82 protein-coding genes, 1 pseudogene and 1 other annotated feature (1 of these 84 running past the window's edge) are annotated in these 94,685 nt (G+C 43.7%); of the genes and pseudogenes, 3 read left to right on the top strand and 80 right to left on the bottom strand.

What is annotated here, in order from left to right; all coding sequences use genetic code 11:
• The 17 genes from FZC78_RS13330 to FZC78_RS13415 all read right to left on the bottom strand — a co-directional run.
• Positions 1-134 carry the 5' portion of a KH domain-containing protein gene (locus FZC78_RS13330; RefSeq protein ID WP_148940207.1) on the bottom strand. The gene continues 100 nt to the left of window position 1, outside the view, so only the first 134 of its 234 coding nucleotides appear in the window; it begins with the start codon at positions 132-134; the stop codon falls past the left edge of the window.
• An 11-nt stretch (positions 135-145) separates the two neighbouring features.
• The gene (gene rpsP / locus FZC78_RS13335) at positions 146-418 is read right to left on the bottom strand and encodes a 30S ribosomal protein S16 (RefSeq protein ID WP_148940209.1); all 273 of its coding nucleotides are present in this window, start codon (positions 416-418) and stop codon (positions 146-148) included.
• 117 nt (positions 419-535) lie between these two features.
• Positions 536-1,879 (bottom strand): signal recognition particle protein, encoded by a 1,344-nt coding sequence (gene ffh, locus FZC78_RS13340; RefSeq protein WP_148940210.1) that lies wholly within the window; start codon positions 1,877-1,879, stop codon positions 536-538.
• Positions 1,880-1,890: 11 nt separating this feature from the next.
• Positions 1,891-2,223, bottom strand: coding sequence for a putative DNA-binding protein (locus FZC78_RS13345; RefSeq protein WP_113929868.1), 333 nt, complete (start codon positions 2,221-2,223; stop codon positions 1,891-1,893).
• A gap of 763 nt (positions 2,224-2,986) precedes the next feature.
• Positions 2,987-3,982, bottom strand: a complete 996-nt coding sequence (gene ftsY, locus FZC78_RS13350; RefSeq protein WP_148940212.1) for a signal recognition particle-docking protein FtsY — start codon at positions 3,980-3,982, stop codon at positions 2,987-2,989.
• A gap of 14 nt (positions 3,983-3,996) precedes the next feature.
• Complete coding sequence (gene smc, locus FZC78_RS13355) at positions 3,997-7,566, bottom strand: chromosome segregation protein SMC (protein WP_148940214.1); 3,570 nt, start codon at positions 7,564-7,566, stop codon at positions 3,997-3,999.
• Between the two features lie 11 nt (positions 7,567-7,577).
• Positions 7,578-8,327, bottom strand: a complete 750-nt coding sequence (rnc, locus tag FZC78_RS13360; protein ID WP_148940216.1) for a ribonuclease III — start codon at positions 8,325-8,327, stop codon at positions 7,578-7,580.
• Positions 8,328-9,082: 755 nt separating this feature from the next.
• Complete coding sequence (gene acpP, locus FZC78_RS13365; RefSeq protein WP_006838176.1) at positions 9,083-9,316, bottom strand: acyl carrier protein; 234 nt, start codon at positions 9,314-9,316, stop codon at positions 9,083-9,085.
• A 101-nt stretch (positions 9,317-9,417) separates the two neighbouring features.
• Positions 9,418-10,161: a 3-oxoacyl-[acyl-carrier-protein] reductase gene (gene fabG, locus FZC78_RS13370; RefSeq protein ID WP_148940218.1), complete on the bottom strand. Its 744-nt coding sequence runs from the start codon at positions 10,159-10,161 to the stop codon at positions 9,418-9,420.
• Entirely contained in the window at positions 10,158-11,105 is a 948-nt protein-coding gene (gene fabD, locus FZC78_RS13375) for an ACP S-malonyltransferase (protein ID WP_148940219.1), read from the bottom strand. The genes fabG and fabD overlap by 4 nt, the downstream gene beginning before the upstream one ends.
• Positions 11,106-11,120: 15 nt before the next feature.
• Positions 11,121-12,122 carry a phosphate acyltransferase PlsX gene (gene plsX / locus FZC78_RS13380; RefSeq protein WP_148940220.1) on the bottom strand — a complete coding sequence of 334 codons (1,002 nt, stop codon included), beginning with the start codon at positions 12,120-12,122 and terminating at the stop codon, positions 11,121-11,123.
• Positions 12,106-12,696, bottom strand: coding sequence for a transcription factor FapR (fapR, locus tag FZC78_RS13385; protein WP_148940222.1), 591 nt, complete (start codon positions 12,694-12,696; stop codon positions 12,106-12,108). The genes plsX and fapR overlap by 17 nt, the downstream gene beginning before the upstream one ends.
• A gap of 85 nt (positions 12,697-12,781) precedes the next feature.
• Positions 12,782-14,830 carry an ATP-dependent DNA helicase RecG gene (recG, locus tag FZC78_RS13390; protein ID WP_148940224.1) on the bottom strand — a complete coding sequence of 683 codons (2,049 nt, stop codon included), beginning with the start codon at positions 14,828-14,830 and terminating at the stop codon, positions 12,782-12,784.
• Complete coding sequence (gene sdaAA, locus FZC78_RS13395) at positions 14,823-15,710, bottom strand: L-serine ammonia-lyase, iron-sulfur-dependent, subunit alpha (RefSeq protein WP_148940226.1); 888 nt, start codon at positions 15,708-15,710, stop codon at positions 14,823-14,825. The genes recG and sdaAA overlap by 8 nt, the downstream gene beginning before the upstream one ends.
• Before the next feature lie 50 nt (positions 15,711-15,760).
• Positions 15,761-16,426 carry an L-serine ammonia-lyase, iron-sulfur-dependent subunit beta gene (gene sdaAB / locus FZC78_RS13400; RefSeq protein ID WP_148940228.1) on the bottom strand — a complete coding sequence of 222 codons (666 nt, stop codon included), beginning with the start codon at positions 16,424-16,426 and terminating at the stop codon, positions 15,761-15,763.
• A 987-nt stretch (positions 16,427-17,413) separates the two neighbouring features.
• Positions 17,414-19,090 carry a DAK2 domain-containing protein gene (locus tag FZC78_RS13410; protein ID WP_148940229.1) on the bottom strand — a complete coding sequence of 559 codons (1,677 nt, stop codon included), beginning with the start codon at positions 19,088-19,090 and terminating at the stop codon, positions 17,414-17,416.
• Between the two features lie 15 nt (positions 19,091-19,105).
• Positions 19,106-19,468 carry an Asp23/Gls24 family envelope stress response protein gene (locus tag FZC78_RS13415; RefSeq protein ID WP_113929856.1) on the bottom strand — a complete coding sequence of 121 codons (363 nt, stop codon included), beginning with the start codon at positions 19,466-19,468 and terminating at the stop codon, positions 19,106-19,108.
• Between the two features lie 932 nt (positions 19,469-20,400).
• On the opposite strand from FZC78_RS13415, the gene rpmB reads away from it, so the two are divergent.
• Positions 20,401-20,589, top strand: a complete 189-nt coding sequence (gene rpmB, locus FZC78_RS13420) for a 50S ribosomal protein L28 (RefSeq protein WP_113929855.1) — start codon at positions 20,401-20,403, stop codon at positions 20,587-20,589.
• A gap of 753 nt (positions 20,590-21,342) precedes the next feature.
• Here the strand turns inward: rpmB and spoVM are convergent.
• From spoVM to FZC78_RS13500, 16 genes are all read right to left on the bottom strand, one after another.
• The gene (gene spoVM / locus FZC78_RS13425) at positions 21,343-21,423 is read right to left on the bottom strand and encodes a stage V sporulation protein SpoVM (RefSeq protein WP_006837352.1); all 81 of its coding nucleotides are present in this window, start codon (positions 21,421-21,423) and stop codon (positions 21,343-21,345) included.
• 111 nt (positions 21,424-21,534) lie between these two features.
• Entirely contained in the window at positions 21,535-22,185 is a 651-nt protein-coding gene (locus FZC78_RS13430) for a thiamine diphosphokinase (RefSeq protein ID WP_148940231.1), read from the bottom strand.
• A 917-nt stretch (positions 22,186-23,102) separates the two neighbouring features.
• On the bottom strand, positions 23,103-23,759 hold the full coding sequence (rpe, locus tag FZC78_RS13435) for a ribulose-phosphate 3-epimerase (RefSeq protein ID WP_148940233.1): 657 nt from the start codon (positions 23,757-23,759) through the stop codon (positions 23,103-23,105).
• Position 23,760: 1 nt separating this feature from the next.
• Positions 23,761-24,642 (bottom strand): ribosome small subunit-dependent GTPase A, encoded by an 882-nt coding sequence (rsgA, locus tag FZC78_RS13440; RefSeq protein WP_148940235.1) that lies wholly within the window; start codon positions 24,640-24,642, stop codon positions 23,761-23,763.
• Positions 24,643-24,660: 18 nt separating this feature from the next.
• On the bottom strand, positions 24,661-26,646 hold the full coding sequence (gene pknB / locus FZC78_RS13445) for a Stk1 family PASTA domain-containing Ser/Thr kinase (RefSeq protein WP_148940236.1): 1,986 nt from the start codon (positions 26,644-26,646) through the stop codon (positions 24,661-24,663).
• Between the two features lie 5 nt (positions 26,647-26,651).
• Positions 26,652-27,401, bottom strand: coding sequence for a Stp1/IreP family PP2C-type Ser/Thr phosphatase (locus FZC78_RS13450; protein ID WP_148940238.1), 750 nt, complete (start codon positions 27,399-27,401; stop codon positions 26,652-26,654).
• 173 nt (positions 27,402-27,574) lie between these two features.
• Positions 27,575-28,912: a 16S rRNA (cytosine(967)-C(5))-methyltransferase RsmB gene (gene rsmB / locus FZC78_RS13455; protein ID WP_148940240.1), complete on the bottom strand. Its 1,338-nt coding sequence runs from the start codon at positions 28,910-28,912 to the stop codon at positions 27,575-27,577.
• Positions 28,905-29,855, bottom strand: a complete 951-nt coding sequence (gene fmt, locus FZC78_RS13460; protein ID WP_148940242.1) for a methionyl-tRNA formyltransferase — start codon at positions 29,853-29,855, stop codon at positions 28,905-28,907. Before fmt ends, rsmB begins: the two co-directional genes overlap by 8 nt.
• Positions 29,852-30,337 (bottom strand): peptide deformylase, encoded by a 486-nt coding sequence (def, locus tag FZC78_RS13465; protein WP_148940244.1) that lies wholly within the window; start codon positions 30,335-30,337, stop codon positions 29,852-29,854. Before def ends, fmt begins: the two co-directional genes overlap by 4 nt.
• A 17-nt stretch (positions 30,338-30,354) precedes the next feature.
• Positions 30,355-32,772, bottom strand: a complete 2,418-nt coding sequence (gene priA / locus FZC78_RS13470; RefSeq protein WP_148940246.1) for a primosomal protein N' — start codon at positions 32,770-32,772, stop codon at positions 30,355-30,357.
• A 5-nt stretch (positions 32,773-32,777) separates the two neighbouring features.
• The gene (coaBC, locus tag FZC78_RS13475) at positions 32,778-33,977 is read right to left on the bottom strand and encodes a bifunctional phosphopantothenoylcysteine decarboxylase/phosphopantothenate--cysteine ligase CoaBC (protein WP_148940248.1); all 1,200 of its coding nucleotides are present in this window, start codon (positions 33,975-33,977) and stop codon (positions 32,778-32,780) included.
• Between the two features lie 408 nt (positions 33,978-34,385).
• Positions 34,386-34,607 (bottom strand): DNA-directed RNA polymerase subunit omega, encoded by a 222-nt coding sequence (gene rpoZ / locus FZC78_RS13480; protein WP_148940250.1) that lies wholly within the window; start codon positions 34,605-34,607, stop codon positions 34,386-34,388.
• Complete coding sequence (gmk, locus tag FZC78_RS13485; RefSeq protein ID WP_148940251.1) at positions 34,608-35,222, bottom strand: guanylate kinase; 615 nt, start codon at positions 35,220-35,222, stop codon at positions 34,608-34,610. It abuts the gene before it with no gap.
• Positions 35,222-35,494, bottom strand: coding sequence for an extracellular matrix/biofilm regulator RemA (gene remA / locus FZC78_RS13490; protein WP_113929843.1), 273 nt, complete (start codon positions 35,492-35,494; stop codon positions 35,222-35,224). The genes gmk and remA overlap by 1 nt, the downstream gene beginning before the upstream one ends.
• Positions 35,495-35,549: 55 nt before the next feature.
• Positions 35,550-36,425: a YicC/YloC family endoribonuclease gene (locus FZC78_RS13495; RefSeq protein WP_148940253.1), complete on the bottom strand. Its 876-nt coding sequence runs from the start codon at positions 36,423-36,425 to the stop codon at positions 35,550-35,552.
• Positions 36,426-36,779: 354 nt separating this feature from the next.
• Positions 36,780-39,458, bottom strand: a complete 2,679-nt coding sequence (locus FZC78_RS13500; protein WP_148940255.1) for a calcium-translocating P-type ATPase, SERCA-type — start codon at positions 39,456-39,458, stop codon at positions 36,780-36,782.
• 888 nt (positions 39,459-40,346) lie between these two features.
• Between FZC78_RS13500 and FZC78_RS13505 the strand changes: the two genes are divergently transcribed.
• Positions 40,347-42,053 carry an Rqc2 family fibronectin-binding protein gene (locus tag FZC78_RS13505; RefSeq protein ID WP_148940257.1) on the top strand — a complete coding sequence of 569 codons (1,707 nt, stop codon included), beginning with the start codon at positions 40,347-40,349 and terminating at the stop codon, positions 42,051-42,053.
• A 284-nt stretch (positions 42,054-42,337) separates the two neighbouring features.
• Here FZC78_RS13505 and pyrE read toward each other — a convergent pair whose 3' ends face one another.
• From pyrE to FZC78_RS13735, 46 genes are all read right to left on the bottom strand, one after another.
• Positions 42,338-42,967 carry an orotate phosphoribosyltransferase gene (gene pyrE, locus FZC78_RS13510; protein ID WP_148940258.1) on the bottom strand — a complete coding sequence of 210 codons (630 nt, stop codon included), beginning with the start codon at positions 42,965-42,967 and terminating at the stop codon, positions 42,338-42,340.
• Positions 42,964-43,674, bottom strand: a complete 711-nt coding sequence (gene pyrF / locus FZC78_RS13515; RefSeq protein ID WP_148940260.1) for an orotidine-5'-phosphate decarboxylase — start codon at positions 43,672-43,674, stop codon at positions 42,964-42,966. The genes pyrE and pyrF overlap by 4 nt, the downstream gene beginning before the upstream one ends.
• On the bottom strand, positions 43,646-44,587 hold the full coding sequence (locus tag FZC78_RS13520; RefSeq protein WP_148940262.1) for a dihydroorotate dehydrogenase: 942 nt from the start codon (positions 44,585-44,587) through the stop codon (positions 43,646-43,648). Before FZC78_RS13520 ends, pyrF begins: the two co-directional genes overlap by 29 nt.
• Positions 44,584-45,363 (bottom strand): dihydroorotate dehydrogenase electron transfer subunit, encoded by a 780-nt coding sequence (locus FZC78_RS13525; RefSeq protein WP_148940264.1) that lies wholly within the window; start codon positions 45,361-45,363, stop codon positions 44,584-44,586. Before FZC78_RS13525 ends, FZC78_RS13520 begins: the two co-directional genes overlap by 4 nt.
• Positions 45,360-48,572, bottom strand: a complete 3,213-nt coding sequence (gene carB / locus FZC78_RS13530; protein ID WP_148940266.1) for a carbamoyl-phosphate synthase large subunit — start codon at positions 48,570-48,572, stop codon at positions 45,360-45,362. Before carB ends, FZC78_RS13525 begins: the two co-directional genes overlap by 4 nt.
• Positions 48,565-49,662 (bottom strand): carbamoyl phosphate synthase small subunit, encoded by a 1,098-nt coding sequence (locus FZC78_RS13535; RefSeq protein ID WP_435874115.1) that lies wholly within the window; start codon positions 49,660-49,662, stop codon positions 48,565-48,567. Before FZC78_RS13535 ends, carB begins: the two co-directional genes overlap by 8 nt.
• The gene (locus FZC78_RS13540) at positions 49,659-50,939 is read right to left on the bottom strand and encodes a dihydroorotase (protein ID WP_148940267.1); all 1,281 of its coding nucleotides are present in this window, start codon (positions 50,937-50,939) and stop codon (positions 49,659-49,661) included. The genes FZC78_RS13535 and FZC78_RS13540 overlap by 4 nt, the downstream gene beginning before the upstream one ends.
• 3 nt (positions 50,940-50,942) lie before the next feature.
• The gene (locus FZC78_RS13545; RefSeq protein WP_148940269.1) at positions 50,943-51,839 is read right to left on the bottom strand and encodes an aspartate carbamoyltransferase catalytic subunit; all 897 of its coding nucleotides are present in this window, start codon (positions 51,837-51,839) and stop codon (positions 50,943-50,945) included.
• A gap of 361 nt (positions 51,840-52,200) precedes the next feature.
• A complete protein-coding gene (locus FZC78_RS13550) occupies positions 52,201-53,517 on the bottom strand; it encodes a solute carrier family 23 protein (protein WP_148940271.1) in 1,317 nt (438 codons plus the stop codon).
• Positions 53,518-53,664: 147 nt separating this feature from the next.
• Positions 53,665-54,213, bottom strand: a complete 549-nt coding sequence (gene pyrR / locus FZC78_RS13555) for a bifunctional pyr operon transcriptional regulator/uracil phosphoribosyltransferase PyrR (protein ID WP_148940356.1) — start codon at positions 54,211-54,213, stop codon at positions 53,665-53,667.
• 216 nt (positions 54,214-54,429) lie between these two features.
• Entirely contained in the window at positions 54,430-55,332 is a 903-nt protein-coding gene (locus FZC78_RS13560; protein WP_435874119.1) for an RluA family pseudouridine synthase, read from the bottom strand.
• Positions 55,313-55,807 carry a signal peptidase II gene (gene lspA, locus FZC78_RS13565; RefSeq protein WP_148940275.1) on the bottom strand — a complete coding sequence of 165 codons (495 nt, stop codon included), beginning with the start codon at positions 55,805-55,807 and terminating at the stop codon, positions 55,313-55,315. The genes FZC78_RS13560 and lspA overlap by 20 nt, the downstream gene beginning before the upstream one ends.
• 296 nt (positions 55,808-56,103) lie before the next feature.
• On the bottom strand, positions 56,104-56,364 hold the full coding sequence (locus FZC78_RS13570; RefSeq protein ID WP_148940277.1) for a hypothetical protein: 261 nt from the start codon (positions 56,362-56,364) through the stop codon (positions 56,104-56,106).
• 665 nt (positions 56,365-57,029) lie between these two features.
• On the bottom strand, positions 57,030-59,792 hold the full coding sequence (ileS, locus tag FZC78_RS13575; protein ID WP_148940279.1) for an isoleucine--tRNA ligase: 2,763 nt from the start codon (positions 59,790-59,792) through the stop codon (positions 57,030-57,032).
• Positions 59,793-59,951: 159 nt separating this feature from the next.
• Positions 59,952-60,184 (bottom strand) — a binding site (T-box leader).
• A gap of 35 nt (positions 60,185-60,219) precedes the next feature.
• Positions 60,220-60,738 carry a DivIVA domain-containing protein gene (locus FZC78_RS13580; protein ID WP_113929827.1) on the bottom strand — a complete coding sequence of 173 codons (519 nt, stop codon included), beginning with the start codon at positions 60,736-60,738 and terminating at the stop codon, positions 60,220-60,222.
• A gap of 91 nt (positions 60,739-60,829) precedes the next feature.
• On the bottom strand, positions 60,830-61,606 hold the full coding sequence (locus FZC78_RS13585; protein WP_148940280.1) for an RNA-binding protein: 777 nt from the start codon (positions 61,604-61,606) through the stop codon (positions 60,830-60,832).
• Positions 61,607-61,950: 344 nt separating this feature from the next.
• On the bottom strand, positions 61,951-62,211 hold the full coding sequence (locus FZC78_RS13590) for a YggT family protein (RefSeq protein ID WP_148940282.1): 261 nt from the start codon (positions 62,209-62,211) through the stop codon (positions 61,951-61,953).
• A gap of 4 nt (positions 62,212-62,215) precedes the next feature.
• Positions 62,216-62,662, bottom strand: coding sequence for a cell division protein SepF (locus tag FZC78_RS13595; protein ID WP_148940284.1), 447 nt, complete (start codon positions 62,660-62,662; stop codon positions 62,216-62,218).
• Between the two features lie 14 nt (positions 62,663-62,676).
• Positions 62,677-63,351, bottom strand: a complete 675-nt coding sequence (locus FZC78_RS13600) for a YggS family pyridoxal phosphate-dependent enzyme (protein ID WP_148940286.1) — start codon at positions 63,349-63,351, stop codon at positions 62,677-62,679.
• Positions 63,352-63,356: 5 nt separating this feature from the next.
• A complete protein-coding gene (pgeF, locus tag FZC78_RS13605) occupies positions 63,357-64,175 on the bottom strand; it encodes a peptidoglycan editing factor PgeF (protein WP_148940288.1) in 819 nt (272 codons plus the stop codon).
• A gap of 71 nt (positions 64,176-64,246) precedes the next feature.
• Positions 64,247-64,525, bottom strand: a complete 279-nt coding sequence (locus FZC78_RS13610) for a YlmC/YmxH family sporulation protein (RefSeq protein WP_113929821.1) — start codon at positions 64,523-64,525, stop codon at positions 64,247-64,249.
• A gap of 88 nt (positions 64,526-64,613) precedes the next feature.
• The gene (gene sigG / locus FZC78_RS13615) at positions 64,614-65,390 is read right to left on the bottom strand and encodes an RNA polymerase sporulation sigma factor SigG (RefSeq protein WP_148940290.1); all 777 of its coding nucleotides are present in this window, start codon (positions 65,388-65,390) and stop codon (positions 64,614-64,616) included.
• Positions 65,391-65,687: 297 nt separating this feature from the next.
• A complete protein-coding gene (sigE, locus tag FZC78_RS13620; protein ID WP_148940292.1) occupies positions 65,688-66,407 on the bottom strand; it encodes an RNA polymerase sporulation sigma factor SigE in 720 nt (239 codons plus the stop codon).
• A gap of 55 nt (positions 66,408-66,462) precedes the next feature.
• Positions 66,463-67,389, bottom strand: coding sequence for a sigma-E processing peptidase SpoIIGA (gene spoIIGA / locus FZC78_RS13625; RefSeq protein ID WP_187444935.1), 927 nt, complete (start codon positions 67,387-67,389; stop codon positions 66,463-66,465).
• 250 nt (positions 67,390-67,639) lie between these two features.
• A complete protein-coding gene (ftsZ, locus tag FZC78_RS13630) occupies positions 67,640-68,791 on the bottom strand; it encodes a cell division protein FtsZ (protein ID WP_148940293.1) in 1,152 nt (383 codons plus the stop codon).
• A 41-nt stretch (positions 68,792-68,832) separates the two neighbouring features.
• On the bottom strand, positions 68,833-70,134 hold the full coding sequence (gene ftsA, locus FZC78_RS13635; RefSeq protein WP_148940295.1) for a cell division protein FtsA: 1,302 nt from the start codon (positions 70,132-70,134) through the stop codon (positions 68,833-68,835).
• A gap of 116 nt (positions 70,135-70,250) precedes the next feature.
• Positions 70,251-70,613: a small basic family protein gene (locus FZC78_RS13640; RefSeq protein WP_148940297.1), complete on the bottom strand. Its 363-nt coding sequence runs from the start codon at positions 70,611-70,613 to the stop codon at positions 70,251-70,253.
• A 4-nt stretch (positions 70,614-70,617) separates the two neighbouring features.
• Entirely contained in the window at positions 70,618-71,334 is a 717-nt protein-coding gene (locus FZC78_RS13645; protein WP_252183616.1) for a DUF881 domain-containing protein, read from the bottom strand.
• Between the two features lie 47 nt (positions 71,335-71,381).
• Positions 71,382-72,089 carry a DUF881 domain-containing protein gene (locus FZC78_RS13650; protein ID WP_148940299.1) on the bottom strand — a complete coding sequence of 236 codons (708 nt, stop codon included), beginning with the start codon at positions 72,087-72,089 and terminating at the stop codon, positions 71,382-71,384.
• Positions 72,067-72,855 (bottom strand): cell division protein FtsQ/DivIB, encoded by a 789-nt coding sequence (locus tag FZC78_RS13655; protein ID WP_148940301.1) that lies wholly within the window; start codon positions 72,853-72,855, stop codon positions 72,067-72,069. Before FZC78_RS13655 ends, FZC78_RS13650 begins: the two co-directional genes overlap by 23 nt.
• 951 nt (positions 72,856-73,806) lie before the next feature.
• A complete protein-coding gene (gene spoVE / locus FZC78_RS13660) occupies positions 73,807-74,907 on the bottom strand; it encodes a stage V sporulation protein E (protein WP_148940302.1) in 1,101 nt (366 codons plus the stop codon).
• 108 nt (positions 74,908-75,015) lie between these two features.
• Entirely contained in the window at positions 75,016-76,368 is a 1,353-nt protein-coding gene (gene murD / locus FZC78_RS13665) for a UDP-N-acetylmuramoyl-L-alanine--D-glutamate ligase (RefSeq protein ID WP_148940304.1), read from the bottom strand.
• The gene (gene mraY / locus FZC78_RS13670) at positions 76,369-77,340 is read right to left on the bottom strand and encodes a phospho-N-acetylmuramoyl-pentapeptide-transferase (RefSeq protein WP_148940306.1); all 972 of its coding nucleotides are present in this window, start codon (positions 77,338-77,340) and stop codon (positions 76,369-76,371) included.
• Positions 77,340-77,783: a hypothetical protein gene (locus FZC78_RS13675; RefSeq protein WP_148940308.1), complete on the bottom strand. Its 444-nt coding sequence runs from the start codon at positions 77,781-77,783 to the stop codon at positions 77,340-77,342. The genes mraY and FZC78_RS13675 overlap by 1 nt, the downstream gene beginning before the upstream one ends.
• The gene (locus tag FZC78_RS13680) at positions 77,783-79,252 is read right to left on the bottom strand and encodes a UDP-N-acetylmuramoyl-L-alanyl-D-glutamate--2,6-diaminopimelate ligase (RefSeq protein WP_148940309.1); all 1,470 of its coding nucleotides are present in this window, start codon (positions 79,250-79,252) and stop codon (positions 77,783-77,785) included. The genes FZC78_RS13675 and FZC78_RS13680 overlap by 1 nt, the downstream gene beginning before the upstream one ends.
• A 266-nt stretch (positions 79,253-79,518) precedes the next feature.
• Positions 79,519-81,435, bottom strand: coding sequence for a stage V sporulation protein D (locus tag FZC78_RS13685; protein ID WP_286365347.1), 1,917 nt, complete (start codon positions 81,433-81,435; stop codon positions 79,519-79,521).
• Between the two features lie 250 nt (positions 81,436-81,685).
• Positions 81,686-83,899, bottom strand: coding sequence for a penicillin-binding protein (locus tag FZC78_RS13690; protein WP_148940311.1), 2,214 nt, complete (start codon positions 83,897-83,899; stop codon positions 81,686-81,688).
• Positions 83,896-84,258, bottom strand: a complete 363-nt coding sequence (gene ftsL / locus FZC78_RS13695) for a cell division protein FtsL (protein WP_148940313.1) — start codon at positions 84,256-84,258, stop codon at positions 83,896-83,898. The genes FZC78_RS13690 and ftsL overlap by 4 nt, the downstream gene beginning before the upstream one ends.
• Positions 84,259-84,285: 27 nt before the next feature.
• The gene (gene rsmH / locus FZC78_RS13700; RefSeq protein ID WP_148940314.1) at positions 84,286-85,218 is read right to left on the bottom strand and encodes a 16S rRNA (cytosine(1402)-N(4))-methyltransferase RsmH; all 933 of its coding nucleotides are present in this window, start codon (positions 85,216-85,218) and stop codon (positions 84,286-84,288) included.
• Positions 85,219-85,297: 79 nt separating this feature from the next.
• Positions 85,298-85,729 carry a division/cell wall cluster transcriptional repressor MraZ gene (gene mraZ / locus FZC78_RS13705; RefSeq protein ID WP_148940316.1) on the bottom strand — a complete coding sequence of 144 codons (432 nt, stop codon included), beginning with the start codon at positions 85,727-85,729 and terminating at the stop codon, positions 85,298-85,300.
• A 619-nt stretch (positions 85,730-86,348) separates the two neighbouring features.
• Positions 86,349-87,968, bottom strand: a complete 1,620-nt coding sequence (bshC, locus tag FZC78_RS13710; RefSeq protein WP_148940317.1) for a bacillithiol biosynthesis cysteine-adding enzyme BshC — start codon at positions 87,966-87,968, stop codon at positions 86,349-86,351.
• A 224-nt stretch (positions 87,969-88,192) separates the two neighbouring features.
• On the bottom strand, positions 88,193-88,579 hold the full coding sequence (locus tag FZC78_RS13715) for a DUF3397 domain-containing protein (RefSeq protein WP_148940319.1): 387 nt from the start codon (positions 88,577-88,579) through the stop codon (positions 88,193-88,195).
• Positions 88,580-89,473: a 2-dehydropantoate 2-reductase gene (locus tag FZC78_RS13720; protein WP_148940320.1), complete on the bottom strand. Its 894-nt coding sequence runs from the start codon at positions 89,471-89,473 to the stop codon at positions 88,580-88,582. It abuts the gene before it with no gap.
• 631 nt (positions 89,474-90,104) lie between these two features.
• Complete coding sequence (locus tag FZC78_RS13725; RefSeq protein WP_148940322.1) at positions 90,105-91,643, bottom strand: acyl-CoA carboxylase subunit beta; 1,539 nt, start codon at positions 91,641-91,643, stop codon at positions 90,105-90,107.
• 438 nt (positions 91,644-92,081) lie between these two features.
• Complete coding sequence (locus tag FZC78_RS13730) at positions 92,082-92,294, bottom strand: biotin/lipoyl-binding carrier protein (RefSeq protein WP_148940324.1); 213 nt, start codon at positions 92,292-92,294, stop codon at positions 92,082-92,084.
• Positions 92,295-92,321: 27 nt separating this feature from the next.
• The gene (locus FZC78_RS13735) at positions 92,322-93,668 is read right to left on the bottom strand and encodes an acetyl-CoA carboxylase biotin carboxylase subunit (protein WP_148940325.1); all 1,347 of its coding nucleotides are present in this window, start codon (positions 93,666-93,668) and stop codon (positions 92,322-92,324) included.
• Between the two features lie 254 nt (positions 93,669-93,922).
• Here FZC78_RS13735 and FZC78_RS13740 point away from each other — a divergent pair, with 254 nt between their 5' ends.
• A complete protein-coding gene (locus FZC78_RS13740; protein WP_148940327.1) occupies positions 93,923-94,399 on the top strand; it encodes an N-acetyltransferase in 477 nt (158 codons plus the stop codon).
• A gap of 85 nt (positions 94,400-94,484) precedes the next feature.
• Here the strand turns inward: FZC78_RS13740 and FZC78_RS24015 are convergent.
• A pseudogene (locus tag FZC78_RS24015) lies at positions 94,485-94,685 on the bottom strand (group II intron reverse transcriptase/maturase); the annotation flags it as partial.

A 94,685-nucleotide genomic window follows, 5' to 3' on the forward strand; every position in this document is an offset into this window, starting at 1 on the left:
ATCACTTTGCCCATGTCTTCGGGATGAAGCATAAGCTTATAAGTGACAGAATCATCATTCTCCTCAGCATCTACTTCTAAATGCTCAGGCCGGTCTACAAGAGGAGCCACAATCGTTAAGATCAAATCTTTCATTCGTTCCACAATTACTTGCTGTATTTAGCGTTGTGGAATTTTTCCATGATACCTTGTTTAGAGAAAAGGTTGCGGACTGTGTCAGATGGTTTCGCACCATTTTGCATCCATTTAAGAGCAAGCTCTTCGTTGATATCTACTACAGCTGGCTCTGCAACCGGGTTGTAAGTTCCAACTGTTTCAATTTGACGTCCATCACGCGGTGAACGAGAATCTGCTACTACAATACGATAGAAAGGGGACTTTTTAGCTCCCATACGTTTTAAACGAATTTTTACTGCCATGTTTAAAGCACCTCCGAATAGTTTTACACAAGTAGATATATTATCAGTGTGTATTTTGTTTGTAAAGTGTTTTTTCTTAACAGTTGAATTTTCTTTTTAACAGTTAAGATCAAAAGCCTACATGAACGGGAATTTCATACCTTTTTTCTTAGCTTTTCCTTGCATTCCGCTCATTTGTTTCATCATTTTTTTCATATCTTCAAACTGCTTAAGCAAGCGGTTGACTTCCTGGATGTTTCTTCCGCTTCCCCTTGCAATTCGTTTTTTCCTGCCGGAATTGATGGTTTCTGGATGCTGCTTCTCTTCTTTTGTCATGGATTGAATGATCGCTTCGACGTGGCTCAGCTGTTTTTCATCCACTTGCAGTTTATCCAGGCCCTTCATCTTGTTAGCGCCAGGCATCATCTTGATTAATTCATCAAGAGGACCCATTTGTTTGACTTGTCCAAGCTGTTCAAGGAAGTCTTCAAAAGTAAAGGACATAGTCCTCATCTTCTTTTCAAGCTCTTTAGCTTTCTCTTCATCGACATTAGCCTGGGCTTTCTCGATCAGCGACAATACATCACCCATACCAAGTATACGGGAAGCCATTCGCTCAGGATGGAAAGCTTCAAGCGCATCCAGCTTTTCGCCCATCCCGACAAATTTAATCGGTTTTTCCGTAACAGATCGGATGGATAGAGCAGCACCGCCTCGAGTATCTCCGTCCAGTTTTGTCAGGACAACTCCTGAAATCCCTAATGAATCATTAAAGCTTTGGGCAACATTCACCGCATCCTGTCCGGTCATTGCATCGACAACAAGAAAGATTTCGTCTGGATTTGTGAGCTCCTTGATATCCTCCAATTCACCCATCAGCTTTTCATCAATATGAAGGCGTCCGGCTGTATCTATCAGAACATAATCATGGTGCTCTTCCTTCGCTTTCTCGATTGCCTGCTTCGCAATTTCCACAGGACTTACCTGGTCCCCCAATGAGAATACAGGCATGCTCAATTGTTTGCCGAGTGTTTCCAGTTGTTTGATCGCTGCAGGACGGTAAATATCTGCCGCCACCAGCAAAGGTTTGCGGTTATATTTCTTTCTCAGAAGATTGGCGAGCTTACCAGTGGTCGTTGTTTTACCTGCACCCTGAAGGCCGACCATCATTATGACGGTAGGCGCACGCTTGGCGACAGCAATCTGGCTTTGCTCTCCTCCCATTAATTCGGTAAGTTCTTCTTTAACCACTTTGATGACCTGCTGGCCCGGCGTCAAACTTTGCATGACTTCCTGGCCCACAGCACGTTCACTTACCTTTTTAACGAAAGTTTTTACTACTTTGAAGTTTACGTCTGCTTCAAGCAATGCAAGACGGACTTCACGCATCATTTCTTTTACATCCGCTTCATTGACTTTTCCTTTTCCGCGGATCTTCTGAATTGTGCCTTGCAGTCGGTCGGCTAATCCTTCAAATGCCATAATGCCGCCTCCTAATCCAATTTCTCGAGCTTTTCGAACAGCTCTTCTAATTCCGACGTTTTATTGTCTTGTTTATTAAGTAACTGTTTGATTTCCCGCAAAAGCTTGCTGCGCTCTTGAAACTTCTGAAATAATAAAAGCTTCTCTTCATATTCTTCAAGCATTGCTTCTGTACGCTTGATATTGTCATAAACTGCTTGACGGCTGATCTCATATTCCTCGGCAATTTCGCCAAGCGAGAAGTCATCCAAGTAGTAGAGGGACATGTAGCTGCTTTGCTTGGGAGTTAATAGCGACTGATAGAAATCATACAAATAATTCATTCTCGTCGTTTTCTCAAGCATTTCCTCACTCCCTCTTGTGTTAAGTGAAACACCTTTACATAAGAAGGATACATAGTTTTAGAGAAAATGTCAAGGTCTATACGGAGTATGGGATACATAATGTTTTTGAGCTATAAATTTTTTTAGAACGCTCTTAAAAGGGGGATGAAGGTTAAATCACATTTCAAAGCTAAATTTATTTTGAAAAAACCTACAAACAGTAACGGGGGTCTGTTTTGAAATACACACTTCTAATTTGCAACTAAGATGTGGAATAGATTTCAATTAAGGGTATATTAAGCAAGCGAAATTTTAGCGCTTTTTTCTAAAAGACCTTTTACGAATTTTTTTAAAAAATTACACCTAGAAGGGAGTGCCAATTCGTACCGATGTTGACACTCCTTTAATCTTAATATAAAGGTATTCCAGTGAGTCTATTTACTTGGTAATATAAAAAGTACCTTAAATAGCGAATGACAGAACATTTTGTTCTTCGAAATTAGCAGTACAACTCTCTATATATTTTTTCATGATATTAACATAAATAAGAGCAGCTAACTGTTAAAACAGCTAGCAAAAGTTTGATTCCATTTTCTTATTGCTGTTTTCTGCAACTGATCTAATCATTTCACCGGAAGAATTCCGCTCATTTTAGTTATAACTGGTGACTCAATGAAGGATTGTTCAGGTCCTTATTATGACCTGAGGTTCTTTATACCAGGGTATAAGCTCTAAGGAAATCAAAAAACCGCGGCAAGCCAAAGGCTTATCGCGGTTCTGCATCTTACTCTTCCATTTCCTCTTCATCGACCACATTGGAGAATAAGCCGTACACATACTTCTCAGGATCGAACGGCTGAAGATCATCGACTTTCTCACCAAGTCCGACGAATTTAACCGGGATTTGCAGTTCATTTTTAATTCCAATGACGATTCCGCCTTTTGCTGTTCCATCAAGCTTCGTCAGTACAATTCCGGATACATCCGTTGCTTCTTTGAATGTTTTAGCTTGAAGCAGGGCATTCTGGCCGGTCGTTGCATCCAGAACCAGTAGAACTTCATGGGGAGCTCCCGGTATTTCACGCTCGATGACCCTCTTCACCTTTTGAAGTTCATTCATCAGGTTCACTTTGTTTTGCAGCCGTCCTGCAGTGTCACATAGAAGGATATCCGCATTTTTTGCTTTCGCGGATTGAACTGCATCATAGATGACCGCAGCAGGGTCGGATCCTTCTGAATGCTTGATGACTGGTACTTCTGCTCTTTGTCCCCAAACTTCTAATTGATCGATGGCACCAGCACGGAATGTATCTCCAGCCGCAAGCAGAACACTCTTTCCCTGCTCTTTGAACATATGAGCCATCTTCCCGATTGTAGTCGTTTTCCCTACACCGTTGACACCGACAAACAGGATGACTGTCAGTGTATCTTCCTGGATATTGAGTTCGTTGGAAGCTCCAGCATCACCTTCATAAATTTCAACAAGCTTCTCCGAGATGACGCTTTGAAGCTCACTGGTTTCCTGAATATTACGGCGTTTAGCTTCGTACCTTAATTTGTCGACCAGCTCCATGACGGTATCAAACCCGACATCCGCCCCAATAAGGATCTCTTCCAGTTCTTCAAAGAACTCTTCGTCCACTTTACGATATCTCGCTACAAGGTCATTCACTTTTGAAGAGAAATTATTTCGCGTTTTTGAAAGACCATCCTTAAATTTATTGGTTACTGAATCTGATGATGTTGTAAATTTTTCTTTTAATTTCTTAAAAAAGCTCACTTTATGCACCTGCCTTATTTAACTTGAACAAATTCTTTTGTTTCCTCCAGCCTTACTGACACAAGCATGGACACCCCTGATTCCTGCATAGTCACTCCATAGAGGACATGAGCTTCCTCCATAGTTCCTTTTCTATGCGTGATCACGATGAATTGCGTTTCCTGGCTGAATTTTTTCAGATATTTACTGAATCTTTGAACGTTGGCTTCATCAAGAGCCGCTTCGACTTCATCAAGAATACAGAAAGGAACCGGACGGACTTTCAGTATGGAAAATAATAATGCGATAGCGGTTAATGCCCGTTCTCCGCCTGATAAAAGGCCTAGATTTTGCAGTTTTTTGCCAGGGGGCTGCGCAACAATATCCACTCCTGTATTCAACAGGTCATCCGGCGTGGTAAGCTTCAATTCAGCTCTGCCACCGCCAAAGAGGGCAGAAAACACACCTTCGAATTCGGCTTTGATGGCATGGAAGGTGAAATCAAAACGCTTCACCATCTCGGCGTCCATTTCTTTGATGACCTCGTGCAGGGTATCCTTCGCCTCCTGCAGGTCAGCCTGCTGTTCAAGGAGGAATTGATAACGCTCGGAAACCCGTTCATACTCATCAATTGCACCAAGATTGACTGTTCCCAATTCTTCTAGAGCAAGTTTGATGAGTTTCACTTTCTTCCTTGCATCGGCTATATCCATTAAGAGCGGGTAATCTTCTTTGGCTGCTTCAAAGCTGAGCATATATTCTTCCCTCAAGTGAGCAAGGCGGTTTTCCAGCTCGACATCGAGCCGGTTGATCTTCACTTCCTCATCTTTGAGCGCACCAAGCAATCCCTTATGCTGCCTCTTCAGCTCTTTGAGATGAAGTTCTTCATCTTCCACTTCTGTTTGGAGTTTCATCCTTTCTTCACGACGGCTGCTGATCAAGCTTGCTGTTTCCTGCTTCTCGCGGGCTCTTGCCTCGGCATCCTCTTGAAGTTTAGCTTCTCCAGAGAAATCGTTATCCATCTCATTTGCCAGCCACTGTAGGTCTTCTTCATAATCTTTCTTCTTCTTTTCAGCCTGCTGGAGCTCTTCATTGATGCGCACTAAAACACTCTTGCTTGCATTGAGCTGTTCATAGCGGGCCGCAAGCTTCGCCTTCATATCACTTATTTCATTGGAAATTTCTTCTTTAGACGTCCTGTCGGTATTTTTTTGATGGGTCAACTCATCAATTTCTTTTTCCATTGTCTGGAGTTCACCGGCAATTATACCAAGTTCTTCTTTCAGCTCATCAATCCTTTTAATGTTCCTGGTTTTCTGGTCTGAAAATTCCCCTTTTTCTAGGTCATACAACGAGAGTCTTTCATCCATATTTTTTTGAGATAATTCCAATTCTCTCTGTCTGGACTTCTGTTCTTGTTCTTCATATCTCAGCTGCTCGCCTTTAAGCCGCATATCTTCCAGCTTCTTTTCACTAAAAGAGATGTCCGATTTGTACTGTTTGATTTGTGCTTCAAGACCGCCAGTTTTATCTTCCATTTCCTTAAGCTTGTTAATTAACTCTTCCAATTCACTTTTTCTGCTGAGCAGGGAAGATTTTTTTTGTTTAGAAGCTCCTCCGGACATAGATCCTCCAGGATTGACGATATCTCCCTCAAGCGTGACAAAACGGTACCGGTAACCAGTTATTTTAGCAAGAGCATTTGCTCCCTTTAAATCTTCTGTAATAATGACATTCCCCAACAGATTCGAAATAATGGATTGGTACCTTTGATCATAGTCCAAAAGATCGGAAGCCACTCCTACGAATGAAGCTTGACTTTTCAATGAAGACAGCTGTGCAGCAGGAATCGACTTGCCTTTGATAACGTTCATAGGCAGGAATGTCGCTCTTCCATATTGATTTCTCTTCAGGAATGAAATCGCTTCGCGTCCATGCGACTCGCTTTCGACGACCACATGCTGCATTGCTGCTCCAAGGGCGGTTTCAATTGCTTTATCATACTGCTTCGGTACAGAAACCAGTTCGGCCACTGCACCTTCGATCCCCTTCAGAGTACTGTTCCTTGCTTTAAGGACCTCCTTCACACCTTGAAAGAAACCTGAATAGTCTTCTTCCATCTCCTCGAGCATTTCTTTCCTGGATTTCGCCTGCTGAAGGAACTGGTATGCTTGATAAAGCGTCGTCTCCAGTTTTTGATACTTGCTTTTCAATGTATCCAGATCAATTTTTTCTTTCCTGTAAGAAGTAACTTGATCATCTATCGCTTGTTTCAGTACGCTGAGCTGCTGTTCGATTTCAATCTGAGCTGATTTGATTTCCTCACGCTGAGCCAGAAATTTTTCATTATCTTCATCCAGCCGCTTGCTCCGGCCTGTTTGTTGGTCGAGCTGGGTCTGCAGGTACTGAATTTCATTTTTGGCCGCAGCCTGGCGATTCAGCTTTTCAATATAGTCGCCTTTCAGGGTATCGATCATCGTTTCAATGTCGTCATTGAAATACTGGAAACGTTTTTGTTTTTCTGAGAGCTTCCCCTTAAGGTTTTCTGTTTCAGTTTTAACCTCTTTGAATTCTTTGTCTGTCTGCTGTTTCTCAACCGTCAGCTTTTCAATTCTAATTTTAGCTTCGTCAATATTTCTTTCCAATTGTTCTCTATTATTGGAAGCATTTTTCTTTCTTTCGTGAAGGACCTGTTTTCTCCCTTGCAGCTTTTCAAGCTCCTCAGAGGCCGAAAGAAGCACCTCCTGCAGCTGTGAGATGGACTCGTCAAGAGCTGCTGTATTGTCTCTGAGTTTTTCGAGCTGCGCTTCCCGCTTTTGAATTTCGGAGGATAACTTCAATTCATTTTTCCCATGAGACTCAAAGGAACCGCTCAGTTCTTGCCATTGATTGTGAATGTCTTCAATTTCAAAGACTGTCACACCGACTTCAACCTTTTCCAGTTCCTCTTTTTTCTCCAGATAATCTTTTGCCATGGAAGCCTGAATCTTTAAAGGCTCTACCTGGCCTTCCAATTCTGAAATGATATCATTTACACGATTGAGGTTTTCCTGGGTTTCGAACAGCTTTGCTTCAGCCTTCTTTTTTCTGTTTTTATATTTAAGGACACCCGCTGCATCTTCAAAGATTGTCCGCCTTTCTTCAGGCTTGCTGTTCAGGATTTCTTCGACTTTCCCTTGACTGATGATTGAAAAGGCTTCCTTGCCCAGACCGGAGTCCATGAACAATTCAATGATGTCCTTCAGCCGGCAAGGCTGTTTATTCAGCAGGTACTCGCTGTCTCCGGACCTGAACACCCTCCGAGTCACACTGACTTCACTATATTCAATTGGAAGTGCCCCATCGCTGTTATCCAGAGTAAGAGTCACTTCAGCAAAGTTTAATGGTTTTCTGGAATCACTTCCCCCGAATATGACATCCTCCATCTTTGCTCCCCGCAGGGATTTGGCTGATTGTTCTCCGAGCACCCATCGTATGGCATCGATTATATTGCTCTTTCCGCTTCCATTTGGGCCGACTACTGCTGTTACACCTGGAACAAAATCAACAGAAATTCTTTCTGCGAATGATTTGAATCCTATGACATCTAGTTGTTTGAGGAACATAGTCTTCCCCCTTAGTTTTCTTCAAGCTTATGCTTCAATTTTTCTAACGCCATTTGAGCCGCATGCTGTTCGGCTTCTTTTTTAGATCTTCCGGTACCTATGCCCAGTTCTTCCCCGTTCAGGCATACCCTCGAGACGAATTCACGGTTATGGGCAGGCCCTTTCTCATGAAGAATTCCATATTCAATCGTACCCGCACTGTCTCTCTGGACAAGCTCCTGCAGCTGACTTTTAAAATCCATCACATGAGAAAAAGCACCGGAATTGATTTTCGGAAAAACATTCTTCTCCAATATCACCAGGACTGTTTGGAGTCCCTGGTCCAAGTAGAGAGCGCCGATAAAGGCTTCGAACACATCCGCTAAGAGAGCAGGCCTTTCTCTTCCGCCTGTCAGTTCCTCTCCTTTTCCTAAAAGGACCAGTTCCCCGAATTTCAATTCATTCGCAAAGGTGACCAATGATGGTTCACAGACTATGGCTGCACGCAGCTTGGTCAATTCTCCTTCACTCATTGTTGGGTATTTTTTATAAAGAAATTGTGAAACTGTCAATTCTAGTACAGCATCACCAAGAAATTCGAGACGTTCATTATCTTCATATGGTTTTTTCCGATGCTCATTCACATAGGATGAATGAGTGAAAGCTTGTCTGAGCAATTTTTCATTAGTAAATTGGATTTCATGTTTCTTTTGGAACTCTTTAAATTTCTCATCAACTAACAGCATTGATTGTTTGTCCCTGTTTCTTACTTGTTTCCGCATTGGGCCTCCACCTTGCTATATATAATTACAATAATTTCTACACTACTCAAGTTTATGATAAAAACGCTAAAATCGCAAAAATTCTTTAGTTACGGCAGGCTTCCCCATTTATTCGATAATCTGTTTTCGCAAAGATTGCAGCTATTTTAAAAATAATGGATTTCCGCTCCAGGCGCGCGACTCCGCGGGGCGGGCGTTGAGCCTCCTCGGCTTCGCCTGCGGGGTCTCACCTGTCCCGCTAGTCCCGCAGGAGGTCGCACGCCTTACGCTCCAATCCTTCTACGCAAAAATGAGGAGGAGATAAAATAGCTTTCAAAAGCAACAATTAATTAGAAAAGAGCCTTTTAAAATTATTTATTGGAAATTGAACAAAGTTACAAAAAGAGCCTTGGTAAAAAAGACCGTTTCGCACATATTGTTAATTTCGGAAAAATCCTAAGAGCCGGATTTCCCCCCGGATACTAAGACTTTTCTCTCTAATCGGGGAAGATCAGCTCTTTTCTTTTTTTATTACCAGACTACCCCTTCGTACTGTGGTTATTTCTTCGGAATTAGTATCAAATAGCTGCAAAGTTTACGAAAAGAGCCTTGATAAAAAGAAGAGGATGTTCTTGAAGAGGCAGACACAGTATGAAGGAATTGACTGACATTCGTTTACCGAAAGTCCGCCTTCATTGTGCCAAAACTCTTCAAAAACAGCCTCTTTAAAGGAAGAAGGGCTCCGCTGACCAGCGGAGCTCCAGGAAATACATCGATTAGCCTTTGTTATTTATGTAGTTAACAGCGTCACCGACTGTAGCGATCTTTTCTGCATCATCGTCAGAAATCTCCATATCGAACTCATCTTCAAGTTCCATAACCAATTCTACTACATCTAGTGAATCCGCTCCTAGGTCTTCTTTGAAAGAAGCTTCAAGAGTTACTTGGGATTCGTCAACTCCAAGACGGTCAACGATAATTTTTGTTACGCGATCTAATACTTCTGCCATTCTTGTCACCTCCCCTCAAGTAATTATAGTAGATTCCTATGAATAATCAAGAACCGTTTGTTTTTTTCTTTAATAGGGCGTTCAATCTGGAGAAAATCCGATTACATAACCATTCCGCCGTCCACATGCAGTGTCTGGCCAGTCATGTAGGAAGAATCCTCGGATGCGAGGAATCCCGCTACTTTGGCAATATCCTTCGCAATCCCAAACCGGCTTAATGGAATGCCTTTTAACATTTCAGATTTCACTTCTTCGCTGAGTTCATCTGTCATGTCAGTCGAAATGAAGCCAGGTGCTACCGCATTCACTGTGATGCCTCTTGGCGCCAGTTCCCTGGCAGCTGTCTTCGTCAATCCGATTACACCAGACTTCGCTGCGACATAGTTAGCCTGTCCTGGATTCCCGCTGACACCTACGATGGAAGAAATATTGATGATCCTTCCGCTTCTTTGCTTCATCATTTGGCGGCTTACCGCTTTGGTGCAAAGGAATACACCTTTCAGGTTCGTATCAATAACTTCATCCCATTCACTTTCTTTCATTCTCATTAACAAATTGTCTCTTGTAATCCCAGCATTATTGACCAGGATATCAAGAGAACCAAAACGGGAGATAGTTTCTTTGACCATTGCCTGAACTGATTCTCCATTTGCTACATTGCATTGAATAGAAAAGGCATCCCTGCCCATGGCTTTGATTTCCTCGGTTACTTCGTTGGCTTTCGCTTCGCTTCCTGCATAGTTGACTGCCACGTTAGCTCCCTGGCGTGCAAGCTCAAGGGCGATTTCCCTGCCGATTCCTCGGGAAGCACCTGTTACTAATGCTGTTTTTCCTTCAAGATTCATTGTGCAGCCTCCTTTAGCTTCTCAACAGTCTCTCTGAAACTTTCTTCATCACTGATCGAGAAGGTATTGACCCTGCGATTGACCTTCTTGATCAATCCGGAAAGGACTTTCCCCGGGCCGATTTCAATAAATGTGTCGACACCTTGCTCCAAAAGGGACGAAACAGTATCTTCCCAAAGTACAGGTGAATATAATTGCTGAATTAATTTCTCTTTGATTTCGTGAGCCTGCCTCATCGGCATGGCATCGACATTGGCGATGACCGGAACAGCTGCATCTGCAATCGTAATCTCATCCAGAACTCCTGAAAATTTTTCAGCAGCGGGTTTCATCAGTTGGGAGTGAAACGGTCCGCTCACCTGCAGAGGCAGTACACGTTTTGCCCCTTCTTCTTTAGCCAGGTCTGAAGCCAATTCCACTCCTCTGGATGATCCAGAAATGACAATTTGTCCAGGACAATTTAAGTTAGCCAAGCCTACATGATTTCCTTCTTGAGATATCCTATCTGTGATACTGACAAGTTTGCTGCGTTCCATGCCGAGTACAGCCGCCATTGTCCCTTCTCCTGCCGGAACAGCTTCTTCCATATATTCTCCACGCTTTCGGACAGCATACACTCCATCTTCAAAGGCAATAGCACCCGCAGCCACCAGCGCTGAATACTCCCCTAAGCTGTGACCTGCAGTGAAATCCGGTTCAATTCCTTCTGATTTCAGCAGCTGCAGGAACGCTATGCTTGTGGTCAGCAAGGCCGGCTGTGCGTTTTCCGTCAGCGTCAGTTTGTCTTGGGGTCCTTCAAAAATAAGAGTTGAAAGGTCCATTCCCAATCTTCGATCCGCACTCTTGAAGTATTCTTCCACTTCAGGAAACTGTACAGCCAGCTCTTTTCCCATCCCGGCTTTTTGTGATCCCTGTCCTGGAAATACAAATGCAATTTTACCCATGTTATCCCCGCTCCCCTATTTTAGTTCTTCTTTCTCTTCTTTGGCTACAGCCTGTTTGATGGTATCCGGGACAGAGTGGCTGACCATCTGCCTGGCCTGGCGCACCGCATTGAATAGTGCATTGGAATTGGACGATCCGTGTGCTTTGATCACCGGGGCATTCAATCCGAACAATCCCGCTCCTCCATACTCCGTATAATCCAGCATACTCTTCAATTCTTTTAAATCATTTTTCACGAGCCCTGCTGCTAGTTTATTTTTGAAAGAAGCAGTTAAAGTCGTTTTCAGCATTGAAAAGATGGATAATGCTGTTCCTTCAATTGTCTTTAATACCATATTACCTGTAAAACCGTCCGTCACTACGACATCAGCGGCACCGCTCAGCAGGTCCCTGGATTCGACGTTTCCAATAAAGTTAATATCAGCATCCCTTAGGAGAGAAAAAGCAGCTTTCGTGAGTTCATTCCCCTTCTTCTCTTCTGTGCCGATATTTAATAGGCCTACTCTCGGCTTTTCTATCCCTCTAACATTTGCAGCGTATATGCTCCCCATGATTGCATATTGCAAAAGATGTTCTGGCTTTGCATCTACATTGGCACCAAGGTCCAGCATTAAAAAGCCTTTTCCGTCAAGGGTCGGCAGTGTAGGTGCAAGGGCCGGCCGCTCTATTCCTTTAATCCTGCCTACAATGAAAAGCCCGGCCGTCATAAGTGCCCCTGTATTGCCTGCAGATATACAGGCATCCGCTTTCCCATCGGCAACCGCCTGGGCCATTAAAACCATCGAAGCATTTTTCTTTCGCCTGACTACTCTTACAGGCTCGTCTGTTCCCAGAATGACTTCTGTTGTGTGTACGATTTCAATTCTTTCATGTTCAGCAATCTCTGCTTTGATTTTGTCTTCATCACCGTAAAGAATGATTTCAACGTCTCCAAACTCTTTTACAGCCCTTTCAGCTCCACGTATAATCTCTTTCGGAGCATTGTCCCCGCCCATTGCATCAATGGCTATCTTCATGTTCATCATCCTTTTCAGTATCAGTGGAACGATACATTTCGAATTCCCCGGTAAATACTTTTTCGCCGCCGACGTAACTATGTACTTCCACTATGGTACGCTCTTTATGTATATCAATAACCTTCGCTTTGGCGATGATTCTTTCTCCCTCTTTGACAGGACGAGTAAAACGGATTTGGGATTTTGCCGTCAATGCCAATTCATCATTGATCACAGCAACTGCCAAGGAATTAGCCTGCGCGAACAAATGATGTCCACGGGCAATCCGGTTCCGCTTGAAAACATGTTCCGTCTTAACATCAAAAATGGAGATCGCATTCTGATCAAGTTCAATATCGATGATTTCCCCGATCACTTCCTCTATTGGCAGGGATTTCACCTCGTCACCGAATGTCTTTACAGCAACATGCTTGATCCTTTCCCTCAGCTCAGGAATGGAAAGTTCCATTCGGTCGAGACGAATCGTCTGGACACTCACGCTAAATCTTTCAGCGAGTTCTTCATCTGTTATGAAAGGATTTTCTTTTATCGTATCCGACAATTCTAATTGCCGTTGTTTTTTTGTTGGTCTCATTTTAACACCGTCCGCTACTAGTACTAGGTACTAATAGTAGTATATAATTTAAAAAAACAGATTGCAAGCATCTGCAATCTGTTTTTCAGTCCAATTTTTCCCCTTGCAGCACTCCTGTACCTTCAAGGTAATTCCTTAACCCTTCGTACTCAGCCGCATTCCAAAAATCTTTGCTCTGTATCAGCTTCTGCGCATCATTTCTGGCAACTTCAAGCGCCCTGTAATCATGGATCATATCCGCTACCTTAAATTCCGGAAGGCCGCTCTGTTTCTTTCCAAAGAAGTCACCGGGTCCTCTTAATTCCAGATCTTTTTCGCTGAGTTCGAATCCATCATTCGTTTCAGCCATAATCTTCATCCGTTCTTTTCCCACATCAGTTTTCGGATCCGCCAGCAGGATACAATAGGATTGATCACTTCCCCTTCCCACACGCCCCCTTAACTGATGAAGCTGAGAAAGGCCAAATCTTTCGGCATCATAAATAACCATCATTGTTGCATTGGGAACATTAACCCCTACTTCAACTACGGTTGTTGACACAAGAACCTGGATTTCATTTTTGCTGAATGCCTTCATCACTTCGTCCTTTTCATTTGAGTGCAGCCTGCCATGCATCAGCCCCACATCATACCGCTCCCCAAAGTAAAACTGCAGCTGGGCATGGACATCAATCGCATTTTGGACATCCAGTTTGTCAGACTCCTCGATCAATGGACAAATTACATAAGCCTGCCTGCCTTGCTTAAGTTCCTTCTCAATGAAATCAAGAACTCGTTCAAGTTTATCCTGTTTTGCCCAATAGGTTTCGATTATCTTTCTGCCAGCTGGCATTTCATCGATTATCGAAACATCCATTTCACCGAAAACAGTGATAGCAAGAGTTCGCGGGATAGGAGTAGCTGTCATGAAGAGCACATCAGGACTTTCCCCTTTTTCACGCAGGATACGCCTTTGCTGGACACCGAACCGATGCTGTTCGTCCGTGATGACCAAGCCAAGATTATTGAAATTGACTTCTTCCTGTATAAGGGCGTGGGTGCCAATCAACACATCAATCTCTCCGTCCTCCAATTTCTGGAGCAGAAGTTTTCTTCGTTTCCCTTTAACCGAACTCGTCAGCAGAGCAGTATTTAACCCGGCTGGACCAAGCAGGCCGCTGAGTGATTCCGCATGCTGTTCTGCGAGGATTTCCGTGGGCACCATCAGTGCTCCCTGGTAGCCGGCAGTGATACTGGAAAATAAAGCGATTGCCGCAACCACTGTTTTACCTGACCCAACGTCTCCTTGAAGAAGCCTGTTCATTCGATATGGCGATTTCATATCAGCCGAAATTTCATTTACGACCCTTTTTTGGGCATCAGTCAGCGGGAAAGGCAGTCCGTGGATAAATTCCTTGATCTTGTCTAAATCATAATTCTGAGAGATACCGTTAGAGTGCTCCCGCTCGAATTTCCTTAGTGCTTGCATTTTCAATTGAAACAGAAGGAATTCTTCATACACCATTCTCCGCCTTGCCTGCTTCAAACTATTGGGGTCAGCCGGGAAATGAAGATTGAAGAGCGCTTCATGCCGGTTAATAAGCTTGTAAGGCACCCGAAGTGATTCCGGAAGATTCTCATGGATCTCAGCCCCATAATGATCGAAAGCCGTTTTGATGAACTTGCGGAGAGATTGATTTTTAATTGAGCCTTTCAGGGAGTATACAGGCTCGAAATCCCCTTTTGAGGTATGAGGGCCAAGAGAATATTGCGAAACCGTAATGATCTGCCGGTTTTTATCCCATTTCCCAGTTACCGTAATCGTATCCTGCAGGTTCAGCTTTTTCTTAAGGTACGGCTGATTAAAAAAAGTAGCCTGGATCAGATAACTCCCTGTAAGCAGGCGTACGTTCAGGCGCGATTTCTTTTTTCCATAGAATATTAAGGATGGGGCAGAGTGGATTTTACCTTCCACCGTTACCCGCTCATCATGTTCCGCTTCAGCCAGATCCTTCAACCGGTAATCCTCATACCGATACGGGACATAATCAATCAAACCGCCGACCGTTTCCACACCCATAGCCGCAAGCTGCAATGCGGTTTCATCCCCGACTCCTTTTATTTCCGTCACGGGTATTTGAAATAAATCAGTCACCTTTATTCAAGGATACTCCAAATATTTTCGCTTCCAGCTCTCTGCCTGTTGGCGTGGCAGCCAGTCCGCCCTGCGCTGTCTCCCTTAGCGCGACCGGCATGGTTTGACCAATCTTGAACATGGCATCGATTACTTCATCACAAGGAATTCTGCTCGTGATCCCTGCAAGGGCCATATCAGCAGCAACCATAGCGTTTGCTGCTCCCATCGCATTCCTTTTAACACAGGGAACTTCTACTAACCCTGCTACAGGATCACAGACCAGTCCTAACATATTCTTTAGAGTAATGGCCATAGCCTCCGCACTTTGACTTGGAGTACCGCCGGCAAGCTCCACAATCGCTGCTGCCGCCATTCCGCTTGCAGAACCGACTTCCGCCTGGCAGCCGCCCGCAGCACCAGAAATGGACGCATTATTTGCAACAACAAACCCAAATGCTCCTGACACGAAAAGGAATCGAACCATTTCTTCCCTTGTGGGGTTAAGTTTTTCCTTTACAGCAAAAAGAGTACCAGGCACCACACCCGCAGACCCTGCAGTCGGAGTAGCACAGATCGTTCCCATAGCCGCGTTCACTTCATTGGTGGCTACAGCTTTGCTGACTGCATCCAATAAAAATTCTCCGGAAAGGTAATTTCCTTTTTCAATGTATTTCTGAAGAAGGACCGCATCTCCGCCAGTCAATCCTGAATGCGAACGGACACCTTTAAGTCCCTTCTCAACAGCTTCCTCCATAACCACAAGGTTTCTTTCCATCATTGAAAAGATTTCATCCCATGTCTTATTTTTGTACTCCATCTCCTGTTCAATCATAATGTCGGATATTTTCTTGTTATTGCTCTCTGCCAATTCTATTAATTCTGCTACATTGCGAAACATATCCATACTCCCTTCTGAGTGTTTTGTAAGCGCTGTCACCACTGAAATTATTAATCAGTAATCATGGTAACCTGGGTTACATTCGCTAATCCCTTCAGCTCTTCTATCACTTTATCCTCAATATTGTTTTGGTCAATTTCAATAGTCATTAAAGCCATCTTCCCTTTTTCCTTGCGGGATACATCCATGGAGCCAATGTTGATTTCGTGCTTGGCCAAAACTTGTGCTACGGCTGCAATTGCACCGAATCGGTCTTCATGAACCACAAGGATCGCCGGGTGAAAACCTGTAAGCTTAAGTTCAAATCCGTTAAGCTCTGTTACCTCTATTTTCCCGCCGCCAATTGAAATTCCAACCAGTTCCATTTCGCTTTGATCATCACCAAGACGGATTCTGGCTGTATTCGGATGATCTGTAACTGTATCTTCTTCACGGAACTTTATTCTCATGCCCTTTTGTTTAGCAATATTCAACGAATCTTTTATTCTTTCATCGAAAGTATCATAATCCATCAGGCCTCCGATAATGGCGACATCTGTGCCATGTCCTTTATAAGTCTTGGCAAACGAACCGTAAAAGGATATTTCAGCCCACTGTGGTTCTCGTCCAAAAAGATTCCTTGCTACCCTTCCGATTCTAGCCGCCCCAGCAGTATGGGAACTTGAAGGTCCGATCATGACCGGGCCTATAATATCAAAAACACTTTTATACTTCATAGCCGTCTCCCTTTCCCCTTTAATTCTATATAAAAATATTTGCTAGAAGATAAGACTTACTTAAAAGCTTTCCCGCCGTCAGGGATAGTCCTGATTTATAAAACTCCCTATTCAACGGACACGCTCAGTATTTATAATAACATGACTTGTGCATACTTACATCTGTAACAATTGTTTAAAAAGTGGAAGCGCCTTGGTCAGCCCCGACAGGTGAATGTTCTCAAGAGAATAAAAGGCGGTCTTTCCTTTTCTTCTCTTGAGGTTATTTGACCCCGAGGGGCTAGGCGCTGGAACTAGACGGCACCAAAAGTGGAAGCGCCTTGGTCAGCCCCGACAGGCAAATGTTCTCAAGAGAATAAAAGGCCGTCTTTCCTTTTCTTCTCTTGAGGTTATTTGACCCCGAGGGGCTAGGCGCTGGAACTAGACGGCACCAAAAGTGGAAGCGCCTTGGTCAGCCCCGACAGGCAAATGTTCTCAAGAGAATAAAAGGCCGTCTTTCCTTTTCTTCTCTTGAGGTTATTTGACCCCGAGGGGCTAGGCGCTGGAACTAGACGCCCGCTAGTCCCGCAGGCGGTCGCACGCCTTCCGTTCCACTCCCCCTATGTTAAGGAAGGTAAGAAAATATTCAAATGCAACAATTTCTTAGAAAAGCGCTTCACAAGAAATGTGGCGGTTGAAAAGCAATGGATTTCCGCTCCAATTCCCGCGGAAATGTAAATACCATCCCAAAGGAACAATCATTTATAAAGCCTCTTTTCGTAAACTTTGCTGCTATATGTTACTAGTTTCAAAAAACGACCATAATTCACCTGGATAACTTAGTTAGCGTGAAAAGAAAAGAGCTGCTTTCACCGATTAGAAAGAGAATTCCTAGTGTCCGGGGAAAGATCCGGTTCTTGGGATTTTTCCGAAAGCAACAACAATGTATGCGGAAACAGACTTACAAAAAAAGAAATAGAAGGGCTCCCCCTTCTATCTCCTTTTGTACTATTCTATTGAGAAAATAAAGGAGTATAAAGGCTGCTTGCCGTTATGAACCTCTACTTCCACATCTTGATATTTTTCTTCAATAAACTCACCGAGTGCATCTACATCTTCCTGAGATGCATCTTCTCCATAAAGGATCGTCAGGATTTCAGCGTCTGCGTCCAGCATCTCATCAAGCAGATTCTTTGCTGTCTCCAGGCGCTCTTTGCCTGTTACAACAATTTTCCCTTCCGCTATGCCCATGAAATCATCTTTTTGGATGCTCAAGCCGTCTATGCTTGTATCCCTGACAGCAAAAGTGACCTGTCCTGTTTTTACATAGCTTGAAGCCTCTGACATGGAGTCCTGGTTCTCGGCAGTTCCCACCGACGGATTGAATGCCAGCAGTGCGGCCATACCTTGAGGGACCGTCTTGGTCGGAACGACTACGACATCACCTTCTACAACCTCAGCAGCCTGATTAGCCGCCATAATGATGTTTTTATTGTTAGGAAGAATGATGACTTTTTCTGCATTCACTTCTTCGACAGCTTTGACGATATCTTCCGTGCTTGGATTCATCGTCTGTCCACCTTCAATCACATAGGTTGCACCAATACTGCGGAAAAGTTCTGCAATTCCTGCACCCATTGAAACCGTTACAATGCCATATTCTTTCTTTTCCTTTGATTCTTGTGTTTTGGCAGCATCTTCGTTCAAATGATGGGAAGTTTCATTCATGAGCGTGCTGTGCTGCTGGCGCATGTTTTCAATCTTCATTGAAATCAAGCTGCCGTATTTTTGCCCATAGCTTAATACTTCACCAGGCTGCTCTGAATGGATATGTACCTTGGCAAGCTCCTCATCGCTGATAACAAGCAATGAATCTCCAAATGCACTCAGATCATTCCGGAAGTTTTCCTCGGAGAACGTTTCTTTGCCATCTTCAAAACGGACCATGAATTCCGTACAATATCCGAATTCGATATCTTCCGTATTCATGAACCCTTGAACATTCTTATGGTGCTCGGCACTTACAAGGTCCGTCATTGAAGGAAGAGAAGCATAGTCAGAAACCTGCTCTCCTTTTAATTCGGCAAGGAACCCTTCATAAACAAGCAGTAAGCCTTGTCCGCCGCTGTCCACAACTCCTACTTCCTTTAAAACAGGCAGAAGATCAGGCGTCCTATTGAGAGAGGCTCTCGCTTCTTTCACAGTTTCCTCCATCAAGGCGACAATATCACTTTCGGTCTTTGCAGTGATGACCGCCTTTTTAGCTGCATCTTTGGCAACAGTAAGGATTGTTCCTTCAACAGGCTTCATTACCGCTTTATAAGCAGTTTCCACGCCTGTCTGCAGTGCATCTGCAAATTCTTGGCTGTTTAGCGCGGGCTTGTTTTCAATTGCTTTTCCAAACCCTCTGAACAATTGGGACAGAATGACTCCTGAGTTACCCCTTGCTCCCATAAGGAGGCCTTTAGATAAAGCTCCAGCCACTTTGCCAATATGCTCTTGCACATTATTCTGAACTTCCTTGGCACCGGAAGTCATTGATAAGTTCATATTTGTTCCAGTATCACCATCAGGAACCGGAAACACGTTTAGTGCGTCAACCATATTTGCGTTGGCTGCCAGATTATTGGCACCCTGAATGACCATTTCCGCAAAACGCTTTCCTTCCAAAGATGTAATTGACACGAATCTTCCTCCTCACTACGGGTTCGTTACACGAACTCCCTGAACAAAAATATTTACTGAATCGACCGCCAAGCCGACGGTTTTGTTAAGAGTATACTTGACTTTTGATTGTACATTGTGAGCGATTTCAGAAATTTTCGTTCCGTAACTCACGATGATATACATATCAATATGTACTTCTTCCTCTTCCTGGCGAACGATAACACCCCGAGTGAAGTTCTCTTTGCGCAAAATATCTGTTAAACCGTCTTTGATTTGATTTTTAGAAGCCATTCCGACGATACCATAGCAATCGATAGCTGCTCCGCCTGCGATCATTGCGACAACATCATTAGTTATATCAATTTGCCCGAACTTCGTTTTCATTTCGATGGACATGATTGTTCCCCCTTCTAATACATGCTTGGCTAAAGACATTTTACTATAACTATAATATTTTTAAAAGCTAAAGTAATGACAGAAGCCTATTAAGTATCAATTATACGATTTTTCCCCGTCCTTATTATTGACCTTTCTATTAGTATTAACCCTTTTCTTCCGCTGATTATACATAGTTGAGAATATTTAACCCTGGCTTTTCAAATCACCTCCATGTTACAGCTTTCCTTTAACGAACTCCTGACCCTTATAAGCGGAGCAAGGACTGTTTGGCTTACTCTTTCTGAAAGGTTTTTTGTAAACTTTGCTGCTAATTGATACTGATTTCAAAAAAATAACCTTAATACGAAGATGAAATCTGGCAAGAAAAGAGCTGCTATTCCCTGTATAGAGTTAAAACTCTTAGTATATGGGGATATCCGAAAGCAGCAATGTATGCGAAAAAAGACTTCTCCAATGAGGATGGTGGCAACAGACTTATGGGTTCTCTGCTTCCCTGCTCCTTTTGGTGTGGTACAGCGTTTCTCACTTTTCTTTTGTCCGGTTCCCCCGGCTAACTCCTCGAGTCGCTGCAAAAAAACTTGAAAAATCCAGGTTCGTGATTTTTCAAGTTTTTCCGCCAGCGCTTGTCGGAGTTGAACGAGCCGGCTCCACACTTCTTTGTCCAGCTCCAGCCGCTAGTCCCTCGGGTCACTGTGAAACTCACAGAAAAATCCAAGTTCGGGATTTCCCTGTGAGTTCCCCCAGTGCCTGTCGGGACTGAACAGCGCCTTACGCTTTTCTATGCGTCAAGTATTTTTTCTTGATATCTTTTTGCAGAAGTGTTGCATTGTTAGTGGTTGTATGATAAATTATTAAAGTATCTTTTATGACTATGTTGAAATGTGAAACAACTGATATTGTTTCAGCTTCTTTTATGAGGAGGGAATACCATGCCAAAACAATGCGTAGTAACTGGCCGTAAAGCTCGTTCGGGCAACGCTCGCTCTCACGCGATGAACGCTAACAAGCGTACATGGGGCGCTAACTTACAAAAAGTTCGCATTCTTGTAGATGGAAAACCAAAACGTGTTTGGGTTTCTGCAAGAGCTTTAAAATCCGGTAAAGTTGAACGTGTATAATGTTCATTAAGAGACTCCCTTTTTAGGGAGTCTCTTTTCGTTATGTCTGCTTTTATTGATGCAGGCTGTCAGGAAAGTATAATAGTTTAAGGATGGTATCAACATTGAGCATCTGTATAGATAATTTCTATCGCTCTATAAAAAGAGCCTTTCTTAAAGATTGTTGCTTTTGAATGCTATTTTTTCCGTATGCTCCGTTAGTTAATATTGTTGTTATAAAATATTTTGGGTTCAGGTGCCAGTAAGAAGGCGTCATCCAATTAAGAAACTTGAACAATGCTGGTTAATCGACTTGCTTTTCCTTTTAATTCTATCGTGAGTTTATAACCAAATTCATTATGAAAAGTTGATATGCCAGTTTATATTGCATTCTCAGTTCCTCCCCATATATTGACTGGAGTGGAAGGTGTATGATCTCCTGCGGGAGTAGCGGTCGTCTAGTTCCAGCGCCTAGCCCCTCGGGGTCAAATAACCCCAAGAGAATAAAAGGAAAACCGCCTTTTTTTCTCTTGAGAACATTTGCCTGTCGGGGCTGAGCAAAGCGCTTCCACTTTTGATGACAGGTGAGACCCGGGGTTCCGTATCCACTGGAACGGAACCTTCCTCTCGAGTAGGCTCATCCAGCTTCAGCGGCCGCCCCGCGGAGTCGTACACGTGGAATGGAAGTCAACATACCCATTAAAAACAACAATAGTCTTTAACACAGCCTTTACGTAAAAAAACACCCTGGTCTCAGGGTGTCTTACTGCTGTCTTATTCTTTTTTAAATGTCCCCAGCATTGCTTTCACCAGTCCACCCAAGAACTTAGGCAGTTTAATCGTATAGAATTTCATCAATATTCCCTCCCCGTCAATCTAGAACCTGTCGTCTCGCTTGAATCGGTTATAGTATATTCAAACGATGAATTTAAGTACGCATGCTTCATGGTTAAAAGTTAAAAGTGCCTAATCATGACTTCTTATCACCATTAATATGCCGCTTAAGAATGAAAAAGTACCGGTTGGCTGAATAAGTTCGTTACTTATACATAGTGTGGATCCCAATGTAATATTCCTGTTCTCAAGAGGGTACTTGAACCCTTGCAGCGTCAATCCTTCAACACTTGCAGAAAGAGGAAGAAAGGATACATACTTGCTTTGTTTCTTTTCTGCTAATGTATATTCACCGGGGGGAACGATTTGAACATGATTTTGTATATCAATGATTTCGATCTCGATGCCTGGATGAAGAATTTCTTTTTTTCCAAGCAGCTGGATGTTTGCCAGAAAATGATCGATTCTTCCTCCAGTCGCACCAAAGATACGGATAATATCCGGTGATTTTCCTATCGCCCAACTCAAGGCGAGTTCCATATCGGTCTCATTCTTCTCCGGCATGAACCGGTTGATTTTTTTTACTTTTTCTTCAATCAGCTTCCACTCTTCTTCATTGACTGAGTCAAAATCACCGAAAGCCATATCAGGGGTTATTCCCCTCCGGAGCAAGCGGAAGACTCCGTGATCGACTCCAATCCAGACTGCTCCTTCACCTTCTTGATACTTTTCCAAATCGGGAATGAACTCTTGGGGTCCCCCGCCCAAAATATTTATATTCATAATTCCACCTCGAATTCTTTTATTAAGACTCTTTTCTTTAACTTTGTTGCTATTCCATACAAATTTTGAAAACGACCGCCGTAACCCAGCGGAAATAAGCTAGAAAGAAAAGAGCGAATCTTCCTGTTTAGATATAAACACTCTGATTTTTGGCAGCAATTTATGAGAAAACACCCTTTATTAATCATGCTTTCCCATGCAGGTGTACCTTTAATCTCCATAAGAAGAAGGAAACAAAAAAAGACCGGTAAAAAGAGAGGCCACTGAAAAAGTCCAACAATTAGTTTAAAGACAGAATCACTCACTTCCACGAGTGATTCTGCCTTTTTCATAAAAGCTTTATGAAAGAGTGCTGGTTTTTTGTTGAGGAGGCCCACTCCGCTTGGTTGGTTGAATAATGTAATGGGCTTTAGAGAGAGATCGTCCAGACATTCCCTTAATTGGGTACTCAGCCGTAAATAAGAGAACTTTTTTCCCTTATCTGCAATTTCAAGCTTATTAAGGTGAAAATAGAGAAACTTTTTTCCCTTATATGATAAAAAGCACAATTTTTCTAGCTATTAAGCTAATTAAGGGAAATTTATTCCCCTATTTTAGCTATTCTTAGAGTTTTGTAAGAAATAAGGGAATCTCTTTCCTCTATTTACTATCAAAAACACTGAACTACATAGTTAAGGACCACTGGTCACTGTCTTTAATTAACACCCTTCTTTCTTTTCAGCGGTGGCAGGCAAATAAAGAATACCAAAGGATTCTAACGCTGATACAGGATAGAGAGCAAGAAAAAAGTCAACCTTTCTTCCTCTTTAAGGAAGGATAGTTGACTTTATCTTAGGTTAAAGCAAGCAGACTATAAAATTCGGTGGATTTTCAGTGCCCTCTAAAAAGACGAATCTTTTCTACCGGTGATGATTACGTTATTGTTCAGCAGCTTTCCTTAACGCCATGATCGCGCTCTTTCGGTCCTGCTGCTTATAGATTGAAGACCCTGCAACAAAAACGTCCGCTCCCGCATCTGCACACAACTTGGCCGTCTCTGTATTGATTCCCCCATCCACTTCAATTTCCAATGAAGGGTTGAATTGCTCTGCAAGTGCCCGGACCTCACGGATTTTTGGAACAACTGACTGAATGAAGCTTTGGCCGCCGAATCCAGGATTGACTGTCATCAGCAGAACCATATCAAGATCAGCGATCACATGCTTGATCATCTCCACCGGTGTCCCGGGATTCAATACAGCCCCGGCCTTTATTCCTTTAGACCTGATTAATTGAATGGTCCTGTGAAGATGCGGTGTTGCCTCAGCATGAACGGTGATGTAGTCTGATCCCGCATCAGCAAAAGCTTCGATATATTGGTCAGGATTGTCAATCATTAAGTGCACATCCAAGGGAAGCGTGGTAACTGGACGGATCGCATCGACAATCATTGGCCCTAAAGTGATATTCGGAACAAAATGTCCATCCATTACATCGACATGGATGTAGTCTGCCCCGCCTGTTTCAACATCTTTTATTTCATTTGCAAGGTTAGCAAAATCTGCTGATAGAATCGATGGTGCTATTTTAACCATTTTAATACCTCGGCTTTCTTTCTTTTATTTCATTATAAAATTGTTCATAGTGCTCATAGCGGAATTTCGGGATTTCTCCTTCTTCCACTGCCTTTTTAACAGCACATTTGGGTTCATTCATATGAAAACAGCCGCGGAATTTGCAGTTATCTGCTATTTCGGCCATTTCAGGAAAACAGACAGGAAGCTCTTCCAGCTCCATTTCATTGAATTCCAATGAACTGAAGCCGGGGGTGTCAGCTACAAGGCCATTCTCCACCCCTATCAGCTCCACATGCCTTGTAGTGTGCTTGCCTCGGCCCAGGTGGGATGATATGTCATCTGTCTTCAACGCCAGCTCTGGCCGTATGGCATTCAGGAGTGAAGACTTGCCGACACCGGATTGTCCTGCAAAAACAGAAATTTTATCAGCAAGGTGTGGCTTCAGCAGAGAAAGGCCTTCCTCTGTTTTTGAAGAGGTAACAATGACCTCATACCCAAACGAGCGGTACTTATCAACATACTCTTCAATTGTGCCTCGTTCCTCATCCTTTACTAAATCCATTTTCGTGACGCAGATCAAAGGTTCGATATCCTTGCTTTCAATCAGTACTAAAAACCTGTCAAGAAGTGCTGTACTGAAATCAGGTTCTACAGCGGAAAATACCAGGATAGCCTGATCGACATTGGCGATTGGCGGTCTGACTAATTCATTCTTCCTGGTAAAAACCTCAAGAATATAGCCTTCTAAATCATTTTCAGACTGAAAACTGACATGATCACCGACAAGTGGATTAATTTTATTTTTACGAAAAATCCCCCTGCCGCGGCATTGGGTAACTTTATCCTCGCTCATAACGTAATAAAATCCGCTGAGCGCTTTTATGATTTTGCCTTCTGGCATAACTAGCCTCCTTGAATTCTACTCTTCCTCAATTTCAGGATAGGGAACTGTTGTCTCATCAATAAAAACATTTCCATTTAGTAAAACTTTGTATTTCCCTGTTTTCCCTTCTTCAATGGTGAGCTCAATACTGCCTGTCCAATCTTCTGTTATACCAAACACTGTCTCAGCCTCGTCTAGATTACGTGTCTGATCCTCAATATATATTTCTACGGATACAGGTTTTCCTTCCTCTCCAGGTTCATAAGGAATAGTAAGCTCTTCTTTTACCTTTCTAGGAGGCTGCGGCTCTTTTCCTTTGGATAGAACGACATCTACAGTATCTCCCTTGACCAATTCAGTTTCTGCCGGCGGTTCCTGGGAAATCACCATTCCTTCAGGCACCTCTTCAGAAAATTCTCTGGTTATATTAATATTGATTCCTCGATACTCCTCATAATCTTTCAGGCTTGTTTCTGTGTAGCCCTTTAATTCAGTTAAAGTGAAAGTTTCAAGCCCTGCGCTCACAATAAAAGTAACGGTCGTTTCATCTGGTATTACTTCAGTTCCTTCAGGAGGATCCTGTCTCAAGATGGTTCCGGGAGCTGATTCACTGAAATCTCCGTCCTGCACAATATCTGTGAACCCAAGTTCACTCAGTTCATTAGCCGCTTCTTCGTAAGCTTCATCGGTATAATCCTTCAACTCTACCCGCTTTTTGCCCGTGCTGATATAGAGATTGATTTCACTCCGCTCATTCACCATCCTGCCTGCAGGCGGATCTGTTTTAATCACATAATTAGCAGGCACTTCTTCATTGGCTTGCTCCAATGAGTCTCCGATTAGAAAGCCTTCCCTTACTAGGATCTCCACAGCTTCTTCCTGCGTCTTCCCAGCTACATCGGGAAGTTCCACCTCTTTCGGTCCAATCATACCAGGAAGGACCGTGACCGCCAGAATACTCAGGAGTGCCAAAAGGAAAAACACACCGATAATGATTGCCGGCCACTTTTTCTTTTTCTTTTTCGGCGGCTTAACATCATTTCCTGCTTCACCAGGAACAGCGGCTGCAGTATCAGTCTCATTTTTATCATGCACAATAGTGTGTTCAATATTGGAATAAGGACGCTCATCAGTAATGACCGGAATCGCCTTAGTTGCATCCATATCTTCTTCAATGGAAAACTTAGGCTCATCCACTCTATCAGGGTCAAGCGCAGACCGAAGCTCTTCTTCAATTTCTTCTACGGAATCATAGCGCTGAAACGGATCTTTGGCTGTTGATTTCAAAACGATATTTTCCACACTTTGCGGGATATTCTGGTTCCATCTCCTGAGAGACGGTGTTTCAGACTGCAGGTGTTTCAGAGCAATCGATACAGCCGATTCCCCCGAAAAAGGCAGCCTGCCTGAAAGCAGTTCAAACATTACAATCCCAAGCGAATAAATATCCGATTTTCTTGTCGCCATCCCGCCACGCGCCTGTTCAGGAGACAGGTAATGGACAGATCCAAGAACAGAATTAGTCTGTGTGATGGATGTCGCGCTCAGTGCCATGGCAATGCCGAAATCAGTAATTTTTACAGTTCCGTCATGATCGATCAAAATGTTTTGCGGCTTGATGTCCCGATGCACTATATGATTCTGGTGTGCATGGGCAATAGCGGATGTTAACTGGCTCATAATATCAATGGCTTTATCGATGGAAATAGGGGAATGCTTCTGTATGTATTGTTTTAAAGTCATTCCGTTTACATATTCCATTACGATATAGTAGATATCATCCTCTTCTCCTACATCAAATATGCTTACAATGTTAGGGTGGGCAAGGCTTGTGGCAGATTGTGCCTCTCGCTGAAACCTTTTGATGAACTCTTCTTCATTGGCAAAATCAAGACGAAGCATTTTAATGGCTACTTCGCGGTCAAGGATCATGTCCTTTGCCAGGTATACATTGGCCATACCTCCGCCGCCAATCACCTCTATTATCTTGTATCTGCCGCTGATTCTCTTGCCGTTAAACATAAAGTTCACCCGTTTCCGCTTTCAGACGGATACTTGACGATTGCCAATGTAATATTGTCTTCTCCGCCATTTTCATTCGCCAACGAAATGAACTGTTTTCCAATCTCATCCAGGTCCGTGCCGCCTGAAAGGATTTCTTTCATTTCTTCCTGTGAAACCTTATTGGATAACCCATCGGAGCAGAGCAGGAGGATATCATCTTCTTCAAAGATAATTGTCCTGGTGTCCATTTCAACCTTTTCTTCCGTTCCAAGAGCTCTTAAAAGAACATTTTTTCGAGGGTGATGTTCAGCATCTTCTTTTGAAATTTGTCCGCTTCTCACCAGTTCATTGACCAGAGAATGGTCTTCAGTCAGCTGGCTAAAACCGCTTTCATTCAAGATGTATCCTCTGCTGTCCCCGATGTTTACCACAGTGGCAAAATTTTCGGTGCAAATCGCAGCCACCACTGTTGTTCCCATCCCCTCACATTCCACATTTGATTGAGAGTGCTCATAAACTTCCCGGTTTATCTCACTGATATTATTCCTCAGCCAGCTTTCAGCCTGATCTGCAGTGTTGAATTTTCCTTGTGACTTCCATAACTCTTCGAATTTATTGATCGTCAATGAGCTGGCGACATCTCCAGCGCGATGACCGCCCATCCCGTCAGCAACCACCGCCAGGCAGTCACCATCCTTATTGCTGAAGACACCTACACTATCTTCATTATGTTGTCTGACTTTCCCTTTATCTGTATAGTGCACAGATTTCATTACGGCCACCTCTTTCCTTCATTGCCATCATCAGAAAGCGGGCATTTCATGAGGAATTGACCCGCTTCGACTTTTTTCACCGGCATTATTTACATTTACGACTTTTATGTCTGTTTCTCCTGCTTGTAATTCCACCTTTTCCATACTATTGGAAGAGGAATGATAACAGGGACTCAAGAATCCTTTTTAAAACAAGAAATGAAGAATCCATCCCCGCCAAAATCCTGAGGGAAGATCTGCAGCATATGACCATCGATAAACGGCATGACGGTTTCAGGCAAATGAGACAGCTGGTATGGCCGCAATTCTGGATTTTCGCTCAAGAATCGCTCAACTGTCCCTTGGTTCTCAATTCTGTCAACAGTACATGTACTGTATACAAGAAGTCCTCCTTTTTTCAGCAGTGGAGAAACTGCTTTAAGAATTTCCAGCTGGATTATTTGAAGAGAATCCAAGTCGCTCTCCTGCTTGCTATATTTAATATCCGGTTTTCTTCTTAAAACACCTAAGCCGGAACACGGGGCATCGACCAGGATCCGGTCAAAGGTTTCAGGCTCAAAAATCTCGCCTGCTTTTCTGCTGTCCTGAGCTTTCGTTTCAATATTAGGCAGACCTAGACGGGCCGCATTCTCACTAATCAATTTGATTTTATGTTTATGAAGGTCAAGAGAAGATACCTTTCCTTCTCCCTTCATTAACTCAGCGATATGTGTTGATTTCCCTCCTGGTGCTGCACATGCATCGAGTACATGGAAGTCTTCCTTGACATCGAGGCTGCGGCCCACAAGCATGGAACTTTCATCCTGTATGGTCATCAGACCTTTTCTGAAAGCATCCGTCTTGGCAAGGTTCCCTTTCAGGGAGACAATCGCATCGGGCACGATACTGCTTTTCTGGACAGACAACCCTTCTTCTGTAAGGGCGGAGATCAATTCATCCGCATTGGTTCTCAAGGTATTGACCCTTGCTGTCTGCAGCGGAGCGGTAATATTCGTCTCACACATTTGTCTAGTTTTTTCGAACCCGAATTGATCTACCCATCTTTTCACAAGCCATTGAGGATGGCTTGTTTCGATGGAAATCCGTTCGACAGGGTCTTGAATCGTATCAGTAGAAGGGATGCCTTTTCTCTGAACCGATCTCAGAATGCCATTTACCATACTGGCAATCCCTTTATGTCCCCTTCTCTTTCCAATTTCGACTGCTTCAAATAAAACAGCACGGTCTGGAATCTTATCCAGGTAGATCATTTGATAAAGAGAGAGCCTTAACAGCTGACGCACCCAGCTCTCTAATTTTTTGTTGATAAACGGCTCCAAATAAAAGTCAAGGGTCATCCTCCTCTGGATCGTTCCATAGGTCAATTCAGTCAACAATCCAGTATCGGGGCCTTTAATTCCATGTTTTTCAATGGCGTGATTCAGTAACAGGTTACTGTAAGATTGATTTTTTTCCACAGATTGGAGTACATCTAGAGCAGCTTCGCGGACAGTCTTCTTGCCCTTACTCATTTCTTTCACCAAGCTTCATGCCTTTTTCAATGAATGAACCGGCACCTCTTAAATATTCTTTTGCGCTCATACGCTTTTTGCCCGAAGGCTGAAGATCCGTGATTTTTATTGATGTATCGCTGCCAGTTGCAACAAGTATACCGTCTTCTTCAACAGAGACGATCTCTCCCGGGCTCCCCTTTGGCGATTTTACTTTCTCACTCCACCATACCTTCAGGACAGACCCGTCAAGCTCGGTATACGCCACTGGCCATGGGTGCATCCCGCGTACATGGTTGTATATTTCTTCACCGGTTTTCGTCCAATCGATCTTCTCCTGCTCACGCTTAATATTCCAGGCAAATGTCACCTTGCTTTCATCCTGTTTCTCAGGTGAAATTTCCCCGTTTAAAAGCTGCGGAAGCGTCTCAATTAAAAGATCAGCTCCGGCTGTGCTTAACTTATCATGCAATGACCCCACGTGATCCCTTTCATCAATTTCCACTTCAACAGAGCTAATCATGTCACCTGCATCCAGCTTTTCCACCATATACATAATGGTTACACCGGTTGATTTTTTCCCTTGAATAATAGAATAATGAATCGGGGCCCCCCCGCGGAGTTCAGGAAGCAGAGAAGCATGGACATTAATGCATCCGTATTGAGGAGCTTCCAATAATTCTTTCGGAAGAATCTGTCCGAAAGCTGCCGTCACAATCAGGTCAGGCTTAAGGGCAAGAACCTTTTCCAGCTCTTCTTTCTCTCTGATTTTTTCAGGCTGATAGACTGGAATACCGTGTTTCTCAGCCTCAACCTTTACCGGGGGCGGTGTCATTACTCTTTTTCTTCCTACTGGACGATCAGGCTGTGTAACAACAGCTATGATGTCATAATCATTCGTTATCAGATTCTGCAGTACCGAGACTGAAAATTGGGGTGTTCCCATAAAAACAATTTTGGTCATTCGTTTTCATACCTTTCAAGTTCATCTTCTTCTATATATCTGGTCACTTTTGACGTGAATAATATTCCATATAAATGATCAATTTCATGCAGAATCGCCCTTGCCAGGAATCCCTCAGCTTCCACTAAAAGGTTCCGGCCTTTTCGGTCTTGAAATGACACTTTCACAAATTCGGGCCTTGATACTTCGCCGTAAAGACCAGGAAAAGAGAGGCATCCTTCAAGATCTGTTTGTTCACCTTTCACCTCTAACACTTCTGGGTTGATTAATTCAATCGTTCCTGTTTCATCACCGATATCGACGATGGCAATGGAGATGTCCTTACCGACCTGCGGTGCAGCAAGTCCAACGCCGTCAGCGGCAATCATCGTCTCATACATATCATCCAGGAACTTTCTTAATTTTTTATCAAAAACCGTCACTTTTCTGCACTCTACCTCAAGAACTTCATTGGGATAGGTGACAATCGGTAGTATAGCCAAAGATTAATCCCTCTTTCTTACATCATCATATAAGGATTGACATCTATTGAAATTGTTAACCCTTCTGATGCCTTTTGTTGTTGTGAATGTTCGAGTATCGTCTTTAATATGGAAGGCAGTTCTGGCTCCCGCTTGTATTTTATCAAACATTGATATCTATATCTATTGTTGATCCTCGGTATTGGAGAAGCCGCAGGGCCCAGCACAATCGACTGCGGCGATAATCTGGACTGCAGAAACTTCGTAACCTTTTCCGCAGCGGCTACCACCTTCAGCAGATCCTCATGACTGATTGTGATTAAGGATAAATAATAAAAAGGAGGATAACTTCCCATTTTCCTCATCATCATTTCTTTATGATAAAAAGAGTCATAGTTTTGTGTGCCTGCAAGCTCAATGCTGTAGTGTTCAGGTGTGTAGGTCTGAATCACTACTTCACCAGGAAGCTTATGCCTTCCTGCCCTTCCGCTTACCTGGGTGAGCAGCTGAAAGGTCTTTTCCGCCGAACGGAAATCAGGCAGATGCAGCATAGTGTCGGCAGTCAAGACGCCGACAAGAGTTATATTCGGAAAGTCCAGTCCTTTGGCAATCATCTGGGTGCCAAGCAAGATATCCGCATGGCCTTCTCCAAAGCTGTCCAGAAGCCGTTCATGGGCTCCTTTTCTGCTTGTCGTATCAACATCCATCCGAATCACTCTCGCCTCAGGAAGGAGCTTGGCCAGTTCCTCTTCGACCTTCTGGGTACCTGTTCCAAAATAGCGTATATGTTCACTATCACACTCCGGACAGGTTTGAGGCACCCCTGTCTCGTATCCGCAATAATGGCATTTCATGTTATCCGAGAACCGGTGGTAGGTCAAAGAGATATCACAATGCGGACATTGTGCAACATATCCGCAATCTCTGCACATAATGAAGGACGAATGGCCTCGCTTGTTCAGGAAAAGCACCGTCTGCTCCCCTTTTTGGAGCCTGTCCTGCAGCTTTTCAAACAGTTCCTCGGAAAACATGGACCGGTTTCCGCCCCTTAACTCTTCTCTCATATCAACAATTGAAACAGACGGCAGTTCCCCTTCATTCATCCTTTTTGATAGAGTCAGCAGCGTATAAACCCCTTTTTGGGCGCGTGCAAAGGTCTCCATGGCAGGTGTTGCGCTGCCGAGGATAACAGGACAGCTGTACTGTCCAGCTCTGTAAATAGCGACATCCCTGGCATGATACCTTGGATTTTCTTCCTGCTTGTAACTGGTCTCATGCTCTTCATCAATAATGATGATACCAAGGTTCTCAAACGGGGCGAAAACAGCCGAGCGGGCTCCCACAACCACTTTCACTTCTTTTCTTTGAATCTTTCTCCATTCGTCATACTTCTCCCCAATGGATAATCCGCTGTGCAAAACCGCGACATCATTGCCGAACCTTCCTTTAAATCGATCGACCATTTGCGGTGTCAGAGATATTTCAGGAACGAGCACGATTGCTTCTTTTCCTTTCTCATAAACTTCCTGGATCGACTGGAGATAGACTTCCGTTTTCCCGCTTCCTGTCACGCCGTATAATAGAAAGGTTTCATGCTGGTCATGTTCTACCGCATGGAGAATGGGGGTTATCGCCTTTTCTTGCTGCTCGGTAAGGGGCAGAGGGCTGGTTTTTTTGAAATTTTTATGGGCGAAAGGATTACGGTACACTTCCTGATGCTTCTTGATCAGCAGTCCTTTATCCACAAGCGCTTTGACAGTTGCAGAGGAAGCTCCTGCAGCATCTGCTGCCTCTTTTGCTGAAACTCCTTCATTGCTTTCGGATGAGAGAACGTGTTTAAGTACAGCTTTTTGTTTTTCAGCATTAGAGGGAAGCGCTTCGATTTCCTTCATCATTTTTTCTTTTGGCAATGCCGGTGAAACCATCTGGACCATTTTCTTCTTGCCTTTTGATTTCACACTGTAAAACACATCAAGACTTCCAGTTTTTATTTCTTTTTGCAGCAAKGGAAGGACCCCTGCCTCCTCTGCGTATTTCCAGGGCACTTCATCTTTATTCGAAAAAAGTTCAGCGGCTTCTGCAGACAAAAGGTCTCTCTTATCCGGATTCACCAGAATCTTCTTCTCATATTTTGCTTTCATGGCAGCTGGCAGCATAACTTGAAGTGCTGATATTTTAAAACAAAGGGTCTGCCTGGTCAGCCAGTCGGCCACATTCAACAGGTCTTCATTCAGGACAGGAGTAAGATCCATTGGCTGAACGAGATCCTTGAGCTTGGCAGCACTTGATTTATCTTTAAGGCCGGTCACAAATCCCTGTATTTTCCTGGGACCAAATGGAACAATGACTCTCATTCCAGGAAAGATCTTCCCCTGCCAAATTGCAGGGATTGAATAGTCAAACACCCTGTCCGTCTGCATAGTGGGAACATCGACAATTACACTTGCAATCTTCATTCTTATCAACCTTTATCCATCAAGTTCTTGATTTCATAAAGTATCTCTTTAGCGGTATCCGCTTTCGTTAATAACGGAAGTTCCCTCTGAGTGCCGTCTTTTCTGAACACAGTGACTATATTGGTATCCCCGGCGAAACCTGCACCTTCCACCGTGATATTGTTTGCAACGATCATATCGGCATTTTTCTTTCTCAGCTTCTCTGCAGCGTACTGCTCCACGTTATTTGTTTCTGCCGCAAATCCGATAAGCAGCTGGCTGTCTTTCTTTTCGCCCAGGGTTTTAAGGATATCTTTTGTCCTTTCGAATTCAATTGAAAGGTCTCCGTCCTGCTTTTTCATCTTCGTATCAGAAGTTATTTTGGGCTTGTAGTCGGCTACCGCAGCGCTCTTAATGACGATGTCCGCAGTATCGAAGGCTTTAAGCACTTCATTGTACATGTCCTCAGCACTTTCTATTGAGATGAGATTTACGCCTTGAGGTGCTTCAAGAGAAACCGGGCCTGAAATCAAGGTCACTTCGGCTCCCAGCTTGGCCGCTTCCTCTGCAAGGGCAAAACCCATCTTTCCTGAAGATCGATTGCTGAAGAAACGTACAGGATCGATTTTTTCCCGGGTTGGACCTGCCGTGACGACGAGCTTTTTCCCTCGGAGAATAGGTTCCTGATCCAAAAAGAAATCCTCTATGTGCCCGACGATTCTTTCGGGTTCTTCCAGTCTTCCTTTTCCTACATAGCCGCAGGCAAGATAGCCCTCACTCGGTTCAAGAAAACGATAGCCAAAGGAATAAAGCTCCTGGATATTTTTTTGGACAGCCGGGTGCCCATACATATGTACATTCATGGCAGGAGCAATCCAGACAGGTGCCGTCACAGCCAGAAGCGTGGTGGTCACCATATCATCTCCTATTCCATGGGCAAGCTTTCCGATCACATTGGCAGTAGCCGGTGCTACCAGCACAAGGTCGGCCCAGTCAGCGAGATCGATGTGGGCAATTACTTCAGGATTTTTTTCATCGAAAGTATCGGTAAACACTTCGTTTCGGGCCAGTGCTTGGAATGTCAGCGGCGTGACGAACTGCCTGGCCGATGCACTCATGATCACTTTCACCTCAGCACCCGCTTGTACTAACTTGCTCGTAAGCGCAGCTGCTTTATAGACAGCTATCCCTCCTGTTACACAAAGCAGGATTTTTTTCCCTTTCATTACAATCCCCTCATTTCATTGGATTCTCTCTATGAAAAGCAGTTGTAGAAAACAGTAAAAATGTTATTGAGCTATAATCTCCCATTGTAAAAAGGAAAGGGGATGACAGAAAAAACAACAATTAACCGTTAGTAACCGTTGTCACCAAATAATCTCATCGATAATTGGCAGAAGGCATCTGCCTTCCCTCAATTTAGCAGGCTGCTTCTATTTAACACTCATAATGGTAAATCAACTACCCTTATAATAGCATCATTATATATGTAACAGCCTTTTAGAGTTAGATTCCTTACTATATTATGAAGGATTTCGCTGTAAAAAGAAAATAAGGGGCTGACCCTCAAGGTATAAATTGAACCCTCGGTGTCAGTCCCTCATTAAAATGCGTTTGATAGCCCTTTTAAATCATTATTCGTCTGAATAAACGGCTCCAGCTTCTCTTTCCTTCATAGACAATTTGCCCGCTTCGATTTCTTCAAGTGCTTTTCCTACATACTTTTCTGAAACATACTTGTTAAGCATGAAATCTTCCACTTCCTGCAGGGATCTTGCACGCTTAGCAGCAATGCTGACAAGAGAGTACTTGGAATCAATCTTTTTCATTAATGAATCAATGGATGGGTTTAACATTCAATCTACCTCCAACATTTTTTGGTAACGCTGTTTCACACGCTCTATCCGGCAATGTTCCGCCTGTACGATTGACTTGATTTTTTCTGTAGCATTTTCCACTTTATCATTTTCCACTACATAATCGTATAAGTCCATCATTTCAATTTCTTTTCTCGCAGTGGTCATCCTGTTAAGGATCAAATCCTCTGTCTCTGTTCCCCTTGTCGTAATTCTGTTCTGAAGCTCCGACAGACTTGGGGGAGCAAGGAAGATAAAGAGGCCTTCCGGGAATTTTTCCCTGATCTGCTTAGCGCCTTGAACCTCGATTTCGAGAAAAACATCTTTCCCGTTGTTGATTGTCTCCCTCACATAGTCTTCAGGAGTTCCATAATAATTGCCGACAAACTCAGCGTACTCCAAAAGCTTTCCTTTTTCGATGAGGCCCTCAAAATCTTCACGTGATTTGAAGAAGTAGTCAACGCCGTCTACTTCTCCTTCTCTCGGAAGACGGGTCGTCATGGAAATGGAATACTCAAAACGAGTATCTTCCTGGGAGAATATTTCTTTACGTACTGTGCCTTTTCCTACTCCCGAAGGACCTGAAAGCACAATAAGCAGTCCTTTTTCTTTCATTATTTACCCTGCCCTTCTTCAGAAATATCATCTTTATCTGTTAAGCGTGCCGCAACCGTTTCCGGCTGGACTGCTGATAGAATTACATGATCACTGTCAGTGATGATTACCGCCCTTGTCCTTCTTCCATACGTTGCATCAACAAGTGTTCCCCGGTCCCTCGCATCCTGTATCAGCCTTTTGATCGGTGCCGATTCAGGACTGACAATGGAGATGATGCGATTCGCAGATACAATATTGCCAAACCCTATATTAATGAGCTTTATAGACATAATGCTCCTCCAATCAATAGTCTATTTTGACCTTCTCCAACAAAAATTAATCAATTCATTCCACATTCTGTACTTGTTCCCTTAATTTCTCCAGGCAGGTTTTCATTTCCACAACAAATGCCGCAATCAGTGCATCGTTTGCTTTGGAACCAATCGTGTTCACTTCCCTGTTCATTTCCTGGATAATGAAATCCAGCTTGCGGCCAATCGGGATATCCTGCCTGAGGGCTGATGTGAATTGGGTCAAGTGGCTTTCCAGCCTGGTAATCTCTTCGGATATATCGCTTTTATCTGCAAAAACAGCAATTTCAGTCAGGATTCTTGACTCATCCACCCGGTCATCTGTAAGTTCCTTGATTTTCCTTTCAAGCCTGGTTCTGTATTGGGTAATAACCTCAGGGACATGTTTATTGATCGAAAGTAAGGTTTCCCTGAATGTGCTGATATGCAGCAGAAGATCTTCCTGAAGCTTTTCCCCCTCGGCCCTCCGCATTGCTGTCAAATCTTCAAGAGACTTCACTAGAGCTCGTTCGACGGTATGTTCCAGTTCTTTATTCTCTTCTTCTGTTTCTTCAATTGAAATAAGTTCATCCCTCTGTAAAATATCCTGCAGCAGAACATTGTCTTTGAGGGAATATTTTTCTTTTAAAGTATGTATGATTTGAAAATAATCATCGGCAAGCTGCCAATCGACCTTAAGTCTCCGGTGGACCAGCCCTTCTCCTGTGATGGTGATGAAGGCATCCACTTTTCCGCGCTTTATGTAACCGGTCATTTTTTTCTTTAACTTATCCTCTATTTTAACCAATTGCTTAGGTGTGCGGATATTCAACTCACAAAAACGGTGATTCACCGATTTTATCTCGACCGTAACCACATGTTGTCCCGACTCTACTCTGGCACTGCCAAAGCCGGTCATGCTTACAACCATTAACAGTCACATCCAATCCATCAGTCGTTTTATCCTTAAATTTACGCTGTTTTATATATGATACTGCTTTTCCCTTTGATTGGAACCGGATTGCACACTGCCCCGCAGGAGCTGGGACACCCTCCGCTCCACCCTTTAGGTTGAAATAGCAGAGTTAAATAGCTTGTAGAATATAACTGCCTTTTATATGAGCTTCTTCGGGAAGAAATCCTGCGATAGCAAACGAAAATGAACACTGCCTTCTAATAATGTGAAAGGCAGATGAGTTTCCCGTCTGTAACACCTGTCAGGTATTGGAGCCATAAAAAAGGTAATAGAGTATGCACTCTACTACCTTAAGGATTATATCACATCTTAACGTTTTTTTCCTGCAAAAAATGATCCGGCAAGTAAAAACGTTGGAACTGAGCTCATTCCGGCAATCAACAGCCAATCTTTAAGCTCGATTGGAACGGTATGGAATATTGGCTGCAGTCCAGGCAGATAGATGACGAGGACCATCAAAAGCAGAGATGATATGACCGCCCAGACAAGGTACATATTCCCAAAAGGGTTCCGCGCAAATACCGACTTCTCGCTTCGGCAGTCAAAGACGTGAATCAATTGAGCCATGACCAGCGTAGCGAATGCCACAGTCTGTGCATATGCCAAATGGTCCGGATGCTGCTTATAAGCCAGGATAAAGGCAGCAAGAGTCGAGAGGCCAATTAGAAAGCCCCTGGAAACAACTTTCCATCCCAGCCCTCTTGCAAAGACCCCTTCTTTCGGATGTCTCGGATTCCGCTTCATCACATCTTCTTCAGGCTTGTCGAGTCCCAGTGCCATTGCCGGCAACCCGTCTGTGACAAGGTTGACCCATAAAATCTGAATCGGTACAAGCGGCAGCGGCAGTGCAAGGATCATCGCAAAAAGCATGACTAATATCTCGCCGACATTTGACGCCAGCAGATAGCGAATGAACTTGCGGATGTTTTCATAGATATTTCTGCCTTCATTAATAGCCGACTTTATAGTGGCAAAGTTATCATCCAATAGCACAAGGGAGGAAGCCTCCTTCGCTACATCTGTTCCAGTTATCCCCATCGCAACCCCGATGTCGGCAGCTTTGATGGCAGGAGCATCATTTACACCATCACCTGTCATCGCAACAACATGGCCGCGGTTTTGAAGAGCTTTGACAATTTTCAGCTTGTGTTCAGGAGAAACTCGGGCAAACACCGAAACACTTTCAACTACTTCTTCCAAATCAGAAACTTCCATGCTGTTCAAGGCTGACCCCTCAAGTACCTTATCTTGATTTCGCAAAATGCCAAGGTCCCTTGCGATGGCTTTCGCTGTCACAACATGGTCCCCTGTTATCATTACGGTCTTGATGCCTGCCTGCCTGCACTCTTTGACAGCTTGCTTCACCTCTGGCCTCGGCGGGTCAATCATCCCCTGCAGCCCAATGAGAGTCAGCCCCTTTTCCGCTTCCTCCTCATTCTTAGGAAGTACAGACGAAGTCCAGGGAGCATAAGCGATAGCAATTGTCCTCAAGGCATTGGACGCCAGATCATGAATGGCTTCCTGCACTTTTTCGGTGAATTCTTTAGTCCGGTATTGAAGCTTTTCATTCCAGAGAATTGATTCACTGATATCCACCAGAACATCAGGTGCTCCTTTTGTAACGATGAACCGTTTGCCTTCGCTGTCTTTAACCACTATACTCATCATCTTTCTAGTCGAATCAAACGGAAACTCCTTCTCAATCGTGAACTTACCAAGCAGCGCCTCTCTTTGCATACCCGCTTTCAAAGCAGCAACAAGCAGGGCGCCTTCAGTCGGATCTCCATCCAGGACATATTCTTCATCCTTCACACGAATCTTTGCATTATTGCAAAGCAGCCCGAATGTGAGCAGCTGGTTCAATGATTTTGCCGAGGCTGGACTTACTCTTTCTTCACGATGATAGAAGCTTCCCTCAGGGTCATAACCTGTTCCACTGACGGTCCAAGTGTTTCCCCCGCTCCACAGGTGAGTCACAGTCATCTTATTTTGTGTCAGCGTCCCTGTCTTATCCGAGCATATGACAGAAGCGCAGCCCAGTGTTTCTACTGCCGGCAGTTTTCGGACGATGGCATTTCGCCTGATCATCCGTTGTACCCCCAAGGACAAAGCCACGGTAACAATTGCAGGAAGACCTTCCGGGATAGCCGCTACAGCCAATGAAACTCCGGCAAGGAACATTGTATACATATCATGTCCCTGAATGACTCCAATTCCGACTACAAGAGCCGTGAGCACCAATGCCACTGTAATCAATATCTTGCCCAGCTGCTCCAGCCTTCTTTGAAGAGGAGTCACCATCGTCTCGGCTGTTTGGATCATATCTGCAATTTTCCCCATTGCCGTACCCATTCCGGTGGCTGTGACAACGCCAATTCCATTGCCTCTTGTTACCATCGTGCCCATGAAAGCCATATTCTCTAAATCACCGAGATTAACATTCTCTCCTTGGATTTCCTCGGTCCTTTTAGCAACAGGAACGGATTCCCCTGTCAAGGCAGACTCTTCTATCTCAAGATTGTTTACAGTAATTAACCTTACATCTGCTCCGATCCGGTCACCACTGGAGAATTTGATGATGTCCCCGGGAACAACTTCTTTAGACGGAACTTTCATCCATCCTCCATTGCGCAGTACATTCACTTGAGGAGCCGAGAGTTCCTTCAAAGCATTGAGTGACTTTTCTGCTTTTCTCTCTTGAAAAAAACCAAGAAAGCCGTTGATCAGAACAATGGCTATAATGGCTATCGCATCTATATATTCTCCAAGCAGTCCCGAGATAAGGGTTGCAGCTAATAATACGATGACCATAAAATCTTTGAATTGATTAAAAAACAATAATAAAGCTGATTGTTTCTCAGCTTCCTGCAATTCATTGAAACCAAACTGCTTTCGTTTTTTCTCTACTTCTTCTTCACCAAGGCCGTTAGTAAAATCAGTATTGATTGTTTTTTCTATATCTTCCTGCCGCATCTCATGGTATCTCATTCAACCAACTCACTCTCCCATTTATTCTCCGAAAAGTTCTCCTGCTCATTGCATTATTATTCAGACTCGTCCCAAAAAATGATATGATTCTTATAGACGGAAGAATAAATGATGATTTACTTCAAAAATACAAAAAAGTTTATGGATAAAAAAGCAAAAAAAATAAGGTTATGCTTTTTCACAAAGTGTAGTTGATTTCCGCTACAGGTGTACGACTCCGCGGGGCGGGCGATGGGCCTCCTCGGCTGCGCCTGTATAAAAAGTGGATGCGCCCTGGTCAGGCCCGACAGGCAAATGTTCCAAAGCGAAAAAAAGCGATCTTTCCTTTTATTCGCTTTGGGTTATTTGACCCCGAGGGCCTGGGCGCTGCAACTGGATTGGGGGTCTCATCTGTCACCAAAAGTGGAAGCACCTTAGTCAGCCCCGACAGGCAAATGTTCTCAAGAGAAAAAAGGCGAACTTCCTTTTTTTCTCTTGGGGTTATTTGACCCCGAGGGGCTAGGTGCTGGAACTAGACGCCCGCTAGTCCCGCAGGAGGTCACACACCTTCCGCTACAATCTACTCTGAATAGCAAAGAGAGTTCACCAAGGTCATGTTTTAAAAAGGGATTTTTCTTTCCATATAATTTTGTCTACCATATTATTAAGGTTAGCAAATGTGAATCCAAGGATTTTATAAAATGCTTTCCTTCCCTCTATGTTGCTATCTTTTAAAGTATTGATTATTATCCTTTAAGGAATCCAACTCAAAAATCAGATAACCAATCCTGCTCAAGTTGTATGTAACTTTCAATACTTCGAAAAACGGTGACTATACTAAAGCAAAAGACTCTAAGTACAAAAGCTCAAATTATTTATTCTAATTATCAATAGAAGAGGATGTAGAAGATGTCATTCGATGGATTATTTACAAAGGCCATGAGCGAAGAGCTCGGCGATACATTAAAAGGCGGGCGCATCAACAAGATTCACCAGCCTTATAAAAACGAAATCATTTTAGTAGTGCGATCTCAAGGAAAAAATCATAAACTGCTGTTGTCCGCACACCCGAGCTATGCCCGTGTGCAGCTGACTTCACAAAGTTATGAAAACCCGGCAGCCCCGCCCATGTTCTGTATGCTGCTGAGAAAACACCTTGAAGGCTATATCATTGAAGATGTTTATCAGAAAGAGGTCGACAGGATCATCATCTTTGAAATAAAAGGACGAAGCGAAATCGGGGATGTTTCCTATAAGCAGTTGATTATCGAAATCATGGGCCGGCACAGCAATATAGTCGTTGTTGACAAGAGCAGGAACATGATTCTTGATTCGATCAAGCATATCCCCCCTTCAATCAATAGCTACAGGACCGTACTGCCTGGGAACGAGTATATCTTCCCGCCGCCGCAGGATAAAAAAAATCCTCTCGAAGCAGATTCGGAGGATATTTTAAGAAGCATCGATTTTAACAGCGGTAAGCTTGACAAGCAAATCGTTGGATCTTTTTCCGGCATATCCCCCTTGTTTGCCAAAGAAGTGCTGCACCAGGCAGGACTTGCGACCAGAAACAGTTTGCCGAATACCTTCCTTCAGCTGTTGAAGCCTGTCAAAGAAGGGGTATATCAGCCGACCCTGATCAGAGGTGATAAAGAAACCTTTTACTTCCTGGATCTTCAGCATTTAGAAGGTGAACATACTTCTTTTCCTACGCTGAGCGGCCTGCTTGACCGGTATTTTCATCAAAAAGCTGAGAGAGATCGAGTCAAACAGCAAGGAAACGACCTGGAGAGACTGCTCAAAAATGAACGCGATAAAAACATAAGCAAAATCGCGAAACTCGAAAAGACCCTTAAAGACGCTGAAAATGCAGATACCTATCAGCTTTATGGCGAACTATTGACAGCTAATCTGTACGCGGTAGAAAGAGGCATGAGTGAGATCGAAGTAATGAATTATTATGACGAAGAAGGCGGAACTGTAGTTATTGAACTGGACATCAGGAAATCTCCTTCCGAGAATGCACAGCATTACTTCTCCAGGTACTCGAAAGCAAAGACAGCGATAAGAATCGTAAAAGAGCAGATTGAGAAAGCGAAAGAAGAAATTCAATATTTAGATCAACTGCTTCAGCAGCTTGAATCAGCTTCTCCTAAAGATATCCTGGAAATCCGTGAGGAACTGGGCGAAGAAGGCTATATCAAAGCCAAGAAAGAAAAGAAGAAAAAGAAGACCAATGAAAAACCGTCCCTGGAATCTTATTTATCAAGCGACGGGACGCCCATCCTCGTCGGCAAAAATAATAAACAGAATGATTATCTGACTAATAAACTGGCAGGCAAAGAAGAAATCTGGCTGCATACAAAGGATATCCCGGGATCCCACGTTGTCATAAGAAGCAAGGCTCCTTCTGAAGAGACAATCAAGGAAGCCGCAGTCCTGGCAGCCTATTTCAGCAAAGCGCGGGAATCCAGTTCAGTTCCTGTTGACTTCACAGCTGTAAGGAATGTGAAGAAACCGAATGGCGCTAAACCTGGTTTCGTCACGTATGAAGGCCAGCAAACGGTCTATACAACACCTAGTCTTGACACAGTTCGATCTATGAAAAAAGATTAAAACGATTACGGAACCATCTCTACTTCACGAGGATTCCGTAACCTAACAAAAAGGACGAAATCTCCCAGGATTTCGTCCTTTTTCATTTCAGATGGAGTTGCTGTGTGCAGGAAGGAGGAGCATAGATGCAATGAAGTGGTCTCGAAACCAACTTTACTCCCTCATAAATTGAGGTAAGGTGTTATAACAGGTTATAAGCTCTCTGGATCCCCGGCATAATCAGGGATTTTCAAGCCTATCAAAAAAGCTTGCAGCCGGTATCACTTAATGCACTCTTTCTAAACTTATAAAATCTTTCCCCAGTCCTCAGGGTTTTCTTTCCAGCTTATCAGCGCTTCCAGGTCCCGCTCTTCTATATAGTTATTTTCATGGGCGGCTTCCAGAAGAGAAGTATAGTCGGAGAGGGATACCGCTTTGATATCAGCTTCTGCCAGTTTGGAGATACCGCTTTGAAGTTCGTAAGTAAAAATCGCGGCTACCCCCAGCACTTCACAGCCTTCCTCTCTCAGTGCGTTGACTGCAGAGATGCAGCTTCCTCCTGTTGAGATAAGGTCTTCTACCACAACAACCTTTTGCCCCTTAGATACTTTGCCTTCAATCTGGCTTCCTTTGCCGTGCGCCTTCGGTTTAGACCGCACATAACACATGGGAAGATCCAGAATTTCACTGACCCAGGCGGCATGGGGGATCCCCGCTGTCGCTGTACCCGCAATCATGTCAGCATCGGGAAAGTGATTTTTAATATTTTCAGCGATTCCTTGGGCGATCATTCTTCGCACTTCCGGATAAGAAATTGTCAAACGGTTATCACAATAGATTGGAGACTTCAGTCCGGAAGACCATGTAAATGGATCGTTAGGTTTTAAAAATACAGCCTCTATATTCAGTAACTGCTGTGCGATTTCTATTTTCATACTCGTCTCTCCCATTCTGATTTCACTTGTTGATACGCTTTCGCTGGTTCATCCGCCCCTGTGATGCTTCTTCCGACCACAATGGCAGACGATCCAAGCTCACGTGCTTGTGATGGTGAGGCTATTCGCTGCTGATCCTGTGCGGCATCACCCTGCAGGCGAATCCCTGGAGTTACACGTATAAAGTCCTCACCGCAGATCTCTCTGATAGCCGCTGCCTCATGTGGAGAACAAACCACTCCGTCGAGGCCTGCTTTCCTGGAGATTTCCGCATAATGAAGCACCGAATTGATCAAAGGCTTTTCAATCAGCTGTTCCTTCTTCATCTGTTCTTCTGAGGTGGAAGTCAGCTGTGTGACAGAAATCAGCTTTGGCCTTTCTTTCCCGGAAGGAGTTCCCTGAACTAATCCATTCAGAGCTTGCTCCATCATTGTCACCCCGCCTGCTGCATGGACATTGATCAGGTCGATTTCCAATTGTGCAAGACCTTTCATCGCACGTCCAACCGTATTGGGGATATCATGAAGCTTGAGATCCAGAAAGATTCGGTGGTTCATTTTTTTCAACTCTTCAATGATCACCGGACCATTTTGTAAATAGAGCTCCATTCCGACTTTAACAAAAAGGGATGTATCCATTTTCTCTAAAAATGTTCTGCTGATTTCCCATGTCGGAAAATCAAGCGCGACTATAGGCTCCCGCTCCATTGGTTTTCCAGCTCCTTCCTATCAGTTCAGAAATGTGATCCACACCCATTTCATCCAGTCTTTCTTCCAGACCCTTAATCAACTCTGGGCAAATGAACGGATCGACGAAATTGGCGGTGCCGACTGCCACGGCACTTGCTCCTGCATAAAAGAATTCAATAATATCGTCAACTGTCTGGATGCCGCCCATCCCAATAATCGGGATGCTGACCTGCTGGCTGACCTCATATACCATGCGGATGCTGACTGGTTTGATGGCTGGTCCTGATAATCCCCCTGTTCCATTGGCGATGACCGGCTTGCCTGTTCTTGTATCAATTCTCATGCCAATCAGTGTATTGATCATTGTCAGACCATCTGCTCCTCCTTCTTCCACCGCTTTCGCCATTTCAACGATATTCGCTACATTCGGAGAAAGCTTCACATAGACAGGAACAGATGAAACTGCCTTCACTTTTTTAGTCAGTTCTTTTGCAATTTCAGGTACGGTTCCGAAGGCGATTCCCCCTGTTTTGACATTCGGACAGGAGATGTTGAGCTCCAGCGCCTTTACATTGGGTGCTGAAGAAATGGTTCCGGCAACCTCCACATAGTCCTCTGTCTGCGAACCAGCCACATTAGCAATAATCGGAACATCATACTTCTCCAGCCAAGGCAGTTCCTCTGTCATAACCTTTTGCAGACCCGGGTTTTGCAGACCGATAGCGTTAAGCATTCCTGAAGAGGTTTCAGCAACACGCGGTGTCGGGTTTCCAAACCTTGTATCAAGGGTGGTTGCCTTGATCATGATGGCACCAAGCTGGCTCAAATCATAAAGTCCGGCAAATTCTTTGCCAAATCCGAAACATCCTGAAGCCGGCATGACAGGGTTCTTTAAGTTCAACCCTGGAAGTTCTATCTTCAGCTTATTCATACCTTCACCATCCCTACTGGAAATACTGGTCCGTCACTGCAAATCTTGACATAGTTTTTATCACCATCGTTAACAGCTTTCTCACATACGCATGCAAAACAGGCACCGATTCCGCAGCCCATCCGTTCTTCTAAGGAAATATACCCTTTGCTGTCTCCATATGTGCTGCTGAGGGCTGCCAGCATGGCTTTGGGGCCGCAGGAATAGAAGAGGTCAAATTGAAGCCCCTCCTCTTTAATAATATCTGTGACGAAGCCTTTCGTTCCAAGTGACCCGTCAACTGTGGCGATATAAGTTGGGCCAAGCCGGGCAAACTCTTCTTCATAAAAGGCTGCACTGCGATTCTGAAATCCTAGTACATGCAGAACCTTAAAGCCTCTTTTCACCAGCTGCTTTGACAATTCATAGAGCGGCGGTACCCCGATTCCGCCTCCTACAAGCAAGGCCGTCTTTCCCTCATCTTCTTCGTGGATAGGAAATCCATTTCCGAGAGGACCAAGAACATCTGCAAAAGCTCCATTTCTTTCACCCGACAGAAGTTTCGTCCCTCTGCCTTCTGCCCGGTAGATGACCGTCAGACTGTTATTCTCTTTATCTATCTCTGCAATGCTGATAGGACGGCGCAGGAGCGGTTCCGCCCCTGTGCCTGTTTTAAAGTGAAGAAACTGCCCCGGATCATTCAGTTCGGAGACAAGGTCCCCGGATACAACCATTTTGAAGATATTATCTGCGATTTCTTCATTGGATAGTATTTTCATAAGATCCTTTTTGATCATAGAAGTACCGCCTCTTGCTTTTCGCCTGCACCCTCCATGGCTTCTGCGGAGAATGTCATAGATTCGAACACTTTGAGGATGGCTTCCGCCGTATCAAGGGAAGTAAGACACGGAATGCCATTTTCGACTGATTCCCGTCTGATCCTGAATCCGTCCCTCTGCGGCTGCTTGCCTTTTGTCAATGTGTTTATGACAAGCTGTGTTTCACCGCTTTGAATAACATCCAGAAGTGTGGGCCCATCAGAACCGATTTTATCGACTTCTTTGACAGGGATTCCTTCTGATCTAAGAACATCCGCCGTTCCTTTAGTTGCCAGGATCTGATAGCCGATATTCACAAAACGCTTCGCCAGTCCAAGTGCTTCTTCTTTATCTTTATCAGCGACTGTCAGAAGAACTGAACCATACTCCTTCATCTGCATTCCTGCAGCCACAATTCCTTTATACAAAGCTTTTTCCAGAGTTGAATCTTTCCCCATGACTTCTCCTGTGGATTTCATCTCAGGCCCTAATGTAATGTCCACTCTTCTCAGTTTTGCAAACGAGAATACCGGAACCTTTACATAGACACCCTTTTTCTCAGGCACAAGTCCGGACTGATATCCCATTTCTTCCAGTGTTCTTCCCAATATGACCTTGGTCGCAAGGTTTGCCATCGGTACATTCGTGATTTTGCTTAAGAATGGCACGGTGCGGCTTGAACGCGGATTAACCTCCAGGACATAGACTTCATTCTTGCTGATGACATATTGGATGTTCAACAGACCGATGATATTCAATCCTTTTGCAAGTTTGGTTGTATATTCAATGATTCTATCTTTCTGTTCCTGAGTCAGCTGCTGAGGAGGATAAACAGCTATGGAATCTCCTGAATGGACACCGGCTCTCTCAATATGCTCCATAATCCCTGGGATGACGACATCTGTACCGTCCGAGATGGCGTCGACTTCTATTTCTTTTCCGATTAAATAGCGGTCAATCAAGACAGGGTGTTCCGGGTTGATTTTCACAGCATTCTTCATGTACTGAAGAAGTTCCTCTTTTCCATAAACAATTTCCATTGCTCTTCCGCCGAGAACATAAGAAGGGCGGACCAAGACAGGGTATCCGATGTTTTCAGCTATCTTCACTGCTCCTTCAACCGTAACGGCTGTTTTTCCTTCAGGCTGCGGGATGCCGAGCGTCCCCAAGGTATACTCAAATTTGTCCCGGTTTTCAGCACGATCCAGATCCTCTAATGATGTTCCGAGAATCTTCACACCTCTTTCCACCAGCTGGGCAGCCAGATTGATCGCCGTCTGTCCGCCGAACTGCACCACAACACCTTCCGGTTTTTCGAGGTCGATGATATGCATGACATCCTCGATTGTTAACGGTTCAAAGTAAAGCTTGTCGGAGATGCTGAAGTCTGTTGAAACGGTTTCCGGGTTGTTATTCACGATGATAGCTTCATAGCCTGCTTCTTTAATAGCCCAGACTGAGTGTACCGTAGCATAGTCGAACTCGACTCCCTGCCCAATTCGGATAGGACCGGAACCAAGGACCACTACACTTTTCTTCTCAGAAACGACTGATTCATTTTCTCTTTCATATGTTCCATAAAAGTAAGGAGTTTCAGATTCGAACTCGGCTGCACAGGTATCCACCATTTTATAAACCGGAATCAGTTCCTGCTCTTTTCTCCAGTCATATATTTCTCTTTCTGTCATACCCCACAACTTTGCAAGGGTAATGTCGGCAAAGCCCATTCTCTTTGCTTTTGCTGCCAATTCTACATGGAAAGGAGAAGCCTGTAATTCAGACTCAAAATCCACTATCTTTTTCAGCTTGTGAAGGAAGAATAGATCTATTTTGCTCCATTCTTGGATGGTGTCAATTTTCACTCCGCGGCGCAATGCTTCTCCTATATAGAAAAGCCTTTCATCCCCGGCGTTTCTTATGCGTTTTTCAATCAGCGCATCATCGAAGCTGTCAGCATCTTCAAGCTCCAGATGGTAGACATTGCTTTCCAAGGAACGGACTGCTTTCAGAATGGACTCTTCGAATGTCCGGCCGATCGCCATAACTTCTCCAGTTGCCTTCATCTGGGTTCCAAGGTTTCTTTTCGCAGATTCAAACTTATCGAAAGGCCAGCGCGGGATTTTCGATACAATATAGTCTAATGCCGGTTCAAAGCTTGCATAGGTTTTACCTGTAACAGGATTCATCATTTCATCCAGGTTTAAGCCAACCGCTATTTTCGCAGCCAATTTTGCAATCGGATAGCCTGTCGCTTTAGATGCAAGTGCAGATGAGCGGCTTACACGCGGATTCACTTCTATGATGTAGTACTGAAAGCTTTCGGGATCCAGAGCGAGCTGAACGTTGCAGCCTCCTTCTATCCCCAGGGCGCGGATGATTTTCAATGAGCAGTTTCTCAGCATTTGATATTCACGGTCGCTCAGTGTCTGGCTTGGAGCCACAACAATAGAATCTCCTGTGTGTATTCCGACAGGGTCAAAGTTCTCCATATTGCAGACTACAATGGCACTGTCATTGCTGTCCCGCATTACCTCATATTCAATCTCCTTGAAGCCTGCGATGCTTTTTTCCAGCAAACACTGTGTGACAGGGCTGTATTTCAAGCCGCTGCTGACGATTTCGATCAATTCATCACGATGATGGCAGATTCCTCCGCCTGTCCCGCCGAGGGTATAAGCAGGACGTACGATGACTGGATATCCAACCTCTTCAACAAATTGGAAAGCTTCTTCAACGTTGTGGATGATTTCGCTCTGCGGCACAGGCTCATTAAGCTCGTTCATCAACTTTCGGAAAAGATCACGATCCTCAGCCTGTTCGATTGCTGATAATTTTGTTCCGAGAATTTCCACATTGCACTCTTCCAGGACACCCGCATTGGCCAATTCAACGGCCATATTCAAGCCTGTTTGTCCCCCTAGAGTCGGAAGAAGGGCATCCGGCCGCTCTTTACGGATGATTCTGCTGACAAATTCCAAAGTCAAAGGCTCGATGTAAACCTTATCTGCGATTTCACTGTCTGTCATGATTGTCGCCGGATTAGAATTTACGAGGATGACTTTGTAGCCTTCTTCTTTCAATGCGATACAGGCTTGTGTCCCCGCATAGTCAAATTCTGCAGCCTGGCCGATGACAATCGGACCGCTTCCGATCACCAATATGGTTTTGATATCTGTACGTTTAGGCATGTGAAATCTCCTTTCTCTTTTCCGTTTCCATCATTGTCATAAATTGATCGAACAATCCATTTGCATCTTCCGGGCCTGGTGAAGCTTCCGGATGATACTGTACTGTAAATGCCGGCAGATCAAGGTGCTTCAATCCCTCGATGGTACCATCATTCAACCCGATATGAGTTGCTTCAAGGCGGGTTGCACTTAAAGAATCGGCATCGACAGAGTAGCCATGATTCTGTGAAGTTATAGCAATTTTACCAGTGGCCAGATCTTTCACAGGATGGTTGGACCCGCGGTGACCGAACTTCATTTTGAACGTATCCGCTCCTCCTGCGAGGGCAAAAAGCTGATGTCCAAGACAGATACCGAATAAGGGGATTTCACCAAGGATCTCATTGATCATCGTTATGGCTTCCGGTACATCTTTCGGATCTCCAGGACCATTTGAAAGCATGATTCCATCAGGATTCAAAGCCTTGATTTCCTGTGCAGTAGTGTTATAAGGGACCACAATCACATCACAATTCCTTTTATTGAGCTCTCTCAGAATGCCATGCTTCATACCGAAATCAACCAATACCACACGGAATCCACGGCCCGGGCTCGGATAGGCTGTTTTGGTCGAAACCTGTTTGACTTGATTTGTCGGCAATTCCGTTGCCTTCAGCTTGTGGAGCATTTCCTCTTTATCCACCTCGACACTGCAAATTATGCCTTTCATGGTTCCGCGTTCCCTGATCTTTCTTGTCAGCATCCTGGTATCAATACCGGAAAGTCCCGGGATCCCCTTAGCTTCCAGTAGATCATGCAGTGTATTTTCACTTCTCCAGTTAGAAGGAAAGTCAGCCGCTTCTCTTACGATAAAGCCTTTGATTGCCGGCGAGATCGATTCGAAATCGTCACGGTTGATTCCATAATTCCCGATCAGAGGGTAAGTCAGTGTGATGATCTGTCCGCAATACGAAGGATCAGACGAAATCTCCTGATACCCCGTCATCCCTGTATTAAAAACAACCTCTCCCACAGAACCTGTGTCTGCTCCGAAGCCTTCTCCTATGAAAACCGTACCATCATCAAGGATCAACTGTCTTTTCATCATCATTCTTCGCCTTCCTTCCAAACTAAAGTTCCTTCTGAAAATGTAGCTTTTGGCCAGCCTTGACACTCCCAGCCGGCAAAAGGTGTATTTCTCCCCTTTGATAAAAAGGTTTCAGGGCTGATTGCCTGTAAATCTTCAAGGTTCACCAGTGTAATGTCTGCTAAACTTCCAGCCTCCAAAGTTCCATAAGGCAGCTTAAACGTCTTTGCTGGCTTGGCTGTCATCCAGTTCACCAGCTGGTTAAGTGTAAAGACTTCTGTTTTGACAAAATGGGTGTAAAGAAGCGGGAAAGCTGTTTCTAAGCCGACAATCCCAAACGGCGCAAGTGCTATGCCTTCTGATTTTTCTTCAGCCGTATGAGGAGCATGATCGGTTGCGATGAAGTCAATGGTTCCATCAAGCAGTCCCTCTATCAGCGCTTCACGATCCTCCTTGCTTCTAAGTGGAGGATTCATTTTGAAGTTGGCATCATCTCCCGGGATATCATCCTCTGACAGAAGCAAGTGATGAGGGGTGACTTCAGCAGTCACTTTGATCCCGGCTTTTTTGGCGTCCCTCACCACCCGGACAGATTCCTTTGTACTGATATGGCAGACGTGGTAATGGCAGTCAGCTGCTTCAGCAAGAAGCACATCTCTGGCAATCTGGACCGACTCACAAATTGAAGGAATCCCTTTGAATCCATTTTCTTTTGAAAAGCGCCCTTCATGGACCGCCCCTCCATAAATCAGGGAGTTATCTTCACAGTGAGCAACAATCGCTTTGTCTATGGCAGCGGCAGCTTTCATTGCCTCATACATCTTTCCTGCCTCCTGCACCCCGACTCCGTCATCTGTAAAGGCAAAAGCCCCATTTTCTTTAAGAGCGGAAAAGTCTGTCAAATTCTTTCCTGTCTGCCTTTCTGTTATGGAAGCATACGGAAGGACCCGCACTTTTGCGGTTTCACTGATTCTTTCATTAAGCCACTGAAGGGTTTCTGCATTGTCCGGTACAGGCCTTGTGTTGGGCATTGCTGCGATTGTTGTATATCCTCCCTTTGCAGCTGCTTTTGTTCCGGTTTCAATCGTTTCCTTCTTTTCACCGCCCGGCTCGCGGAGATGGACATGGAGATCTACAAAGCCAGGCAGGATTAAAAGCCCTTGTGCATCCAGTACTTCGGCTGTGTCATCGTGAAGATTTTCACCGATCTCAGAAATCTTCTTCCCTGCTATCTTTATATCTTTGGCAGTGATATTTCCGTTCTCTTCTAACCACATTGCGTTTTGAATGATCGTCACCATGATTTATTCTCCTCCTTGGTTTTCTAATGCTCTCTTTAAAACAGCCATTCTTACATAAACACCGTTTTCCATCTGTTTGAAAATCCTGGATTTCTCACTTTCAACTAGAACATCCGCAATTTCAACATCCCGGTTGACTGGTGCAGGATGAAGAATGATGCTATGGTCTTTCATCATCTCTGCCCTTTCCACCGTTAAGCCGAATTGCTGATGGTACTGTTTCTTTGACAATGATGCAGTGTCCTTGTGCCTTTCATGCTGAACTCTGAGAAGCATAACGGCATCACCTGTGCTGACTGCCTCGTCCATCGGGAGGTACATGCCGTTATCTATAAGGTCCTGCGGAAACCACTCAGGCGGTCCTGAGAAGAAGACCTGGGCACCAAGTTTTTTCAATGCTTCTGCATTTGACCGGGCGACCCTGCTGTGCAAGATATCTCCAATAATACTAATCTTCAAGTCTTGGAAGCTTCCAAACTCTTCTTTGATTGTCATGAGGTCCAATAAGCATTGTGTCGGGTGATTTCCACAGCCGTCCCCTCCGTTAAGAATGGGAATGGACAGGTGATCTTTCAGAGTATCGAAGTAGCGGTCTTCCTCATGCCTGATGACTACGGCATTGACTCCGATCGCTTCAAGGGTCTTGACCGTGTCATAGAGTGTTTCCCCTTTGGAGACGCTTGATGTTCCCGTTTCGAAAGGAATGACTTCCAATCCGAGCTTCCGTTCTGCCATTTCGAAACTGCATTTGGTCCTCGTGCTGTTTTCGAAAAACAGATTTGCTATGTACTTGGGCGAGCCAGGACTCCAGCCCCCGCCATTTTTAAACTCTCCAGCCTGGGAGAGGACTTCTTCAATTTCATGGATACTTAGTTCAGACATTGTCAGCAAATGCTTCATCTTCTAACCTCCTATTGATCGGCTGAGGGCAAGAACAAAAGCGTAAACGCCTTGCTCAGCCCCGACAGGCAAATGTTCCAAAGAGAAAAAAAGGCGGGCTTTCCTTTTATTCTCTTTGGGTTATTTGACCCCGAGGGGCTAGGCGCTGCAGCTCTGGACGTGGATAACATCACTATAAATTGTCCTCAGTCGTTGATTTTATAATTTCCTAGGCAGCAAAAAACACCCTGACCTTTTCATCAGGGTGTTTCGAGTCGGCATAAGGCATACCTGTCCCGCCGTCAGGCAAAACAAGTTCCCATGCTTCATCCAAACACCCTTCTAAGCCTCTCTGGACCTCTATTAAAAGGTGTTTACTGCGTTATTTAGTCTCTGCATTCTCTGTGAACATTTCTTCTTCAACTACAGGATCCTGTCCAGGAAGTACAAGGTTCAGTACAACTCCGACGATCGCCGCCAATGCCATTCCGGAGAGTGACAGCCTGTCAGTGATTTCAACAAACGCACCACCGACACCGATTACCAGGATGACAGAGGAGATAATCAGGTTCCGCTTTTTGCCCAAGTCGATGTTATTATCAATCAGCATGCGCAGGCCGCTTGATGCGATGATACCGAACAGAAGGATGGATACGCCTCCCATTACAGCTGTAGGAATCGACTCGATCAGTGCTGTGATTTTTCCGATGAAACCGAAAGCGATAGCGATCACCGCGGCACCTCCGATAACAAACACGCTGAATACTCTCGTGATGGCCAGGACTCCGATGTTCTCACCGTAAGTAGTGTTTGGAGGCCCTCCCAGGAAAGACGCGATGATGGTTGCTACCCCGTCTCCCATGATTGAACGGTGAAGCCCGGGCTGTTTCAAGAAGTTCTTTCCAGCGACTTTACTCAGGACCATCTGGTCTCCTGTGTGTTCTGCAAGAGTAACGATTGCCACCGGTACCATGATGGCGGCAACTTCCCATGAGAACGAAGGTGTGTAGTTTACAAAAGGTATGATAAAGTCAGGCACTTGAAACCAAGGTGCTGTTTTGACCCCGGACAGGTCTACAATCCCTGCAAAAAAAGCAATAGTGTAACCGCCGACAATACCGGCAAGAATCGGAATCAGCCCAAGAAAACCACGGAAGAACATTGATCCGATCACGGTGATGGAAAGAGTAGCCAGTGCGACCATCAAGTGTGTGGTACTGTAAACCAATTCAGCTGCTCCAGGATTTTCATACATAGCCATATTGACCGCTGTACCTGCCAAGCCAAGACCAATGACCATAATAACCGGCCCCACGACGATCGGCGGCAAAATCTTTAGAAGCCACCTAATGCCAAGCTGTGAAATCAGCAGCGCAACCACTCCATAGACCAATCCTGCCAAGAAACTTCCCATCATCGCTGCTTCAGGTCCACCGACCGTCTGGGCCGAGATGATCGGCGCTATGAATGCGAATGATGATCCCAGATAAGCAGGTATTCTGCCCCTTGTGATCAGCAGGTAAGCAAGTGTTCCAAGTCCGCTGGATACAAGTGCTACTGCCGGACTAAGATCCACAAGGTAGGGTACCAATACGGTCGCCCCAAACATTGCGAATAAATGCTGCAAGCTCAGTGTAAGCCACTGTCCTGCCTTTGGTACGTCTCTTACGTCTAATACTATGTCGTTGTTATCTGCCATGTTGTTTCCTCCTCTATTCCCATAAAAAAAACCCCTCTGCCAGAGTATGCAAAGAGGTTTCTTCAATCAAGTTCCACCCATGGTGAAGCTGTATCGATTGAGATTCCTTTGCCAGCCTCTCTGGACTGTCTTTAAAAGGATAGCTATTTAATTATCATGTATTGTTACTTGATCTTCATCGTCCACTTCCGTAAGTTCCACGACAATCTTTTCCGAGCTTGAAGTCGGTATGTTTTTTCCGACAAAGTCGGCACGTATCGGAAGCTCTCTATGTCCTCTATCAACAAGTACTGCCAGTTGGATGGTGCTTGGCCTTCCCAAGTCCATCAGAGCATCCAGTGCCGCTCTTACCGTCCGCCCCGTGAAAAGGACATCGTCAATCAAGATCACCTTCTTATCCGTGACATCGACCGGAAGATCCGAACCCTTTACTTCTGGTTCATCATTTTGAGTTTTTACCGTCAAATCATCACGGTATAATGTGATGTCTATTTCTCCTACCGGAACTTTGGCTCCTTCTATTTCTTCTATACGATTTGCCAATCTTTCCGCCAAGTGAATCCCTCGGGTCTTGATTCCCACAAGGACACAGTTCTCAATCCCTTTGTTCCGTTCAATAATCTCGTGAGCGATTCTTGTCAGTGCCCTTCTGATAGCATGCTGATCAAGAACGACTGTTTTTTGAGCCACTGTCATCACCTCGTCCTTAATATTGCCAGGAAACGTTCCATTAACACTTCTCAACAAAAAATCCCTCCCACCGCTATGGTGAGAGGGCATACTTATCGTTAGAAATCATTACACTGCGCTCTTGTAGTGTAATTCATGAAAAGTTCCTTCTCAGCCTCACGGGACTGTATTAAAGGTTTCCTTATTCGGTTAAATCAATCATAAGACCTTAGAGACCAATTGTCAACGGGTATTTTGCAATTTCTGCAGAGTTTGTCGAAAAACCTCCGGCGGATCTGCTTCAAATTCAAGGTACTCTCCTGTCCGGGGATGCTGGAATCCGAGTACTGCAGCGTGAAGGGCCTGTCCATCAAGATCAAGAGTCTTCCTCGGCCCATACTTCGGATCTCCAGCTAATGGATAACCAATATACTTCATATGAACGCGAATTTGATGAGTTCTGCCTGTCTCTAACTTACACTCGACATAAGTGAATGTGGAAAACCTATCAAGTACATTGAAATGGGTGACCGCATCTCTTCCCGAATCCACCACAGCCATTCTCTGGCGGTCCTTGGGATCTCTGCCCAGAGGTGCATCAATGGTTCCATGATCATGAGGAATGATTCCATGTACAATAGCTTTATATTTACGCGTAACGGTTTTGTTGACCAGCTGCCCTACGAGTTTTTCATGGGCAAGATCATTTTTTGCCACCATCAACAGCCCTGATGTATCCTTATCAATGCGGTGGACAATTCCCGGTCTTAGAACACCATTGATACCGGAAAGATCTTTACAGTGTGCCATCAATCCATTCACCAATGTCCCATTAGGATGGCCCGGTGCCGGGTGGACAACCATGCCCCTTGGTTTATTGACGACGATGACATCAGCATCTTCATAGTAAATATCAAGGTCCATCTCCTCTGGTACGACATCCAGTTCTTCTGGTTCCGGAATGGAAATGCTGATTTTATCATCAATAGCACACTTGTAATTGGTTTTCACCTCTGCGCCGTTCACTTTGACATTTCCATCTTTTATCCATTGCTGGACCTGTGATCTTGACCACTGTTCTTCAAGCTGGGTCAGCATCTTATCCAATCTTAGGCTTTTTTCTTCTTCACGAACGATATGTTCCATTGTTTCCATATAATTTCTCCTTCTTTTCTCTTCGCTCATCCAGCAGCATGGTTATGACCATCATCCCTACACCGATAGTTAGAGCAGCATCAGCTATATTGAAGATTGGAAAATCATATTGAAAAATATATGTATTCAGAAAATCAACAACTTCTTTCCTAAATAGCCTGTCAATAAAATTACCAATCGCCCCGCCAAGCAGCAAAGCAAGGCTTAAGCTGAACAGTTTATTTCCTTTAGCTTGTTTCTCAAGATAGTAAACGATTCCAATGATGACTCCGATTGTGATTATATAAAAGAACCACATTTGGCCTTGCAGTATGCCCCAGGCCGCTCCCTGGTTCCTGTGGGAAGTGATGTAGAACAAATTTTCAATGACTGTTATGCTCTGTCCTTCTGTCATGTTCCGCACGACCAGCCACTTCGTAAGCTGATCCAATGCCACTACAACCAAAGCAATCAGATAATAAACCATACGGGAAGCCTCCGTCTCCAATCAAATTGATTACTTTAGCATTTTAGCATAATAACGGGCAGAAAGACACAGTTATTCAATTCGTGATATTAAAACTGCTTCATGAATATTTACTCTTTAAAAGAAGTAGTGATTTCCGCTCCATACCTCCGACTCCGCCAGGCGGGAGTGAAGTTTAAAGTGAATGCTTCCGTTCAGGCGTCCTGCATTTGAGAGAGCGAACCTTATAATTTCCCCAGTCTTACCTTCTTCCCTGCAATGTAGAACGGAAGTTGAACACTATTTTATAAGGTCTCTTAATAAAGCGACTTCTTTGAATAGGGGTTCCAATTTCGATGATCATTGGTCCCGCCGCCAATCCAAAAATAGGAAATCAGTTCATTACAAAAGGCTGGGTCTGTGAACTGCCTTGCATAGTATTGTTCCAAAACAAATTGTATTTCCCGTTTTTCTTCTTGAATGTAATGTTGAACTAAAACATTTTCCGAGCGGGCATTTTCGAGCTCTTGTAAAGAAACTTCCAATTCCTTGATCGTTTGCTGTAGTTGTTCTTCCATGTACATCCCTCCGTGTTTTTAGTATGGTACAAACGGGGAAAATGTTGATATGTAAGTATTAGTAATAGTGGAGAGTACTGCTTGTTCACTTTATAAAAGAAGATGCCAAAGGGTTTGGTGTTAAATAAAATTTTATAGGAAGCAAATGCTATTGAGTGGTAACTTAAACTCTTTTGTATCTCAGAGGTATTTGGGTCATATCTAATCGCTGACTTTAATTTTTTCTTATTTAATGTACGTTTCGCGGTGTTTCTCACCACTATCTTTTTTCCATGCTCACTTATTGGTATGTTTTTCGGCTTATAGTACCATTATCTTTTTTCCACGCTGACTTATTGGTATGTTTACCAGCTAATCGTACCACTATCTTTTTTCCACCCTCACTTATTGGTATATTTTCCAGCTTATCGTACCATTATCTTTTTTCCATGCTCACTTATTGGTGCGTTTTCCGGCTTATCGTACCACTATCTTTTCTCCACGCCCACTTAATGACAAATTTCAAGGTTAAAACAGCATTAACTTTTCTTCCTTTTCACTTATTGGTACGATTTTCGCTAAAAGTATCCTTACCACCTAGACAGCCATCAACACAACCGGCGAAATAACCGTTCTCAAATCAGCAAAAGACCCCGTGAAATAAACTCACAGGGTCTTCAAAGGTTTTAAGAGTAATGTTTCTTCACAACATCTGTACAGCGCGGGCAGAGACCCGGGTGATCAGCGTCACGGCCGATTTCTGTTGAAACCGTCCAGCAGCGTTCACAAGTCTCACCTTCTGCCTTTTCAACAACAATGGCATTGTTCTCAAGCTTCAACGCATTTTCCGGAGCCTCTTCCAGACTTCCGCCAATCTCAAATGCAGAAACAATGAACAGCTGCTTCAGGTCTTCTTTTACAGATTGAAGGAGATTCTTCGTTTCTTCATTTACGTAAAGAGTCACTTTAGCTGTTAATGATTTACCGATGATTTTTTCGTTTCTTGCTTCCTCAAGAGCTTTCAATACATTATCACGGAGGTTTAGGAAAGCTTCCCACTTAGAAAGAAGTTCTTCGCTGTCAGGGATTTCCTTGTATTCAGGCATATCCGTCAGTTGAACACTTTCTTCCGGTTGTGAAGGCATATGAGTCCAAACCTCGTCAGCTGTATGAGAAAGAATAGGAGACATCAATTTTGTCAACACAACAAGACTTTCATGAAGGACCGTTTGCATCGCACGTCTTTCATAATTATCTTCTGCCTCAATGTAAAGCACATCTTTGGCAAAGTCCAGATAAAAAGAGCTCAAATCAAGCGTACAGAAGTTATTGACACTTGTGTAGATGCTTGAGAAGTCATAGCTTTCGTATGCTGAACGGACATTTTTAATCAAATTGTTCAGCTTTACAAGCATGAATTGGTCTACTTCCCTTAAGTTCTCATAGGAAACAGCATCTTTTGCAGGATTAAAGTCTGCAAGGTTACCTAACAGGAATCGATACGTGTTTCTGATTTTGCGGTACACTTCAGAAACCTGTTTCAAAATGGCATCAGAGAAACGCACATCAGCCTGGTAATCCACGGAAGCCACCCAGAGGCGAAGGATGTCGGCACCGCTTTGCTTGATCACTTTGCTTGGAGTAACAATATTGCCAATAGATTTACTCATTTTGCGGCCTTCACCGTCATTCACGAATCCGTGGCTTAATACTCCTTTATAAGGTGCTTTCCCTGTTACAGCCACTCCGGTTGTCAGAGAAGAGTTGAACCAGCCGCGATATTGGTCAGATCCTTCTAAATAGAGATCAGCTGGACGCTGAAGGTCTTCTCTTTGATGAAGCACAGATTGATGAGAAGATCCGGAGTCGAACCAGACATCCATGATATCCTGTTCTTTAGAGAACTCCCCATTAGGGCTTCCTTCATGGGTAAACCCTTCAGGAAGAAGTTCCTTGGCGCTCTTTTCGAACCAGATATTCGAACCATGCTGGCGGAATAGCTCAGAAACATGGGCGATTGTTTCCTCAGTGATGATTTCTTCGCCGTTTTCAGCATAGAAGACAGGGATTGGGACGCCCCAAGCACGCTGCCTGGAAATACACCAGTCGCCTCTGTCGCGGACCATGTTGAACAGTCTTGTTTCACCCCAAGCCGGGATCCACTTTGTATCTTTGACCGCTTGCAGCAGATCTTCCCTGAATGCATCAATCGAAGCAAACCACTGTGGAGTCGCACGGAAAATGACAGGTTTTTTTGTACGCCAGTCATGCGGATAGGAATGCTTAATAAAATCAAGCTTCAGCAATGCACCGGCTTCTTGCAGTTTTTCAGTGATCGGTTTGTTTGCTTCATCATAGAATAAACCTTCGAATCCAGGAGCTTCTTCTGTCATTACACCTTTATCGTTGACAGGACAAAGTACGTCAAGACCGTATTTTTTGCCTACAAGGTAATCATCTTCACCATGGCCAGGGGCCGTGTGTACGCATCCTGTACCTGAATCTGTTGTGACATGCTCACCCAGAATAACTAGGGATTCCCTGTCATAAAGTGGATGCTGGGCTTTTACTAATTCCAGTTCCGATCCTTTGACTGTTTTTACGACTTTCGGTTCGTTCCATTCCAGAACGGAAGTGACCTCTTCCAGCAAGTCTTCTGCCACGACATATTTACTGCCTTCAACATCGACAACAACATAAGCAAGGTCAGCATGGACAGTGATAGCAAGGTTTGCCGGAATAGTCCAAGGAGTTGTAGTCCAGATGATGATCTGCGTTCCTTCTTCCAGGACTCCGTTTCCTTCTTTTACTGAAAAGCCTACATAGATGGACGGAGATCGTTTATCCTGATACTCGATTTCTGCTTCTGCTAAAGCCGATTCGCTGGACGGGCTCCAATATACCGGCTTTAAGCCTTTATAGATATACCCTTTGTTCGCCATATCGCCGAACACTTTGATCTGCTCCGCTTCATATTCAGGTTTCATAGTGATATAAGGATTATCCCAGTCACCGCGGACCCCCAGCTGTTTAAATTGGCTGCGCTGGCTGTCGATCTGGCCGTAAGCATACTCTTCACAAAGCTTACGGAACTCAGCGACTGTCATTTCTTTACGGTTAACGCCTTTTTTCGTCAAAGCCTGTTCGATTGGCAGCCCATGTGTATCCCAGCCGGGAACGTAAGGAGCATTGAAACCGCTCATGGATTTGTATCTAACGATGAAGTCTTTCAATACTTTGTTGAGCGCATGCCCCATGTGAAGATCACCATTGGCATATGGAGGGCCGTCATGAAGGACGAATAATGGCTTTCCTTCGTTTCGTTCCTGTACTTTTTTGTAAATGTTGGTCTCTTCCCATTTTTCTTGCATTTCCGGTTCGCGCTTAGGCAGGTTGCCGCGCATAGGGAATTCAGTTTTTGGCATTAATAAAGTGTCTTTATAATTCAATGTATTTCCTCCTGTCCGGAAGCAGTATATGGATACTGGCCCTGGCTCTTTTATTACGTTCTGGATGCGCAACTTCTGACTGTATCAGGATTATCGGTTTGCCTTTCCTTGATACATCGTGAAAAAAATAAACCAATAAAAAAAGCCTTCTCATCCCTGGAAAGGGACGAGAAAGCTAACCCGCGGTACCACCCTAATAGGCAAATAAGTTTGCCCACTCTGACATTCGTAACGAGAATGACACGCCGGAAGCTAATTGCTGTTCGCGTTCAAATCCGGTGCTCGAGGGTGATATTCCGCTTCCTTTGCCTGCGCCAAGCTCCCACCATCCTTGACTCGCTGTATTAAGGCTGTAAGTTAAAGAAACGTACTGTCCCTTTCATTGCGCTGCAGTATAATTGTAAAATCCATTATATGAAATATAATCTTATTTCGTCAAGGAATCTTCTTCTTTTAATGTCTTTAAATCTGTAGCATCGATTTCAAATTCCATGATTTGGTCCCAGTCATCACTGCTCAGCAGATCAAGTTGTGCCTCGATAAGCATCTTGAAGCGTGTCCTGAAGACTTTCGACTGTTTTTTCAACTCCTCGATTTCCATGGCGATTTTTCTAGCCTTGGAAAGTGACTCATTGACGATTCTGTCAGCATTCTTCTCTGCTTCCTTCACAATCAGCTTAGCTTCTTTAGAAGCATTGCGGCGGACTTCTTCCCCGGCTTCTTGAGCAATGACGATTGATTTGTTCAATGTCTCTTCAATGTTAGTGAAGTGGCCCAGACGCTCATTCATCGATCCAAGAGTTTCTTCCAGCTCTTTTTTCTCGCGAAGGAGAATCTCGTAATCCTTAATGATCTGATCAAGAAACTCATTCACTTCATCTTCATCATAACCGCGGAAACCGCGACTGAATTCTTTGTTATGTATATCCAACGGCGTTAAAGGCATAATGCCACCTCCATCTCTAAGTAGTATTGCTTTTCCTATTATAACTGAATTTTCGACAGTTTGTGGGAATTTCCCTTTATTTTTCGAAAATTTATTTCAAGATGCCGGCAGCGATCCGGATTTTGTCCTTTTTTGTCCTGCCTTCTATCGAAAGCAGTTTGCTTCTTCCGAAACCTCTCATGGAAAAGACATCTCCTTCGCCAACTTCAAAAGCCGCCGCCTCTATTACTCTCCAGTTTACCTTTACGGCTCCACCTGTAATCAAGGTCTGGACTTTCTGCCTGGAAATGTTGTACAAAGCGGAAAGGATCACATCAAGGCGCAGGGAGCTTGCCGTCGTGATGACTTCCCGCCATTCTTCTGAAGAAGTAATCATATTCTCAAAAGGAACTTTCTGCAGGGCTATCTTACTTCTGCCAGCCTCACTGAAATTCGCTTCTACATAGTCCCCAATCTCAGAAGCAATCATTAACTGAATTCGGTCCCCGTCCATGAGGATATCCCCGAATTTTTCTCTTTTTAATCCAATGGACATCAGAGAACCGAGGATCTGCCGGTGCTCAAGAGTAACAAATTTCTTGGCATACTGTATTTCATAAATTGAAACTGCGTAATCTGAAGGAGAAGGCTCATAATAGCCAGGATATAATATCGCTCTCTTCCTTTCAATGGAAGCAGTTTCAGGATAGAAGCTAATTTTAATATCATTATTTGTTCCTATTATAGCTTTTAGTATATGCTGCTGTCTTGGATCTAAAAAGTCCGTAACTTTAGGAGAATATGAATTCTCTACATATTCACGCCATCCAATAACGTTATCAATAAATTCTTTCTCGTCTTTTCTAAAGTGTTGATAAATGGATGTCACCTTTACACCTTCTTTTTATTATGGAAAAATATGAAACACTATAAATGAACTAATGCTTACCTGTCACAGTCGCCCAATACTCAATGTTTCATTTGGCTCAAACCTCTGACGCTTATGCTAGAAGCGGAGCCATGGGGAAAAGTTCATCGAGAGTTCTTTTTTGAACGCTGTTTTCGCAAAGATTGCGGCTATTGAGAAATAATGGATTTCTGCTCCAGACGGACGACTCCTTGGCTACGCCTGCATACAAAGTGGAAGTACTTTAAACAGCCCCGACATGAAAATATCCTCAAGAGAAAAAGGGAGCCTTTTTAAGACCCCCTCCTAGTAAGATAAAAAAATGACTAAAACCACATAGATAACTGCCATATTCCAGTTCTAGCCATACCCAATACTAGAAAAGCAACAATTGGAGATATATCAATCATGCCAATTGAAGGGACAATTTTACGAAAAGGTTCAAGATAAGGCTCACAAATAGTGGCTAAAAATTTACCAATACCCGTTTCCCGAGCATTTGGAAACCAAGACATAAGTATATAAATAATTAAAGCATAAGAGTAGTATTCCACTAATTTGTAGAGTACTAAAAAAATAAATTCCATCACACTACCACCTTGTATTATGGTTATCTTCTTCTTGTAGGAACTCGGAGATATTCCCTGCAACTTCGACATTGTCCGGAGTGCATAGGAAGATGTTGCTGCCGATCCTTTGGATATCGCCGCCGAGAGCATATACGGTCCCGCTTAAAAAGTCGACAATACGCTTGGCCTGGTCATGCTGAATTCTTTGCAGGTTCACAACAATTGCTCTTCGGTTCTTTAAATGATCCGCTATTTCCTGAGCTTCTGCATAGACTCTCGGCTCTACTATAATCATCTTTGATGCCTTTTGGACACTTTGCAGACTGACAACATTTTGTTTCGATGATGAAGGCTGTTGTTGCTTCAAGGGCAGCGTCTCCTCATATTGTTCTTCATTATGACTCTGTTCCTGGTCATATTCTTCCTCGTCCAGCAGAAAAAAGTTCTTGAACTTTGACTTGATCCCCACTTGTCTGCCTCCTTTTAATCTTCTCCTACAAGGGCAGTGCCTACCCGTATAAAGGTGGCTCCCTCTTCAATAGCTATCATGAAATCATTCGACATTCCCATTGAAAGTTCCTGGCATGGTGCGTGTTTCAGGTTCATTTCAGCAATCTCTGTCTGCAGGTGCTTCATTTTCCTGAAGTATCCCCTTAACTCCGCTTCGTCGTCTATATTCGGCATCATGGTCATCAATCCTGCCACTTTAATGTTTTCATATTGACTTAACCCTTCAATAAAGGACCCCACTTCTTGAGGGGGAAGCCCCTGCTTCGATTCTTCACCCGATATGTTGACCTGCACAAAACAGGATACAGGTTTTTCTGCACGTTTATCAATTTCTTTTGCCAGCGAGTGACGGTCAAGCGAATGTATGTATGTGACCTTGTCTATTATATTTTTCACTTTGCGTGATTGAAGGCTGCCAATAAAGTGCCATACAGGCTTGTCCTTTAAGTACTCCCATTTGGAATCAAGGCCCTCATCCCTATTTTCGCCAAGATGGTTAAGCCCGGCTTCCAAAGCTTCCTGAGCCCTCTCATTGGAGACATATTTAGTAACGGCAACGACTGTTATATCCTCCGGGTTTCTGCCGGAAGCATCGCAAGCTTTCTTTATTTTTTCATTGAGGAGTCCAAGTTTATCTCGTACATCCATAGAAGTCACTCCTTCCAGCCAATAAAACTCATCATTCTGCCGGTCTTTCCATTATCCCGCCTGTGGGAAAAGAATTCCTCTTGTTCACACACTGTACAAAGCAGGGAAATTGATATATTTTCTGAGGGAACTCCGTTGTTTTGGAGGACAAGTTCATTTGCCTTTTTCAGATCCAATTCATACTGTCCTTTATATTTAAGATTATATGGCTTTTCATCACAATCTTCCAGCAGTTTTTCAACTTTGTCAATAACTCTGTCGTCCACCTGGTAGCATTTCCTGCAAATCGAAGGACCAATTGCCACTTGTATGTCAGCAGGGTCTGCCCCTGCTCGTTTAAACTCTTCAATCATTTTACCGGCTATATTCAGCACAGTTCCTTTCCACCCTGCATGGGCAACCCCAATGAATCTGCCCTCTGGGTAAAGGAAGTAAATCGGAACACAGTCGGCATAACACATTGTTAGCAGCAGATTGGGCACATTTGTAATCAGGCCGTCCGTATCCCGGATGCTGTCTGAATAATTGAGCGTGCCGCTCCCACCATGTTTTTCTGTTACCCACTGGATGTTACTGCTATGAGTTTGTTCTGAGCATACCCATAAATTTAAAGGAAACCCTATCCTGTCCGCCGCCTTCTTCCTATTTTTGGAGACATGATCCTTATCATCAGAGACATGAAGGCCCATATTCAATGATTGATATGCACCCTTGCTGAATCCGCTTTGTTTCCTTGTAATTCCCGCTTTTAGCCCCGGCAGGAGACTTTCCCATTGAGGAAGGGAGAATAGTAGATCATCTGCTTTGATAAAACTATCTGTCATTGCAAAAGTCTCCTTCCTTTTTCTATAGTCTACCATAAAACCCTCTATATCGTCACAATTCATCCGTCCGCTTATTGTTTTTTGGGTTCCTCCAATTGAGCCTGAAGATAATGATTATCTTTATGGCGGACGAGGATAACATCTTCACCGATTTTGACAATGGATGTCCAAGGGATGACGACATCTTCTTCCTTGCCAAAGAAACCGAGCAGCTTTCCATTTCTGCCTATAACAATGGCTTCAATTCTTCCTGTATCCAGATTAATCTCTATATCGGCAATATTCCCCAGTTTACGGCCGTCTGAAATACTGACTACATCTTTCACTTGAAATTCTGATATCCTGACCATCTCTCTCCCTCTTTCCTAGAAGTCTTATAGTCAATATATGCAAAATAAAAGGGGGTCATGCCCCGTCTTGCTTAAGGGGCATGACCCTTTACTGGATATTTTTATTCATTTGTTTGATTGCTGCTTTTTCAAGCCTGGAAACCTGAGCTTGGGAAATACCGATTTCTTCTGCCACTTCCATTTGGGTTTTTCCTTGGAAGAATCTCTTGCGGATGATCATTTTTTCCCTGTCATTCAATCTTCTCATACCTTCTTGAAGAGCAATTTCTTCTATCCAGGTATGGTCCCTGTTTTTTTCATCACTCAGCTGGTCCATCACAAAGATAGGGTCGCCGCCATCGTTATAGATCGGTTCAAACAATGATACAGGATCCTGAATTGCATCCATTGCGAAGACTATGTCCTCGTGAGGAACATCCAGCACCTTGGCGATTTCCTCTGCTGTCGGTTCTTTGGAAGTTTCACCCATAAGCCTCTCGCGCACCTGCAGAGCCTTATAGGCTATATCCCTGAGTGACCTTGATACTCTGATCGGATTATTATCCCTCAAATAACGTCGAATTTCTCCGATTATCATAGGCACGGCATATGTAGAAAACCGGACATTCTGCCCCAAGTCGAAATTGTCAATCGACTTCATTAAACCGATACAACCCACTTGGAAAAGATCATCTACGTATTCTCCGCGATTATTGAACCTTTGAATGACACTAAGGACAAGACGAAGGTTCCCATTTACAAGTTTTTCTCTGGCTGATATATCTCCAGCCTGCATTTCCCGAAAGAGTTTCCTCATCTCTTCATTCTTGAGAACAGGAAGTTTCGAGGTGTCTACACCACAGATTTCCACTTTATTTCGTGTCAAATTCTTTCCCTCCTTACAGGAGTTGCTGTACAAAAATCAGTATCTCCGCAGGAGGAAAAAATATGCATATTAGAATCGCCCTCCAAGACATGGAAATACCTCCAATCCAGACAGGACAAGTGTTGAATGAGCTAAATTTTTTTTGGGAATACAATATTTTACTCTTTTGATCTTTTAGATAAATAAGTAATAAAGGGGGGCTGTACCCGATGGAACAGGTCTTGAAGCTTTTTTACGAATCAGAAGAAATCTCCATAAAAAAAAAGCGATTCTTATTAGAATCGCTGCCAAGGTATGTTATACCATTTTATTAAATTCCTTTTTCAACCTCTTAATGATTCTTTTTTCCAACCTGGATATATACGATTGAGAAATCCCCAGCATATCGGCAACATCTTTTTGTGTTTTTTCTTCTCCACCCATCAACCCAAAACGAAGTTCCATGATCTGCTTTTCCCTGTCCGATAGTTCCGTCAGGGCATTAAACAGAAGCTTTCTGTCAACCGTAGCTTCCAGGTCTTTGGTAATGATATCTTCTTCCGTCCCCAAAACATCGGAGAGTAGAAGTTCATTTCCATCCCAGTCAATGTTCAATGGTTCATCAAAGGATACTTCAGAACGGATTTTATTATTTCTCCTAAGGTACATGAGGATTTCATTTTCAATGCATCTGGAAGCATAGGTGGCCAATTTAATCTTTTTTTCGGGGTTAAACGTATTAACCGCCTTAATCAGCCCGATAGTGCCAATACTGATAAGGTCTTCAATATTGATCCCTGTATTTTCAAACTTCCTTGCAATGTAAACAACAAGCCTCAGATTTCTTTCTATAAGTAATGAGCGAGCCGTCTTATCACCGTTAGGAAGCTTTTTCAAGAGTACCTCTTCTTCTTCTTTAGTCAGAGGCGGAGGCAAGGCTTCACTGCCGCCAATATAGTAGATCTCATCTGTCTTCAGCCCCAATTTTATCAGAAGCTTATACCAATAATATGTAAGTCTCAGCCGTAAATTTTTCAATGTATTTCCCCCTTCTATTTTGGTGAATTGTGAGTATAGTAATAGTGGCAATGTATTAAGAAACGTACTGCAGCGGCGATGAAGACAGCATCTTAGGATGTACTATGCAATTGAAGGTGTCATCAGCAGAGAAGGCAATTCCTTGAAAGACTATCAGGCCTTTGGGGCACCCCCAGACCTCTTTTCCTTTTCTAATCAAGATTGAATCCGGCTTATAGGCAATGAGCAGCTGATTCTTTTTTCCAATTGATTGGGCCGGAACAAACCGCACCCGTTCTTCCCATTGCGGAGGAAGAGAATGATCCCCGCTCATAAAGCGATCATTATCTTCAGATAAATGAAGAATATCTTCAGGTACTCTTCCTTCAAGCTTTTCAGTAGAAATCAGCATGACAGGGCTCTTGCTTAAGGGGTCATATAATTGGTTACCGCTGTCCACCAGACCTTTTAATTGTAGTTTCAACCCATTAATCTCGATTTCGACTTCCACAAGCTCATCGTACTGGATTTTAACGGTTTCAATGCTATTTATGCGATTGCGGGCAAAGTACCAGGAAGCCGGTAAGGCAAACATGACAAAGACCCAGCTGATTGGATCACCAAAACCTTTTACGCTCGCCAGGAACATAGAGGACTGAAGACTGTTATCGAATCTTAGAAAGTAATGAACACCAATCAATATGCCACCGGTCAGGAATGTTGAAAAATAGAGCATCAGCAAATTTCCTGCGTAGAATCGAAACCGCTTGAAGCCAAAAGCAGTAAAAACCATGATCATCGAAAAAATGAGTTTCATCAACGGATGTCCACTTATATGGGCATAAGATGTAAAGGAAAATAACACGATTAAAGACCCTATGAACCCTCCTAAAAAAATCCTCCACCATATTAGATGTCTTTTTAAAAACACTGCAGTCATTACCAGCAGAATGCTGTCTATCAAAAAATTTAATAGCCAAATGACATCTAAATACAGAACCAATCTCTTCCCTCCTTTTGCTCTATTTCCGACTGTTACGAGAAGTATATCGTACATACTCTCATGAAGTGTGTCACTTTCTGTAAGGAATGAAGTGAAACTTTTCATACTCTCGTTCGAATATTGTCAAAATACTTTTATAAAAATATGGCTCATGTTTGTTCTAGATGCAAATTCGCAATCGACGCAGAACTTTTTTCAAAACACAAAAAGACCCAAGGAAGATTCCTTGGGTCACATATATACAATTTATTTATCTGCGGCGGTTGCGATTTCTTAGGAACGTTGGAATATCCAATGTTTCCTCCACTCCCTGTCCGCTTGAACGGGAAGGCTCTTGCTGCTGAGGCTCCTCCCTCTTCGGCTCACGTTTTGGTGCTGGCTGGCTTGTATTATTACTGGAAGGTTTCATCCCGCCGAAAGATGGTCTTGACGGTTTTGGCTGGACAGCTTCTTCATTGAAACCAGTTGCAATGACAGTAACCACGATATCATCTTTCAATTCTTCATTGATGACAGAACCGAAGATCATATTCACTTCCTGATCTGATGCAGATGCTACGATATCTGCCGCTTCCTGAACTTCATAGAGGGAAAGGTTCGTTCCTCCTGTTATATTCATGAGGACACCTTGAGCACCATCAAGAGACGTTTCAAGCAATGGACTGGAAATGGCTTTCTTCGCTGCCTCGGTAGCACGGTTTTCACCAGAAGCGGCACCGATTCCCATTAAGGCAGATCCTTTATTGGACATGATCGTTTTCACATCTGCAAAATCGAGGTTAATCAGTCCTGGTGTAGCTATCAAATCGGAAATACCTTGAACACCTTGTCGTAAAACATTATCAGCTTCACGGAACGCTTCAAGCATTGGAGTACTCTTATCGACAATTTCAAGCAGACGGTCATTGGGAATGACGATCAAAGTATCCACTGCTTCTTTCATTGCCCCGATTCCTCCGCTTGCTTGTGTGGAACGTTTACGTCCTTCAAAGGTAAACGGACGTGTAACAACACCAACAGTCAAGGCACCGATTTCACGTGCAATACTTGCAATGACAGGAGCTGCACCAGTTCCTGTACCGCCGCCCATTCCTGCAGTTACGAAAACCATGTCCGCACCCTTCAGTGCTTCCTCAATCTGCTCTTTGCTTTCTTCGGCAGCCTTCTTGCCGACCTCTGGATTAGCACCCGCTCCAAGTCCTCTTGTCAGTTTGCCGCCGATTTGCATCTTGATCTCAGCTTTGGACAAGTTAAGTGCCTGGGCATCAGTATTGACCGCTATGAATTCTACTCCTTGTACACCATGCTCAATCATTCGATTGACGGCGTTATTTCCGCCGCCTCCTACTCCGATTACTTTAATGGTGGCTAATGAATCTAAATTTGTATCAAACTCTAACATGAAACATCCTCCTAATTCCTCGATTCTCAACCTATTTGAAACTATTCAAAAAAGTAGCCGAAAAACTTCTTCATTTTTGATGACACTTTTTCGTCGTCTGGCTTGTCCGTTTTTGGTTTTGGTTTTGGCTTTTCTGTCTGTTCAGGTTTCTTTGTATTGCGCTTTTCAGCAGGTTCGGCAGGAACAGGGGACGTACTGACGCTTCTGCCTTGTAATCTAGCATTCTTATGAGCATATTTAATCAACCCGACAGACGTTGTATATTGTGGTTCACGAACGCCGATATAATCAGGGACAGCTACTCTGACACGGTTCTGGAAGACCAGCTGTGACAGCTCGAGCACTCCTGGAAGGTTGGCAATGCCGCCTGTGAGCACATAGCCGCCAGGCAGATCATGGACACCCATCCTTCTTAATTCTTGCCCGATGATATCGAAAATTTCTTCTAATCTAGCTTCTATAATATCAGAAATTTCAAGCTGATTAAATTGTTGATGCTGATCACTGCCGATAATCGGTACACTGAACACCTCATCTTCGGATGCATGGTCATAAAAGGCATGACCATATTTCACCTTGATCATTTCGGCATCCTCAGTGGAAGTCCTTAATCCGATCGATAAATCCTTAGTGATATGCTCCCCGCCTACCGGAAGGACAGAAGCCGCTTTGATATGCCCTTGTTCAAAGACTGCGATGGTTGTCGAGCCTCCGCCTATATCGATCAAAGCCGCTCCAAGGCTTTGTTCATCCTTGGAGAGGGCTATGGAGCCTGAGGCAAGCGGCTGCAGAACAATATCCATGATCTCCAGTCCGGCTTTTTCCACACAGCGCAGTGTATTATGTAAAAGTGTTTTGGATCCTGTTATGATTGTTCCTTCCATTTCCAGCCTTACACCAATCATCCCTCTTGGGTCAGTGATTTCGTCCAGGCCATCTACAATGAATTGTTTAGGAATGACATTGACAATTTCCCTTTCAGGAGGGATAGAGATGACTTGTGCAGCTTCCATAACCCGTGCCACATCTTCATCTGTAATTTCCCTGTTCTCGCTTGATACAGCCACTACACCATGGCATGTTTGGAGGGCGACTCCGTTTCCAGGAATCCCGACGATTACCTGGTTAATATTTATTCCGACCATCCTTTCCGCTTGCTCGACGGCCTTTTTAATTGATTGAACAGTTTCATCGATATCTACGATGGATCCTTTTCGGATTCCTTGAGATTTGACATTTCCGACACCGATAATATTCAGGGAATCATTGGACATTTCTCCGATGATCACTTTAACTGTGGATGTACCGATGTCTAGACTTACGAAAATTTCATTGCTGTTCACTCTGTGGCACCTCCTTCAAATAGTATTCATTATAGAACAACAACTTTACTAAAGTTGAATTTTGAATATATCTTATAAAAATATTCGTCGCATTTAAAAGATTCCCTTTTAAATTTTCAATTTTTTTCTTTTTTTTCGCTATTAGCACTCCAATTGCTTATCAAAATCCTGCGGATAACCGCGATATTCTGGAACAGCCTGACACCAAAAGCGAAAACAGCTGCTAAATACAAGTCTACACCAAGATGGACACCTAGAAAAGCCAAACTTGCAGCCAATATGATATTAAAGAAAAAACCAGAGACAAATACTTTATCATCATAAATATTTTGGAGGTGGGCTCTGATCCCACCAAACAATGTATCGAGAGCTGCTAATACCGCAATGGATAAGTAATTCGAATATTCATCTGGAATCCTGATATCGGTAAGCAATCCAAGGATCACTCCTAGCAGCAACCCTAAAACGGGCAGCCACATGCTGTTAACTCCCTCCTTCTATAACAGGCTCCATATGGCGGACCCTGATGGTGTCTCCGTAAGCCGGAACGGTCAGGTTTTCCATTGGAGGACCGATAGTGACCCTGAGATTATCAATGAAAAAATCTTCTATTGCCCGGGAAACCTGCATGCGGTTATATAAATCTTCCGCTTTGTCCTGATTCAATGTCAGAACCTTTACTTCAAACGGAATGGAATTGATCGGGTAACCATCTATTTTGGTTTCGCCGTTGATATCCCTGATTACAGACGTATTGATTAGACGGTGTCCATCAATGGAGATATCCTGTGCACCATACCGATTCAACTCATTGATCAACCTTTCAAGAAGTTCCGGGGAGACCGATTGGACTTTAACGCCAAGCAGCATTTCTTCGGTGGAAGGTTCTACTGTCAGCACCAATCCAGACCCGCTTTTCTCCAGAAGGCCCGCTTCCTGCTTTAATTCATCCAATGTCTCCCTTAAAGCCTGCTCCTGGCTTGTCTGTCTTTCCGTTTCATATTTCTCCAGCTTTTCATTAATTGACTGAAGTTCTTGCAGAAGGCTGCCCGCTGCATCATTTTCATTTTGTATCGCTTCTCTTAATTCCCAAATATCCCTGGTATCCCTGATCACCGGCTCTTGAACAGTCTGGAATTGGACAGCCACCATGAATCCGATAATCAAAGTAATAAGAGTAAAGCTCACTTTATTGCCCACTCTTGCTCACCTTGCTTTCTTTGTTCCCGGCACAGGAGTTACTATGTTCACGATTCACTGATCACAGGCTCCAGTATCAATTTGCTTTCTTTCCTGAGGCTGAAATCTATGTTGTCGTTAACTAATTGGTCTTTCACACCGCCTGTTAAGTTCAAAGCTGATGCTAATACTTCAGTATCCCCGATAGCCGTAATTTCAAATGGAGCAGCCGAGGCCACCCCGTCAACTGTGATAACCGGTCCGGTGCAAAGGATATAAGAGTCATGCTTAAGCCTTTGGCCGTTTATTGCGACAGCCGATGCTCCAGCAATATATAGTTCGTTAATCACTTTAAATACATGATGTTCATGAACGATATAGTTGTTGACATTAGGATCATCAGCATTATATTGGGAATCCGAAAGAGTCACACTGACACCCGGTCCCTCAACTTTTACTTTTCCCAAAAACATTCTGTACTTCTCAGTGTCCTCAGCAAGATTGAAGTAAATCTGTTTCTCCTGGGACAATTCCTTTTCAATGTCAACGACCTGTTGCTGTTTTTCAAAAACTTCTTCCTGTAATTTTGAATTTTTTTCCTGATGGTCGATAAGCTGGCTGCGGAGCTCATCTTCCCTTTCCCACTGCCCATCAGTAATCCGTGTTCCTTCCTCCCTTTCAGAGTTTGCAATACTGTAAGAGAAGGCAAGGATGAATCCAAGGACCAGGCATACCAGCGAGAGGACGACATGCTTAACTTTCACTTTCATTTTCATTGGCCGCAGGATCTCCTTCCTTTTCATATTCTCTGAAATAAGAGCCGACTTCCAAGTCGATGACTCCTTTGGCTGATTCATCGAGCTGGCTGACGATGGAAGGGTAATGGACCATTTTCTCAGAAAAAGTCCTTATTGAAGCACTGACCTCAAAACCGTCATTCATATACAATGAAACATGGTACTGATCCGTTTTCTTAGGTGCCAGGACGATTTCAGAAATTGAATTCTTGATCTCAGAAGGGAGATTGTTAAGTTCACTAACCATTTCTTTTAAAATCTTATCTTCTTTGAAGCCAGTCAGAATCGGGGCGTCCGTCGGCAGTACTTCCAAAGTCCTTGATTCCAGGAGCTCTCCATTTTCCAATATAGGATAGAACCGGCTCTCATTGATCAGGTAAGCGGCTTTTTCAAATTCATCGACGTGGATTGTTACTGTGTTAGGGAGCTTAAGCTTTACTTCTGCTCCAGCTATCTCGGCAATGGCTCCAAGCTCTTCTTCTGCCTTCGACCTGTCAACACTCCAGACATTCATGCCTTCTTCTACCGAGACCTCCTTAAGTATGGACTCATCAGAAACTAACTGGTTTCCTGATAATTCTATTTCCTTCACATGACTTAAAGAGGACTGAAAATACACAACCGCCAGCACCAAAAGAAGAAAGAGTGATAACAAAAAAGTTAATCTCCGGTTAGCCTTTTTCTTGCGGTGCTGCTTCAGTTTTGGTATCCGTTCCTCCAAGGACACAATTTTTCCTTTGTCCATATTTTTCTTTCCCCTCCAATAATCTCACCATGAAGCAAAAAGGCAGGCATTCCAGCAAGTCCATGCAGATCTATTCTGCTCATCTTATCAGCCCATCAGCACCTGATGGGCACTGCCGGGAGCAGCATTCATTTCCAAACTGGTCTAGAAAACCTGCCATTCTTTTTGCGCTGACTGGAAAAGGGATGTCCTTTTCTCTTTATGTAAGGCTCTATCCATAACTTTGCGGCTATTGGTTATTTATTTTATTCCGAAAGATAGCGACCTAATGAACCGGAAAAATTCTGTTAAGCAAGAAAGCAAGAGCTTGTCTCTTCTTCAGTGCGAAAAACTAGTATCCTAAGGTAATTTCCGGTATTTGAAATACTTTCCATAAGCCACACATATGCGAGAACAGCCTAATGTTCATATATGCTTATTATTAATTGACCCAGACAATGGAATCAACTCTGCAAATATTCTAATTCAATACCTTTATTCTATATGAAGGGAAAAGATGATTAAAGAGGTTAGACCATTATTTTCGCAATATTTTTCTATTTTTTGTATTTTGGGACGCACTATCCCCTTTGAAAATGAACTTATGCGATAAATACCTCCATAATTTTCCTGATAATGTCATCATAACCAGCTCAGCCTTACAAAATCAAGGCTCTACAGCGTATTCCCTATACTACTATATTTTAAACGTCAGCGGGCTTTGATTATCAGAATGTCATTGAACTGTAAATTAGCTAAGATGTTTTGTTACATGATTAATTTTGCCAGAGAGCTTATCCTGTATTGACAAACCTCTGAAAAAGAACCGAAACCCATAATCATCTGAGTTTCGGTTCTTTTTGAGCTAGTTTTGTGATTATGGCTTTGCTTTGAAGATTTACTCCAATCACCCTGTATTTTAAAAGCTCAGTGAACGATGGATAACATCGTTTTTTTAAATGAAGGCTTCTGTTATAACCTGGCGTAGCGGCTGATGTTTAAAAGGACACCCACCGCCAATAGCATCAGTGTTAAAGAAGATCCCCCATAACTCAGGAACGGAAGGGTAATCCCAGTCACCGGCATTAAGCCGGTGACCACTCCGACATTAATCATGACCTGGATGGCAATCATCGAAACAATTCCGACAGCGAGGAAACTTCCGTACAAATCAGGAGCTCCTAGAGCAATCCTAATTCCCCTCCATAAAAGGAGTGAGAAGAGCAAGAGGACAAGGCTGCCGCCGATAAACCCCAATTCCTCTGCCAGAATCGCAAAGATGAAATCGTTTTGAGGTTCTGGTAAATAAAAGAATTTCTGCCTGCTTTCTCCCAGCCCGAGACCAAGCAGTCCACCAGGCCCTATCGCGTACAAAGACTGAATCATTTGAAATCCGCTGCCCAATGGGTCTTCCCACGGATCAAGAAAAGAGGTGATCCTTTTGATTCGATACGGAGCGGACAGGACCAGAGCTGCAAATCCTGCAAGTCCAGCAAGTCCCATCATGGCAAAATGGCTTATTTTTGCGCCTGCGATAAATACCATAACGACTGCAGTTCCGACCATGACTGTTCCTGTACCTAAGTCCGGCTGAAGCATAATCATGCCAAAAGCCACAAATACCAGGAGCAGTGAAGGGACAAGCCCCTTACGGAACGAGGTTATGTACTTCTGATTTTCAGATAAAAACTTTGCAAGAAAAGCAATCATGGCAAGTTTCATAAATTCAGAAGGCTGTATGGAGAATGCCCCGACGCCAATCCAGCTTCTTGAACCATTACGGAGAACCCCGACTCCAGGAATCAGAACCATTACGAGAAGGACAAAGCAGATAATAATGATCACTTTCCCCCAAGTCCTCCATGTCCAGTAATCAACATTCATGATAAAGAACATGGCCAATATTCCCACTCCGGCGAACAGCATCTGCCGTTTGGCAAAGAAGAAGGTATCGTCGAATTTGTAATCCGCCCACACAGCACTCGCGCTGTATACCATAATAAGACCGATGGCCAGCAGTGATAGTGTTACAACAATCAAAATGAAGTCGGGAGTTGATTTTTTCAAAGGCAATTCTAACACCTCGATAGACTTATTTGAGCCGTTTCGAGCAATCAAAACCTTTGATTTTTGCTGTCAATACAATGTTGTTCTTCTTATTGCTCCAAAATAGACAAGCCCTTATTTAAGCTTATGCACCTCATCTATAAAAATGTCACCGCGGACTTCAAAAGTACGGTATTGATCCCAGCTTGCGCATGCAGGAGAAAGCAGGATCACATCACCTTCTTCAGAAATCGTATAAGCGGCAGGTACTGCAGCCTCTACATTATCGACATGTTTCACAGTTTGTATGCCTGCTCTTTCCGCAGTCTTCATCAGCTTTGAAGCTGTTTCCCCAAAAGTGATCAGAGCTTTGACATTTTCCATATAAGGAATGAGTTCATCAAAGCTGTTTCCCCTGTCCAATCCGCCTGCCAGCAGGATTGTCGGCTGTTCAAATGCCTCCAGGGCACTTTTTGCAGCCAAAACATTTGTAGCTTTAGAATCGTTATAAAACGATCTGCCATTCAAAGAACGAACGAATTGGGTTCTGTGCTTCACACCGGTAAATGTCTTCAGGACCTCTTCTATCTCCTCATTCCCTACACCGCTTACCTTTGCGGCTATGACAGCACAGAGGATGTTTTCCAGGTTATGTTTTCCCGGGAGGGCGATCGAGTCTGTATCCATGATTTTTTCATTGTTATAGTAAATGGCACCATTTATGATGCTTGCCCCTTTTTCAAGAACCATCTTAGTGGAAAAGTAAATTTTTTCTGCCTTTGAGAAACTTAGAAGTTCTTCCAGCTCAGGCTGGTCCGCATTGATGACAAGGAAATCTGCTTCTGTCTGATTAACGGTGATATTTGCTTTTGCTTTGGCATAATCTTCAATTGAACCATGATAATCCAAGTGCGCTTCATAGAGATTAATGAATATACTGATCTTCGGACGGAAAGATTCTATCCCCATCAGCTGAAAAGAAGAAAGTTCAATGACGATATTATTTTCTTCCTTCGCCTCCTGGGCTACTTCAGAAGCAACCGTCCCGATATTCCCCGCAATTAACGGCAGTTTGCCGCCTTTGTTCAGCATTTCAAATACCAGCGTCGTTGTGGTTGTCTTGCCGTTTGTCCCAGTGATCCCAATAAAAGGTGCCTCGGATACCAAGTAGGCAAGTTCCACTTCTGTAAGCACAGGAATACCTTTTGCAGCAGCTCCTTTTACAAGCGGATTGTCATAAGGGATACCGGGATTTTTGACAATATAGTCAAACCCCTCATCCAGCAGTTCTATCGGATGGCTCCCGCAGATGACTTTGATCCCTTGCTGCAGAAGACCTTGAGCTTCAGGGTTTTCGGAAAAAGGTTTCCTGTCATTGACAGTTACGAATGCTTCCAATTTATGCAGCAGCGAAGCCGCACTGACCCCGCTTTTTGCCAGCCCTAATACCAGTACTTTTTTATGTTTGAATTTTTGTGTTGTTTTCAATTAGATCCACACCTCGATATAAATTCCTAATACTGCACAAAGCAGTCCTACCGTCCAGAAAGTCACTACGACTCTCCACTCAGACCAGCCCACTAGTTCATAGTGGTGATGAAGCGGACTCATTCTGAATACCCGCTTCCCTGTAGTCTTGAAAGAAATCACCTGAATAATGACAGATAGTGTTTCAATTACAAAAACTCCGCCTATCAATACCAGCAGAATTTCAAGCTTGGTCAGGATAGCTATGGCTGCAATCGCCCCTCCCAGAGCAAGCGACCCTGTATCTCCCATAAATACCTTTGCGGGATGCGCGTTAAAGACAAGGAAGCCGAGCACAGCTCCGACTACAGCGACCGCAAAGATAGAAACATCATATTGAGATTGATTCCAAGCAAGTACTGCAAGAGCCCCGAATGCAATGGCGGATGTACCTGATACCAGTCCATCCAATCCATCTGTTAAATTTACTGCGTTCGAAAAACCGACAAGCCAGAAAATGATGAAGAACACATAAAACCATCCCAGGTCGACACTGATATCTGTCAACGGAATGGAAACAGTCGAAGCAAAATCATTTTGCTGATAAATATAAAAGAAAATGGCTGAAATCAAAATTTGCCCGGCAAGTTTTTGTTTGGAAGTCAGGCCGAGATTTCTCTTCATCACCACTTTGATGAAGTCATCAAGAAATCCTAAGATACCAAAGCCGGCTGTTACAAGAAGCAGCAGGAAGGTTTCTGCACCAATTTCTGAATATCTGCTTGTTATGAATAACGTTGTAATAATGATAGACAACAGGAATACAAGCCCTCCCATTGTTGGGGTTCCTGACTTCTTCTGATGTGATTTTGGCCCTTCTTCCCTAATGCTCTGGCCGAATTTCAACCTTCTCAGAAACGGGATAAAGATGGGAGAGAGCACAACTGTTACAAGGAACCCCATAATGATTGTATAAAATATGACATTATCCATTACTTGATTTCCCCTCCCTTCGCCAGCAGTGATTTATAAGCAAGATCCCAGGTTCTTGAATATTGTTGCTGATTGGAAATTTTATGAACTTCATTCTTTTTTTCGTCTTTAAAAATAAATTTTGTCATCGTTCCCCACTCTTCTTGTTTCGTATTGTAGTAATAATGATCGAGAATCGTTAGTACAGCATTTGTTAGATTGTCAGTCAGAAATAGCGGAAAATGATTGGGCAGCCAGGCCGGCAATTCTGCCTCCTTCAGCCATAGAGATCCGATTGCTCCTTTATGTATGGCCTCAAACAGTTCCCTGTCCGAAGAAGGGATAAAGAGGCCCCCGGGCATATCTTCCGTTGTTTCTCCAGTCACAATAGAGAAGGTAAGACTGCTTTCCTTAATCCCCCTTGATTCAGAGACGAACTTCTCAACATCTGCATAGCTCAGCATTATTGAAGCCTCTTAATTGCAGCCTTCGCAGCTTCTCTGTCATCAAATTGCGTAACACTGTCTCCAATGATTTGATAAGCTTCATGGCCCTTGCCGGCTATGAGGACCACATCTCCCCTGCCCGCTATGGAAACAGCATGGTTTATAGCTTCCTCCCGGTCAGCCAGGACACAATAATTTGTGTCCTTTAAACCCTGTGTCATATCGGATAGGATTTTCATGGGGTCTTCATTCCTGGGGTTATCGGAAGTGAAAATAACTCTATCTCCATAATTGCAAGCGATTTGTGCCATAACCGGCCTTTTGGTTTTATCCCTGTCGCCTCCGCATCCCACGACAACGATCACCTTTTCCTCAGTTATGCTTTCGATCGTTTTTAAGACATTTTCCAGGCTGTCAGGTGTATGGGCATAGTCAACAATCACCGAGAAATCCTGGCCGGCTTCCACATGTTCAAACCTTCCGCTGACCCCTTTGATAGATTGAATGGAAGACTTGATCTCTTTTAATGAAAATCCAGAGATATATGCGGATGCAGCGGCGGCAAGAACATTGTAAATGTTGAATTCCCCGGCCAGTTGAATATTTATGTCGATGCTTTCATTCGGCGTGACCATAGTAAAGGAAGATCCGTTGTGGCGCAGGTTAATATCCTTGGCATGAAAGTCTGCCTTGGAATTGAGACCATATGTAATAACATGAGCCGCCGTTGCATGAATAAAGAATTCAGCAGAAGGATCATCGAGATTAATGACGGAAAATTTTGGCTGACCCTCCACAAAAGAATTCCCAAGCTGGGAAAACAGCAGGCTTTTTGCACTCTTATATTCTTCCATCGTTCGATGATAATCCAGATGATCCTGCGTGATGTTGGTAAAGACGGCTACATCAAAGTCACACCCGTGTACCCGTCCCTGATACAAAGCATGGGAAGATACCTCCATGACTGCCTGTTTGACCCCTGACTTGATAAAATCATGGAAAAGCTGCTGCAAAGTAAGACTGTCGGGTGTCGTATTCTTGCTTGCTGCCACTTCATCTCCTGTTTTCACATATAAGGTGCCGATTAAACCTGTTTTATCACCCTTAGTGCTGAAAATCCTTTCGATAAGGTGGGTGGTCGTTGTCTTTCCATTCGTACCGGTGACTCCGATCAGCTTCAGCTGTTTGGAAGGCTCGTTATAAAACCGGCATGATAGGACCGCCATCACCCTTCTGGAATCCTTCACAATGACCACCGGCACATCCACATCCAGCTCCTGTTCGGAAACAACAGCTGCTGCACCGGAGAGAACTGCTTCTTTTGCTAGAGTATGGCTGTCCACATCAGACCCTTTTATACAAAAAAATAAATCACCATTTTGAACTTTTTTATGATGGTTTTTTAAGTTTGCAATTTCAGGATTGTCATTGTCATCGCCCTTGATTGTGTAGAACGGCAATACTTCCAGCAAAGTGTGCAATTTCATCTTTTCAACTCCTCATGTATGTAAAGCAACCATTTTTTATTTTACAGAAAAACACCGCCGAAATCTATTAACCTGTTAGATTAGTTTTTGACATTTTCCCAAGATAACACGGCAACTTGGATTCAGCAGCTGTCAAAATGACCTTTCATTTTAAGATTATGTTCAGAAAACTAAAGAAATGAGTGATTATCAGGGAATATGCCCGAAACCGATAACCGAGTCCAGTTTCGGTTTCAGGCTGACAGCAAACTCTTCTTCCTGGTGAATCACTCTGACATTTGAATTCTTATGGTACCGCCTTCTTTAATTTTCACCCCTGGATCAGGAGACTGCGCTACAACCTTATTTCCTTCGCCGCTGATGTCCAGCTTCAAATTGATGAGCTGCTGCTGTAATTCTTTTCTAGTGAATCCGATAAGATCAGGTGTCTCCAGCAAAGGAGTGTCCAGCCATGTCATTTTTTTCTCAATTTGGTCCTCCCGAGGAGGGACTCCCATCGCCCGCAGGCTGTCCCCAATGATATTCCCAACAATAGGAGCAGCTACCACCCCGCCGAACTGCACGGTTCCTTTTGGATTATCCACAGCAAGATAAACAACAATTTCCGGTTTATCTGCCGGGGCAAACCCGAGGAAGGAAACGATGTGATTATTTTCCATGTAACGTCCGTCTTTTACCTTCTGAGCAGTACCGGTCTTGCCGCCCACTCTATACCCGTCAACAAAAGCCCCCTTTCCGGTTCCTTGTGCTACTACACTTTCAAGGGCATACCGGATTTCTTCAGAGGTTTCTTTAGAGATGACCTGCTTTTTTGCCTGTGGTGAATTTCTCATAACCACTTCTCCTGTTTTCGGATCCACAAGTTCTTTTGCCACATACGGCTGATAAAGAGTCCCGCCATTGATGGCCGCTGAAACGGCTGCAACCTGCTGTATAGGTGTAACCGCAACACCCTGGCCGAAAGCGGTGGTTGCCTGTTCAACCGGCCCTACCCGGTCCAGATTAAATAGAAGCCCTTTCCCTTCACCTTGGAGATCGATTCCGGTCTTCTGGCCGAATCCAAAGTCTTTGATATACTTGAACAGCGTTTCCTTGCCAAGCCTTTCACCCAGTTCTACAAACCCCGGGTTACAGGAATTCTGGACTACCTCCAGAAATGTTTGAGTCCCATGTCCCCCTCTCTTCCAGCAATGCAAGGTGGAACCAGCAACCTCGACGTGTCCTGGATCATGGAACTTTTCTTTAGTCAGGTCTACTTTATTCTCTTCAAGAGCTGCTGCCAGCGTGATGATTTTAAAAGTGGAGCCCGGCTCATAAGTGCTCCATATGGGCAGGTTTCGATTATAAATCTCCTGAGGGACGTTCCTGAAGTTGGCCGGGTCAAAGGTCGGCCTGCTTGACATTGCCAATATTTCTCCATTATTCGGATTCATCGCAATGGCGATAATCCCATCCGGGTTGTATGCCGCTTCTGCAATATCAAGCTCCCTTTCAATGATAGTCTGGACTTTGGTGTCGATGGTCAATTTGAGATCAAGTCCATCCACCGGGGCAGCATAATCATCCGCCATATCCGGCATGCGTTTTCCTTTAGCGTCTGAGAAGAATTTGACCGAGCCGCCATCCCCGCTTAATTCTTTATCATAAAAAAGTTCCAGGCCCATCAGCCCCTGATTATCGACCCCTGCAAACCCGAGCACATGAGACAAATAACTTCCAAAAGGATAATATCTCTTGGAATCCTCTGCTATGTAAACTCCTTTGAGGTTCAGGTCCCTGATTTCCTTAGCTTTTTCATAGGAAATCTTCCTTGCTTCGTTGATTCTTACCATGGACGCAGACTTTGTTACATATTTATAAATTTCCTCCAAGGGCAGGTTAAGCGCAGCTGCCAGCTTTTCTGCCGTTTTGGCGGGATCCGTTATCTGCCTGGGAACAACAAAGACAGTCGGAGCGCTCTGGTTGGTTGCTAGCTCCACACCGTTTTTATCCAATATTTTTCCCCTCTCAGGTTCGAAGGGAATGTTCCTGCTCCAGGAATCCTTCGCCAGGCCTGTCAGCTTGTCCCCCATAAAAAACTGGACATACCCTAGTCTCACATCTATAATCGCGAATATTAAAATCCCCATCACCAGAGCAAACGCCAGCCTCTTCCTCACCGTTACATTCGATACTCTTTTCACACTTAGAACCTCCCCTTATTTGGCTCGTTCAATTATATGCCAGTACAAGTGGAAGTATGTTAGGAAGAACACTATCCGGAAAGACGGGTAACATTTCCCGGGGAACTTATCTCAGAAGAAAATGGAGTGTCGTTAAAAGCGTGAAAGAAAAGTGGTATCAGCAAGTAAAAATAGCTATCGCTTTCTGCTCCTCTTAGCTGCAATCTTTTAAAACAGCAAAAGGCCGGAGATTCACTCTCCGGCCTTCCTGCTAGTTTAATGGGGCTTCTTCGTCGGTCTCACTATCATTCTTCTCTTCCTCCAGCTGCTGTTCCGGAGTCTCGAATGTTACTACAAGCGGCTCAGCTTCTTTAACCGCTGTACCGGGAGTTATATTTTGGTTGGTAACATACCCTGTGCCTACCATGTTCAGTTTCAAGTTGGCCATTTTAGTTACCTTCAGCACATCCCTGACTGACCAGCCTTTCATATCCGGTATAGTCAGGTTCCCATCGGTACGCAGAACGATTCTTTCCCCCTGAAGCAGCTCTTCACCTGGTGAAACAGACTGTTTTTGAATCTTGGTACCATTCCCTATAAGAATCGGTGTCAATCCTGACTCTTCCAGCTGTTTCTTCGCCTTCTCTACAGATTCTCCCGTATGGTCGGCTACTTCAGCCTTTTTGAGGCTTTTACTCTTTTCCGGTTTGATGTTTAAATACTTCAAGCTGTTAAGCATTACCGGTTTGAATACATCTGAAACAGGGTCGGAACCGATTTCAGATGGTTTTAAAGTTGGTTTTTTGATTGCTACGTACACGATCAACTGCGGATCATCGGCTGGTGCCATACCTAGAAATGAAAATAAATAGTTTTCTTTTCCTATTTGATATCCTCCATTTTCATAATCCGGAATTTGAGCAGTACCGGATTTCCCTGAAACATTATAACCCTCTATAGCAAACCTACGGCCTGTCCCATCATCAGCAGTGACTGTAGTCGCAAGGTATTCTCTCACCTTTTTAGCTGTTTCAGCCGAAATAGGGGTCCCCGCAACCTCGGGTTCCGTTTTCTTTACCGTCTCTTTGGTATTATGATCAACGATTTCAGAAATGATATACGGCTTCATCATTTTCCCATCATTTGCAATAGCTGTTTCGGCTTGTATCATCTGCAGGGGAGTGACGGTTGTACCTTGCCCAAAAATGGTGGTGTACTTCTCGATTGGATAGTGGTAAAGGATTTGCCCTGTTGTTTCGTTAGGAAGGTCTATACCCGTCTTCTGTCCAAATCCAAAGGCATCAAGATATTCCCTGAAACGGTCCTCTCCGATTTTATCAAGAAGCTTTGCAAAAGCTACATTTGAAGACTGCTGGACACCTTCAAGATAGGTTATCGTTCCCCACCCATCACCATTATTGTGGTCACGGATTGGCACCGAATTTCCTTCCAGAAAGTATTTTCCAGATTCATAATATTCATTAGGATTAAAAGCACCTTCTTCGACTGCTGCAGCCAAAGAGAAGCTTTTCATGGTGGATCCTGGTTCATAGGAAGTCTCGACTATATCGTTCTGCCAAGATTGAAGATCTTCTCTTGTATCAGGATGGAAAGTTGGCCTCTGAGCCATGGCAAGGATTTTGCCAGTCTTAGGGTCAGCTACAACTGCGAGCATGTTTTCAGGTTTATATTGCTGATCCACCTTGCTCATCGTTTCTTCTAAAAAGGTTTGAATTTTTTTATCAATCGTTAGGTATACATCGTTACCATTTTGCGGAGGTGTGACGTGCTCTTCTGTCTGCGGGAGAATGTATCCCCACTTATCGCTGTCATAATTTACCTTTCCGTTTTTTCCGGTGAGGTAGTCATTCAGGCTTTGCTCTATGCCCATCTTGCCGACAATTTCAGTAGTATTGTCTTCTTTTTCTTCTTTTTGGGCAAAGCCTATCAAGTGCGAAGAGAATATACCGTTAGGATAAAATCTCTTAGACTCTTTTACAAAGTTGACACCAGGAAGGGCTTCTTTTTCAATAGCGAGCTTTAACCGATGTGATATGCCTCTCCCCACACTGCCGAACTCCACCTGAAATCTTTTTTCCTCCACTCCTTTGGAGAGCCGGGCGTATAGTTCAGACTCATCCGCCTCCAGTAAAGGAGCAAGCACTTCTGCTGTTTTCCTGATGTCCTGGACATGCTTAGGCTTATCACTGTCCTCTGACACAGATTCATCGAGGATGGCAATAAGGGTGTAAGCAGACGTATCTTCGGCTATCACTTCACCTTTTTGATCATAGATAGTTCCTCGCTCTGCTTCAAGAATCCCAGTCTTAAGGTATTTCTTAGCCGCTTGAGCAGCCAGGACCTTACCATCGGCTTCTCCTGTGACCTGGATAGTCACAAACCGAACCATCAAAACAAAAAAGAGCAGGCCGAAAAATCCAAAAAGGATGGCTGCTCCGATTCTCATTCCCGGTCTCTTTTTCATTGATTCTGCACAACCTTAACATTCTGTTCTTTTAAATCAAGACCCAGTTCTTTCGCTTTTTCCAAGATTCTTTCGTATGTACTCAGCTCGCTGACTTGCAGTTTAAGGTCAGTATTTGCTTTTTCTTGAACATCAATTTGAGACTGTACAACCTGAATTTCTTTATTGGCTTTATAGATTGAAGACTGGGTGGAGATGATGTTCACCGCCATAAAGCAAAATACTACCCCAATAAGCGCAACCAGAATTTTTTCACCCGGTGTGATGAGGGGCCTTTCTTCTCTTACCGGGATGGTTTCCTGTTGCCGCTGCGGCTGCTGAACTGTCTGTTCACGGTACTTCCTTGCTAAATTGCTCACTCTCTCTGCTCCCTTCTGTTATTTTATCTACGCCTTTTCTGCAACTCTCAGTTTGGCAGAACGGGCTCTATTATTATTTTCTAATTCTTCGTCACTTGGCAGAATCGGCTTTCTCGTCACCAATTTCAGTTCCGGCTTATACTCGTCCGGAATGATTGGAAGGCCTGGCGGCAGATCAGGGCCTGCAGCCTTTTCTTTAAAAATGGTTTTGCATATCCGGTCTTCAAGAGAGTGGAAGGTTATCACACTAATTCTTCCGCCCGGCTTAAGGATTTCTATTGATCTTTCAAGTGCCTCTTCGACCGCATCCAGCTCATCATTGACAGCGATCCTTATTGCCTGGAAGACCCGTTTAGCGGGATGCCCGCCCTTTCTTCTCGCAGGAGCAGGAATTCCATCCTTGATCAATTCAACCAGCTCACCGGTTGTTTCGATAGGCTTGATTCCTCTGGCTGCCTCAATCTTTCTGGCAATCTGCTTGGAAAACTTTTCTTCTCCGTAACGGAAGAATATCCTGACGAGGCTTTCATAAGTCCATTCGTTCACCACTTCATAGGCTGTCAATTCGCCTTCCATATCCATTCGCATATCAAGAGGAGCATCATGATGATAGCTGAATCCCCTCTCAGGTGTATCAAGCTGCGGAGATGAAACTCCCAAGTCAAACAAAATTCCATCCACTTGATTAACGCCTTGATCTGCAAGTTCTTCTTTTATATAGCGAAAATTGGACCTTATGAACGTTACCCTGTCAAGGTAGGGACTAAGCTTATTTTTTGCATGGTCTATTGCTGTCTGATCCTGATCAAAGCAATACAATCTGCCGTTTTCTCCGAGCTGCGAGACCAGATATTCACTATGGCCGGCTCCGCCCAGAGTACAATCCACATAGATACCATCTTCCTTGATGTTCAGTTCATCCACTGTTTCTTTTAATAATACTGTTGTATGTTCAAACATTCTGATTCACCTTTCCAATCGAGCTGCATTCATTTAAGCAAAGTCTACTTCTGAATAGTTGGTTGTATTGCAGAATTGATTAGATATCAAAACCAATCATATTCTCGGCAATTTCTGCAAAGGAATCCTCTGACTGTGAGAAATAGTCTTCCCATAAAGGCTTGCTCCAAATCTCAATTCGACTGGAAACTCCCAATACTACACATTCCTTATCCAGCTTCGCGTAATCCGTAAGTGTGGAGGGGATATTGATCCTCCCGGTTTTGTCCAATTCGCATTCTGTAGCACCCGAAAAGAAAAACCGTGTGAAAGCACGTGCGTCTTTCTTGGTCAGCGGCAGAGTCTTCAGCTTTTCCTCTAAAGCCCTCCATTCCTCCATGGGATATCCAAATAAACATTGATCAAGCCCTCTGGTCAATACAAAGGCATCACTAAGATGCTCCCTGAATTTGGATGGGACGATTAAACGGCCTTTATTATCAATGTTATGTTGATATTCGCCCATGAACATGTCCACTGCCCCCACTTTCTAACACAAATGTACCACATTCCCCCACTTTTCTCCACACATATATTAATTTCTTTTTGATTACAATAAATCCTGCTTTTTTAACTATCTTGTATTATTTCTGGAATCCCTTGCATTGCCATTATTCGAGGGATTTTTATGGGTATTTATGAGGGGATACTAGCTATAATCCGTTTTTGTTCGCCTGTCCATGGTGCAGTGTTTAAAGTTGATTTCTATTTAACTCAGCGGGGATAAATGGAATACCTTCATCCGATCAGACTTTTTCGGGTATTCTCTCCAGGGTGTTTATGAGTGAGGGACAACTGCGTTCTTTTTGTGTGCATCTCGTGTCTCTCGGGGCATGGTCCCAGGACACCTGAGACCCTTATTTGGTCCTTCTGGTGTCTCTCGAGCCGTGCTCGAAGGACACCTGCATCCCTTTTATATCCTTCCCGTGTCTCTCGGGACGCGTTTGAAGGACACCTGAGACCCTTTCGCTCCCTGCAAGTGTTTCTCCGCACGCTCTCAAAGCAAAGCTGATATCTTTTTCACATATATTAAAGTCATACACAAAAAAGAAAGCGACGCTGGAAACAGCATCGCTTTCTTACGGGTTCAATCATATTGAGATGACTTTGTGTTTTCCATCAAACTCCATAGGAAGTTCCATCAAGCCCTTTACAAAACTCTCCCCATATCGATTCATGAAGTAATAAAGATTCCATAAGCGTTCCTGAGGAGCTCCTCCAGGTCTAAGGGAAGCCTCAATCCTTTCATATTTGCCCAGCCGCAACTGATGTTTGCTTTGAAGGGAATGATTGGTTTTGAGTCTCAGATATTCGAATTGCTGCTTGTGAAATGACAGGTTTTTTTCAATAATATTCTCCAAGCCCTTATCAACAGCGGAAGCTTTCGGCAAGATGCCTTCATAGGAAGCCATAAGCATTCTTTCAGCCTCATTTATCCTGCTTTCAAGGTCAGCATCTCTCACTGATTCCCAATATTGAAGTTTCTCCCTTTCCACACCATCCTTCAGGACAGCATCAAGAGAAAGGCTGAGTTCATCAGCGTTTCTTTTAACATCCCTCTCCAGAATGGTCAAATTCAGACGGGGAACAATAGGCGGCATTTTGTTTCCAGCCCACTCGAAGGCCCGTTTCAATTCACCCCAATAGGCGATTTCACCAGGACCGGCTATAAAAGCTAGGGTAGGAAAGAGCCACTCCTGCATCAATGGACGGGTGACCACGTTGTTACTGAAGCGGTGCGGTTCTGAATCAAGAATCTCTTCAAGCTGGCCAAGGGTATAGTGTATCTCGCCATTTTTACCCCTGAAAACATCCCCCTCCCGTTCTAAGAGAATCCGTTCACCATTTTCATTAATGAACAGATTGGCAGCAGCAGCTTTCATCTCTATGGTAAGAGGAAAACCGTTTTCGGAGATAATGCTTTGTTGTTCTCTCACTTTTTCTAAGATGATTTCGCTGCCTTCGATCAGGTGATGGAAATAAGGTTTTTCCAACTCCCTTAATGGAGGATAGGCTGAATCAATGATAAGCAGGCCATAGTCCTTGAAAAGAGACATAATGATGCTGCTGAAAAAGTCTACAATGGTTTCAGAGCGCCCAATGGCGTCGTCCAAATCCCTCAATAGTCCATTCGTGAACTCTGTTTCGCCAAAATGGCGGATAACCTGATTGACCCATTTGCGCATCGTTTCTTTATTAAAAGTGAACTCGCTGGCCATTCTCTTATCAGTCGCTCTTTCAGGATAACCCGTCTTTTCCAGCTTTCCATTCTGTTCAACGAACACATGATTGATTTCCTGGTAATCATGATCCTCGCCGGCAATCCAGAAGATAGGAATAACCGGATAGTTCAATTTATCTTCCTGTTCCTTCGCAAGTTTTATTATGGAAATGACCTTATGTATAGTATAGAGGGGCCCCGTCAACAATCCAGCCTGCTGGCCGCCGATGACCACAACGGCGTCTTCTTTAAGCCTTTTCATAGATCTTTCAACTTCGCCGCTCGAAGGGAAGGGTTTCATGTACCCTTCGATCACTTCCACTAAAGCTTCCCGCGGGAAGTCCCTTAGGTTAATATCTTTGACCCTGTCCGCATACAAGCCGGGTTCATCAAGGTTGTAATGAAAAAAAGAAGTAACCGGTGGTTCCTGTTGTATGTATAATGAAGCAAAACGATTTGTTGCTGGAATATATAAGCTTTCCAGTTCCATATTAAATGACTCCTTTTCTTCCAACTTCTACTGTTCGTAGTATAGCATTCCACGACAGTAAAAGGAAAAAACTTGCCTGAATGGTTTGTTGTTAAAGCTTTTTATCAGTTTTGTCTTTCATATTTGACGTGCCTGAGAAAACAACAGCTGCCTAAATGTGACTATTCCCTGCCAATGTATGATGTGATTCACCCTTATACTGTACCCAGCCGCTTCATATCCCATTAGAAGGTTTGGATAATCCTTGAAGCTACACCGTAAAAAAGGAGAAGAATGTAGGCTGTCGAGAACAGCAGAAAGTTAAGTCTCCAGCCGCTTTTGAGGACATGCCGAAACACAATCTCCTCTTTGATTTTCCAATGAATTACCGACAGAATGCCGGTACTGATCAGCAGTACAAGAATAAGAACCCAAAACAGCGATTTATCCCAGATGGCCTGGATGATAAAATGAACCGAGAAAATTAAGAGGAAGGTCGTAAAATTGACAGCTGCATTCACAGCTCTTCTATGGCTGCCAGTTAATTGTTTCATAATCACGAATGAGGAAAAGTATCCCAGAAAAGGAATAAGAGTAAAGACAGCAACAAAACTGGAGAATATGGTAGACAACTATTCTTTCCTCCCTTCATGATCCATCCCTTTAACCATTTTATACAGAACTGGGATTACACTCAGCCGCATTTCGCATTGCTCGGCTTTTTCTAAGGCCGCTCCCAAAATAGCTTCTATCTCTGTCGGTCTTTTAGCACTGATGTCTGCCAGCATGGATGAAGTGTTTTCCCCGGTCCTGCAGGCGATAGTTTTTATTTCGTCAAATCCGATGACTCCATTGAGTTTGGGATATAAAAGGAGGATCTCTTCGAAGACTGCTTTAGCAAGAGCCTCATACTCAGTAATTTCTAATAAACGTCCATTCCTGACTCCCAGAACAGCTGTCAGTGGATTAATAACCGCATTGACGGCAAGCTTCTCTAAAAGCATCACTTCATAATCCGGCTGCATCTCGATTGGAAAATCAACGCTGCTGCGCGAAAGCTCCATCAGCCTTTCTCCGTTCCCCCTGTAAACAGCTGCGTTTGTCCTGCCCTTCCCCTTGTGGGCAACCGCTTGATCCGATTCCTTAAGAGCACCATGTTCCACCGTCCCAACATAAATATGCTCATGGGGCAGTTTATCCAGGAGTTTCAAATGGCCGATTCCGTTCTGAAGAAACAGCAGGGAGACCCCGGAAGGAATATTCTTTAATACTTCATATAGATCATTTAAGTGATATTGTTTGACAGCCACAATGATTAGATCCTGTTCAGTCATGTTCTTCATTTCTGCCGAAGCCCTAATAAAGGTGGCTGCACAGGAATCTCCTTCACGAAGAGTAATGCCCTTATTATTAAGGGTCTCAGCCTGTTCTAGTCTCTTCACATAAAGGGTAACATCGTTATTTTTACCAAGATAGGCTGCAAAGAGCAGGCCGATTGCCCCTCCGCCGATAATTCCAACTCTCATCCAATCTCCTCTATCCGTTCATTCTGGTTAATATTACTAATAACATTCTACCATTGCGCCCTAGGTGAGAAAATAGCTTTAGGCCATTCTTACTCATTTTTCAAACTTAAAATCTCCACAAACAAAAAAATCACTCTATCAAAGGCTGGTTTCCGCATACATTGGGGCTTTCGGAAGTATCCTAAAGCCGTTTTCCCACCTGGATACTAAAGGATTTCTCTCTAATTGGGGAGAGCAGCTTTATTCTATTCATGATTAACAGGGTATTTCGGTGAATTATGGATGTTTTTTCCGGAATGAAGTTTACGAAAGGCTCTTTTTGTAAACTTTGTTGTTATCTGATACTAATTCCGAAAAACTAACCATGTTAAGAGAGGTAAAACTGGTAACGATGAAAAGAAAAGAGCTGCTCTCCCTCGATAAAAGATAAAACTCTTAGTATCCGGGGGAAAATCCGGCTCTTGGGATTTTTCTGAAGCAACAATATATGCGAAAACAGCCTTACGAAAAGAGCCTCTTCAAATAATAAGTTCGTTATATCCAGCAATAAATGTGCACCTTGTTATTTTTCCAATTGTCCATCAAAAAAGGGTTAACCCAGATCATAATCTGAAGGCTAACCCCTGGGCCGTTAGACCGGGTATACCGGATGCTTCCTTGAGCTGAATTCTACTTCTTTTGTTTCATTAATTTTATAGCGCTCGATAAGGACACTGCGTAATTCATTAGGTCCCGTAATTTCATCAACAATCATTTCTGAAGCAAGTTTGTAAATATCGATATGCTCTTTATACTCTTTCTGTTTTTCTTGAACATAAGCAATACGTTCTTTTGGATCTTCGATTGCCTGAATCTTATTGGAATACACTGCATTCACAGCAGCTTCCGGACCCATTACAGCTATCTGTGCGGTTGGGAGAGCAATACAGACATCCGGCTCAAAAGCCGGTCCAGCCATTGCATAAAGACCTGCACCATATGCTTTTCTGACAATCACAGAAATTTTGGGAACCGTAGCGGAACTCATTGCAGCAATCAGCTTCGCTCCGTGCCTGATAATCCCTGCTCTTTCTACTTTCGTGCCGATCATGAAGCCCGGTACATCCGCCAGGAAAAGAAGCGGGATTGAAAAGGCATCACACAAAGTAATGAATTTTGCGGCTTTATCAGCTGAATCTACAAAAAGCACTCCGCCTTTCACTTTCGGCTGGTTGGCAATGATTCCAACTGGTTTCCCATCGATACGGGCAAAACCGGTCACAAGCTCCTGTGCAAATAACTTCTTCATCTCAAAAAAGCTTCCTTCATCAATCAGAGCATCAATACATTCGTACATATCAAATGGTGCATTTTGATGTTCCGGAATGATCTGCTCCAATGTCCTGCCTTCTTTTGGTTTTACCCCTTCGCCAGCGGCAGGCTTTTGAAGATAGTTTGACGGGAAGTAAGTCAAATAGTTTTTAGCAGCTTCGATTGCCTCTTCTTCGGAATAGGCGAGCATGTCACCCACACCGCTGATCGAACAGTGCATTCTGGCACCGCCCATTTCTTCAAGTGTCACTTTTTCACCAATGACCTTTTCCGCCATCCGAGGCGATCCAAGATACATAGAGGCATTGCCGTCCACCATGACGACGATATCACAGAAAGCCGGTATGTATGCTCCGCCTGCAGCGGATGGTCCAAATAGTAAACAGATTTGCGGCACCATACCTGACATTTTTACTTGATTGTGAAAAATTTTCCCTGCTCCTCTTCGGTTAGGAAACATTTCGAGCTGATCCGTGATCCTGGCCCCAGCCGAGTCGACCAAGTACAGAATCGGCACTTTCAAGTTCAGGGCAGTCTCCTGGATACGGATGATTTTCTCTACAGTCCTAGCTCCCCATGAACCTGCTTTCACTGTAGAATCATTTGCCATCACGCAAACAGTTCTGCCGCCGATTTTACCAGTTGCTGTCACTACTCCATCAGCAGGAAGCCCCTCTTCCTGGCAATTGGCAAACATGCCGTCTTCCTGATACTCCCCATGATCGAACAGCAGGTTTAATCGATCTCTAACAAAAAGTTTATTTTGCTCCTTAAGCTTTTCATGATATTTCTGCTGCCCGCCGCTGGATATTTTCTCCCTTTTCTCTTCCAGTACATGTTCATAGGTTTTCTGAGACATAGAAAATCCCCCTTTATTTCATTTGCGCTGCTTCTTCGGAAATTATTGTTTTAAAAACAAGCTGTTTTCGCATACATTGTAGCTTTTGGGAAAATCCCAAGAGCCGGGTTCCCCCCATGGATACTAAAGATTTTCTCTCTATTCGGGAAGAGTAGCTCTTTACATGATTACCAGGTTATACATATGAATTATGGTTATTACTTCTGGAACTAGAATCAAGTAGCAGCAAAAGGCTGTATACCTAGCCCCCTGTTTACAAAGGCTGCAGCTGCTTTTATAAGGAATGGAACTTTCCACCAGCGCCAGGGCTGAGCTGGGAGGGCGTTTAACCCCATACCCCCAGCGGCCTCTCAGCGACGTAAGAATAGTAGAGCTAGCTGCATAGTGATACAACTTTCTCCTGGATAACAGCCCTATCTTACACCCTTACACCCAACCTTATTCGAATGTAATCAGAACATCTCCCTCGTTGACAAAGTCTCCGACATTCACTTTTATTTCAGCAACCTTGCCCGCCGCTTCGGCTTCTACCGGAATTTCCATTTTCATGGATTCAAGCATAAGGACGGCCTCCCCGCTGCTGACTTCCGTACCGCTTTCAACCAACACATTTAATACTGTTCCTGCCATTGATGCTGTAATTTCTTTCATATTCTTGTTCCTCCTTAGAAATCGATGTTAGTTATTTACAGGTTTCCTAGAGCTCAGCCACGCTGTATTATACGACCCGTCTTGGAAACTCTCTTCTTTAAGTACATCCCTGAATAAAGGAATGTTTGTCTTGACACCCTGAATATCTGTGTCTTCAAAAAACTTTAACGCTTCCTCAATGCAGTCTTCACGTGTGCTTCCACTGATGATGACTTTCGAAATCATTGGATCGTAAAAGGGCGTTATGTTATTTCCCTGTTCATACCCGCTGTCTATCCTGACATTTTTAGCGGTCCCCCATTTGATGGACGATATATTGCCAGGTGAAGGGAAAAAGGTTTTGGGATCTTCTGCATACACACGAAACTCCAGCGCATGGCCTTCGTTTCTTACACCTTCCTGACTTGAAATAGGAAGTTCCTCTCCCCTGCTGACAAGAATCTGCCATTTAACCAAATCCAGATTTGTGATACTTTCCGTAACCGGGTGCTCAACCTGCAGCCTCGTGTTCATTTCAAGAAAATAGAAATTCTCTTCGTTATCCACAATGAATTCGACTGTTCCGGCGTTCACATAATTTACTGCCTTTCCTGCCCTTATAGCAGCATCGAACATTTTCTCCTTAGCCCCACTCGATAATTGTGGAGAAGGTGCTTCTTCGATGACTTTTTGGTTCCGCCTTTGTACTGAACAATTTCTTTCGAATAAATGAATGATGTTACCTTTTTCATCTCCGAATATTTGGACCTCTATGTGTCTTGCATTGTCTATACATTTTTCCAGAAAAACTTCATCATGGCCGAAATATGCCTTGGCCCTGTTTTTTGTAGAATCAAAGCTTTGAACGAGCGCTTGCTCATCGCTGCAACGGATCATGCCGATGCCGCCCCCGCCGCTGCTGGCTTTCAACATGACAGGATAACCGATAGATTCCGCCACAGCCTTAGCCTCTTCGATGGAAGCTACTCCACCTTCGCTTCCGGGAACAACAGGTACATTCGCCGCAATCATTGTTTTTCTTGCAGCAACCTTGTCTCCCATCATTTCCATCACTTCCGCTGACGGTCCGATAAATGTTATGCCCCTGTCCCTAGTCTTTCTTGCAAAATCACTGTTTTCAGATAATAACCCATACCCGGGATGAATCCCATCTGCTTCTTCCCTTTCAGCAATTTCCAGAATGGCATCGCTTTTCAAGTATGATTTATTTACAGGCGGTTCTCCTATACGGAATGCACTGTCTGCTTCAGCCACATAAGGCATATCTTTATCAGCATCTGAATAGATTGCTATAGTTTTGATCCCCATATTTTTGCACGTCCGAATGATTCTTGATGCAATTTCTCCCCTGTTTGCCACTAAAATCTTCTGCACAACATATCCCCTTTCTTGTCCATGAATGAGTATTCTAGTATTAGTTTTCTACAAAAAACCAAAAATTCCTTCTTAATCTGCAAACGCTTTCTTTATTAAGTGCAGAATTTTTTGTATTTTTGTTATATAATGATAATATCATAATCTACTCACATAGTATCAAATGAAAAGAGATATTATCCTCTTTCCGTTTGATTATATTCGTTCAGCAAAGAAGCTAAACACCTAATTCAATTGCTCAGGAGGTACCGTTTATGACAGTAAAAGTTGAGAAACTAAAAGTAAATTACAAAACTCTGGAAGAATTCAAGAAATTTAAAGAGTATGGTGTTCAGGAGCTATCCATGATGGAGGACCTGGAGTCCAATATCATCGAAAATAACAGTGAGTCTCCCTTCTACGGAATTTACTTCGGAGACACTCTTATCGCGCGCATGAGCCTCTATCAAAGAGATTCGGGCAATGACCAATATTTTGATCCCCCGCAAAATTACCTTGAACTCTGGAAGTTGGAAGTCCTTCCGGCACATCAGGGAAAAGGATACGGAAAAGTTCTGGTGGATTTCGCCAAAAGCTTCAATGCGGCAATTAAAACTAATCCCAGAATTCAATCTCATGGTTTTTGGGAAAAAATGGGTTTCGAAAAGGTTACCTACGATATGGAAAGAGACTTGGGACAAAATCCGCTCATCTGGCTTCCTGAAGGTGTCCATGAGCAAAAACATTCCTAAAAGTTTATAAATCGAGTAGGAGGGGGTGACTAACCCCCGACCTCTCACACCACCGTACGTACCGTTCGGTATACGGCGGTTTCAATTAAGTCAAACGCAAAGTTTGATATCTCATAAGCAGACTCTTGAGCCCTTGATTCGACCAGTATTGGTTATCAAGGGCTCTATCTAAGATGGGGCTTTTAGCGATACGCCAATAACCCAACCTAGTATTTGCCCATTCCCAAGCCTTGTTAGTTTGTATTCCTAACTTCGTTAGGTTTCTATGTTTTGTTTTAACTTTCTT

Origin of the sequence: Rossellomorea vietnamensis, assembly GCF_008180415.1 — a bacterium.
Taxonomy (GTDB): Bacteria; Bacillota; Bacilli; order Bacillales; family Bacillaceae_B; genus Rossellomorea; species Rossellomorea vietnamensis_C.

What these genes read in the sequence shown, in the direction of transcription:
- coaBC (WP_148940248.1), bottom strand. Translation starts at nt 33,977, where the DNA reads ATGAAAGGGAAAAAAATCCTGCTTTGTGTAACAGGAGGGATAGCTGTC.
- FZC78_RS13640 (WP_148940297.1), bottom strand. Translation starts at nt 70,613, where the DNA reads ATGTGGCTGCCCGTTTTAGGGTTGCTGCTAGGAGTGATCCTTGGATTG.
- fabD (WP_148940219.1), bottom strand. Translation starts at nt 11,105, where the DNA reads ATGGGTAAAATTGCATTTGTATTTCCAGGACAGGGATCACAAAAAGCC.
- pgeF (WP_148940288.1), bottom strand. Translation starts at nt 64,175, where the DNA reads ATGACAGATAGTTTTATCAAAGCAGATGATCTACTATTCTCCCTTCCT.
- FZC78_RS13655 (WP_148940301.1), bottom strand. Translation starts at nt 72,855, where the DNA reads ATGGACAAAGGAAAAATTGTGTCCTTGGAGGAACGGATACCAAAACTG.
- sdaAA (WP_148940226.1), bottom strand. Translation starts at nt 15,710, where the DNA reads ATGTTTCGCAATGTAGCAGAATTAATAGAATTGGCAGAGAGCAATAAC.
- FZC78_RS13505 (WP_148940257.1), top strand. Translation starts at nt 40,347, where the DNA reads ATGTCATTCGATGGATTATTTACAAAGGCCATGAGCGAAGAGCTCGGC.
- rpsP (WP_148940209.1), bottom strand. Translation starts at nt 418, where the DNA reads ATGGCAGTAAAAATTCGTTTAAAACGTATGGGAGCTAAAAAGTCCCCT.
- pyrE (WP_148940258.1), bottom strand. Translation starts at nt 42,967, where the DNA reads ATGAAAATAGAAATCGCACAGCAGTTACTGAATATAGAGGCTGTATTT.
- FZC78_RS13725 (WP_148940322.1), bottom strand. Translation starts at nt 91,643, where the DNA reads ATGTCTCAGAAAACCTATGAACATGTACTGGAAGAGAAAAGGGAGAAA.
- FZC78_RS13535 (WP_435874115.1), bottom strand. Translation starts at nt 49,662, where the DNA reads ATGATGATGAAAAGACAGTTGATCCTTGATGATGGTACGGTTTTCATA.
- FZC78_RS13680 (WP_148940309.1), bottom strand. Translation starts at nt 79,252, where the DNA reads ATGAAATTGCACACTTTGCTGGAAGTATTGCCGTTCTACACAATCAAG.
- FZC78_RS13560 (WP_435874119.1), bottom strand. Translation starts at nt 55,332, where the DNA reads ATGGAACATATCGTTCGTGAAGAAGAAAAAAGCCTAAGATTGGATAAG.
- FZC78_RS13520 (WP_148940262.1), bottom strand. Translation starts at nt 44,587, where the DNA reads ATGAATAAGCTGAAGATAGAACTTCCAGGGTTGAACTTAAAGAACCCT.
- FZC78_RS13545 (WP_148940269.1), bottom strand. Translation starts at nt 51,839, where the DNA reads ATGAAGCATTTGCTGACAATGTCTGAACTAAGTATCCATGAAATTGAA.
- FZC78_RS13720 (WP_148940320.1), bottom strand. Translation starts at nt 89,473, where the DNA reads ATGAGAGTTGGAATTATCGGCGGAGGGGCAATCGGCCTGCTCTTTGCA.
- FZC78_RS13600 (WP_148940286.1), bottom strand. Translation starts at nt 63,351, where the DNA reads ATGGATGTACGAGATAAACTTGGACTCCTCAATGAAAAAATAAAGAAA.
- FZC78_RS13690 (WP_148940311.1), bottom strand. Translation starts at nt 83,899, where the DNA reads ATGAAAAAGAGACCGGGAATGAGAATCGGAGCAGCCATCCTTTTTGGA.
- FZC78_RS13550 (WP_148940271.1), bottom strand. Translation starts at nt 53,517, where the DNA reads ATGGCAGATAACAACGACATAGTATTAGACGTAAGAGACGTACCAAAG.
- FZC78_RS13430 (WP_148940231.1), bottom strand. Translation starts at nt 22,185, where the DNA reads ATGAATATAAATATTTTGGGCGGGGGACCCCAAGAGTTCATTCCCGAT.
- FZC78_RS13415 (WP_113929856.1), bottom strand. Translation starts at nt 19,468, where the DNA reads ATGTCCATCGAAATGAAAACGAAGTTCGGGCAAATTGATATAACTAAT.
- FZC78_RS13495 (WP_148940253.1), bottom strand. Translation starts at nt 36,425, where the DNA reads ATGGTTGTAAGCATGACCGGCTTTGGCAGTGCCAGAGTAGAGTCGGGA.
- remA (WP_113929843.1), bottom strand. Translation starts at nt 35,494, where the DNA reads ATGTCTATAAAGCTCATTAATATAGGGTTTGGCAATATTGTATCTGCG.
- FZC78_RS13540 (WP_148940267.1), bottom strand. Translation starts at nt 50,939, where the DNA reads ATGGTGACGATCATTCAAAACGCAATGTGGTTAGAAGAGAACGGAAAT.
- pyrR (WP_148940356.1), bottom strand. Translation starts at nt 54,213, where the DNA reads ATGACAGTGGCTCAAAAAACAGTCGTTCTTGATCAGCATGCTATCAGA.
- sdaAB (WP_148940228.1), bottom strand. Translation starts at nt 16,426, where the DNA reads ATGAAGTATAAAAGTGTTTTTGATATTATAGGCCCGGTCATGATCGGA.
- ffh (WP_148940210.1), bottom strand. Translation starts at nt 1,879, where the DNA reads ATGGCATTTGAAGGATTAGCCGACCGACTGCAAGGCACAATTCAGAAG.
- FZC78_RS13500 (WP_148940255.1), bottom strand. Translation starts at nt 39,458, where the DNA reads ATGAGATACCATGAGATGCGGCAGGAAGATATAGAAAAAACAATCAAT.
- ftsZ (WP_148940293.1), bottom strand. Translation starts at nt 68,791, where the DNA reads ATGTTAGAGTTTGATACAAATTTAGATTCATTAGCCACCATTAAAGTA.
- acpP (WP_006838176.1), bottom strand. Translation starts at nt 9,316, where the DNA reads ATGGCAGAAGTATTAGATCGCGTAACAAAAATTATCGTTGACCGTCTT.
- FZC78_RS13730 (WP_148940324.1), bottom strand. Translation starts at nt 92,294, where the DNA reads ATGAAAGAAATTACAGCATCAATGGCAGGAACAGTATTAAATGTGTTG.
- mraY (WP_148940306.1), bottom strand. Translation starts at nt 77,340, where the DNA reads ATGGATAATGTCATATTTTATACAATCATTATGGGGTTCCTTGTAACA.
- FZC78_RS13590 (WP_148940282.1), bottom strand. Translation starts at nt 62,211, where the DNA reads ATGGAATTTATTTTTTTAGTACTCTACAAATTAGTGGAATACTACTCT.
- FZC78_RS13345 (WP_113929868.1), bottom strand. Translation starts at nt 2,223, where the DNA reads ATGCTTGAGAAAACGACGAGAATGAATTATTTGTATGATTTCTATCAG.
- rsgA (WP_148940235.1), bottom strand. Translation starts at nt 24,642, where the DNA reads ATGCCAGAAGGCAAAATCATAAAAGCGCTCAGCGGATTTTATTACGTT.
- FZC78_RS13580 (WP_113929827.1), bottom strand. Translation starts at nt 60,738, where the DNA reads ATGCCTTTAACGCCGTTGGATATACATAACAAAGAATTCAGTCGCGGT.
- fabG (WP_148940218.1), bottom strand. Translation starts at nt 10,161, where the DNA reads ATGAATCTTGAAGGAAAAACAGCATTAGTAACAGGTGCTTCCCGAGGA.
- pknB (WP_148940236.1), bottom strand. Translation starts at nt 26,646, where the DNA reads ATGTTTAACGGCAAGAGAATCAGCGGCAGATACAAGATAATAGAGGTG.
- FZC78_RS13570 (WP_148940277.1), bottom strand. Translation starts at nt 56,364, where the DNA reads ATGGAAGAACAACTACAGCAAACGATCAAGGAATTGGAAGTTTCTTTA.
- gmk (WP_148940251.1), bottom strand. Translation starts at nt 35,222, where the DNA reads ATGAAAGAAAAAGGACTGCTTATTGTGCTTTCAGGTCCTTCGGGAGTA.
- FZC78_RS13740 (WP_148940327.1), top strand. Translation starts at nt 93,923, where the DNA reads ATGACAGTAAAAGTTGAGAAACTAAAAGTAAATTACAAAACTCTGGAA.
- rsmB (WP_148940240.1), bottom strand. Translation starts at nt 28,912, where the DNA reads ATGAGTAAGGGCAAGAAGACTGTCCGCGAAGCTGCTCTAGATGTACTC.
- FZC78_RS13525 (WP_148940264.1), bottom strand. Translation starts at nt 45,363, where the DNA reads ATGATCAAAAAGGATCTTATGAAAATACTATCCAATGAAGAAATCGCA.
- rsmH (WP_148940314.1), bottom strand. Translation starts at nt 85,218, where the DNA reads ATGTTTGAACATACAACAGTATTATTAAAAGAAACAGTGGATGAACTG.
- bshC (WP_148940317.1), bottom strand. Translation starts at nt 87,968, where the DNA reads ATGGAACTGGAAAGCTTATATATTCCAGCAACAAATCGTTTTGCTTCA.
- carB (WP_148940266.1), bottom strand. Translation starts at nt 48,572, where the DNA reads ATGCCTAAACGTACAGATATCAAAACCATATTGGTGATCGGAAGCGGT.
- rpoZ (WP_148940250.1), bottom strand. Translation starts at nt 34,607, where the DNA reads ATGTTAAACCCATCCATTGATTCATTAATGAAAAAGATTGATTCCAAG.
- plsX (WP_148940220.1), bottom strand. Translation starts at nt 12,122, where the DNA reads ATGAAGATAGCCATTGATGCAATGGGCGGGGACAATGCTCCGAAAGAG.
- pyrF (WP_148940260.1), bottom strand. Translation starts at nt 43,674, where the DNA reads ATGGAGCGGGAGCCTATAGTCGCGCTTGATTTTCCGACATGGGAAATC.
- FZC78_RS13610 (WP_113929821.1), bottom strand. Translation starts at nt 64,525, where the DNA reads ATGGTCAGGATATCAGAATTTCAAGTGAAAGATGTAGTCAGTATTTCA.
- rnc (WP_148940216.1), bottom strand. Translation starts at nt 8,327, where the DNA reads ATGCGGAAACAAGTAAGAAACAGGGACAAACAATCAATGCTGTTAGTT.
- fapR (WP_148940222.1), bottom strand. Translation starts at nt 12,696, where the DNA reads ATGAGACCAACAAAAAAACAACGGCAATTAGAATTGTCGGATACGATA.
- rpmB (WP_113929855.1), top strand. Translation starts at nt 20,401, where the DNA reads ATGCCAAAACAATGCGTAGTAACTGGCCGTAAAGCTCGTTCGGGCAAC.
- FZC78_RS13450 (WP_148940238.1), bottom strand. Translation starts at nt 27,401, where the DNA reads ATGAAATCTGTGCACTATACAGATAAAGGGAAAGTCAGACAACATAAT.
- fmt (WP_148940242.1), bottom strand. Translation starts at nt 29,855, where the DNA reads ATGACCAAAATTGTTTTTATGGGAACACCCCAATTTTCAGTCTCGGTA.
- mraZ (WP_148940316.1), bottom strand. Translation starts at nt 85,729, where the DNA reads ATGTTCATGGGCGAATATCAACATAACATTGATAATAAAGGCCGTTTA.
- FZC78_RS13675 (WP_148940308.1), bottom strand. Translation starts at nt 77,783, where the DNA reads ATGCTGAGCTATGCAGATGTTGAGAAGTTCGTCTCTGAATCAAGGGGG.
- spoVM (WP_006837352.1), bottom strand. Translation starts at nt 21,423, where the DNA reads ATGAAATTCTATACGATTAAACTGCCTAAGTTCTTGGGTGGACTGGTG.
- lspA (WP_148940275.1), bottom strand. Translation starts at nt 55,807, where the DNA reads ATGGTTTATTATCTGATTGCTTTGGTTGTAGTGGCATTGGATCAGCTT.
- rpe (WP_148940233.1), bottom strand. Translation starts at nt 23,759, where the DNA reads ATGGTTAAAATAGCACCATCGATTCTATCAGCAGATTTTGCTAACCTT.
- FZC78_RS13650 (WP_148940299.1), bottom strand. Translation starts at nt 72,089, where the DNA reads ATGAAAATGAAAGTGAAAGTTAAGCATGTCGTCCTCTCGCTGGTATGC.
- smc (WP_148940214.1), bottom strand. Translation starts at nt 7,566, where the DNA reads ATGTTCCTCAAACAACTAGATGTCATAGGATTCAAATCATTCGCAGAA.